The organism is Sutcliffiella tianshenii (genome assembly GCF_016908565.1).
GTDB classification, from domain to species: Bacteria; Bacillota; Bacilli; order Bacillales; family Bacillaceae_I; genus Sutcliffiella_A; species Sutcliffiella_A tianshenii.
In genome coordinates this window covers 1-115,343 of sequence record NZ_JAFBED010000008.1, presented here as the reverse complement: position 1 = coordinate 115,343, position 115,343 = coordinate 1, and the positions used below count along the sequence as shown (strand labels likewise).

General features: G+C 42.5%; 121 protein-coding genes, 2 pseudogenes, 2 riboswitches and 1 other annotated feature (1 of these 126 running past the window's edge). Of the genes and pseudogenes, 27 read left to right on the top strand and 96 right to left on the bottom strand.

Features of this window, described 5'->3' with window-relative positions; all coding sequences use genetic code 11:
* The 12 genes from JOC95_RS16840 to JOC95_RS16785 form a co-directional block, all read right to left on the bottom strand.
* Positions 1–478, bottom strand: the 5' portion of a protein-coding gene (locus JOC95_RS16840; protein WP_204418359.1) for an NAD(P)H-binding protein. 464 nt of this gene lie to the left of the window's left edge; the window shows 478 of its 942 coding nt (coding positions 1–478); its start codon is at positions 476–478; its stop codon lies beyond the left edge, outside the window.
* Positions 479–526: 48 nt separating this feature from the next.
* Entirely contained in the window at positions 527–1,096 is a 570-nt protein-coding gene (locus JOC95_RS16835; RefSeq protein WP_204418358.1) for a TetR/AcrR family transcriptional regulator, read from the bottom strand.
* Between the two features lie 132 nt (positions 1,097–1,228).
* Positions 1,229–1,606, bottom strand: coding sequence for a TraR/DksA family transcriptional regulator (locus JOC95_RS16830; protein ID WP_239582977.1), 378 nt, complete (start codon positions 1,604–1,606; stop codon positions 1,229–1,231).
* Between the two features lie 116 nt (positions 1,607–1,722).
* On the bottom strand, positions 1,723–2,613 hold the full coding sequence (locus JOC95_RS16825) for a TIGR01777 family oxidoreductase (protein ID WP_204418357.1): 891 nt from the start codon (positions 2,611–2,613) through the stop codon (positions 1,723–1,725).
* A 409-nt stretch (positions 2,614–3,022) separates the two neighbouring features.
* Entirely contained in the window at positions 3,023–4,645 is a 1,623-nt protein-coding gene (locus JOC95_RS16820) for a long-chain fatty acid--CoA ligase (protein ID WP_204418356.1), read from the bottom strand.
* A gap of 59 nt (positions 4,646–4,704) precedes the next feature.
* Complete coding sequence (locus tag JOC95_RS16815; protein WP_239582976.1) at positions 4,705–5,808, bottom strand: CaiB/BaiF CoA transferase family protein; 1,104 nt, start codon at positions 5,806–5,808, stop codon at positions 4,705–4,707.
* Positions 5,805–7,379, bottom strand: a complete 1,575-nt coding sequence (locus JOC95_RS16810) for a fatty acid--CoA ligase (RefSeq protein WP_204418355.1) — start codon at positions 7,377–7,379, stop codon at positions 5,805–5,807. Before JOC95_RS16810 ends, JOC95_RS16815 begins: the two co-directional genes overlap by 4 nt.
* A gap of 24 nt (positions 7,380–7,403) precedes the next feature.
* Positions 7,404–8,555 (bottom strand): thiolase family protein, encoded by a 1,152-nt coding sequence (locus tag JOC95_RS16805; RefSeq protein WP_204418354.1) that lies wholly within the window; start codon positions 8,553–8,555, stop codon positions 7,404–7,406.
* A gap of 19 nt (positions 8,556–8,574) precedes the next feature.
* Positions 8,575–9,750, bottom strand: coding sequence for an acyl-CoA dehydrogenase family protein (locus JOC95_RS16800; RefSeq protein ID WP_419096262.1), 1,176 nt, complete (start codon positions 9,748–9,750; stop codon positions 8,575–8,577).
* 10 nt (positions 9,751–9,760) lie between these two features.
* Positions 9,761–11,284 (bottom strand): class I adenylate-forming enzyme family protein, encoded by a 1,524-nt coding sequence (locus JOC95_RS16795; protein WP_204418353.1) that lies wholly within the window; start codon positions 11,282–11,284, stop codon positions 9,761–9,763.
* A 164-nt stretch (positions 11,285–11,448) separates the two neighbouring features.
* Positions 11,449–13,521, bottom strand: coding sequence for a sigma-54-dependent Fis family transcriptional regulator (locus tag JOC95_RS16790; protein WP_204418352.1), 2,073 nt, complete (start codon positions 13,519–13,521; stop codon positions 11,449–11,451).
* Between the two features lie 122 nt (positions 13,522–13,643).
* Positions 13,644–14,411, bottom strand: a complete 768-nt coding sequence (locus tag JOC95_RS16785; protein ID WP_204418351.1) for a 3-hydroxyacyl-CoA dehydrogenase — start codon at positions 14,409–14,411, stop codon at positions 13,644–13,646.
* A 258-nt stretch (positions 14,412–14,669) separates the two neighbouring features.
* Here JOC95_RS16785 and JOC95_RS16780 point away from each other — a divergent pair, with 258 nt between their 5' ends.
* The 4 genes from JOC95_RS16780 (at position 14,670) to JOC95_RS16765 (ending at position 17,360) form a co-directional block, all read left to right on the top strand.
* Positions 14,670–15,632 carry a D-2-hydroxyacid dehydrogenase gene (locus JOC95_RS16780; protein WP_204418350.1) on the top strand — a complete coding sequence of 321 codons (963 nt, stop codon included), beginning with the start codon at positions 14,670–14,672 and terminating at the stop codon, positions 15,630–15,632.
* A gap of 14 nt (positions 15,633–15,646) precedes the next feature.
* Entirely contained in the window at positions 15,647–16,474 is an 828-nt protein-coding gene (locus JOC95_RS16775) for an STAS domain-containing protein (RefSeq protein WP_204418349.1), read from the top strand.
* 24 nt (positions 16,475–16,498) lie between these two features.
* A complete protein-coding gene (locus JOC95_RS16770; protein WP_204418348.1) occupies positions 16,499–16,921 on the top strand; it encodes a DUF1801 domain-containing protein in 423 nt (140 codons plus the stop codon).
* 178 nt (positions 16,922–17,099) lie between these two features.
* A complete protein-coding gene (locus tag JOC95_RS16765) occupies positions 17,100–17,360 on the top strand; it encodes a hypothetical protein (protein WP_204418347.1) in 261 nt (86 codons plus the stop codon).
* A 93-nt stretch (positions 17,361–17,453) separates the two neighbouring features.
* Here the strand turns inward: JOC95_RS16765 and JOC95_RS16760 are convergent, their stop codons facing one another.
* Genes JOC95_RS16760 through uxaC form a run of 5 tightly spaced genes read right to left on the bottom strand, consistent with a single transcriptional unit; the run spans position 17,454 to position 22,451 of the window.
* Positions 17,454–18,464 carry a sugar kinase gene (locus tag JOC95_RS16760; RefSeq protein ID WP_204418346.1) on the bottom strand — a complete coding sequence of 337 codons (1,011 nt, stop codon included), beginning with the start codon at positions 18,462–18,464 and terminating at the stop codon, positions 17,454–17,456.
* Positions 18,461–19,108: a bifunctional 4-hydroxy-2-oxoglutarate aldolase/2-dehydro-3-deoxy-phosphogluconate aldolase gene (locus tag JOC95_RS16755; RefSeq protein WP_204418345.1), complete on the bottom strand. Its 648-nt coding sequence runs from the start codon at positions 19,106–19,108 to the stop codon at positions 18,461–18,463. Before JOC95_RS16755 ends, JOC95_RS16760 begins: the two co-directional genes overlap by 4 nt.
* 21 nt (positions 19,109–19,129) lie before the next feature.
* Positions 19,130–19,978, bottom strand: a complete 849-nt coding sequence (locus JOC95_RS16750; RefSeq protein WP_204418344.1) for an SDR family oxidoreductase — start codon at positions 19,976–19,978, stop codon at positions 19,130–19,132.
* Entirely contained in the window at positions 19,975–21,030 is a 1,056-nt protein-coding gene (gene uxuA / locus JOC95_RS16745; protein WP_204418343.1) for a mannonate dehydratase, read from the bottom strand. Before uxuA ends, JOC95_RS16750 begins: the two co-directional genes overlap by 4 nt.
* Entirely contained in the window at positions 21,027–22,451 is a 1,425-nt protein-coding gene (gene uxaC, locus JOC95_RS16740) for a glucuronate isomerase (RefSeq protein ID WP_204418342.1), read from the bottom strand. Before uxaC ends, uxuA begins: the two co-directional genes overlap by 4 nt.
* A 127-nt stretch (positions 22,452–22,578) precedes the next feature.
* Here uxaC and JOC95_RS16735 point away from each other — a divergent pair, with 127 nt between their 5' ends.
* Complete coding sequence (locus JOC95_RS16735; RefSeq protein ID WP_204418341.1) at positions 22,579–23,736, top strand: ROK family transcriptional regulator; 1,158 nt, start codon at positions 22,579–22,581, stop codon at positions 23,734–23,736.
* Positions 23,737–23,826: 90 nt separating this feature from the next.
* On the opposite strand, the gene JOC95_RS16730 is transcribed toward JOC95_RS16735, so the two are convergent.
* The 5 genes from JOC95_RS16730 to JOC95_RS16710 form a co-directional block, all read right to left on the bottom strand.
* Positions 23,827–24,330 carry a uracil-DNA glycosylase family protein gene (locus tag JOC95_RS16730; RefSeq protein WP_204418340.1) on the bottom strand — a complete coding sequence of 168 codons (504 nt, stop codon included), beginning with the start codon at positions 24,328–24,330 and terminating at the stop codon, positions 23,827–23,829.
* 107 nt (positions 24,331–24,437) lie between these two features.
* A complete protein-coding gene (locus JOC95_RS16725) occupies positions 24,438–24,764 on the bottom strand; it encodes a cyclic-phosphate processing receiver domain-containing protein (RefSeq protein WP_204418339.1) in 327 nt (108 codons plus the stop codon).
* Between the two features lie 156 nt (positions 24,765–24,920).
* Positions 24,921–25,199, bottom strand: coding sequence for a hypothetical protein (locus JOC95_RS16720; RefSeq protein WP_204418338.1), 279 nt, complete (start codon positions 25,197–25,199; stop codon positions 24,921–24,923).
* A 298-nt stretch (positions 25,200–25,497) separates the two neighbouring features.
* Entirely contained in the window at positions 25,498–26,235 is a 738-nt protein-coding gene (locus JOC95_RS16715; protein WP_338083111.1) for a YwaF family protein, read from the bottom strand.
* A gap of 66 nt (positions 26,236–26,301) precedes the next feature.
* A complete protein-coding gene (locus JOC95_RS16710; RefSeq protein ID WP_204418337.1) occupies positions 26,302–26,772 on the bottom strand; it encodes an acyl-CoA thioesterase in 471 nt (156 codons plus the stop codon).
* Between the two features lie 305 nt (positions 26,773–27,077).
* Positions 27,078–27,255: riboswitch (cobalamin riboswitch) on the bottom strand.
* 251 nt (positions 27,256–27,506) lie between these two features.
* Between JOC95_RS16710 and JOC95_RS16705 the strand changes: the two genes are divergently transcribed.
* A complete protein-coding gene (locus JOC95_RS16705) occupies positions 27,507–28,295 on the top strand; it encodes an alpha/beta fold hydrolase (protein ID WP_204418336.1) in 789 nt (262 codons plus the stop codon).
* A gap of 102 nt (positions 28,296–28,397) precedes the next feature.
* On the opposite strand, the gene rsgA is transcribed toward JOC95_RS16705, so the two are convergent.
* From rsgA to abc-f, 10 genes and pseudogenes are all read right to left on the bottom strand, one after another.
* Complete coding sequence (rsgA, locus tag JOC95_RS16700) at positions 28,398–29,459, bottom strand: ribosome small subunit-dependent GTPase A (RefSeq protein ID WP_204418335.1); 1,062 nt, start codon at positions 29,457–29,459, stop codon at positions 28,398–28,400.
* Positions 29,460–29,776: 317 nt separating this feature from the next.
* A complete protein-coding gene (locus tag JOC95_RS16695) occupies positions 29,777–30,973 on the bottom strand; it encodes an MFS transporter (RefSeq protein WP_204418334.1) in 1,197 nt (398 codons plus the stop codon).
* A 366-nt stretch (positions 30,974–31,339) separates the two neighbouring features.
* The gene (locus tag JOC95_RS16690; protein ID WP_204418333.1) at positions 31,340–32,017 is read right to left on the bottom strand and encodes a LysM peptidoglycan-binding domain-containing protein; all 678 of its coding nucleotides are present in this window, start codon (positions 32,015–32,017) and stop codon (positions 31,340–31,342) included.
* A 148-nt stretch (positions 32,018–32,165) separates the two neighbouring features.
* Positions 32,166–32,933 (bottom strand): aminoglycoside adenylyltransferase domain-containing protein, encoded by a 768-nt coding sequence (locus JOC95_RS16685; RefSeq protein ID WP_204418332.1) that lies wholly within the window; start codon positions 32,931–32,933, stop codon positions 32,166–32,168.
* Between the two features lie 65 nt (positions 32,934–32,998).
* Positions 32,999–34,036: a Rossmann-fold NAD(P)-binding domain-containing protein gene (locus JOC95_RS16680; RefSeq protein WP_204418331.1), complete on the bottom strand. Its 1,038-nt coding sequence runs from the start codon at positions 34,034–34,036 to the stop codon at positions 32,999–33,001.
* Positions 34,037–34,150: 114 nt separating this feature from the next.
* Entirely contained in the window at positions 34,151–35,215 is a 1,065-nt protein-coding gene (locus JOC95_RS16675; RefSeq protein ID WP_204418330.1) for an AbrB family transcriptional regulator, read from the bottom strand.
* Positions 35,216–35,338: 123 nt separating this feature from the next.
* Positions 35,339–36,142, bottom strand: a complete 804-nt coding sequence (locus tag JOC95_RS16670) for an ABC transporter permease (protein WP_204418329.1) — start codon at positions 36,140–36,142, stop codon at positions 35,339–35,341.
* A gap of 6 nt (positions 36,143–36,148) precedes the next feature.
* Positions 36,149–36,940, bottom strand: a complete 792-nt coding sequence (locus JOC95_RS16665) for an ABC transporter permease (protein WP_204418328.1) — start codon at positions 36,938–36,940, stop codon at positions 36,149–36,151.
* The gene (locus JOC95_RS16660; protein ID WP_204418327.1) at positions 36,903–37,928 is read right to left on the bottom strand and encodes an ABC transporter ATP-binding protein; all 1,026 of its coding nucleotides are present in this window, start codon (positions 37,926–37,928) and stop codon (positions 36,903–36,905) included. Before JOC95_RS16660 ends, JOC95_RS16665 begins: the two co-directional genes overlap by 38 nt.
* A gap of 303 nt (positions 37,929–38,231) precedes the next feature.
* A pseudogene (abc-f, locus tag JOC95_RS16655) lies at positions 38,232–39,705 on the bottom strand (ribosomal protection-like ABC-F family protein); the annotation flags it as partial.
* A 495-nt stretch (positions 39,706–40,200) separates the two neighbouring features.
* Here abc-f and JOC95_RS16650 point away from each other — a divergent pair.
* Complete coding sequence (locus JOC95_RS16650; RefSeq protein ID WP_204418325.1) at positions 40,201–40,464, top strand: hypothetical protein; 264 nt, start codon at positions 40,201–40,203, stop codon at positions 40,462–40,464.
* 143 nt (positions 40,465–40,607) lie between these two features.
* Complete coding sequence (locus tag JOC95_RS16645; RefSeq protein ID WP_204418324.1) at positions 40,608–41,057, top strand: VOC family protein; 450 nt, start codon at positions 40,608–40,610, stop codon at positions 41,055–41,057.
* A gap of 34 nt (positions 41,058–41,091) precedes the next feature.
* On the opposite strand, the gene JOC95_RS16640 is transcribed toward JOC95_RS16645, so the two are convergent.
* Positions 41,092–42,081: an acyltransferase family protein gene (locus JOC95_RS16640; protein ID WP_204418323.1), complete on the bottom strand. Its 990-nt coding sequence runs from the start codon at positions 42,079–42,081 to the stop codon at positions 41,092–41,094.
* A 166-nt stretch (positions 42,082–42,247) separates the two neighbouring features.
* Complete coding sequence (locus JOC95_RS16635) at positions 42,248–42,517, bottom strand: HPr family phosphocarrier protein (protein WP_239582974.1); 270 nt, start codon at positions 42,515–42,517, stop codon at positions 42,248–42,250.
* Positions 42,518–42,696: 179 nt separating this feature from the next.
* Here JOC95_RS16635 and JOC95_RS16630 point away from each other — a divergent pair, with 179 nt between their 5' ends.
* Both JOC95_RS16630 and JOC95_RS16625 read left to right on the top strand, forming a co-directional pair.
* Positions 42,697–42,942, top strand: a complete 246-nt coding sequence (locus tag JOC95_RS16630) for a hypothetical protein (protein WP_204418322.1) — start codon at positions 42,697–42,699, stop codon at positions 42,940–42,942.
* Positions 42,943–42,957: 15 nt separating this feature from the next.
* The gene (locus JOC95_RS16625; RefSeq protein WP_204418321.1) at positions 42,958–43,206 is read left to right on the top strand and encodes a hypothetical protein; all 249 of its coding nucleotides are present in this window, start codon (positions 42,958–42,960) and stop codon (positions 43,204–43,206) included.
* On the opposite strand, the gene JOC95_RS16620 is transcribed toward JOC95_RS16625, so the two are convergent.
* The 6 genes from JOC95_RS16620 to JOC95_RS16595 form a co-directional block, all read right to left on the bottom strand.
* Positions 43,203–43,511: a hypothetical protein gene (locus tag JOC95_RS16620; RefSeq protein ID WP_204418320.1), complete on the bottom strand. Its 309-nt coding sequence runs from the start codon at positions 43,509–43,511 to the stop codon at positions 43,203–43,205. The two genes, JOC95_RS16625 and JOC95_RS16620, sit on opposite strands and share 4 nt — an antisense overlap.
* Positions 43,508–43,957 (bottom strand): hypothetical protein, encoded by a 450-nt coding sequence (locus JOC95_RS16615; protein WP_204418319.1) that lies wholly within the window; start codon positions 43,955–43,957, stop codon positions 43,508–43,510. The genes JOC95_RS16620 and JOC95_RS16615 overlap by 4 nt, the downstream gene beginning before the upstream one ends.
* Positions 43,958–43,972: 15 nt before the next feature.
* On the bottom strand, positions 43,973–44,185 hold the full coding sequence (locus JOC95_RS16610) for a hypothetical protein (protein ID WP_204418318.1): 213 nt from the start codon (positions 44,183–44,185) through the stop codon (positions 43,973–43,975).
* Between the two features lie 17 nt (positions 44,186–44,202).
* Positions 44,203–44,637, bottom strand: coding sequence for an Hsp20/alpha crystallin family protein (locus JOC95_RS16605; RefSeq protein ID WP_204418317.1), 435 nt, complete (start codon positions 44,635–44,637; stop codon positions 44,203–44,205).
* A 175-nt stretch (positions 44,638–44,812) separates the two neighbouring features.
* Complete coding sequence (locus JOC95_RS16600) at positions 44,813–45,259, bottom strand: redoxin domain-containing protein (RefSeq protein ID WP_204418316.1); 447 nt, start codon at positions 45,257–45,259, stop codon at positions 44,813–44,815.
* Between the two features lie 172 nt (positions 45,260–45,431).
* Positions 45,432–46,682, bottom strand: coding sequence for an MFS transporter (locus JOC95_RS16595; RefSeq protein ID WP_204418368.1), 1,251 nt, complete (start codon positions 46,680–46,682; stop codon positions 45,432–45,434).
* A gap of 304 nt (positions 46,683–46,986) precedes the next feature.
* On the opposite strand from JOC95_RS16595, the gene JOC95_RS16590 reads away from it, so the two are divergent.
* The gene (locus tag JOC95_RS16590) at positions 46,987–47,409 is read left to right on the top strand and encodes a hypothetical protein (protein ID WP_204418315.1); all 423 of its coding nucleotides are present in this window, start codon (positions 46,987–46,989) and stop codon (positions 47,407–47,409) included.
* Between the two features lie 45 nt (positions 47,410–47,454).
* Here the strand turns inward: JOC95_RS16590 and JOC95_RS16585 are convergent, their stop codons facing one another.
* A complete protein-coding gene (locus tag JOC95_RS16585) occupies positions 47,455–48,720 on the bottom strand; it encodes an ATP-binding protein (RefSeq protein WP_204418314.1) in 1,266 nt (421 codons plus the stop codon).
* Positions 48,721–49,015: 295 nt separating this feature from the next.
* Between JOC95_RS16585 and JOC95_RS16580 the strand changes: the two genes are divergently transcribed.
* Complete coding sequence (locus JOC95_RS16580; protein ID WP_419096261.1) at positions 49,016–49,585, top strand: PadR family transcriptional regulator; 570 nt, start codon at positions 49,016–49,018, stop codon at positions 49,583–49,585.
* A gap of 35 nt (positions 49,586–49,620) precedes the next feature.
* On the opposite strand, the gene JOC95_RS16575 is transcribed toward JOC95_RS16580, so the two are convergent.
* Positions 49,621–50,919: an NCS2 family permease gene (locus JOC95_RS16575; RefSeq protein ID WP_419096260.1), complete on the bottom strand. Its 1,299-nt coding sequence runs from the start codon at positions 50,917–50,919 to the stop codon at positions 49,621–49,623.
* 413 nt (positions 50,920–51,332) lie between these two features.
* Between JOC95_RS16575 and JOC95_RS16570 the strand changes: the two genes are divergently transcribed.
* The gene (locus JOC95_RS16570; protein ID WP_204418313.1) at positions 51,333–51,572 is read left to right on the top strand and encodes an IDEAL domain-containing protein; all 240 of its coding nucleotides are present in this window, start codon (positions 51,333–51,335) and stop codon (positions 51,570–51,572) included.
* Positions 51,573–51,608: 36 nt separating this feature from the next.
* Here JOC95_RS16570 and JOC95_RS16565 read toward each other — a convergent pair whose 3' ends face one another.
* Both JOC95_RS16565 and JOC95_RS16560 read right to left on the bottom strand, forming a co-directional pair.
* Complete coding sequence (locus JOC95_RS16565; RefSeq protein ID WP_204418312.1) at positions 51,609–51,827, bottom strand: hypothetical protein; 219 nt, start codon at positions 51,825–51,827, stop codon at positions 51,609–51,611.
* 288 nt (positions 51,828–52,115) lie between these two features.
* A complete protein-coding gene (locus JOC95_RS16560; protein ID WP_204418311.1) occupies positions 52,116–52,568 on the bottom strand; it encodes a DMT family transporter in 453 nt (150 codons plus the stop codon).
* Positions 52,569–52,715: 147 nt separating this feature from the next.
* On the opposite strand from JOC95_RS16560, the gene JOC95_RS16555 reads away from it, so the two are divergent.
* The gene (locus tag JOC95_RS16555) at positions 52,716–53,873 is read left to right on the top strand and encodes an aminotransferase A (RefSeq protein WP_204418365.1); all 1,158 of its coding nucleotides are present in this window, start codon (positions 52,716–52,718) and stop codon (positions 53,871–53,873) included.
* 97 nt (positions 53,874–53,970) lie between these two features.
* Here JOC95_RS16555 and JOC95_RS16550 read toward each other — a convergent pair whose 3' ends face one another.
* The 8 genes from JOC95_RS16550 to JOC95_RS16515 form a co-directional block, all read right to left on the bottom strand.
* Complete coding sequence (locus JOC95_RS16550) at positions 53,971–55,095, bottom strand: S8 family peptidase (RefSeq protein WP_204418310.1); 1,125 nt, start codon at positions 55,093–55,095, stop codon at positions 53,971–53,973.
* A gap of 268 nt (positions 55,096–55,363) precedes the next feature.
* Positions 55,364–56,503, bottom strand: a complete 1,140-nt coding sequence (locus JOC95_RS16545; RefSeq protein WP_204418309.1) for a S8 family peptidase — start codon at positions 56,501–56,503, stop codon at positions 55,364–55,366.
* Positions 56,504–56,866: 363 nt separating this feature from the next.
* Positions 56,867–59,320, bottom strand: a complete 2,454-nt coding sequence (locus JOC95_RS16540) for a S8 family peptidase (RefSeq protein ID WP_239582973.1) — start codon at positions 59,318–59,320, stop codon at positions 56,867–56,869.
* A gap of 42 nt (positions 59,321–59,362) precedes the next feature.
* Positions 59,363–60,790, bottom strand: a complete 1,428-nt coding sequence (locus JOC95_RS16535; protein ID WP_204418308.1) for a S8 family serine peptidase — start codon at positions 60,788–60,790, stop codon at positions 59,363–59,365.
* 183 nt (positions 60,791–60,973) lie between these two features.
* Positions 60,974–62,317 (bottom strand): sodium-dependent transporter, encoded by a 1,344-nt coding sequence (locus JOC95_RS16530; protein WP_204418307.1) that lies wholly within the window; start codon positions 62,315–62,317, stop codon positions 60,974–60,976.
* Positions 62,318–62,411: 94 nt separating this feature from the next.
* A complete protein-coding gene (locus tag JOC95_RS16525) occupies positions 62,412–63,050 on the bottom strand; it encodes a response regulator (protein WP_204418306.1) in 639 nt (212 codons plus the stop codon).
* Positions 63,043–64,881, bottom strand: a complete 1,839-nt coding sequence (locus tag JOC95_RS16520; RefSeq protein WP_239582972.1) for a GAF domain-containing sensor histidine kinase — start codon at positions 64,879–64,881, stop codon at positions 63,043–63,045. Before JOC95_RS16520 ends, JOC95_RS16525 begins: the two co-directional genes overlap by 8 nt.
* A 188-nt stretch (positions 64,882–65,069) precedes the next feature.
* On the bottom strand, positions 65,070–66,926 hold the full coding sequence (locus tag JOC95_RS16515; protein WP_275580578.1) for a PAS domain S-box protein: 1,857 nt from the start codon (positions 66,924–66,926) through the stop codon (positions 65,070–65,072).
* 336 nt (positions 66,927–67,262) lie between these two features.
* Here JOC95_RS16515 and JOC95_RS16510 point away from each other — a divergent pair, with 336 nt between their 5' ends.
* Positions 67,263–68,141 carry an NAD(P)-binding domain-containing protein gene (locus JOC95_RS16510; RefSeq protein WP_204418304.1) on the top strand — a complete coding sequence of 293 codons (879 nt, stop codon included), beginning with the start codon at positions 67,263–67,265 and terminating at the stop codon, positions 68,139–68,141.
* Positions 68,142–68,620: 479 nt separating this feature from the next.
* On the opposite strand, the gene hutG is transcribed toward JOC95_RS16510, so the two are convergent.
* The 15 genes and pseudogenes from hutG to JOC95_RS16440 form a co-directional block, all read right to left on the bottom strand.
* The gene (gene hutG, locus JOC95_RS16505) at positions 68,621–69,562 is read right to left on the bottom strand and encodes a formimidoylglutamase (protein ID WP_204418362.1); all 942 of its coding nucleotides are present in this window, start codon (positions 69,560–69,562) and stop codon (positions 68,621–68,623) included.
* Positions 69,563–69,572: 10 nt separating this feature from the next.
* Positions 69,573–70,832: an imidazolonepropionase gene (gene hutI / locus JOC95_RS16500; protein ID WP_204418303.1), complete on the bottom strand. Its 1,260-nt coding sequence runs from the start codon at positions 70,830–70,832 to the stop codon at positions 69,573–69,575.
* Positions 70,833–70,835: 3 nt separating this feature from the next.
* The gene (hutU, locus tag JOC95_RS16495; RefSeq protein WP_204418302.1) at positions 70,836–72,500 is read right to left on the bottom strand and encodes a urocanate hydratase; all 1,665 of its coding nucleotides are present in this window, start codon (positions 72,498–72,500) and stop codon (positions 70,836–70,838) included.
* A 110-nt stretch (positions 72,501–72,610) separates the two neighbouring features.
* Positions 72,611–74,110: pseudogene (gene hutH / locus JOC95_RS16490) on the bottom strand (histidine ammonia-lyase).
* A gap of 112 nt (positions 74,111–74,222) precedes the next feature.
* Positions 74,223–74,663, bottom strand: a complete 441-nt coding sequence (hutP, locus tag JOC95_RS16485) for a hut operon transcriptional regulator HutP (RefSeq protein WP_204418301.1) — start codon at positions 74,661–74,663, stop codon at positions 74,223–74,225.
* Positions 74,664–74,744: 81 nt separating this feature from the next.
* On the bottom strand, positions 74,745–75,359 hold the full coding sequence (locus JOC95_RS16480) for a hypothetical protein (RefSeq protein ID WP_204418300.1): 615 nt from the start codon (positions 75,357–75,359) through the stop codon (positions 74,745–74,747).
* A 28-nt stretch (positions 75,360–75,387) separates the two neighbouring features.
* Positions 75,388–76,173: an SDR family oxidoreductase gene (locus JOC95_RS16475; RefSeq protein ID WP_204418299.1), complete on the bottom strand. Its 786-nt coding sequence runs from the start codon at positions 76,171–76,173 to the stop codon at positions 75,388–75,390.
* A 709-nt stretch (positions 76,174–76,882) separates the two neighbouring features.
* Positions 76,883–77,185, bottom strand: coding sequence for an ArsR/SmtB family transcription factor (locus tag JOC95_RS16470; protein WP_204418298.1), 303 nt, complete (start codon positions 77,183–77,185; stop codon positions 76,883–76,885).
* 70 nt (positions 77,186–77,255) lie between these two features.
* Positions 77,256–78,035, bottom strand: a complete 780-nt coding sequence (locus JOC95_RS16465) for an SDR family NAD(P)-dependent oxidoreductase (RefSeq protein ID WP_204418297.1) — start codon at positions 78,033–78,035, stop codon at positions 77,256–77,258.
* A 181-nt stretch (positions 78,036–78,216) separates the two neighbouring features.
* Positions 78,217–80,319: a hypothetical protein gene (locus JOC95_RS16460; protein WP_204418296.1), complete on the bottom strand. Its 2,103-nt coding sequence runs from the start codon at positions 80,317–80,319 to the stop codon at positions 78,217–78,219.
* A 153-nt stretch (positions 80,320–80,472) separates the two neighbouring features.
* A complete protein-coding gene (locus JOC95_RS16455) occupies positions 80,473–81,987 on the bottom strand; it encodes a zf-HC2 domain-containing protein (protein ID WP_204418295.1) in 1,515 nt (504 codons plus the stop codon).
* Entirely contained in the window at positions 81,974–82,534 is a 561-nt protein-coding gene (locus tag JOC95_RS16450) for an RNA polymerase sigma factor (protein WP_204418294.1), read from the bottom strand. Before JOC95_RS16450 ends, JOC95_RS16455 begins: the two co-directional genes overlap by 14 nt.
* A 138-nt stretch (positions 82,535–82,672) precedes the next feature.
* Positions 82,673–82,798, bottom strand: a complete 126-nt coding sequence (locus JOC95_RS21580) for a hypothetical protein (RefSeq protein WP_275580576.1) — start codon at positions 82,796–82,798, stop codon at positions 82,673–82,675.
* Positions 82,799–83,199: 401 nt separating this feature from the next.
* Positions 83,200–84,015, bottom strand: a complete 816-nt coding sequence (locus JOC95_RS16445) for a C40 family peptidase (RefSeq protein ID WP_204418293.1) — start codon at positions 84,013–84,015, stop codon at positions 83,200–83,202.
* A 152-nt stretch (positions 84,016–84,167) separates the two neighbouring features.
* On the bottom strand, positions 84,168–85,064 hold the full coding sequence (locus tag JOC95_RS16440) for a manganese catalase family protein (RefSeq protein WP_204418292.1): 897 nt from the start codon (positions 85,062–85,064) through the stop codon (positions 84,168–84,170).
* Positions 85,065–85,237: 173 nt separating this feature from the next.
* Here JOC95_RS16440 and JOC95_RS16435 point away from each other — a divergent pair, with 173 nt between their 5' ends.
* The 3 genes from JOC95_RS16435 to JOC95_RS16425 all read left to right on the top strand — a co-directional run bounded on the left by JOC95_RS16435 (position 85,238) and on the right by JOC95_RS16425 (position 86,842).
* Positions 85,238–85,345, top strand: a complete 108-nt coding sequence (locus JOC95_RS16435) for a YjcZ family sporulation protein (protein WP_204418291.1) — start codon at positions 85,238–85,240, stop codon at positions 85,343–85,345.
* Positions 85,346–85,579: 234 nt separating this feature from the next.
* The gene (locus JOC95_RS16430) at positions 85,580–86,038 is read left to right on the top strand and encodes a hypothetical protein (RefSeq protein ID WP_204418290.1); all 459 of its coding nucleotides are present in this window, start codon (positions 85,580–85,582) and stop codon (positions 86,036–86,038) included.
* Positions 86,039–86,059: 21 nt separating this feature from the next.
* Positions 86,060–86,842 (top strand): alpha/beta fold hydrolase, encoded by a 783-nt coding sequence (locus JOC95_RS16425; RefSeq protein ID WP_204418289.1) that lies wholly within the window; start codon positions 86,060–86,062, stop codon positions 86,840–86,842.
* A gap of 39 nt (positions 86,843–86,881) precedes the next feature.
* On the opposite strand, the gene JOC95_RS16420 is transcribed toward JOC95_RS16425, so the two are convergent.
* Positions 86,882–87,199 carry a hypothetical protein gene (locus tag JOC95_RS16420; protein WP_204418288.1) on the bottom strand — a complete coding sequence of 106 codons (318 nt, stop codon included), beginning with the start codon at positions 87,197–87,199 and terminating at the stop codon, positions 86,882–86,884.
* A gap of 296 nt (positions 87,200–87,495) precedes the next feature.
* Here JOC95_RS16420 and JOC95_RS16415 point away from each other — a divergent pair, with 296 nt between their 5' ends.
* From JOC95_RS16415 to JOC95_RS16405, 3 genes are all read left to right on the top strand, one after another.
* A complete protein-coding gene (locus tag JOC95_RS16415; protein WP_204418287.1) occupies positions 87,496–87,687 on the top strand; it encodes an aspartyl-phosphate phosphatase Spo0E family protein in 192 nt (63 codons plus the stop codon).
* A 52-nt stretch (positions 87,688–87,739) separates the two neighbouring features.
* Positions 87,740–87,936, top strand: a binding site (T-box leader).
* A 52-nt stretch (positions 87,937–87,988) separates the two neighbouring features.
* Complete coding sequence (gene argS, locus JOC95_RS16410) at positions 87,989–89,683, top strand: arginine--tRNA ligase (protein ID WP_204418286.1); 1,695 nt, start codon at positions 87,989–87,991, stop codon at positions 89,681–89,683.
* A gap of 87 nt (positions 89,684–89,770) precedes the next feature.
* Complete coding sequence (locus JOC95_RS16405; protein ID WP_204418285.1) at positions 89,771–90,226, top strand: DUF2269 family protein; 456 nt, start codon at positions 89,771–89,773, stop codon at positions 90,224–90,226.
* Between the two features lie 67 nt (positions 90,227–90,293).
* Here JOC95_RS16405 and JOC95_RS16400 read toward each other — a convergent pair whose 3' ends face one another.
* From JOC95_RS16400 to JOC95_RS16360, 9 genes are all read right to left on the bottom strand, one after another.
* Positions 90,294–90,533: a hypothetical protein gene (locus tag JOC95_RS16400; RefSeq protein ID WP_204418284.1), complete on the bottom strand. Its 240-nt coding sequence runs from the start codon at positions 90,531–90,533 to the stop codon at positions 90,294–90,296.
* A gap of 99 nt (positions 90,534–90,632) precedes the next feature.
* Positions 90,633–91,961 (bottom strand): ABC transporter permease, encoded by a 1,329-nt coding sequence (locus JOC95_RS16395; protein ID WP_204418283.1) that lies wholly within the window; start codon positions 91,959–91,961, stop codon positions 90,633–90,635.
* Complete coding sequence (locus tag JOC95_RS16390; RefSeq protein ID WP_204418282.1) at positions 91,945–92,649, bottom strand: ABC transporter ATP-binding protein; 705 nt, start codon at positions 92,647–92,649, stop codon at positions 91,945–91,947. The genes JOC95_RS16395 and JOC95_RS16390 overlap by 17 nt, the downstream gene beginning before the upstream one ends.
* A 186-nt stretch (positions 92,650–92,835) precedes the next feature.
* The gene (locus tag JOC95_RS16385) at positions 92,836–93,792 is read right to left on the bottom strand and encodes an ABC transporter permease (RefSeq protein ID WP_204418281.1); all 957 of its coding nucleotides are present in this window, start codon (positions 93,790–93,792) and stop codon (positions 92,836–92,838) included.
* A 1-nt stretch (position 93,793) separates the two neighbouring features.
* Complete coding sequence (locus JOC95_RS16380; RefSeq protein WP_204418280.1) at positions 93,794–94,708, bottom strand: ABC transporter ATP-binding protein; 915 nt, start codon at positions 94,706–94,708, stop codon at positions 93,794–93,796.
* Between the two features lie 20 nt (positions 94,709–94,728).
* Entirely contained in the window at positions 94,729–95,496 is a 768-nt protein-coding gene (locus JOC95_RS16375; protein ID WP_204418279.1) for a hypothetical protein, read from the bottom strand.
* Positions 95,493–96,194 carry an ABC transporter ATP-binding protein gene (locus JOC95_RS16370; protein ID WP_204418278.1) on the bottom strand — a complete coding sequence of 234 codons (702 nt, stop codon included), beginning with the start codon at positions 96,192–96,194 and terminating at the stop codon, positions 95,493–95,495. The genes JOC95_RS16375 and JOC95_RS16370 overlap by 4 nt, the downstream gene beginning before the upstream one ends.
* Complete coding sequence (locus JOC95_RS16365) at positions 96,187–96,567, bottom strand: GntR family transcriptional regulator (protein ID WP_204418277.1); 381 nt, start codon at positions 96,565–96,567, stop codon at positions 96,187–96,189. The genes JOC95_RS16370 and JOC95_RS16365 overlap by 8 nt, the downstream gene beginning before the upstream one ends.
* The gene (locus JOC95_RS16360; RefSeq protein WP_204418276.1) at positions 96,564–97,343 is read right to left on the bottom strand and encodes a hypothetical protein; all 780 of its coding nucleotides are present in this window, start codon (positions 97,341–97,343) and stop codon (positions 96,564–96,566) included. Before JOC95_RS16360 ends, JOC95_RS16365 begins: the two co-directional genes overlap by 4 nt.
* A gap of 297 nt (positions 97,344–97,640) precedes the next feature.
* Between JOC95_RS16360 and JOC95_RS16355 the strand changes: the two genes are divergently transcribed.
* Positions 97,641–97,796 (top strand): hypothetical protein, encoded by a 156-nt coding sequence (locus JOC95_RS16355; protein ID WP_204418275.1) that lies wholly within the window; start codon positions 97,641–97,643, stop codon positions 97,794–97,796.
* A 57-nt stretch (positions 97,797–97,853) separates the two neighbouring features.
* On the opposite strand, the gene JOC95_RS16350 is transcribed toward JOC95_RS16355, so the two are convergent.
* From JOC95_RS16350 to JOC95_RS16315, 8 genes are all read right to left on the bottom strand, one after another.
* A complete protein-coding gene (locus JOC95_RS16350; protein ID WP_204418274.1) occupies positions 97,854–98,012 on the bottom strand; it encodes a hypothetical protein in 159 nt (52 codons plus the stop codon).
* A 14-nt stretch (positions 98,013–98,026) separates the two neighbouring features.
* Complete coding sequence (locus JOC95_RS16345) at positions 98,027–98,362, bottom strand: TIGR04104 family putative zinc finger protein (RefSeq protein ID WP_204418273.1); 336 nt, start codon at positions 98,360–98,362, stop codon at positions 98,027–98,029.
* A 145-nt stretch (positions 98,363–98,507) separates the two neighbouring features.
* Positions 98,508–98,888 carry a heme-copper oxidase family protein gene (locus tag JOC95_RS16340; protein ID WP_204418272.1) on the bottom strand — a complete coding sequence of 127 codons (381 nt, stop codon included), beginning with the start codon at positions 98,886–98,888 and terminating at the stop codon, positions 98,508–98,510.
* Positions 98,889–99,010: 122 nt separating this feature from the next.
* Complete coding sequence (locus JOC95_RS16335; RefSeq protein ID WP_204418271.1) at positions 99,011–99,973, bottom strand: nucleoside hydrolase; 963 nt, start codon at positions 99,971–99,973, stop codon at positions 99,011–99,013.
* 63 nt (positions 99,974–100,036) lie between these two features.
* The gene (locus JOC95_RS16330; RefSeq protein WP_204418270.1) at positions 100,037–101,110 is read right to left on the bottom strand and encodes a Ger(x)C family spore germination protein; all 1,074 of its coding nucleotides are present in this window, start codon (positions 101,108–101,110) and stop codon (positions 100,037–100,039) included.
* On the bottom strand, positions 101,097–102,191 hold the full coding sequence (locus JOC95_RS16325; protein WP_338083112.1) for a GerAB/ArcD/ProY family transporter: 1,095 nt from the start codon (positions 102,189–102,191) through the stop codon (positions 101,097–101,099). The genes JOC95_RS16330 and JOC95_RS16325 overlap by 14 nt, the downstream gene beginning before the upstream one ends.
* Before the next feature lie 30 nt (positions 102,192–102,221).
* Complete coding sequence (locus JOC95_RS16320) at positions 102,222–103,652, bottom strand: spore germination protein (protein ID WP_204418361.1); 1,431 nt, start codon at positions 103,650–103,652, stop codon at positions 102,222–102,224.
* A 245-nt stretch (positions 103,653–103,897) separates the two neighbouring features.
* Positions 103,898–104,230, bottom strand: coding sequence for a hypothetical protein (locus tag JOC95_RS16315; protein WP_204418268.1), 333 nt, complete (start codon positions 104,228–104,230; stop codon positions 103,898–103,900).
* A 206-nt stretch (positions 104,231–104,436) separates the two neighbouring features.
* Here JOC95_RS16315 and JOC95_RS16310 point away from each other — a divergent pair, with 206 nt between their 5' ends.
* Positions 104,437–104,910: a sigma-70 family RNA polymerase sigma factor gene (locus JOC95_RS16310; protein WP_204418267.1), complete on the top strand. Its 474-nt coding sequence runs from the start codon at positions 104,437–104,439 to the stop codon at positions 104,908–104,910.
* A gap of 54 nt (positions 104,911–104,964) precedes the next feature.
* Here JOC95_RS16310 and JOC95_RS16305 read toward each other — a convergent pair whose 3' ends face one another.
* A complete protein-coding gene (locus tag JOC95_RS16305; protein WP_204418266.1) occupies positions 104,965–105,159 on the bottom strand; it encodes a hypothetical protein in 195 nt (64 codons plus the stop codon).
* 347 nt (positions 105,160–105,506) lie between these two features.
* Here JOC95_RS16305 and JOC95_RS16300 point away from each other — a divergent pair, with 347 nt between their 5' ends.
* On the top strand, positions 105,507–105,689 hold the full coding sequence (locus JOC95_RS16300) for a YkvS family protein (protein ID WP_204418265.1): 183 nt from the start codon (positions 105,507–105,509) through the stop codon (positions 105,687–105,689).
* 87 nt (positions 105,690–105,776) lie between these two features.
* Here JOC95_RS16300 and JOC95_RS16295 read toward each other — a convergent pair whose 3' ends face one another.
* From JOC95_RS16295 to queC, 7 genes are all read right to left on the bottom strand, one after another.
* Complete coding sequence (locus JOC95_RS16295; RefSeq protein WP_204418264.1) at positions 105,777–106,091, bottom strand: AbrB/MazE/SpoVT family DNA-binding domain-containing protein; 315 nt, start codon at positions 106,089–106,091, stop codon at positions 105,777–105,779.
* A gap of 90 nt (positions 106,092–106,181) precedes the next feature.
* A complete protein-coding gene (locus JOC95_RS16290) occupies positions 106,182–106,850 on the bottom strand; it encodes an oxidoreductase (RefSeq protein WP_204418263.1) in 669 nt (222 codons plus the stop codon).
* Positions 106,851–106,904: 54 nt separating this feature from the next.
* Entirely contained in the window at positions 106,905–107,924 is a 1,020-nt protein-coding gene (locus tag JOC95_RS16285) for a DUF3231 family protein (protein ID WP_204418262.1), read from the bottom strand.
* Between the two features lie 94 nt (positions 107,925–108,018).
* Complete coding sequence (queF, locus tag JOC95_RS16280; RefSeq protein ID WP_204418261.1) at positions 108,019–108,516, bottom strand: preQ(1) synthase; 498 nt, start codon at positions 108,514–108,516, stop codon at positions 108,019–108,021.
* 19 nt (positions 108,517–108,535) lie between these two features.
* Positions 108,536–109,255, bottom strand: coding sequence for a 7-carboxy-7-deazaguanine synthase QueE (gene queE / locus JOC95_RS16275; protein WP_204418260.1), 720 nt, complete (start codon positions 109,253–109,255; stop codon positions 108,536–108,538).
* Positions 109,252–109,698 (bottom strand): 6-carboxytetrahydropterin synthase QueD, encoded by a 447-nt coding sequence (gene queD, locus JOC95_RS16270; protein ID WP_204418259.1) that lies wholly within the window; start codon positions 109,696–109,698, stop codon positions 109,252–109,254. Before queD ends, queE begins: the two co-directional genes overlap by 4 nt.
* Complete coding sequence (gene queC, locus JOC95_RS16265) at positions 109,695–110,366, bottom strand: 7-cyano-7-deazaguanine synthase QueC (RefSeq protein WP_204418258.1); 672 nt, start codon at positions 110,364–110,366, stop codon at positions 109,695–109,697. Before queC ends, queD begins: the two co-directional genes overlap by 4 nt.
* Positions 110,367–110,496: 130 nt before the next feature.
* A riboswitch (PreQ1 riboswitch) is annotated at positions 110,497–110,542 on the bottom strand.
* Between the two features lie 111 nt (positions 110,543–110,653).
* Between queC and JOC95_RS16260 the strand changes: the two genes are divergently transcribed.
* Positions 110,654–111,988: a DUF2254 domain-containing protein gene (locus tag JOC95_RS16260; protein WP_204418257.1), complete on the top strand. Its 1,335-nt coding sequence runs from the start codon at positions 110,654–110,656 to the stop codon at positions 111,986–111,988.
* A gap of 106 nt (positions 111,989–112,094) precedes the next feature.
* On the opposite strand, the gene JOC95_RS16255 is transcribed toward JOC95_RS16260, so the two are convergent.
* The 3 genes from JOC95_RS16255 to JOC95_RS21415 all read right to left on the bottom strand — a co-directional run bounded on the left by JOC95_RS16255 (position 112,095) and on the right by JOC95_RS21415 (position 113,629).
* Positions 112,095–112,553, bottom strand: a complete 459-nt coding sequence (locus tag JOC95_RS16255) for a hypothetical protein (RefSeq protein ID WP_204418256.1) — start codon at positions 112,551–112,553, stop codon at positions 112,095–112,097.
* A gap of 17 nt (positions 112,554–112,570) precedes the next feature.
* On the bottom strand, positions 112,571–113,335 hold the full coding sequence (locus JOC95_RS16250; protein WP_204418255.1) for a hypothetical protein: 765 nt from the start codon (positions 113,333–113,335) through the stop codon (positions 112,571–112,573).
* Between the two features lie 168 nt (positions 113,336–113,503).
* Positions 113,504–113,629 carry a DUF6254 family protein gene (locus tag JOC95_RS21415; protein WP_224838732.1) on the bottom strand — a complete coding sequence of 42 codons (126 nt, stop codon included), beginning with the start codon at positions 113,627–113,629 and terminating at the stop codon, positions 113,504–113,506.
* A gap of 117 nt (positions 113,630–113,746) precedes the next feature.
* Here JOC95_RS21415 and JOC95_RS16245 point away from each other — a divergent pair, with 117 nt between their 5' ends.
* The gene (locus tag JOC95_RS16245) at positions 113,747–114,358 is read left to right on the top strand and encodes a CPBP family intramembrane glutamic endopeptidase (RefSeq protein WP_204418254.1); all 612 of its coding nucleotides are present in this window, start codon (positions 113,747–113,749) and stop codon (positions 114,356–114,358) included.
* A 74-nt stretch (positions 114,359–114,432) separates the two neighbouring features.
* The gene (locus tag JOC95_RS16240; RefSeq protein WP_204418253.1) at positions 114,433–114,834 is read left to right on the top strand and encodes a hypothetical protein; all 402 of its coding nucleotides are present in this window, start codon (positions 114,433–114,435) and stop codon (positions 114,832–114,834) included.
* Positions 114,835–115,343: the final 509 nt, after the last annotated feature.

The following is a 115,343-nucleotide window of genomic DNA, read 5'->3' as shown; positions in this document are numbered from 1 at the left end:
AAAAATCCGGAAAGTGCGCAATGAAAGCAGGTACGTCTGAATTGAAAATAAGTTGTTCCATTTCCAATCGGATTTTCCCTTTTTTCGTGTGCGGCCTTTTCTCTGTGTCCTCTGATAATAATTTTGCACTGCTTTTTCCATAAGCATAGATGTTATCGACAACCGCAAGCTTTGCTCCAGTCATTTCTGCAGCTTTTATAATGTTCTTTACGATAGGAAGTAACTTTTCTTTCCATTGTGAGTAAGGGATATTCAGGGCATGAAAAATTACATCACATCCTTCGGCTGCTTCTATTAGCTGTTGCGCATTCTCTGCATCTCCAGGCTGTATCGCCACTAATTCTTCTTTTCCAAATAGTCCTTCCAGTTTCGCCCCATCTCTTGCGAAAGCTACAGTCTCTATTCCTCGACAGACTAATTCCTTAACGATGGCATAGCCCATTCCACCTGATGCACCGATTACTAATGCTTTTCTCATCTAAAATCCCCCTTTAATTAACCATTGGTCAAATACTGATAAAAAATTTTACCCCAAAGATTTCAGGATAAAATCTACATGTCCTTTCGCTAACGGCTCCACTTCCTCGAAGCTTTCCTCACATCTGCAATAATGACTCACAAAACCATGCAGGGACAGAAATACGGACCAGGTTTTTTGAATGGATATCCTATGATTACTCAATGTGACGAGCGAGTATGCAAATTTCTCATAGGATTTATTAGGCCCTGTATTGATATAGTTACGTACATCTTCGTCACTCACCATAAACATCATTTCGTAATGGCTTTTGTTCTCAAGTCCGAATTGAATGAACTTCAAAAGCACTTCACGAATTTTCTCATCGTTTGTCAGATTAGATGCTAAAACCTCGTCCAGCCACTGATCCAACCACTTAAAATCGTTTTCGATCATTGCATAAAAAAGTTCCGCTTTATTTTTGAAATGATAGTATAGGGATCCATGGCTATAACCGAGTGATGAAGCTATCTGCCTCATCGAGACGTGCTGGTAGCCTTTGTTTGTAAACAGTTCCCGAGCTGCATCCATTATTTTATCTTGTGTAAGTTCTTCTGCGACAGATTTTCTTGGTGACATAAGGACTCCTCTAAATTAATTGACCACTGTTTAATTAAACTATATTGCGAATAGAAAATAATGTCAAGTGATTTTTAAACTTTTTCCAAAATTAAAAACCACCTTTTTAGTAAAAGGTGGCTCCTTGAAAAATCAATAACCTTGATCATATTTTTCCTGTGCTTGTGCAGTCCTTTTTGCATACGGCAATGCTTCCAAACGTTCATAGGGAATCTCTTCACCTGTATCAACGCACACACCATAAGAACCTTCTTCAATTCTGTGCAATGCTTCGTCAATTTCTCCAAGAACCTTATCATCGATCTGTTCAAAGGTTTGCTCTTGTTCCCGCTCGACACGCTCGGCATTTCCTTCTGCAAGGTGATTGCCGATTCCGGTTGTGATATCACCTGTCGATTCCCTCATGGACTCGTCAAGCAGGCTGTTTTCCTGTTTTTCCTCTATGCTCTTTTTCATTGCGGTCAGCTTCTGTTTCAACACACTAATTTCATTGTTTGATAATGTCATCATAATCTGCTCCCTTCTGTCTATAAGGAACATTCCCCTTAATCCGGAAATTGAAACGGATCGGGGTTCGTGATGAAAGTTGAAACTGCTTACTAATCGGTCAATGCTTCCAGTCTTTATTAACCTTCGATAATCTCATCCAATGCTTCATTTATTTTTTCATACTTGAAGGTATAGCCCTCCTGCTCCAGCCTTTCAGGTATCACCCATCTGCTTTTTAATATCAATTCGGTTTCCGTCCTTATGACGACTGCACCTATTTCAAGCAGCCATTCCGGGGATGGGAGACCGATTCTTCGATTCATTTTTTGCCTTAGGGAAGCCATGAACTCACGGTTTGAAATGGGATTTGGAGCAGCGACGTTAAATACTCCTGAAAGATTTTTCCGCTTTTGCAAGAAAAGGATGATTTGATGGACGTCTTCAATATGTATCCAGCTGAACATCTGATTCCCTGGACCTTGCACACCGCCAAACCCGAATTTCACCAGGTTCTTGAATGGAATCATCACGCCGCCATCTTTCCCAAGCACGATGGCAATCCTTAGCGCTATTTGCCTTGTGTGTGGAAGCTGAAATTGGAATAGGCTTTCTTCCCATGCCTTCGCGACATCCACTGAGAATCCTGTACCGATATCCCCATCCTTCTCCGTCATCGGCCTGTCCTCTGCATGGCGATAAATGGTTGCGGTACTGGAGTTGAGCCAAAGTTCAGGTGGCTGCCTAGTTTCCAGAATGGCTTTACCAAGTATTTCTGTCGTTTCCGTCCTTGATTTCATGATCATTTCTTTATTCTTTTCATTGTAGCGGCAATCGACAGACTTTCCGGCAAGATTGATCAGCATTTCCGACCCCTCTAGGGCAGCAATAATTCCTTTTTTATCATCCCAAGAGATATGTTGCGGCTGTCTGGAGATAATTTTCACTTCATAGCCTTTTTCCAGGAACTCATTTTCGAGATACTTCCCGATAAAGCCTGTTCCGCCGGCTAAAATAACCTTTTTATTCATATCGGCCCTGTCCTTTCTAAGATTTTTTGTCTTCCATATGTAATTTGATAAGCCATCGTACTAAATTATGGTATTCTACTTCCATCTTAACATTTAACATGGTACTAATGCTGTGATTTTCGGTATTTATATGGCTTCACTCTTTGAACTGATGTTGAAGAACCTTGATGAATTCCGGATATCAATGAAAATTTCGATATATCAATGATTTTGAACACGATATCAACGAAAATTTTAATATATCAATAAAAAATTCTATATATCAACGAAAATGAATCACATATCGATAAAACGCACAAAACGACAATTTTCGCACAACCTCCGTCCACATAACATCACAACTTCCCGCCCCCCTCCACAAAAAAAACGAGCCTCCCAAAACCGGAAGCCCGCCATCCAAGTCAATCCCCTATTCCACTGCGCCGCTCATTTCCTTTGTCACCATATCGCGAAGTGCCCGCTTGAGGAATTTACCTACAGAGGTTTTTGGGATTTCCTCCATAAAGATCACTTCATCCGGAAGCCACCATTTGGCGAACTGCGGAGAGATGAAGTCCAATATCTCCTGTTTCTCCACCTTCCCTTTATATGCTTCCTTCAGGACCACACACGCCACTGGCCTTTCCTGCCATTCATCATGGGGAACAGCCACCACGCTTGCTTCAAAGACTGCTTCGTGTGCCATGATGGCATTCTCCAGATCAACGGATGAAATCCATTCGCCACCGCTTTTTATCAGGTCTTTTGTTCGGTCGACTATTTTCACGACGCCTTCTGGATCGATGGTGACGACATCCCCGGTATGAAGCCAACCATCCTTGAAAGCATCACGAGATCGTTCATCCTTGTAATATTCGTCCGCGATCCATGGTCCCCGGAGACATAGCTCACCCATTTCCTGGCCATCCCATTTCACTTCCCCGTCAGGTCCAATTACCTTCATATCCAGTCCCGGGACAAGGAGCCCCTGCATGGATCGGATATCGAGCATCTTTTCTTCATCAAGACCAGTCTGATGGCTCTTCAGGCGGGAGACCGTCGCCAGAGGGGTCGTCTCGGTCATTCCATATGCATGTAGGAACGGGATGCCATATTTTGTCTCAAAGGCCTTGATCATCCCTCTCGGGGCTGCCGATCCTCCACAAAGGATGGCTCGCAGGCTGGATGTATCGTAATCCCCTTTTTCCAGTTCATTTAATAGCCCAAGCCAGATGGTCGGCACCCCTGCCGTGAGCGTGATATTTTCCTGCTCGATAAGCTCTGCAAGCAGCTGAGGCGTAAACTGCGGGCCAGGCAGTACCTGTGTCGTACCGAACCAGGTTGCTGCAAAAGGAAGCCCCCATGCATTCGCGTGGAACATCGGCACCACCGGCATACATATATCATATTCGGACAGCCCGGCAGTATCAGCCAGTCCAAGTGCAAAGCTATGGAGTACAAGGGATCGATGGGAATAGACGACCCCTTTTGGATTTCCGGTCGTTGCCGAAGTATAGCACATCCCGGCAGGGTCATTTTCATCGATGTCTTTTACAAAGGAATAGTTCGGGTCTCCTTCTTCCAATAAATCCTCATAGGAAAACACAGGGTGAAGCCTTGTCTCCGGCAGCTCTTTTTTATCCGTCATGATGATGAACGCTTTTACCGTGTCGAGCTGATCCTTGACCCGTTCCACGAGAGGCAGGAGATCTTCATCCACAAGGAGCACAACATCCTCGGCATGATTCACGATATAGGAGACATGCTCAGGGGCCAAACGGATATTGATCGTATGCAGCACTGCCCCCATACCAGGGATCCCAAAATAGGTTTCAAGGTGACGATGATGGTTCCATGCAAACGTCCCCACTCTATCCCCTCTTTGTACACCTAATTTCTCGAGTGCACTTGAGAGCCTTCTTGTCCGCTCCCCTATCTTCCTGTAGGAAAAGCGCTCGACACCTGAGAGTGTGCGGGAAACAACCTCTTTATTCGGGAAGAACTTTTCTGCTCTTTCTAGTAGCGAACTGACAGTCATAGGTATATTCATCATCTTGGATTACCCCTTCCTCATTCACTTTTTAATAGATTGCAGTTTTTCTGAACCGGTTTTCATTGCCGTACCTGTGAATCAAGCAGACTATTATGCTCACCTAGGCTTGGCGACTTGCCTGTACCCTTTACGGAACCATCATGCATACTCACTTCAAGATGACCTTCTTCTGTCCTATGCACCATTCCTTTATCCCGAAAATAAGGGAAGTTTTCCAATTCCCCCACTTCCAAAACTGGTGACAGACAGCAATCAACCTGTCTCCCAAATTCTATCCACTCCTGAAATGATTTACTTAGGAAAAGCTCATTCAGATCGCGATAAACAGGGTTGCTCTCTTTTTGACAGGAGAATTGGGCGTTTTTCCAATCGGGTCTGTCTATTGCTTTACAAAAGTTAATCCAGAACTTCTCCTCCAAAGCCGCAAGGGTGATAAATCTTCCATCCATTGTTTCATAGATTCCATAGCAGAGGATCTGCCCGTTAAGTTGTGAAATTCCATAGGGCTCCCCTGTCTCCTCATAGATTGCCAAATGATTTCCCATCATGGTGGCCATGACATCTGTGATGGAAATGCAATGATAGCTTCCTTTGCCGGTCCTTATCTTTGATAGAAGCGCTGCCAGTATGCGTTCGCATGCAGCAAAACTTCCAAAATAGTCGGCTATGGTGATGGAGGGATGAATGGGTCTGCCTGTTTTATCTTTCAACTGTGCTAATACACCGCTCAACGCCATATAGTTTAAATCATGGCTGCCAAGACTGCTCCATTCGCCCTTGTCTCCGTATCCAGTTATGGAACAATAAACGACTCTTTCGTTTCTCTTTTTGACAGATTCATAGTCAAGCCCCAATTTTTCCATCACACCTGGCCGATAGCTTTCCATTACAACATCTGCACTATCAATGAGGCCCAAAATCACATCAAGGGAGCCTTCCTTTTTCAGATCTACCGAAATGCTCTTTTTCCCCCGGTTGTTTGCAAGATAGACAATGCCTGTCCCATCCCTTTTCAAACCGGTATGACGGGCCGGATCACCCTGCACGGACTCGATCTTGATGATTTCCGCTCCGAGCTCCGCCAATCGTTGCGAGGCAAAAGGCCCCGGGAGGTAGTTGGTAAAATCAATCACTCTGATTCCTTCGAGCATCCCCTCTATCATGTGGAAGCTTTCTCTCCCGTGTAGATTTCCTCCATCTGTTTTCTCAGAACAAACTTCTGAATTTTCCCGCTCGCATTTCGGGGAAGCGCATCGACAAACATATATTTTCTTGGGCGCTTATATCGGGCGAGCCTTGCGCTGCTCTGACACCATTGATCCAACTCCTCTTCAGTCAGGGAAGGATCTTTTTTCACGACAAACGCAGTGACGGTTTCGCCCCAACTGTCATCAGGCAGACCGACTACAGCGATATCGAGTATTCCCTTATGTTCATAAAGGACATCCTCTACCTCACGGGGATAGATATTCTCCCCTCCGCTGATGATCATGTCATCCACTCTGTCTTTTACCCATAGAAAACCTTCCTCATCGAGATAACCGATATCCCCTGAGTGATACCAGCCTTTATGCATGGAGTGTTGTGATGCTTCCTCCCTGTTGAAGTATCCTTTCATCATGCAAGGTCCTTTTACGATGATTTCCCCAGCTTCCCCTGCCGGCATCATGTCATCGGGATCTGATGGGCCATTTTCATTCGGCCTTACAATACGGATTTCATGGTTCAAGCACGCCTGACCGGCAGAGCCTGCCTTTGTCAGCTGATCCTTTTCCGATAAAAAGGTGATGGCAGGGCCCATTTCAGTCATTCCATAAGCTTGTACAAGTGAAATGCCCAACTGCTCGTGACAGGCGCGTACAAGAGCAGGCGCCATTGGTGCTGCCCCGTATAACCCAAGCTTCAGGCTCTCCAAATTATAGGCGTTCAGGTTTTCCTGAAGGAGCATATTCCACATTGTCGGTGCTGCAAAGAACTTCGTTACCTTTTCCTCCTGAATCAGCTGCAGCACTTTTTTCGGCTCAAAATGATGTAGGATGACATTGCTTGCCCCCACATGAATTCTTGGAATCACCGCACAATGCAGCTCGGCACAATGAAACATCGGTGCTGTCACCAGACCAACATCATAAGCTTCCAGTCTGGTTGCCGCTATCACAATCAGGCTTTGCTCCGCCATTTCACGATGAAGGTGGACGACACCCTTTGGTCTTCCTGTCGTACCGCTTGTGTACATGATGGCATAGATATCACTTTCCAGGACATCCGAATCCACTACTCGATCTGAAGCTGAAGCTACCTTATCCTGAAAGCTTGCTGCATAGCTTGACGGTTCCCCGTTAATTTTCCAGAAGCTGATCTCCCCAAAGCGATTGGCGATCTGGGAAATTACATGATCAAGCGCCTGCTCCATCACTACGATCTTCGGTTGTGCATCCTCCAGAATATAAGCTACCTCTTCTGTTCCCAGCCGAAAATTGATTGGATTGAAGATAGCGCCGATTTTTGCACAAGCGAGCATGGTTGAAGCCAGTTCTTCCGTGTTAAAAAGGAAAGTGGATACCCTGTCCCCTTTTTTCACACCCGCCTGAACAAACGCATTGGCTAGTTTGTTCACTTCATGATCCCATTCTTTATAGGTTAGGCGGACATTCTTCCTTACATCAAATATCGCTTCTTTATCAGGAAACTTCTGTACGGCAAGATCAAAGATTTTTCCTATGGTAATAGACATCTTTCTCCTCCTGAACCTCGTAGTTTAGGTTAACCGTTCAATAATTGTCGCGTTCGCCATCCCGTGACCTTCACACATCGTCTGCAGCCCATACCTTCCTCCAGTCCGCTCGAGTTCATGCATCATGCTCACCATGATCCTTGCCCCGCTAGCCCCAAGCGGATGACCAAGTGCTATCGCCCCTCCATTCGGGTTCAGCTTAGAGGGATCTGCCCCTGTCTCCTTCAGCCATGCCAACGGAACAGGCGCAAATGCCTCATTCACTTCGAAAATGTCGATATCTTCTAGCGATAGACCGGACTTCTCCAGAACTTTTTTCGTGGCAGGGATTGGGCCTGTCAGCATCAAGGTCGGGTCCGAACCGACCACTACCCTTGTATGGACTTTGAAACGGGGCTTCAATCCAAGCTCTAAAGCCTTTTCTTTTGTCATGAGAAGAAGTGCCGCAGCACCGTCACTGATCTGACTTGCATTGCCTGCATGGATCACTCCATCCTCTTTGAATACAGTCCTCAATGCTCCAAGAGCTTCGACAGAAGTCTCTGCCCTCGGACCGGAATCCTCTCTTATGACAGTGGTCGACCCATCAGGCTGTTTGACTTCGAGTGGCATGATTTCCTTTTCAAAATAGCCCTCTGCCTGTGCTTTCAATGCCTTCTGATGACTCTCATAGGAAAAGCGGTCCAAATCCTCCCTTGTGAAACCATATTTTTCGGCAATCCTTTCTGCCGACAATCCCTGGTTTATTATTTCGTAGCGTTCCGTCAGCTTGTCACTGAATGGTGCCTTCTGATAGTTGGATCCCATCGGCACACGCGACATATTCTCCACACCGCCTGCAATCACGATATCCATGTCCCCAGCCAAAATCGCCTGGGAGGCAAAATGAACAGCCTGCTGACTGGACCCGCATTGGCGGTCAAGGGTGGTGCCAGGCACTTCGATCGGAAAACCGGCAATCAAGGCAGCTACCCTGGCAATATCACCTGCCTGTTCCCCGGATTGTGTGACGCAGCCCAGAATAACATCCTCTACCATACCTGCATCTATGCCTGCCCTGTTAACCAGTTCCTTCAAAACTTCGCCGGCCAGATCATCCGGTCTCATATCTTTTAAAAGTCCGTTTCTTCTTCCTACAGGGGAGCGTACCCCTTCGACAATGACGACTTCTCTCATGTTGCATAACTTCCTTTCTTTATAGTCCCAGATTTTTTGCTATGATGGTCTTCATGATGTCATTTGTCCCAGCATAGATGCTCGCGACCGGAATATCACGGTATCTTCTTGCAATTTTGTATTCTTCCATATAGCCATATCCACCATGCAGCTGCATGCATTGGGTTGCGATATTGCGGGCGATCTCCGTCAGCTTCCACTTTGCCATGGAAACTTTCGTGACTACATTTTCACCTTGCATATGCTCCCCGATCAATTTATCGAGAAACGCCCTGCCCATTTCGACGTCCGTCGCCATTTCCGCTATCTTGAATTGAGTGTTCTGGAATTGGCTGATCTGCTTCCCGAATGCCTCCCTGCTTTTGACATAGTCAATCGTGTCCTGCAGCATCTCCTCAGACGCAACCTGGGCACCGATTGCAACAAGCAGGCGCTCCTGCTGCAGCTTATCCATCAAGTACAAAAAGCCTTTTCCTTCTTCACCCAAGAGATTCTCTTTTGGCACTTTGCAATCTTCAAAGTATAACTCTGCAGTGTCCTGACAATGCAGTCCCACCTTATCCAGCTTCCTTCCCCTGCTGAAGCCCGGGTGCCCCCTCTCGATGACAAGAAGACTCACACCTTTATGCTTTGGCTGGATCTCCGTATCCGTCTTACATGCCACGATTACCAGGTCGGCATGGATGCCGTTTGTGATAAAGGTCTTTGCACCATTTACAATGTAGTGGTCACCGTCAAGCCTTGCTGTTGTCTTGATATTCGCAAGATCCGATCCCGTTCCAGGTTCTGTCATCGCGATTGCAGTAATGGTTTTTCCAGTAACGCAATGGGGCAGCCAGCGGTCCTTCTGCTCATCGGTCCCAAATGAGGTTAGATATGGTACAACAATGTCATTATGAAGCGCAATCCCGATCAAGCCCGTACCTACCCGTTCCAGCTCTTCGTTGATAACAACCGAATAGCCCCAGTCAGTTTCACTTCCTCCATACTTTTCATCGATATCGGGGCATAGATAGCCCTGTTCCCCCATCTTCTCCCAAAAAGACCTGGGAATGATTCTGTTTTCTTCCCAATCCTCATAAAAGGGATACGCTTCCTTCTCCAAAAACTTCCTTAATGACTTTCGGAATTGATGATGCTCTTCCGTCAAGTATGGATGCTCCAAAACTCCTTTTTTCATTGAAAGCGATTTCATTTTACCACCTCTAAGCCTTCACTTTATTTAGTTGCTGACGCAGCTGATATTTCAGTATTTTCCCGGATGCATTTCGGGGAAGTGCCTCTTCGATAAAAATCCTTCTTGGTACCTTGTAGCCAGCGAGCTTCTGGCGGCAGAACTGCTTCAGTTCCTCTTCGTTCACCACCTGGTCCTGATGTGGGACAACAACGGCACAAACCGCTTCACCCCATACCTCGTCAGGGAGTCCGATGATTGCCGCCTCCAAAACCTGAGGGTGTTCATAGAGAACTTCTTCGACTTCAATGGAATAGACATTTTCACCGCCTGAGATGATCATATCTTTTTTGCGGTCCACCAAGGTGATATTACCTTCTTCGTCAACTGTGGCCAAATCTCCTGTATAAAGCCAGCCATCTTTTAGCGTCGCTTTCGTTTCTTCTGGCTTTCGATAATATTCTTTCATGATCGACTCGCCACGAAGGATAAATTCACCGACAGCACCAGGTTCTATCTCCCGGCCCGCTTCATCGACCACCTTGGCTTCCGTCAGGAATGAAGGCTTGCCGTTTTTCCCCAGATGGTTCTTATGGCCATTTGGATCCAGCAGTATCCCATTTGGTCCTGCTTCTGTCAGTCCGCAAAGATTGTAGAATTGATCATTTTTAAAAAGGTTCATGCTCTTCTTTACAAGTTCCGGTGCCATCGGTGCAGCTCCATATCCGCATCGTCTGATGGATGATAGATCATATCGGTCAGCATCAGGGACCTGCAGCAGGAAGTTGAACATGGCCGGGACGCCAAAGAAGTGGGTGATCCGATGCTCCTGTATCGCCTGAAGGGTATGCACAGGATGGAAGTCCCTGTGAATATAATGGGTTGCGCCAAGTACAACTCCCGATACAAGAAAAAGATTCAACTGAGCTGAATGGAACAGCGGGGCGATATGTAGGAAACGCTCTTGTTGATTGATCCCCATACTGATCATCATCGATAAGCCAACATTGAATATTCGGCGATGATCGAATAATGCGCCTTTAGGGCGGCCTGTCGTTCCTGATGTATAGAGGATTTCCAGATCATCGGTTTCTGTGACCGCAACATCGGGATCCGATTCGTTTTCAGAAAGGATTTCATGGTAGGATCGATGTTCAGCGATTTTTGGTGTTCCCACGACCACCACCTTCATAACAGAAGTACCTTCCATCGCCTTCTGGACTACCCCTTCAAATTCGCTGTCGCATATTACAGCTTTCGCCTCCGACTGTCCGAGGATATAGCTTATTTCCGATGAAGTTAATCGAAAATTCATCGGTACGATGACAGCACCTATTTTTGCTCCCGCAAAATAAGAGAACACAAAATGGTCGGAATTCTTCATCATGAAAGCGATTTTGTCCCCGTGGGCAAGGCCCATATCCAGTAATCCATTTGCCAGCCTGTTTACCTCGCGATTAAAATGGTCGTAAGTGTAGGACCTGTCCTCACAGCTTATCGCCAGTTTATCAGGCACCTTTCTTGCATTTTGCGATAGATACATTCCAATGTTCATCTTTCATCCTCCTTTTATGGGTGTTAAAAGTTTAGATGCAATAATTGTGCCAATATAGTAAACGTTGTTAAATCTACCTTTTAAAACAATAATTTAAAAAAGTGTCCGTTAAATGGACACTTCTGACATGACACTGTAAATGGATTGGACTGCTCGTTTTTTCACTATATCAGCTGATACTTTTTAATTTTTTCATAGAGTCCAGATCTGCTTATCCCCAAAATCCTTGCAGCCTTGGCTTTATTTCCTTTTGTCTTTTCCAACGCATTTTCGATTGCGTTCCTTTCTGCGCTTTCAGCCATTTTCTCTTCCGGCAAATAGGTAGGTATGTATTTTTCACGCCGCACTCCCACCATATATTCAGGCAGATCTTCAAGCTGGACTCTTCCATGCTCCGCAAATGTCATCGCCCTTTCCAGGACATTGCGAAGTTCTCTTACATTACCAGGCCATTGATAGGTTTCAAGGATAGCACTTGCTTGAGGTTCCATGCCTGTGATTGAGGTATTTAATGCGGCATTCAATTCTGTCAGCATTTTACCGATCAACAGATGAATATCGCCCACTCTATCCCGGAGAGGTGGGATATGAAATGAAATCACATTCAAGCGATAATATAGATCCTCACGGAATGTCCCCTCTTTTACCATCTCTTCCAGGTTACGATTGGTAGCGGCTATAATCCTGACGTCCACTTGAATCCTCTTGGTCCCTCCAACCCGGTAGAATTCCCTTTCCTGTAGTACACGCAGAAGTTTTGCCTGGAGATTCAAAGACATATCACCTATTTCATCCAGAAACAGTGTCCCTCCATTGGCAAGATCAAACTTCCCTACCTTCCCTTTATTCCTGGCACCCGTAAAAGCTCCATCTTCATAGCCAAAAAACTCTGATTCCAAAAGGTCTTCAGGGATTGCTGCGCAGTTGACTACGACAAACTTTCCTTCTTTTCGTGCTGAACTGTTGTGGACAGCATGAGCGAACAATTCTTTCCCCGTACCACTTTCCCCGCGGATCAGAATGGTTGACCGGCCCTTTGCAGCCTTCACGGCACTTTTCTTCAGCTTTTCCATATAGGGGTCTTTGCTTATGATATGGTCCCAAGTGAATTTGGCAGACTCGGCCTTCTGATATTGGGAATGGTAATAGTTCGCTTTGTTTTCGGCTTTCTGAAGTTTTTTGAATAGCTCACTGACTTCATTCAGCTGCCGGTACATGATTTTCCCGATCGCACCCACCACCTTGCCATCCTGCAATATCGGGATGCGATGAACGATATATTTTATCCCATTGATCTCTTTGAAATCACTGACTTCTGCCGTTTCGCTCTCATAAACTTTCGACAATTGAAACTGTGGAAAAACGTTATCCGCCTTTTTAAAAAGAATGTTTTTCTGTTCCATTTGGAAAAGTTCCAACAAAGAAGGACTTACCATCTGTATGCACTGTTTTTCATCTGTCATCATTATCCCATCGTATGCATGATCGATGGCAGTCTGAAGGGACAGCTTCAAGCTTTTTACTGATTCAAGCTCCTGTGCAATGCTTTCTACCTCCGACAAATCCTGAAACAGGAAAATATGTCCCACCCTATTTCGTTCATTCTGATAACTTATCATCGTGAGCACCGCTTTCAACCGATCGAGCTTTATTGGTTGTATAGTGTCAGTATGTTTTATTGCTTGTCCGATTTCGGGTAAAACCGTCAATAATTCAGCCGAATGAAGCTCTGAAGTTGATATTCCCAACATTTTGCATACCCGCTCATTGGAATAGATGACCCGCTCGAACTCATCTGTCATCATTACCCCGATGGTCGAATGTGTCAAGACAGTTTCAAGCTGTTCCTTTAATGTATTGGTCGCTTTCAAGAGGCTTAATACCATATCGGTTTTTGTGAAAAGCCCCATTACCCGCTCCCCGTGATCCACCACAACGCCTGTACCGACCCTGCTTGTCCGGACAATCCCCTCTACTTCTTCATAGGTGGCCGTGATCGGAAGCGTCGATACCTTTTTCTTTATGTATTCTTCGATCGATGTCTCCAGGTCCCTTTTATCCATTATCATTCGATAAAGGCTCGACCTTGTAAAAACACCTACCAATTTATCCCCTTCATCCGTTACGGGCAATAAGTTCCACCCATTTTGTTTCATGATTTCCAAAGCTTCTTTCAAGCTAGTATGTATCGTTGTGCTATCCTGTACAGGTGTTATCATATCTTTTAATGGAATCATCCTTAATCCCCTTTTCCATCAGATACTACCATTGTAAAGGATTTTCTTTTTAATTGTTAGAAAATTGAAACAAAAAGAGTGGGAATCCCATAAAAAAGATTCGCACTCTTTTATTCTGCAAATTATTTCGGCTGCATCCTGATTGCCCCGTCCAGGCGGATTGTGTCACCATTCAGCATTGGATTTTCCATGATGCTTTGAACAAGCTGGGCATACTCATGAGGATAGCCAAGCCGAGGCGGGAACGGGACCATCTTTCCTAAAGAGTCCCGCGCTTCTTGTGGCAGTGAATCAAACATCGGTGTATGGAACAATCCAGGAGCTATCGTCATCACCCTTACACCGAATGAAGCAAGCTCTCTTGCAATCGGAAGAGTCATACCCACAATGCCACCTTTGGAAGCGGAATAGGCAGCCTGTCCGATCTGTCCATCAAATGCGGCAACAGAAGCCGTGTTGATGATTACTCCACGTTCTCCTTCCTCATTTGGTTCATTCAACACCATTCTTTCAGCAGCCAAGCGGATGACATTGAATGAACCTATCAAGTTGATGTTGATCACTTTTGAAAAATGATCGAGTGGATGCGTCCCCTTCCTGCCGAGGATTTTCTGAGCGACGCCAATGCCCGCACAATTGACTACAGCATTAATGAAACCAAGCCTTTCTATACCTTTGTTCAATGCTTCTCTGACTTCCTGTTCATTGGTCACATCCGTCTTGATGAAGAGGACCGAGTCTCCTAACTCCTCCACAAGCATCGTGCCACGTTCTTCTGAAAGATCCAATATAAGTGCTTTTCCACCTTGTCTGACAATATTCCTTACCGTCGCTTCCCCAAGACCTGATGCCCCACCTGTTACCAATGCACATATATCCTTGATTTTCATTCTTTACCCTCCAATGTTCTTACTTATTATATTCAATGCAAAAAGTGTGCCAATGCATTATGGCTTCTGATTGAACGTTATTGTCCAAAAAATGGACAGTTCAATCCTAAACTGCATTTATTGACTACACTTTATTGTTGATTGTTGCCTATGAATCTACTGGTTGAAAAATATCTCTGCCATATGTTCTTATTATTATCTACTTTCCAACTATTTTGGTAAGATATAGTTAATCACAACTATTGGAGGACACACACCTTGAATAAAAGGATATTGATTGTTACACAGGATATTGGCGATGAATATACACAAAAGATAAAAAACCTTGTTCCCGATTGGGAGTTGATTGTCGGTAAAGAGAAGGATATTTGGGCACCATATGCAAATAAGGCAGAAATCATTGCAGGATGGAAGAAGGAGCTGGAAGAGTTGTCCCTACATGGTAGATCGGAACTCCGTTGGGTGCAGGCGTGGAGTGCCGGAGTAAACACGATGCCACTTGATAAGCTCAACTCACAGGGTATAACACTGACAAGCGCAAATGGGGTGCATGCATATCCCATCTCTGAAACCATCATCGGCCTGATGTTGGCACTTACAAGGAAGATACATACATATGTGAAAAATCAACAAGAAAGAAAATGGCATCATGCACATATGAATCTTGAAATGCACGGCAAGACAATCGGAATCATAGGCGTTGGGGAAATTGGTAGCGAAACTGCAAAACTTGCTAAAGCTTTTGGAATGAGAGTACTCGGAGTCAGGCATTCTGGAAAAGCGGAAGAAAATGTTGACCGCATGTATACCCCAGACGAACTTCATCAAGTTCTCCCCGAATGCGATTATGTAGTGATCACCCTTCCCCTTACCCCGCAAACCTTCCAGATGTTTGGAGAAAAAGAATTTAAGCTGATGAAGAAATCCTCCTTCCTCATCAATATCGGCAGAGGTGAGATCATAAAGGAAGAAGAGCTTGTCGTCGCATTGCAATCAGGGGAAATTGCAGGTGCAGGCCTTGATGTTTTTTCAAAAGAGCCTCTTGAAGTAGAAAGTCCTCTATGGGACATGGACAATGTCATCATCACCCCCCATACTTCAGGCTCAACGGAATACTATACTAAACGGGTAATAGAAAATATCTTCCTCCCTAATCTTGTTCACTATCTGGATGGGAAGCAGCTGCCTACTAATTTGGTTGATTATACTAAAGGTTACTAAGAGGAGATGCAAGTATGCACAGAAATGAAGAATTGCATTCATTTTTATTGAATAAAGCGAAGGTGCTTACAGAGGAATGGTACGAAAGTCTGGATAAGGATAATTCAACAGGTGTTTATGCGTCCACAAATCCTGAGGTCATTCAAACCTTAAAAAAGCAGAACTATGATTTCCACTTGCAACTTTGTAAAGTTTTCATAGAAGAGGAAACAAAGTTCTTCCATGATTTTCAGCATTGGATTTTATCCATTGCTCAGGACGAGCAGCACCTGAGAACCCCCATCCACTTCACTTTAAGAGAGTTTTTCAGAGTAAGGGAACAATATTTGCAATTCATCAGCGAATTCGTCTCCACACATGAAGAGGAACAAAAGAATGAAGTCATTTGGATGAAAATGATTATGAAAGCTTTTGATAAAGTCGTATTGAAGTTTGTGGAAGAACATCAGAAAGTATCTGAACAAACGCTTAAGGCCCAGCAGGAAATGATCCAGGAACTGAGCTCCCCTGTCATTGCCTTGGATAATAATAGGGCGCTGCTCCCATTAGTGGGGGATATCGATACAGGCAGAGCAAAATTTGTCCTCGAGCATACCCTGGAGCAATGCTCGAAGCTGGGAGTCAATCATCTTTACATTGATCTATCAGGCGTAGTCATCATAGACACTATGGTAGCAGGCCAGATTTTCCAACTGATCAGAGCATTGAATCTCATAGGTGTAAAGACTTCACTATCCGGGATTCGCCCTGAAATCGCACAGACGACAGTCAATCTTGGCCTATCCTTTGATAAGGTTTCCATTAAGCCTACCCTCGCAGGGGCACTGGCCAGCGACCGATAGGAACGAAAGGAGCTTAGCTTGTCTATGTACGAATTAAAGACGAAAGAAACAGATAATAGTGTTGTTGAATTCATCGAAGCTGTCGATAACCCCAAAAAGCGGGAGGATGCTTATAAACTGTTGGATATCTTTACGGAAACAACGGGTCATCAAGCAAAAATGTGGGGACCGAGCATCATCGGATTTGGATCGTATCATTATAAATATCCAACCGGACATGAGGGGGATGCACCCCTGGTAGGCTTCTCCCCCCGCAAAGCGAAAATCAGCCTCTATTTTGCCACAGGTGACTCTAAACGCGAAGAGCTTCTGGCGGGTTTCGGTAAACATACCACCGGCAAAGCTTGTGTGTACATCAACAAACTGGCTGACATTGATGTGGATGTATTAAAAAAACTGATCGAACAATCTGTTCGTTTTCTACAGGAAACCTATCCAAATCAATAAGAAAAGCAAATGCCTGGGGAACATATTCCAGGCATTTGCTTTTTATTTTCTTTCATTTCTGGAGTTTAAAGAGTGGCAAAAGAGTGAATTTATACTATATGCATTTGTTTTCAAGATTTTTCCGGTGATTCAGCCAATAGAAAAGGTTGCAATATGACAACAAAAGGGAGCGAAAAAAATGGATAAAGTATTAAACGAGATACTTTCAGAACTAAAAGAAATAAAAGCGATCCAGCTGCAAATACAGAAAGATCAAGTTTCCATGAAAAATGACACCCAGGTACTAAAAAGTGATATCACCCATCTAAAGGATGGACAACAGGATAGAAATTCTTTGATAAAGCATACACTTACCCTTCAAATTGAAAATATGCTTGAAATCAAACAGTCTTTGAGAAGCTTGCAGGAAAGCAATGATGTCAAGCATCATTCAAGGTGAAATCAATGCCCCTTTCCTTCATGAAGAGAGGGGTTTGATTTTTTCTTAAATGAATGAACATAGCCATTGTGAGGGAAGGCTTTAAACAGAAGACTACCTCACAATCCCGCCTACACCTTCATCTGCCACAAATGCTTGTATTTCTTTTTCTGTTGCAAGGTTCGCATCTCCTGAAATGGTGTGCTTCAATACGGAAGCGCCAAGTGCAAAGTTCAAACCGTCCTCATCGCCCCATCCTGAAAGATGCGCATGCAGAAAGCCTGCAGCAAACGCATCCCCTCCTCCGACCCGGTCAAGTATGTCAAAGGTCTGTGACTCGGTGGCAAGTATGCTTTCTCCTCTAGAATAGAGATAGCCAGTAAGAGAGTGCCTTGTTACGGAAAGGGTCTCCCGAAACGTGCAAATCACCTTCCTCACTCCATATGTGGCACACAACTGCTGAAATAGATCTTGATATAGTCCGGCTTTATCCTTGCCTGAAACCGGGCTGTTTATTTCGAGGATCTTAACTGCATCCAAGTAGCCGCCAAAGCATATATCCACATATGGAAGTATGCTTTTTATAGCCGGACGAGCTTCTTCCAACCCCCAGAGTTTACTTCGATAATTAATATCAAAGCTTGTCGTGATGCCCCGCTCTTTAGCCTCTTTAATGGCTGTCAATGCAATTTCCCTTGCTTTGTCACTGATTCCAAGAGTAATTCCTGATGTATGGAAAAGGTCGGCACCTACAAAAATCTCTTCCCAATCAAAGTCACCCTGGCACGCCTTGGCAAAGGAAGAATGTTTGCGATCATAGATGACCTGCGATGGTCGGACCGATATCCCCTGTTCCAAAAAATAAAGGCCGATTCTTTCACCTCCCCTGGCAATGAATTCAGTTTGGACTCCTTGTTGCTCCAAATGCCTGATGGCACATGTCCCAAGCTCATTTTCTGGCAGCTTCGTCACAAACTGTACCTTATGTCCGAACAATGCAAGGGAAGCCGCTACATTTGCCTCTCCTCCCCCGAAGACCGCCTGGAACTCAGTTGCCTGCACTAAACGACTGTAATTCGGAGGAGTAAGCCTCATCATCAGTTCACCCAAAGTCACCACTTTCATGGCCTTACTCCGATTGTTCTGCTCTCATGGACTTTTTCAACAAATTGCCTTGCCAATTCAGTCACTCCATGGTAGTTTCCTTCTTTAGCAGGAGCGGTAAGTTCCCCACCCACTCCGACTGCAATGGCTCCGGCTTTAAACCAGTCTCCGATATTGTCTAGGGTAACTCCCCCGGTAGGCATAAAGGAAGCGTGAGGGAGCGGTCCTTTAAAGGCTTTTATTGCGTCCGGTGATAACAGGTTACCCGGGAATAGTTTGATGATGTCCACTCCATATTCGAGTGCCTCCACTACTTCCCTTACTGTCAAACACCCTGGGAGGTAGGGAACCTGGTATCTGTTGCATAGTTTCGCAGTTTCTATGTTGAAGCAGGGGCTGACTATATAATCAGATCCTGCCAGGATGGCTACCCGGGCTGTTTCAGCATCAAGGACAGTACCCGCCCCAACAAGCAGTCCCATATTTTCCTTTAGTGCAGCTATTACTTTATCGGCACCCGGGACTGTAAAAGTCACTTCAATCGCAGTTACCCCTCCATTTGCACATGCTTCTGCCAGCTTTTGACCACCTTCTGGACTTTCCGAGCGAATGATTGCCACGATTCCTTGGTCAATGAGTTGTTTTAACACCCTGTACCGCTTCATTTCTTTCATCCCCCTTTTCATTTACACTCCTGAGTATGCGGAAAATCCGCCATCAACCGGCACAACCACACCATTCACAAAACCGGAAGCACAATCATCCACCAGCCAGAGCAGCGTCCCGATGAGTTCTTCACTTTTTCCAAAACGGGCCATTGGAGTTTGTGATATTATTTTTTCTGCCCGTTCGGTGAGTACACCATCATTATCCAATAAAAGTGACCTGTTTTGGTCTGTCAGGAAAAATCCCGGTGCAATGGCATTCACCCTCACTCCTGCTTTTGACATATGTACTGCAAGCCATTGAGTGAAATTGCTGACCGCCGCCTTCGCGCCACTATATGCAGGAATTTTGGTCAGTGGAGAAAATGCATTCATCGAAGAAATATTGATAATCGTCCCACTTTTCTTTTCTACCATGTCTTTCCCGAATACCTGTGACGGAAGCAGGGTCCCAAGGAAATTCAACTGGAAAACATAATTGATCCCTTCTTCATCCAAATCAAAGAATGTCCTGACATCTTTTTGCAGATCTCCCTGATTGTAATATTCAAGGTCTGTCGTACCATTGGGATGATTGCCCCCTGCACCGTTGATCAATATATCGCAAGATCCAAATTCCAGTTGGATTTTCTCCCTTGCAGCCTCAAGTTCCGCTTTATCCAATACATCAGCAGCCAACCCGATCGCTGTACCACCCTTTTCGTTGATATCGGCTGCGAGCTTGTGCACTTTATGTTCTGTTCTCCCGATGATCGCTATTTTGGCACCGCATTGAGCAAGAGCTTTACAAAACGCCGAGCCGAGCACCCCGCTTCCCCCGGTCACCACAACCACTTTTCCTTCTAGATTCACCTGGAATGGAATATTCATAAGGTTTGCCCATCTCCTTTGACTTTACTGAGCGCTTCCCAGATCCCGTTTAGATAGACTGCGCCAAGTGCCCTGTCATAAAGACCGTAACCCGGACGTCCGCTTTCTCCCCATATCATCCTGCCATGATCCGGACGCAGGGGACCTGTGTAACCGATATCCTGATAAGCCTTTAATACTTCCACCATATCCACAGATCCGTCTGATGATAGATGGGAGGTTTCTTCAAAGGTCTTAACTCCGGTCCTTTTTACATTTCTGCAGTGGGCAAAATGGATCCTCGAGCCGAATGCACGGATCATCGCTGGAAGATCATTATCGGACTTTGCTCCAAATGATCCTGTACAAAAGGTAATGCCATTGGACGGACTTTGCTCGATTTCTATCAATCTCTGTAGACTTGCCCCATCCGTTATGATTCTCGGCAAACCGAATATCGACCATGGGGGATCATCTGGATGTATCGCCATTTTAATCGCGACTTCTTGTGCAACGGGTATGACTTTCTTTAAAAAATAGGAGAGGTTTTCCCATAGCTTCTCCTCGGTGATATCCTGATAGGACGCAAGGAGGTTCTTCAGGTCATCCTCTTTATAGGAAGCGTCCCATCCCGGCAATGAAAGGCCGCCGGATGCAGGGTTCATTTTTTCTATTGTTTCTTCCTCGTAAATCAGTGTAGTGGAACCATCCTCCAACCTGTGCCATAGATCCGAACGAGTCCAATCAAAGACGGGCATGAAATTATAACAGACCACTTCCACCCCTGCAGACGCAAGATTCCGCAAGGTGGATATATAGTTTGAAATATACATATCCCTTGAAGGGAGTCCCAATTTTATATCCTCATGAACCGGAACGCTTTCAATAACTGCCAGAGACAGTCCGTTTTTTTCTATCACATTCTTCAAATGATCGATTTTTTCCTGCGGCCATACTTCCCCGACAGGAATATCATAGATTGCCGAGACGATTCCTTTCATCCCGGGGATTTGGCGAATATACTCAAGTGAGACACTATCTTCCACCCCATACCAACGAAAAGCCAGCTTCATTTCTTCACCTCCGCAATGTTTGAACGTTCAAAATAATTCATTGCATTTTCAAATGATATATTTTTCACCAATGAACCAAGCAATCTCTCATCATGAGGCGCCTCACCCTTTTCGACCCATCCCCCAATCATGTTGCAAAGGATACGCCTGAAATATTCATGTCTTGTATAGGATAAAAAACTGCGCGAATCTGTCAGCATCCCTATGAATCTGCTTAGCAATCCGATATTGGCCAAATCAGTCATCTGCCGCTCCATTCCATCCTTCTGATCGTTGTACCACCATCCGGAACCAAACTGCACCTTCCCTGGTACCCCTTCTTCATGGTAGCTGCCTGCCAAGGAAGCAAAAATAAAATTGTCTTTTGGATTAAGATTATAAAGAATGGTCCTTGGCAATTGATCGGTGTAATCGAGGGCATCCAGATACTTGGCCAGAGGCTTGGCCACAGGATGATCTTCTATCGTATCGAACCCGGCATCCGCTCCTACCTTCTCGAACATCCTTTTATTGTTGTTTCTCATCGCTCCGATATGCAGCTGCATCGTCCACCCTTTTTCAGCATAAGCTTGCCCCAAAAATATAAGGATGAAAGTCTTGTATTTCCTCTCCTCATCCATGGACAATCTTTTATTGTTCAATGCCTTTTGGAATATAGCATCCACTTCACTCTTTGTGGCAGTTTCAAAAACCATTTCGCCCATTCCATGATCGGAGAGTCGTGCCCCTTTCTCATGGAAATAGTCCATTCTCTCCTTTAAGGCATCAAGCAGATCATCCAATCTTGCAATCTCTTTATCTGTTACTCTAGATAGCTTTTCCATCCAAGGTAGAAAGGTATCCTTCGTTATTTCTATTCCCCTATCAGGCCTGAATGTCGGTAGAACTTCCGGTTGCCAAGTTTTATCCTCCGCCAGATACTCATGATATTCGAGTGAATCTGTAGGATCATCCGTCGTACCGATCATACGCACATTCGATCGGCTGATAATCTCCCTCGTCCTGAATGTATCCGCTGCCAATTTTTCATTTGCATTATCCCACACAGTCTGTGCCGTGCCTTCGTTCAATAAGTCATAGAAGTCAAAATACCTCGCCAGTTCCAGATGGGTCCAATGATACAGAGGGTTCCCCAAGGTATGCGGGACAGTCTTCGCCCATTGGAAAAATTTCTCCACATCAGGTGCAGCGCCTGTGATATACCGCTCTGGTACACCGTTTATTCGCATCGCTCGCCATTTATAATGATCACCGGCTAACCAGATCTCCCCGATGGAAGCGAAACGCTTATTCTCCCAAATTTCCTTTGGATCCAAATGGCAGTGATAATCATATATTGGCTGATCCTTTGCATAATCATGGTAAAGTATTTGTGACATTTTATTGGGCAACAAAAAGTCATCATGGATAAAAGGCTTCAATTTCCTCATCCCCCACTTAGTTTATTTACTAAACAAACTATATTTTATATAATCATACACATCCCCTATTTTCTTATCAAGGGGAAATTTACACACAATTCAATTATTTAAATCTGGGGGAATTCTATTGCATACTGGTGATGCTTCATATATCCGTCAATTAAATAGAAAAATCATTTTACAACAAATAATGCAGCATAAAAGCATTTCACGTGCAGAGATTGCCAAATCTACCGGCCTGAACAAAGCTACCGTTTCTTCGCAGATTGCAGATATGCTCGGTGAAGGACTACTATTGGAACAACATGCGGAGGTTTCATCCGGTGGCAGAAAACCGATATATTTATCTTTCAACGGTTCATGTGGATATGCCATTGGAGTTGACATTGATGTAAACAGCATAAGCATCGCTGCCACAGATATAAAGGGGAAGATTGTCGCTAAGGAGATTCATTCCATTGAAGATTCTGGCTTTCTTGCCGTGGAAGAAAAACTGAAAACGATCATAAATAAAATGAGGGGGACACTGCCTGAATCTAAGTATGGAATGATCGGCATCGGCATCGGAGTCCACGGCATTGTGGATAATGATCAAACTATCATTTTTACGCCACAGCATCAATGGAGGAATATTGACCTAAAACGGTCCATGGAATCTTTCTTTCAAGTTCCAGTTATCATTGCAAACAATTCCAATCTTTGTGCAGTGGCAGAACAAGTATTTTCCTCTGAAAGCACCAATCTTGCATGTATTACAACGTATTCCGGAATCGGGATGGGCATTATCATCCAAGGGATGCTGTTTCAGGGTTTTGAAGGATTTTCTGGGGAAGTCGGGCATATGATCATCGAACCTGAAGGACGTACCTGCACATGTGGCAATAAGGGATGCTTTGAGCAATATGCTTCAGAGAAAGTGCTCTTGCAGGAAATAAGGGAAAGAATCGGCAGGTTGGATTTACCTTTAGAGGAACTGCATCAAATAATTGAAAAAGGAGGAGCTGAAGTGGAGGAAGTCATCAAAAACTATACCACCCACTTAGCTATTGGAGTGAACAACATTATTAATATCCTCAATCCCGAGAAAGTCATCATCAACTGTGAAATATTCTCGTATCACCCGGCAATCTTGGAAAAAGTCGAAAAGAATTTGACTTCCATCATGAACCACCGCAAGGAGTTGAAAATTTCGACGCTTGGAAAAAATGCCTGCATGCTTGGTGCTAGTGCCTCAGTAATCAAAGATTTTTTGAAAACAGATCATATCGTTTTTTCACAAGTTTAGAGGGAATTTAGAGGTATGATGGGCTTTTTCCTTTCTCTAACCTTTCAAAAAGCCCGTCAAGAACTCTTTGATGGTTGATTCTTTTAACTTTCATTTTCTTAATGAATCGAGTTCACTGTAAATTGCCACAATCTCCTCCAGCTTCATCCTTACAAGCCCGCTTGAAGATGGAGCCACAAAGTCAATGGTACCTGGGACAACCGGATTATCCTGTATCCCCCAAGCAATCTTTCTTTGTCCACTATATTCCTGATATACACCCTTCCCGACAAAGCAGACAATTTTAGGTTTGTTGAGTTCAATCTTCCTTTTCAATTCTTCCCGTCCAGTCCGGTATTCTTCCCTAGTTATATCCGCTGCACCGACTGTCGGTCTGGACACTATATTGGTGAGGCCAAAATTCAAGTCGAGGAGTTTAAAATCTTCTGTTGGGGCATATTTTCTCGGGGTGATCCCCGCTTGATGAAGGATTGTCCAAAAGCGGTTATTCGGGTTGGCATAGTGATGGCCCGTTTCCCCTGAACGAATGCTTGGATTGAATCCAACAAATAAAATTTCCAGATCCTTTTTAATATGATCGTAGATGAAATCCACTCAGCATCCTCCCTTTCTCTGCTCTTTTGACCCATTTTATCAAAAATAAAAAAACCAAACGAAGTAGGAACGGTTACTTTCGTCTGATTTTTTCACATAGTTATCTATTAAAATAAAGGTAATGGCCTTAAAATCACTTTAATCGTCTGTGGCATTTTCAGTTCTTTCTGCGCCTGTTTCAAGTATGTGTACATTGCTTTACTGCCAACTGAGTTTGCAGAATGAATCGTAATTCTTTCCGCATATAGCTCATTCTCCACCATAATTTGAACGAGCAAAAGACCATTCCGATGTCTGTTCAATAAGTCATGGTCCAACGATAAATGCTCAATCGCATTATTTTCTAACAAGGTGAGGCATTCGTCAATGTCTTCAGCAAGGATGTACCCTTCTGGACATGTGCGACTATCATCTAGAAAGACATTTATTTTCAAGATGATCCCTCCAACTATTTCGACTTACATATAGTGTAACATACTTTGATTACTATTTTTTTCCTAAAACAGTTGATGGTGATATGAAAAGCCTTTATCAGCTAGGGGTGGACGCTTTTTCATAGGGATAATGTACCAATTTTTTTTGATATTAAACTACGGGGTCTTATATTCCGGAAAATCGAATATCCACTTCATCCAAAATGATTGTAGACGGGTCTGCAAATGCATATACGTATCATATTCCTTTTTATAGTTTTGCTTGAAAGAATATGAAACTTCACCTTGTTTTTCTTTTTCCATCAATTCCTGCTCCAGTACATCGAGCTTCTCGATTTTTATTTGGATGGTATTATACGTCAATGCAGCCAAGGCTCCATAAAGAATGGAAGCCAGCAATAATAAGGAAAGAATGTATTTTAGCGGGGTTCGCATACATGTCCCCCCCTTCCGTCTTTTCTACATACTATGACGGAATGCGGGAATGTGACAGGACTGTTACAAAATGTTTGTTGGTTCTAACCCGTACTATGCACAATGCATTGAAAAATGGGGGGAATAAAGATATATTAAATGTAAAATGTACCGGAGGATAAGGGAATGGCTGTCTTTATAGATGTTCTTGTTGTAATCGTATTTGCCGTAATCTTTTTCGGCGTATATAAATATGTAAAAAACACGTTGAAGAAATATTAACAGGAGGGCCCTTTCAAGCATGTTGAAAGGGCCCTTATCACGTTTTTCCCAAGTCGATGTTCTGTGAAGCTTTCTTTTTGAGGATCTGTAATGGTACGTACAGAATAAAAAACATGATGATAACAACAAATTCCAGCGAAAGAATATACCACGGGTATGGCCCCAATAAATCAATGATGCTTGCATTGGAAGGCTTTCTGGCCAGGAACATATAGTTTCCTCCAGTCAGCGCATTAATAAAGAAAACTAGACCAGCAATGAACTGCAGTGCCACAAATGCCTTCACCATGGATTTAAAAGTAATGGCCTTCTTCTCTACCCAAAGCATATAAAAAACTGACAGGATGATGGCAGTATGTGCCATAAAGAAATGAATAAACCGGAAATGCGGAAAATCATAGAAAAGCTCCGGTGTAAGCAAAGCCTGGAGCGCTCCACCAAGTCCCAGGAAATAAACGACTTCAAATGTCCAGCTTTGCTTGGTTATCAGCATCCACATGCATAAATACAAACTGATCGAGCATAGCTGAAACGGAAGCGTATAGGCAATATCCCACATATCGGTCGAAAGGTACCAATAGTTCAGCCATGCCTCTGACATCAGTAAGGCCCCAAATATGCCCCACCTTCCATACACTTTGGCCTTTTCCCTGTTTCGCAGAAAATACAACAGTAGGATGAGTGACAGACCGATAAGCAGTGCAATGATATGGGACGAGGACAAGAGTAATGTACCTTCCATTAGAGCATCCGGATCTGTATAAGAATCCAACACTTCTCACCACCGCCTTTCAAGTTCTCTTCTTTCCCCATACTTCTACTAAACCATGGTAAATTCCTCCTATCTTTTTTCCAGACGTTTCTTTTTGCGTTCCGAAGCACTTTCGAAAAGTATTTTTTCTGCATCCGTCTCAGGAATCACCCCAGGAACCGGAGTCGGCTTTCCATCCTTACCTTTTGCAACCATTGTCAAAAAGGATGTAGTGGTTGTCGTTTTTTCCCCGGTTTCATAATTTTCGTTCTCCACTTTCACAAAAATCTCCATGGAGGTCCTACCTGTCGATGCTACTATCGCCTCAAGCGTCAGGATATCCCCGACTTTTGCAGGGGAAAGAAAAGTCACCTGGTCGATGCTGGCAGTCACAACTACGTTCCTGGAATGCTTCATTGCAGTGATGGCGGCAATTTCATCTATGTAAGAAAGAATCACTCCTCCAAAAATGGTACCCATATGATTCGTATCAGGCGGCAAAACCAGCCGTGTCTGTATTGTCCTTGATACATTGGAAGAAACGGAATTGTTTGTATCCATAAGTAATTTACCCTCCTTATTAGTAAGAAACAAGAGATGTTTAGATAATCTAGCTATTGATTGGAGCAATAGGCGAAGACTCCTGCGGGAGGCAGCGGGAGGCTGGAGACCCCACAGGGCGAAGCCCGAGGAGGCTCCAGCACCGCCCCGCGGAAAGCGCAGCCTATTGCGGAGATCAATAGCGGTGTTAGTGCAAATAAAAAAACTCACCCTTAAAAGGATGAGTGAAAGACGGATGAAATAGAAGCCTCGAGTAAAAGCCTTCCTTACAATCCCCCGTTCTATCTCTCACCTCCCGAAGTAGATAGTACTAGATCAATCAGACAGGTCTCCTGACTTAGCTTCTCCCTACTTTAGCCCTTCCCATACTTATAAAAGTACAGTGGATAGTCTATTTCGTCAGCTTTACAGTTGCGGGTACAGTACTGGATTTACACCAGATTCCCTATTAAGTGCATGCACATCTAAATGATTGGATGTTAAGTTGTTGTTGCCATTATATTTTACCATTATTCTCATGCAAACATGAGAACAAATGAAAGCAATTTCCCTCCTATCACTTCGCATGGATAGCGATACATCATACAAATATTCCCAATGTCACAAAATAGTAAGAAAAAGAAGGTTGAGAAATGGCTCCATTAGTGTGTATACTTAAACTTGCAAGTTTTTTCTACCCCATTGACCGGGTATGGATTTATGAATCTAAATATGCAACATAAGTGAGGAAACCTATGTTCTATAAAACTCTCATTCACCCATCTTCAAAAGAATGGATTGTGCTCTTTCATGGCTTTGGAGGGAACTCTTCCATATTCTACAAGCAATTGAAACCCTTCCGTTCAGAATATAATGTACTTTTGCTAGATTTACCTGGACATGGAAAAACTCCATATCCAAAAGGTGTGGATCTATTTGAGTACTCTTGTGATAAAACCCTTGAAATCTTGAAAGACCTAAAAATAAAATCCGCCCATTTTGTCGGCATTTCCCTTGGCACCATCATCATGCAGGAAATTGCCCTGCGTTCCCCCTCTTCAATCAAGTCGATGATTCTAGGAGGCGCCACGCCGAAGTTGAAAAAATGGGGCGAGTTTCTTTGCCGACTTTCCGTTTTCTATCCCTTGAGAAAAATGCTTCCACACATGGTCCCTTATAGAATATTTGCGAGAGTTCTATTACCGAAGCGCAATCACTCCGATTCCCGTAAAGCTTTCATCAAGGAAGCTTATAAACTATCTAAAGAAGCTTATCTTGGATGGGTTTTATACGGACTAGACGGTTACACCACCTACGATAAATTGGCAGAAACGGAAAATAAAATCCCCAAGCTTTATATATCGGGTTCCGAAGACCATATGTTCCTCGAAAGCACAAAGAAATATGCTGCCAACGAAGAAAACGCAACTATGGAAATCATCGAAAACTGCGGACATGTTTGCAATATCGAAGAAAGTGAAAGATTCAATGACCTTGCTGTTTCTTTTATGAAGAGTGCTAGCAAAGTCCAGATCACTGCGTAAAAAGCTGAACGTAGCTGAACTTTATGTTCAGCTTCTTTTTTGTGTTGAAATGTCCGAAAAGTGTAAATGAAAAAACACAAGGAGCCCTTGTGTTTTTGCGTGCTATTTTTTCCTGCTTTTTGCACTTGTCGAGATTTTCTTCCATTTATCCTTCTCTGCCAATTGTGCCCGTTTACTCGATTTACGTTCCAGATAGGCAAGCTCCCTTTGCAGCTTTACATAGCTTTGATACCTTGCTTCCTCCAATGTTCCTTCACGGATTGCCTCCCTTACCGCGCAGCTGGGCTCATTTTCATGTTTGCAATCCCTGAAATAGCACTGTTCAGCCAGTTCTTCCACATCCTGAAAGCTCTGGCCGACCGTAGCCCCGTCTGCCTCCCAGAGCTGGAGTTCCCTCATTCCTGGCGTATCAAGCACTAGCCCGCCAGTCGGCAAAAGATAAAGTTCTCGGTAGGTAGTTGTGTGCCTTCCTTTGTCATCGTCACCCCTCACCTCTTGAATGACCTGTTTTTCTTCTCCTAACAGGTAGTTCGTCAAGGTCGATTTTCCTGCACCTGATGATCCCAGAAGTGCAACAGTTCTTCCTGTAGTAAAATATGGGGCTAACTCTTCCAATCCCGTTTCATCTTTTACACTGACAGCTAAAACCGGAACACCCAACGCAACAGCTTCCACATCTTTTATTTTTGCGGGCACATCCTCACACAAATCTGCTTTGGTCAGGACGATAACAGGGGTGGCACCGCTCTCCCATGCCATGATCAAGTATCGTTCCAACCTTCTTTCATTAAAGTCATAGTTGAGTGATTGCACCAAAAAGACCGTATCCACGTTTGCAGCCACAATCTGCTCCTCCGTCGTAAGTCCTGCAGCTTTTCTGGAAAACTTGCTGAAGCGGGGAAGCAGTGCCTGAATGGTTGCTTTTCTTTCAGATGCCCTTTCACTAAGGACAACCCAATCGCCAACGGCCGGATAGTCTTCGCGGCTTTCTGCCTCAAAGCGATATTTTCCTGACACCTCTGCCAAATATTCACCGTTCTCTGTTTCAACTCTGTATATTCTTTTATGTTCAAGCATCACTCTTCCAACCGTGAAGCCTTGTTCTTCGTATGCTGCAAATCTGTTATTCAAATAGTCGTTCCAACCTAGTTCATTAAGTTTCAATGTTATTCCTCCAATGGAAAGTAGATTAATTTTGGGTAAAACAAAAAGACCGCTCTCACGGTCTTTTCATAAAAAATTATAAAACCATGGCGCTGATTTCACAGCCCATGGGAATCTACAGTCTTATCCATCTGGGAATAAAATTTTATCGATTTCCTTGCAAGGGCTGTGCAGTTTTATTTAGTTGGTTAACGTTCATATCATTTAATCGTTCCATAAAACATCCCTCGCTTTCAGAAAATTGTCATTACAAAAATTATTGTAGACCATCTGCATCAAAAAGTAAATAGGCTAAAGTGGAGAATTTTTCCGTAAGTTTACTTTGCTTCTATACTCACTAGCTTTTTTCGCTCCCGGTTCTGCCAGGACATGGATAATGTGATGGTAAAGCTTAAGATCACTAGTCCAAGAATGAACGGATATGAAATGTTCACATCATACAGGATCCCGGCCAATGTCGGCCCAAGAACATTGCCGATGCTCATATAGGCATTGTTCATCCCCATTGCAAATCCTTGTTCATTTCCTGCAAGCTTGGAGATCAACGTATTGATGACAGGTCTCAGGATCGAAGTAGCCAAAAAGATGATTAAAGTGATGATGAAGAAAAATGTATAGCTCGAAGCAAATAACGAGAATAAAAATCCTGCAGCTGCCACAGTGATGAAAATATTCAATACTTTCCCTTCACCAAGGACCCGTACAATTCGATCGACGATGAACAACTGTACAATTACACTGACAATTCCAGTTGCAGTGATCATAAGTGCAATTTCCTGCGGAGTTGCCCCATACTGGTTGTCTATGAATAATCCAAGGACAGATTCATAAGCCATTAATCCAAAGCTCATCACAAGTGTGATGACCAGCGGGATAAAATATGGTTTTTTGACTGATTGAGCCAGTTTTTTCACCATTGGGTCTGTAACTGTTTCCATCAATTGATTCAATTCTTTCTCTCTACTTTCTTTTAATACCAAAACTGAAAAGACTGTCGCAAGGAGAGAAATCAATGCCGATACCAATAGAGGCATTTTCAGGCCATAATCCGCCAGAAATCCACCTATCCCCGGCCCAATGACTATCCCCAGGGACATTGCGGCCGAAATATAACTGTTCCCTTTCGCGCGCTGCTCCATTGTGGTAATATCCGCGACATATGCAAATAGTGCCGGAATCAGCAGTGCTGCACCGACTCCACCTATCACACGGGATAGATACAGCATCCAGACAGAATCAAAACCATAAAACACAAACATCGATAGGGTCAGTCCCGCAAGCCCAAGAATGATCATGATCCTTCGGCCATACTGATCGGCCCACTTGCCTGCAACAGGAGACATCACAAGCTGAGCACCAGCAAATATTGCGATCATCAATCCTGCCGCCATTCCACCTTCACCGATCGATTCCAGATAAGCTGGAAGGATCGGGATGATGATACCGAAGCTACCGACGGCGATAAACATATTGACCATTAAAACTAACATTTTTTTTCGTTGCTCAGGTGCCAAAGTAACTCCCACTTTCTATATATTATTCCCTTTATTTCGTAAGTCGTAGCAATAATCACCTTAAGTATCTTATGACTTTTCTTATCGGGTGTCAATGAAAAGAACTGCTGGTATTTGTAGGGAAAGGAATTCTTTGGCTGAAGCAACTGGTTATAGGAAGAGTTGTGAAGTTTTTTGTCGAAATATGCGTTTTATCGATATCTGTCTCGTTTTCGTGGATAAATGAAATTTTTCGTTGATATATCATTTTTTTCGTTGATATCAGGATCCAATCCATCGATATATCAAAATATTCGTGGATATATGAATTCATTATTATAAACAATCCGCATACGAGCAGGGACAAACTCCACTTTACCCCATTATTTAATTCAACTTAAGCTTTTCACCGGCAATGATGGTATTGGAAGTCAGTTCGTTTAGATCTTTCAATTCTTTTACTGTCATCCCGTATTTTTTGGCAATTGAATATAAAGTGTCACCTTTCTTAATCGTTATGGTATAGCTTTCCGGTGCTGGTGTCACAAATAATTTTTCGCCGATTTTGATCGTAGTTGATGTTAATCCATTCCATCTCTTAAGGTCAGAAACGGATGCATCGTATTTTTTTGCCAGGGAATATAGTGTATCGCCTTGTGCCACTTTGACGATAACAGGTGCCTTTACTAACAATTTCTGACCAGTGAAGATCCTGTTGGAAGAGAGATTATTCCATTCTTTCAACTTGGTTACAGTGGTGTCATGCCCATTTGACAGAGAATATAGCGTATCGCCTTTTTTGACTGTCACTACAGAAGCCTCCTGAATGACAAGTTTTTTCCCTGTGATGATTTTTGAAGAAGTAAGATCATTCATTTCTTTCAGTTCTTCGATGGTAACACCGTGTTTTTTCGACAGGCTGTATAGGGTATCCCCTTTTTTAATTACAATCACTTCCTTGGAATAAGAGGCTGCTGCTGCCTTCTCATGTGAGGAGAATCCCGCTGCACCGGATAAACCTAGTGATAATGCTAACGCCAAGGCTATTTTTTGATGTTTTTTCATGTTGTAACACTCCAGTTTGTCAATTATTTTTGCTTCACACTTACTTTGACGCATCTGAAGGATTTTTGTCGCTTGTTTCTTGAAACCGGATGAGCCCGTTTTTAATCGATGAAATGAATTTCCCAATTTCCATAAAAAAGCACAGCCATCAGTTATCGTGGCTGTGCTGCATTGATTTTAAACTATTAATTTCTTCAAGCATCAGATCGGCAAATTTAAAGAGTTCATTATTGATAAAGAAAGGTTCGTCCGTTTTTCCTTCATAACTTGCAAGGCACTCAGAAATAAGTTTACTGTATGATGATGATTCCACTCCCCATTCACCAGCTTCTTTTTTTGAAGAGACGACACCTTCCTTAAGGAAGTAAAGCACCCTGCATAAGTTTAATACGTAATAGACCGGGTTTTCTACAATCCCTGTTTTGGCATCCCCTACATCCTGTACGATTGATTCAATATAGTAGCTGGTATCAATCGGATGAAAGGTCTTTTTTACATCTTTCCCATAGAAAGTAGCACCCCTATTATAGGTAACAACTATATGTGCTGCGAGGTCCGGGTCACGGAACCCTTCACCACCACAAATAAATTGATCATCAATCAAATAGCGTGGATGGAAGAAATGCAGTTCAAATGGCGTCGGATAGATGAAGTCCTTTAGGTATTGTTCCTGGATAATGCTCATTTCCAATGGATTTTTATGTCCCTGGGTAATGGAGAGTAGACGGTAGATCATTCTTCTTTTCACATCATCCCCTATGTCCTCATTGACCACCACCAAAAGATCGACATCGCTTCTATTAGGATTGAAGCATCCCATTGCAATGGAGCCGTGAATATAAATTCCAATTAAGTTGTCTTCCAATTCATCAATAAAAACTTGTCCGATTTCTTGTAAATATTTTTTAAATTCCACGTTTGAACCTCCATGAGCTAAAATGCGAAAAGAAGCCAGACTATGACTTCTTTTCACAGGAGTGATTATGATAGCTGGCTGCTTTTCCAAGCCTCCAGCACTTCTTTTTCCTTGTCCCGATGAATACCGGCTTTTCGTTCCTCTTCACTTCTAGTCTCTTCCCATTCAAGGATATCCTTGATTGTTTCTTCAACCGGGCGGACAGTAAGACGATGCTGAATGGCTTTTTCAATACTAATGGTACTGGCACCGCGCCATGGCTGGCCACCTTCTGTCAAAGGATGCTCTTCTGGAATCCATAATGGCATTTCTGTCCAAGGTGCGACCTTATTTTCAAGTAGAAAGCTTTCATCTGCCCAAACGAGCTCGGCATCTGAGTTTGCTACCTTTTTGCAGGTTAGAAGGAATTCCTCCATGGTCATCGGACTGGTTGGCCCTGTGACGTTAAACACTCCGGAAACCCGCTCGTCTGCCATTTTCAGTATCCAAAGTGCCATATCCCTGGCATCGATCATTTGAACATTGCGTCTTTTTCTTCCTGGTGCCAGGACTTCTCCGCCCTCGGCAATCCTTTTTACCCAATATGAGAATCTATCTGAATAATCAAGGGGCCCTACAAGCAGGCCGGACCGTACATGGAGCACACTACCAGGCATATTCTTCTCTGCAGCGGCTTCGCTCATTGCTTTCAAGGCTCCGTAATGCCTATTGATATCCTCGGTTGTCCCAAATCCAATTTTATCTGCTTCCGCATCTGACAATGACAGAGTAGGATAGTCTTCATCCAAGCCATGTGGGATCCAGTCCTTGTATACGGAAATACTGGAAATGAAGGTGTAATGGTCCACCTTGTCCGCCAAAGCTTTAGTGGCTTCCGATAACTGCAGGGGAGTGAAGCCGCACGTATCAATCGCAACATCCCATTTACCAGCTTCAAGGAGTGCCAAATCCTTATTGCGGTCTCCAATGATCGTTTCTACCTGAGGGAATAGACCTTGATGATTGCCGCGATTGAATAGAGTTATTTCATGACCTTGCTTTAACGCTTCTTCGACTATGAATCTACCTAAAAATCGAGTGCCGCCAATCACTAAAATTTTCATATGTATGCCTCCAGGAATATTTTGATAGTAACTAATTCTATGTATATTGGAATTTCTCCTTTAAATGACCTGTAAATTAAATAGCCCACACTATAGTATGGGCCATGTCAGTATCTATACTGCCCTATCGGCTTCTAGTTTTCTGCCAAAATACCATTTCAACACAGGTGGCACCACGATGATGATGAACAAGAGACGGACCAGTTGAAGAGAGCTGACGACTGCAGGGTCTCCTCCGACAGTGGATGCCGTCAATACCATTTCAATCAGCCCACCAGGTGCAACACTTAAAATGGCAGTCGGCAGGTTCAAAGAAGTGAAAGCTGCCAGCCCAACACCTAAGCCGAATGACACCAGAATGAGGGTTACCGTCAGGCCAAAATAAACCAAACAATATTTTCCCCCAAGCTTCAGATCGGCAAAAGCAGTTCCTTTCCCCATCCCGATGCCTACAGTGATTTGTGCAAATACGAGAAGCAGCGGCGGAAGGGAAGCCATGTCAATAAAAAGTATATTCATCATTGCTGTCAGGGTCATCGGGGCGATGACGATGCCAGCAGGGATCCTTTTCCGAAACAGGATTCCACCTATTACAGGCAGGACAAACCATAGATATTCCCAACCTCCGAAAGCATAGGTTGCACCTGGGAGGGCCGCATCCAAACCAGACCCTGTATTGGTAAAAGTATGTACCACCACAAATGGCACAAGAAAGAGGACGGTAAGCAAACGTACAGTTTGAAAAATCACGACCAATGAAGAACGTGCATTCAATGATTCACTTGCTATGACCATTTCAGAAAGTCCGCCGGGGATGGAACCGAAAACACTGGTTATCCTATCAACCGGTATCCAGCGTGTTACAACGACGCTATTCAGGATGCTGATCCCCACTAGAATTATAGTGGAAACAATATAAGGCACCACGTATGGGCCGACAGTACTCAACGTCTCTGCAGTAAAAAAGAGGCCAAAGAACATCCCCAATATCAGAAATCCGCTTTGCTTGAGCTGATCAGGACAATACATCTTCCGCTTGCTGATTCCTTGATACATCATGACGAAGGTTAATGCCCCCAGCACCCAGGGTAAGGGGAGACCGCCTAAGAAAAATAAATATCCACCGATAGTACCAATAATATATGTTTCAACTAAATAGAAATAAGGAATATTTCGCACATCTAAACACTCCTTTAACTCAATAAAGTAATTGTAACATAATCGGAAAGTGATGAGAGGAGTTTTTTCGGTATACGAAGAAAAACCGGACGATGCCAAAGCATCGTCCGGTTTGACTTCTCTTTAACTCCCTGTACTCGTAAATGCTCGAATACCCCTGTTCCAAAACCAATATGCGATCATAAAAGAAGCCACAGCGATAATCGGAGTCAAGACACCAAACCACATATGTGCGCTTCCTTCGAAAAAATAAGTGGCAGGATAATATGCTGTAAATCCGTAAGGTACCACCCATGTGATAATCAGCGTAATGGCACGCGGATAGATCGTTAAAGGATATCTGGCAAATTCACTTAATTGGAATACCGAGACGACAATAGGAAGACTGTCGACCATCCAAAAAGAGAAAGTGATGAAAAACAGGTTGATTGCGACAAAAATGATTCCGCTCGAAAGGATAAAAACGATCAGCATAAGAATCGTGCCAATCGACCACTGGATATCAAGCTGTGCACTTGCAATGGAGAGTACAATCCCCCCGATGATCAGCTGACCAAAGCCATCCTGCTGTACACGCTCCGCTACCACTTGAAACAATGGATTCACAGGGCGCAGAAGAATTCGGTCGAAATTCCCTGTTTGCACATATTGCCATCCAAGGGTCCAAAGATTGTCAAAGAATATATGATGAATCGAACGCCCCAGGAAAGCGATGGCGTAAATGAAAAGAATTTCATAAAAGGTCCAGCCTTTAAGCACATCGATATGGTCGAAAACGATCTTAAGAAAAAATAAAGCAGTGAACTGCTGCACCATCACCGAAAATAGTCCGATGAAAAAATCTGTTTTATACTCCATCATCACTTTCAGATGGTTGGCAAAATATCTACTATATAAAAAGCTGTATCTTTTAGTTTTTTTCCACATGTCCCTTTACCCCCCAAACACCGTTACTTTTTTCACAGCCTGTGACCACACGATCCGTACAAGGAAAAATAGGACAACCAGCCAGAATAATTGGGCGGCAAAGGCCATCAATGCCTCGGATCCAAAGGGTATCTGACCGGTATAGATGGCGACGGGCACGAAAATCATGGACTCAAAAGGCAGGAAGCTTGATACCTGCTGAAACCAATCTGGAAAAAGCGTCAAAGGGATCAGCGCGCCTGAAAAGAACTTGATGACTGCCTCCCTTAATACCCGTAACCCCCAAACATTTACCGTCCAGAATGCAAGTACCCCGATGATCAAATCAAGCTGAGTACCAATCAGGACCCCGATCATCATACTTGGGATGAATAACAGGAAGCTTTGCCAGGATAAAGGCGTTTGGATCCCGATGAACACCATAGCCACGATGAACATAGGGATCGTTGTACGGACAAAACTATTTGCTTTGGAACCGAAATCCATATAAATCAATTTTGTCAAATAGTCATACGGCTTCAGTAATTCCAGTGCAATATCCCCATTCTTAATATTGCGTGTTAGCTGGTCCCCAGCCCCGGAAACATAACTTTCAAGCATCATGGCTATGACCACATAGGTGATCATGCTATCAAATGTAATGGAGGAAATTTCTGTTCGGTTTTGATAAACAGCTAGCCAGAAGAAATACATGATGGCCAATCGCAGCAATGTAGAGACGACATCTGCCCAGTACCAGGCTATATAAGCGGTTTCAATTTTAATTTGAGACTTTAACAGTTCCCAATACTTGCGCATGATCCAACCCCCGCTCATATATTTCTTGGACAATCTTGTCGATTCCTGGTTCAGTCACAGTGAAGTCATTGATGACATGATGCTTCATCACCTCGGCAATGATCTGGCTCCCGTTGATATCCTGATTATTGAAGTGCAGCAAAAGCTGGGTGTCCGCCAATTCTTTGAGCACATAATCCTGCAGGGCTATTGGAATGACAAAGTCATCCGCAGATCCTTCGAGCTCCAATTTTACTGTACGGTTATATTTCGTCGTCTGCTTCAACTCTATCAAACTGCCATCATAGATGATGGTACCCTTATCAATGATGATGATGCGATTGCAGAGCTCTTCAATATCCTGCATATCATGAGTGGTCAGGATGATGGTCGTTTCATGTTCCCGGTTCATCTGTTTGATGAACTCACGGATTTTTATTTTTACGGATGCATCCAATCCGATAGTCGGTTCATCCAGATAAACAACTGATGGATTGTGCAGGAAAGCTGCTGCAAGCTCACATCTCATCTTCTGGCCCAGGGACAATTGGCGGACCGGAATTGAAAGCAGCGGCTCGAGATCCAGGACATCCTTGAATTTTTCAATATTTTTTTGATACGCCTCTTCAGGTATCTCGTAGATGTGCTTTAACAGCTGTAATGATTCCTGTACAGGGATATCCCAGAACAATTGGGTTCTTTGACCGAAAACTGCACCGATACTTTTCGCGTTTTTAGTCCTGTTTTTATATGGAATGATACCTCCAACGACCACTTCCCCGGCATCTGGGGTCAGTATTCCACTGATCATCTTGATGGTGGTGGATTTTCCTGCCCCATTTGAGCCGATATAGCCGACAATTTCACCTTTCGGGATATGGAAGCTGATATTATCGACTGCCGTCTTTTTGATATATTTCCTTTTGAATAATGCGCGGATTGCACCTCTGAGTCCAGGCTCCCGTTCAAACAATCTGTAGTATTTGCTTATGTTTTTTACTTCTATCATTCTTGTATTTCCCCCTAGATTAATGCTGAACTTAAGACTTTTTCAATTAACCGATTTCTTTTTTTCTCTTCATCAGTTCCAAAAGCTTTTCATCCATCTCTGCATACGCCTCAGTTCCTGGGACAAGCATACTTATTTTCCCTAAAAGTTCGGTTATCTTCGTATCCAGGATGGCCTTCATTTCCTGTTTTTCCTTTTTATCAGGCTCCATCTTTTCTTTTTGTTTTTCATCATAATCCTTTAGGCCCATTTCAATCCTTTTTATTTGATGATCTTCAATCAGGAGCAGCTTATCGCATAGCTTTTCTATAAAATACCTGTCATGCGAAACAACAATCAAAGTCCCCTGATAACTCTCCAGGGTTTCTTCTAGCCTTTCCCTGCTTGGAAGGTCCAGGTGGTTGGTCGGTTCGTCTAAAATCAGTACATCATATTCCTGCATGATCATTTTTACCAGCTTGACACGGGTTCTCTCCCCCAGGCTCAGCGTGGAGATCGGCTTCAAAAGCTTCTCCTCTTTCATCCCCATATTGGCAAAAATGGTTCTTGCCTTTGAAATCCTTTCCCAGCCGCTAAAGTCAAGGTATTCCATCGCTGTTTTCTCAGAAGGCATATCACTGACATCCTGACTCAAATACGCTATTTTCAATGTATCGCTTTTCCATAGAGATCCCTTTGAAATGGATTCACTTCCCATCATCATGTTGATGAAAGTCGTCTTTCCTGAACCATTTGATCCAAGAAGCCCCACCTTCTCTCCGTGCTTTACATAAAAATGACTCTGCTTGAACAGCACCCGATCACCAAACTCTTTTGTTAAATCTTCGGCCTCTAGGATCCTTTTGCCACGCTTTCCCCATGCTTCAAAGTCAAACAGTACCTGGGTTTCCTCTTTTGGCTTTTCCACTTTATTTTTGGAAAGCTCAAGCTCAAGCCTCTTTGTTTTTGATTTTATCTGATTGTCCTTCTTCTTGGCCTTGACTCTTTCGAATTCTTTTAACCCCATCTGCCTATTTTCAGAATCACCCCTGTTTTTCCCCGCATCCCGATGGGCTTTTTCAGACCATTGCTTTAGCGTTGAAATCTGCTCTTCCACCATTCGGATTTTACGTTGCTGTTTATCGTAATCTCTCACCTGCTGTTCATAAAGTCGCTGCTTTTCGTTCCGGTATTCCGTATAGTTCCCTTCATACTCCTTCAACTGACCATCCTCTATCTCGTACACTTTCGTGACGCTTCTATCCAAGAAAAATCTGTCATGGGAAATGATTACTGCAGCACCATGGAAATTGTTCAGCTCATCAACAAGCCAGTTCACTCCCTTCAGATCCAGATGGTTGGTAGGTTCATCGAGGAAGATAAGAGAAGGGTTCTTTGCCCAGATTGCTGCAAGTGCAAGTTTAAGCTTTTCTCCTCCGCTCAAATTGCGATAACGCTCCGTCTCCCAATTCTGTAGCTTTTCCAGCCCTAACCGGCTTGTTGCCCTTAAAAGAAGTTCTTCTTTTCCTTCTGGCATATGTTCATCAAGTAAACCTTCATAATCTGTGGATTGCGGAAGATAACCTATACTCAAGTCCTTTGGATACCTAGTGACACTTCCTTCATCCGGCATGATCAGTCCCATCAGAATTCCCATCAGTGTCGTTTTCCCTGTTCCATTCCAGCCGACCAGCCCTATTCTTTCTCCATTTCTTATGTCCAACGTAATTTCCTTCAGAATATTTCTTTCTCCATAGTTTTTGTTGATACTCTTAGCTTGTAAAATAATGTTTCTCATACACAGCACCTCATTTTGTTTTAGCATTATTTACGTAAGGTTATAAAATGAGCAGCTTTATCCTTCATCACAAAAAACCTCCCTAGGAATCCTAGAGAGGTTTTTGATAAGTCCTGTGCATGAAAACATGACATGCCTTAAAAAGCCTTTTACATAATCAAGCATCGGAAAATGACACTATGCTGAACAGCTAGCGGTTTTCAAACGATTCTTATGGAAGGCAAAAATGGGCAGACTAATCCAATTCTCTAGGTTCCTCATTCTATTCATCATCATGAGTTCTCTCCTAAAAATCAGATTAATTCCACATCGCACCTTGTACCTTCCTTTTCTCGTATTGTTATCCTTATTAGTATATTTTTCCTTTGGCAGACTGTCAATACATTTTGGGAATTTCCACTTTGTTTTTTCTGAATATTCATCCATCCTCATGGTATAATAATGGAATAGACAGTGTATCATTAACCACTAATCTTAACGGAGGTCATGCCGTAAATGGATAGTTTGTTCACACTTTTGTCCATCACGCTGCTCGGTGGAATTGTGTATATCTGCAGCAGTTTAATGACCAGAGTGAATAGAAAGATACAGTTCCTCGCCGTCATCATACCTATGGTTTCCATCAGCATCCTTTACAGTGTGATGGCTCAGTTAACCAACCTTTTGCCCATTGTCATTACTATGACCACCCTGCTCTCCTTGCTCGGCATCTGGACGGTCAATAGAAAGATATCAACGGGGAAAGTAACAGATATATGACCACCAGACTGTGAATCTAATTCTTGATTCGCAGTTTTTTTCTCCTGCTAAAGATGTAGGAGAAGATACTACTATACTTGGATTTCCTTCATCCTTATCTGGAATAGACTTAAAGTATCAAGATGACAAAGGGGAATCCGTAAATGAAGAACTCAAAACTTTTTGAAACGCATATCAAAACAATAAACTTGGAGGAAGCCATCAGTTTTTACAAGAAGCTAGGATTGAAGCTGGCGACTTTTATTCAAGAAAGAAGGGTAGCATTCTTCTGGCTTGGCGACCCCGGAATGAAGGAACAGATGCTTGGAATATGGGAGGTAGAAAAAGAAGAATTCATCCCGGCACATTTCGCTTTTTACGTGGAATATGACCAGTTATTTGAAATCCCTGCATTTCTACATGAAAAGAACATACCTTTAACAAAAAGCTTCGGACTTGATACCAGTGATGCAGTAGTCCATGCCTGGATGCCATCTGCGAGCTATTATTTCTCCGATCCAGATGGAAATTCCCTGGAGTATATTACAAATCTTGAAGGAGAACCAGATGCTAGAATGGGAACACTTCATTTAAAGGATTGGCTAGACCGATAAAAAAGAACCTCCATCACAATGGAGGTTCTTCTTTCTATCCGTTCTTCAAGGACAATCCTTCCTTCATATAACCAAATGGCGTCTGAATTGCTTTGACCACATACTTATTACCTGTTGCAAAGGTTACCAGGATACTAAGAAGGATCAGCAGTACATAGCCAGGTCCCGAATTTATGGCATCACTGAAACTTGTTTCAAAAAACCACTTGATGATAAATCCGTGAAGGATATATACATAAAATGATCTTCTGCCGATTCCTGTGAAGAAATACTTCTCCTTGGGAACAAGGGCAAAAAATGCGAGTGTAACCAGGAAGCTTCCTGCATAGATGCCAATACGCCCGAGCATATCCATGACAGATGAGAAAGTATATGTCCCATAAAGGATACTTGCGCCATCGATCCCACCTAAAACGATGTAGATCGCAACGAATAGAATGACCAGGAAACCAGCGGCATAAGGGCGATAAGCCCCATTTTTCACTCGTTCAAAAAGATCGGTTCGCGTCAAATAATACCCGATCAGGAAGAAAGGAAAGAAGTAAAATGTCCGGTCCAAGCTCAGGAAACGCTCGGAAATTTCAAAAAATCCTATCCCGACTCCCAAGGCCAGTGCCAAGGGAACACTGTATCTAGCTTTCAGCTTGGCAAATAGCGGCAGCATAAGCTTCCATGCAATCATACTCAACAGGAACCACATAGCCCATCTTGGAGTGAAATATTGCAGGGAATATTCAGTTGATGCATAAAGCTGGCTATAGAACAGTGTATAGATGGTTTGCAGAATAAGGTATGGGACCAATAATCTTGTCACTATTTTAGTATAGTAGCCTTTTTTATGAAAGTTAGTGCTAAAGTGTCCGGCCAATAGAATGAATGCCGGCATATGAAAGATGAATATAAAGTGATAGATGGACACCAACCACTCATCATTGGTTCGATAAGGGGAAATGATATGTCCGAATACAACTAAAAAGATTAGGATAAACTTCGCATTGTCAAAGAAGGAATCGCGAGTTTTCATGATGTTCTCCTCCGTTTCTATTCTATACGAAGATATTTACCCAGATTTATAGAAATAATAAACCTGGCAACATATATATTCGGAAAGTATAAAGGAAACCTGTCCGTCTTTTCAATGTTATATTCTGTAAAAATAAAACACGCAGATGCTATATCTGCGTGTACGTTCATTCGAATTCAATTTCACTTTTCAGGAAGGATGTCAAAATGGCTACCGCTTCTTTTTCATCGGAACCTTCCGCTTTCACCGTCACGACATTGCCATTGGCAATCCCCAATGACAAAAGGCCAAGCAGGCTTTTTCCATCCACTATCCTGCTATGTCGGACAACTTTGATTTCTGATTGGAACGCAAGTGCTCTTTGTACAAATGACTGGGCATTTATTGAGTGGAGGCCATTTGTAAGTGTAACGACAATCTGCTTGGTTACCATCATGATTTCCCCTAACTTTGGCGTAAATTTATATATGGTATGCCTCGTTAAATAGAATCATGAATAATTTTATTAAAATAGTACTATAGCCTAACTGAATATATGTCATCTTAATTACTGATAACCTTCTCTTCATTATTTCATACACTAAAATACAATGAAGTATGGAGGAGCGAATATTAATGCCGGTATCCATTATCTTTAACCAAATTAATGTAAATTCCATCAGTCAGAGTTCGGCCGTTTCCACTGGTCAAAATAACCAACCCGACTGGTCGACACAGGGTAAAATCAATATGGGGAATGGAATTGAAATTGGAGTGGTAGGCATCAATGGAATTTTCAATGTTATCATAGATACTGATGGTGTCGATACGACCATCTCAAATCCAGAGTTGAATAACCCACAACCAACAGCCCAATTTTAGGAGGTGGAGGATACGATGCGACATACAGATGCTAAGCCAAAACATGTCCATTTTCTTCTCGACCGGATTGAAATAACCTCTATCATGAATAGTTCAGGAGTTTTTACCGGGCATAATGTTCAGTCCAATTGGAGTACGAGCCAAAAGGTCAATATGGGGTTTGGGATGGTAGTGGGCGTTGACAATCATTCTTCTTCCAACATGAACATTGTATATGACCCGGATTTGGTTGATATGCCCATACAGATAAAACAAGGAAGCTAGTCATCTTCATTTTCGTTTTTGGAATCCGCGTCCTGCTTCTCCTTTATCACATCCTGGAGCCATTGAGGGAGCTCCTGGTTTTCCAGTTGGTGCAACATAACGATAAAAGAGGAATCGCTCACCATACTTTTGTTTTCATGGATATCAAGTTCATCTCCACTGATATTCCCTATTCCCTGATTATGCTTTTTATTGCTTTGGAACTGTGCAGGGTAATTGTTCCCCATGTTTATACAGGATGCACTCTCCACCACTCCTATCCGGATACTTCCTATAAAAAAATTGGGAGAATATGAAGAACTCATTTCTTTTCCTCCTTTTTTGTGAAGGCGACAGAGTATCCTTTTGTTTTCGGGGTAACAATCAGGTCCATTTTGGGACGTTCTTTTTGATGTGAGTGGGATTTTACTTTCCCGTTCTTTCCATTTGAATTGCTTTCATCCTTTCCCTTTACCTTTTCCGGAAAAGAAGTAGGCTTTTGTTTCTGATTATCAGGTAGGGTCGGTTGCAGTTTTCCTGGTGATCCTCCATCAAAATTATTGACTATATTCAATGTCCCGCTTAAGCTTTCAATACTGATTGAATCCAGGTGATAATGGAGCTGATCGAATGTGGCCTCTCTAATATCCAGATGCTGAATGTGATAATGGATGGCCCTCTCCTTTGTCAGTGCTGCAATCCGATCTTCAAGGATAGCCAGCTTCTGCTCAAGTTCTTTTATTTTCTGCTCAACAGATTTATCTTCATTCATCTAGATCACAACCAACTAAGTTTGATTTTGTTGATCCGGCTCAGTTCCAGTTCGTCGATTTACCATGCCCGTATTATGATTCATCCGGTTCTTCTCCCCGGCTATGGTCCCCACCCCTTCATTTTCCTGCTTCTCGACTTTTATATTGAAAATTGTATTATCGCCTTTGTTAAGTGACGAGGAATTCATGAGGATGTCTACTTTGAAGGAATGAATTTCAAATTTCATCTTTTCTGCCCCCTCTATCAATCTTGAAAAACAATTTCAACATCAATGTCATGATCTGCTTTTTGAAAAGCAAGCAAAAGGATTCCTTGCTTATATTGGGACGTCATTTTCTGTGGAACAAAAGAAAAGGGGATTGATATTGCACGCTTGAATGTGCCGAAGAATCTCTCACTTTGAAGGAGGTTCTCTTTTGGTAGCTGATAAGGATAGGGGATGGTCCCTTTTATAAAGAGCTGATTGTTCTGAACGGTTATCTGAACATCTTTTGTTGAATGAAGTCCCGGCAGCTCCAGTATCATATACCCATATGAAGGTGTTTCATATATATCAACCAACGGGACCCTTTTAGGTATGACAGGCAATACATCCTTCCAAAATTTCTCCCCTAAGACATCATCTATTTTCTCGTTCATATTTTCCCATGGATTTCCCTGCTTGCTATTCTTTTTCATTTCCCGCCTCCCCTACACTCTCAAAGAATACGTAAACTTGATTCATTATATTTATTTCTATATGTATATGAGTCCAGGAGTAAAAAATATTACGGGCATGGTTGACACAAGCACTAAATAGCTACTATTCCTTCATAATTGATTGCAAACAAAAAAAAGGGGCCTGGCCCCTTTTTTACTTCTCTTCTACACCAAGAACCCTGTTGATACGTTTCTTCAGCATATTCATTCCGCTTCCTCCTGCCTGGAAGTGACGCAGGTTCCCTTCTGCATCAAATACGTAGTACGCGGGTACATATTTATTTTCAAAGGCATCTGTCAATTTGTGTTCACTGTCAACGAAAATCGGCTGGGTAATGTCATGTCCCATTGCCATGGAGCGGATGACACCAAGATCAAGATCATCTTCGGAACGTGGCATGTGGACAGCCACTACGTTCAGCTCGTCGTCATATTCATCACGAAGATCATTGATTTCAGGCATCGCTTCCTTACATAAATAGCAGCTTACTGACCAGAAGTGAATCAGTGTAGGCTTACCGATCAGATCCTCCTTTGTCACTTCCTCATTGATCCATTCCGTTGCACCTGACAGTTCAGGCATTTGTTCTCTGAGTTTCATGCTGACTCTCCCTTTCCTTTATAAAAATTACTATTTTATAATGATTATTATATAAAACATTATATTAATAAACTGTTTTTCTGTCAACATAGATTGTACTGATTATAAAAAGATAATTAAAATAGTATGCTCCAAAATTAAAAAAGGAAGCTGATTTCAGCTTCCTCCTGTTCTATGCTTCTTTTTTGTATGGCACTTTCAAAGTCACTATAAGCCCTATGAATGCAAGTATTATCAATGAACCAAGCGCCGTCCTGCTGGCTAAATTCCCATGGCTCGCCAATAGAAGCGTGATCGTTCCATAGATCAAAGGACCAACAATGGAGGATACTTTTCCTGAAAATGCAAATAGCCCGAAGAACTGTCCCCTCTTCCCTTCCGGGGTCAATTCAATAATGAACGTTCTCGATGTGACCCAGGTAGCTCCCAATGCAACTCCAAATAGACTTCCAGCTGTCCAGAGCATCCATGGGGCAATCGAGAATACGGCGAACAGTAACGCAACGATCAACAGCCCGGCAACAGAAACAACCGCATATTTCGAACCGATCCTCTTTGCAATATACCCGTAAATGAATGACCCGATAATACTCGAAACGGTCGAAACCAGATACAGCAGAATGAATTCAGATGCAGTAAACCCTCCGATGGACCTTGCATAGATCGCCATCATGGCAATTGCTGTCGCAATGGCATCGTTGATAAAGAAATAGGCGATCATAAACAGGAAAACCGGTCGGTATATGCGCATTTCCTTGAATGTCTGAAGAATTTCCTTATAACCGCTGATAAAAGATTTTTTTTCCGTAACTTGTATGGGTTTATCTTTGTAAACGAAAAATAGAGGCAGGGAAAATAGTAAAAATAATATGCCTGTCGGGATGAATGCCCGGTGGAACCCACTGTCTCCAACATAAAGGTATACGGTTAAACCTAACAATGTCCCCAAGTATCCCACTGCTATACCGAAGCCAGAAATGAGTGGCATCTCTTTTTTCGAACCAAGATCAGGCATCATGGTGTCGTAGAAAATGAGAGATGAATGGAAAAAGAATTTGGCGACCACAAACAGGAGCAACACTCCAATAAAGGAGATCGGCAATCCGAAGAGTAGTCGGCTGCTCTCCAAAGAAGCAAAAACCCCCATGAAAATGGTGCATAATACTACCATCAATGTAAATGGGATGATGTAGGATTTTCTTTTTCCAGTACGATCAATCAGCACACCAAACAATGGAGAAAAAAGAACCAGAAAGAAACTGGCAGTTGCATTTGCATAGGATAAAAATGTGCTGGCAATCTGGTCCATCTGTTCATTCGTCCCAATTACCTCCTGCAGATAAAAAGGAAAGAATATTGTAATGATGTTTGATGAAAAGATGGTGTTTGCAAAATCATATAATGCCCAAGATAATATAGGCAATGAAAAATAGAGCTGCCAGGGAGATCTTGGTTTTTGTTCATGGTAAAGGTGACTTTCGACTTTATTCTCTAAGTTTGCCACATTCTTTCCCCCAATAAATATTGATAAATGAAGTATTCTCTAATGAATCCTCCCACTCCTTCTTCTTTACTTAGATTTAACATGATTAATATTGCACTCAGTAGTTCTTATAATAATGATATGAACATACATGACCGTTCAATACACAGTTAAAAGATGAATAGTAGACACTCCCCATAATCATACTAATAGCAAATAAATTTGAATGGAGCAGAATGAAAAAATGAGAATGCCATTGTTCCTATTGACTGTAGTCGTATTGGCTGGTGGGTGTGGGATGCAGGAAGATAACAATCGAGCAGGGGAAAACGACTCTACTCTGACAGACACTGAACATCCGGGTGAAATGCCATCTAATGAAGAAATGCTGATTGGGGCAAGAAACCAGGTGCCGCAGGCGGTTGAGAAAATCAATTCAGAAAAGCACTTTTATTCTAAGGAAGATGCTAAGCAGCTTGTGAGAAAACACCTGAAATTACAAGATAATGAAGGTGTATCGGTCACTTTCGAAGGATTCAAGGAAGATTTTTATCTATTTCATGTTTCCGAACTGGTTCATTTCAATAATCAGCCAGAAAAAATGTCCCGTGGATGGTATATGGTAGATCCAACAACTGGTGAGGTTACGTTGGAGAAAAATAATTAATTTAAAAAGGCAGAAAGGGACAATGTCCATGTCTGCCTTTTTAAATTAGTTTCGATACTGGCTCGCTGTCGGCAAAATAATCGTCACTCTTGTACCGTGCTCCACTTTACTATCATAGATTATTTTACCCTTCATTTCATGTACAAGCCTGTTTGTAATCATGCTGCCTAATCCAGTTCCTTTTGATTTTGTCGTATAGTAAGGCAGACCTATTTTTTCGAGTTGTTCTTCTGACATCCCGATCCCGTTATCTGTGAACGTGATAACGGCAGAACCTTTTGTATCACCATTCTTTTTCTCTATTTTGACATATCCCCCCTTTTCCTCATCGATGGATTCTATGCCATTCTTTATAATATTCATGATCACCTGTTTTAAATGTTGTTCATCCGAATAGATGAAATGATTCCCTTCCAAATCGAGTTCCAAAGATACATTACGGTAAGAACCAAAAGGTCTTAGCAATTCCACAGAATCGGTAAGGACCATATTTAGGTCGACGAATTTCAAGGAAAAAGAAGTGGGCTTCGCAACTGTCAGGTAATTCGTAATAATTTTGTTAGTACGATCCAACTCGTCCAGGATCAAGGGGGCGAACTGTTGCAGCCTATCATCCTTTGTGTCTGTATTCAAATACTGGATAAATCCACGAACAGTCGTGATGGGGTTACGAATTTCATGGGCAAATGCAGCCGCCATTTGCCCAATGGTGGATAATTTCTCGAGATACAATGTTTCATCAAATTGCTGGTTCGCCAAGATCAAATGCTCCACAACATAAATCAATGAAAGGAACGTTGCAGAAAAAGCCAAAAAGTATACGAGATAAAAACTGATATCCAAAAAAGAAACAGTATTATAGAGGATAAAGATATATCCAGAATAATAAAAGACTAGAATGATCAGCCCGTACAATCCTTTATTGGCGCTTTTTAAGAACACCGGCCGAAAAGTGATTGCTATGATAAAAGCCAATATGGAGACTGCAATTCCCACATAGAGGAATTCACCTCCAATAAGGAATCGAACTACCGAAACGATGGCTGCACTTAAAAGTCCGGGGTACACACCACAATATAATGTCACTAGGAGAATAGGGATCATCCTGAGGTCAAAATGGGTTTCTTTCAAGGTTTCTATCGGATAAAGCATGCATAAAAGAGCAGCAAAAGCACTGAAAAGCGCAAAGATCGTTTGTTGCTTGAAGTTCAACGGCTTACGTTTACTAAAAGGGAAAAACATGTTCGAATTGAATAATAGCGAAAAAATGATGGTTATATTGACGATTAATGGTTTAATCAGAAAGATCATTAAACGGGGTTCCTCCAATTACATACATCGATTTACCGAAAGTGGAAAATCAATGATTGTCATCCTATTACTTACTATATTGTACCCTTCTCAAGAAAGCATACCTTACCTATTATAGGTTTTAGATTCAAAGACTGTCTAGTCGAAATGAAGACAAAATACGAAAGTGCTCTATACATTTGCACATCCTGAATGAAGGTAAGTGATATTTTTAGGAACTAAAGGTCTCTTTCCTTTATAATAGAAGAATATAATTCTTTATGAGAAAGAAGTTCCTATAAGAAGGTGCATGAAATTGGCAATGAATCTTGTGATACTCGGGTTATTAATGGAAGGGGATAAACATCCCTATGAAATGCAGCAGGTGATGCAGGAAAGACATATGGAGCATTATATAAAACTTGCAAAAGGCTCTTTATACTATGCAGTGGAAAAACTGCTTAAACAAGAGCAAATCGCTGTCCGGGAAGTTGTAAAGGATCAGTCAAGGCCAGATAAAACCATTTATTATATAACTGAAAAAGGAAAAGGCACTTTTCAGGAACTGTTAAAGAAACAATTCAAAGCAGAAACGAATTACTATCATCCAATGTATACCGCGCTTGCATTTATCCACCTTGGGGATTCCAAGATGATTAGCAGGATACTGAAAGATCGGATCGAGCACACAAAATTCCAATTGGAAATGCTTGAAAGGGTTTATCAATTTTACGGGGATGGTGCACCCCATGGATCTGTTTCCATCATGAAGAATGCACATGAATTATGTAAGGTGGAGCTGGCATGGCTGGAAAAGTTGCACAGTGATGCACTGGACGGGTTATTTGAAAATAACAGAAAAATCAAAAACGAGCAAAGGCCTTAAAGCCTTTGCTCGTATTACTTTTCCATCCTAACCTGTCAATGCATAGGGAAGTAAATCATCTGAACAAGGAAAATCACTGCAAAAATATAAATGAGTGGGTGTACTTCCTTCCACTTACCTGTGACAGCCTTCAAGATCGGATACAAAATGAAACCGACTGCAATACCTGTAGCGATGCTAGAAGTAAGTGGCATGATAAGAATGATTGCAAACGCAGGAAATGCTTCATCAAATCTGTTCCACATAATCTTCGCAAGGCCTTCCATCATGAAACATCCCACAATGATCAAAATTGGTGCAGTAATGGCAGGCAACATGGAAATTGCCGATATAAATGGAGAAAAAATCATCGACACTAGGAATAACACCGCGACAACCACTGCAGTCAACCCGGTTCTCCCGCCTGCAGCAACACCTGAAGAAGATTCAATGTACGCACAAGATGGACTTGTACCAAACGCTGCCCCTATTGTAGTCGCAAATGAATCTGATAACGTAGCCTGCTTGGTACGTGGCAGCTTTCCATTTTTCATAAAGCCACCTTGTTCGGATACACCAACAAGTGTACCGGTCGAGTCAAAGATTGTCACCAGAACAAATGCAAAAACAACTGTATATAAGCTGTTTGAAAATACCCCGCTTACCGCTTCCCCTAAATTAATGAAAGTCGGCAAGGGCGGAACAGAAAAATAACCATCGAATTTCAGTAGGTCCAAGAAATATCCCCCAACCGCAGTGGCAATCATCCCGAAGAACAAGGCACCTGTCACTCTTTTAGCCATCAGAATCAAGGTTAAGATCAATCCCCCTATGGCTAATGCTGTTGCAGGCTCAGTAAAATCCCCAAGTGTAATCAGCGTTGCCTCACTCGGCTGCACTATACCAGCCATTTTCAGGCCCAGAAAAGCAATGAACAATCCAATACCTGCCGTGATGCCATACTTCAGTGGCGCCGGGATAGCTTCAATCAACGCTTTCCTTAGATTCGTTAAACTTAGGATGATAATGATCAGTCCTGCAAGGAATACGGTCCCGAGCACAGCTTGATAGGTCAGTCCTTGGCTGGCAACAACCGTTGTGAAATATGCATTCAGCCCCATACCGGGTGCTACAGCTACTGGATATTTCGCTAAAAGGCCCATTGTAAGCGTGCCAACCACTGCTGCAATGATAGTAGCCATGAAAACTTGTTCAAATGGAATTCCTGCAGCTGATAGAATCGCAGGATTCACGATTACGATATATACCATTGTAAGGAAGGTGGTAATACCCGCCAACACTTCCGTCTTTATATTTGTTCCAGAACTCTTAAGTCCAAATAATTTCTCAATCACAGTTTTGCCCTCCAAAAAACGAATGTAATAATGAAACCTTAATAATAATATTCGTTTATACAACAAAAAACAAGTGAAAATTAAAAAACGGTTCACTTCTTTCTCTCTTTTTAACGAATTTAAAAGGCTAAACTATTTATGGAAAGGCGTAATTTGATCAACTTTGTTTTCATTCATTTAATTATGGGTATATAAAAATTAATCAAATAAACGAATATTCGTCTTTGTCAACTGCCACTGATTAACAAAGTTACCACTATTTTTTCTGATATATCTAAATTTTCTAAAAATACTTCTTCACAAATCCAGGAAAATATCAGATAATAGGACAAAGGAGCAGGGTTCTTTCTAACCTTTCCTTTCATGATTAACCCGATACACTAAACCAAAATTGCGCACAGGGGGTAAAAATTATGAATAAACATTTTGCTTTTCAACCAGAACAATTTGTATCGAATATCCAAAACTTAGATATGACGAAAGAGGAGAAAATGGCACAACTCATTGTCGACTCCTCTGTATTTCAATATCATCAAAAACGGCTTATGCACGAAATAGATCAAGCGCTGAGCAATAGGAACCAAGAGAAATTCAATCGTTTATCCACTCAATATAATGAACTGCTTGATCAATTTTCACACATTAAAGAATAAAGAAGCGGATAGAATCCGCTTCTTTACTCATGCATTCTATTGGGACGACTCATCTGTTTGCTTCTTTTCTCTCTCTTTTCTGCAACAGGTACAGCCATTCCCACTCTGGCTCTGCCCTGTTTTCTCTTGCTTGAACAGATATGCCAATACACCAATAAGCAAGAATGAAAAGACCCCTGATGATTCACCTTGGAAAAACAAATCTTCCGCATACACCTCAAACAACCTTAACCAAATCTCGAACAAAATGTCCATTACTCTTTCCCCTTTCAGACGGAATCCAACAGACACCAATTCCCAGTAATACTAAGATGAAAGGAGTAACATTACGTAAGGCAATGGAGAAGAGAAATATTTTGATTTATGTGAATATTCTGTGTTTAATTATATCATACAGCACATGTATTTTTTTTCCTATCCTACTTGTTTCATATTTTTCTAGGACTTCCCTCGTAAACATGTATACACTTTAGGTTGTTTTTATCCATTCTGGGCACCTTGATTCCCCACTTCATACCTATTTACCTACATTTGGATTATCCCTTACTTCACTACGACAGTGCCGCGATAAATAAAAACCAGGGCAACCAGCATCATTACAACACCCAAAAGCCTTTGGTAATTTAGCGCTATTTTTGCAGAACCGAATAATCCAAAATGATCGATCACCATGCTTACGATCATCTGGCCGATAATTAAAGAAATAATTGTTAATGCCACACCTATTTTCGGGACGGCCATGATGACAAATGTGACAAAGCACGCTCCAAGGAAGCCACCCACCAGCTGCCATTTTGGAACATGTGGCAGTTGCATCAGATTTCCCTTTCCAAAGAAGGTTGTCAATAATAGTAGAAATAGAGTCCCGATGAAAAACGATACAAATGATGCTTCAAGACTTCCGATCTTTTTCCCGAGCTGACTGTTTACCGGAGCCTGGATCCCTCCAAGTATCCCTCCCAAAAACGCAATGAGGACAAACCATATTTTAACCATGTCAATTACTCCTTCCGTTTCAGATGGCTGTCAGTACTAATACTACATTTATCTGAATATTCCTTTGGACAGGAGAAAAAAACTGGCTTATACTATGTAGAAAGTGAAATCAGTCCTATTTGTAATAGAAAAAGGAGTTTAATGATGATGGAGCATCTAATCAATGAGAACGTTCGAAATATAGAGATATCGGGAATCCGCAAATTTTTCAATCTGGTTGCAAAGTACGATGATGTGCTTTCCCTTACCATCGGGCAGCCTGACTTCCCCACACCCATGCATGTAAAAAATGCTGCTATTCATGCTATAGAATCAAATTATACAAGTTATACCCACAATGCAGGAATCCTTGAATTAAGAAAAGCTGCCTGTTCATTTGTATCTGAAAAGTATGGACAAACGTATAACCCTGAAGCTGAGGTGATTGTCACTGTCGGTGCTAGCCAAGGTATTGACATTGCGCTTCGCACCATCCTTGAGCCAGGGACTGAAGTCATCTTGCCGGGACCGGTATACCCCGGTTACGAGCCGATCATCAAGCTATGCGGGGCAACGCCTGTCCATGTCGACACTACCATTACCGAATTCAAATTGACTGCAGATCTGCTCACGGAGCATATTACTGAAAAGACTAGGTGCATCATCCTGCCATACCCATCAAACCCTACAGGTGTTACACTCCCAAAGGACGAACTGGTAAGTATCGCCAAGCTGTTGAAGGATAAGGATATCTTTGTCCTTTCCGATGAAATATACAGTGAGTTGGTCTTTGATCATGAGCATTTTTCCATCTCTACTATTGAAGGGATGCGAGATAAGACCATCGTAATCAACGGTATTTCGAAGTCCCATTCCATGACTGGCTGGCGGATAGGATTGGTCTTCGGTCCGGAATACTTAATGAAACAGATGCTGAAGGTGCATCAGTATAATGTATCCTGTACCTCCTCCATTTCTCAATATGCAGCCCTCGAAGCATTGACAAACGGAAAAGATGATGCGTTGGAAATGAAAGTGCAATATCAGGATAGAATGGAATATGTGTATCAAAGATTGCTTAGGATGGGGCTGGATGTAGTAAAACCATCAGGTGCCTTTTATTTATTTCCTTCCATAGAAAAATACAATATGCCCTCTTTTGATTTCGCATTGAAGATGGTGGAAGAAGCCGGGGTTGCAGTAGTACCCGGAAGTGCCTTTTCCCCACTTGGAGAAGGATATGTCCGCCTCTCCTATGCATATACAATGGAATCACTGGAAAAAGCAATGGATCGGATGGAGAAGTTTTTAAAGGAGTTGACATAACAACAGGGGTCTGGCACCCCTTGTTATGTCAACAAAAAAAGAACAGGAGGCTTTTCCCTGTTCTTTTTTTTATGCATTATATGCTAATATCAGTTTCTTATTTCAATGCTTCTTCCACATTGATGACACCATGTCCGTAATTGAATGCTGATCCAAGATATGTTGCTGTGTCACGGAGTTTTTGCCTGACTTGGACATTTGTCATATTAGGATATTTCGCTAAGATGAGAGCAGCTGCCCCGGCTACATGAGGGCTCGCCATCGAGGTGCCATTCAGTGCTCCATACTGGTTGCCAGGCAATGTGCTGTTAATGTCAACACCCGGTGCCATCACTTCAAGCTGACTGCCGACACTTGAGAAAGATGCACGGTTATTATTTGCATCAACCGCTCCCACTGCAATGACGGAATCGTATCTTGCCGGATATCCGATGGTATTGATCAATCCGAAGAATGAACCACTATTTCCTGCAGCAGCTACCACGACAATGCCGCTATTATAAGCATTATCACTTGCCTGCTTCAAGGTGGATGATCCTGTACTGCCACCTAAACTCATGTTAATGACATCCATATCATTGTCGATTGCCCATTCGATTCCCTGGGCAATGCCGCTTAAAGTCCCGCTTCCCGATCCGTTCAGTACTTTAACTGCGTATAAATCCACATCATATGATACACCGATTACCCCAGCACTATTGTTTAATGCCGCAATGGTCCCTGCCACATGCGTTCCATGCCCATTTCCATCTGTTAATGCATCAGGTTCATCCGCTACAAAGCTCGCTCCGCCTGCAACGTTAAGATCCTCATGACTTGCATCGATCCCAGTGTCAAGCACTGCAACCTTTACACCTGATCCTGTCACCGATTGGGAATGCGCAACATCCGCCTTGATATGAGGTATTCCATAAGGGACAGATTGAGCATCGATTTTATACTCGATATCCTCTTCCACATATTCTACTAATGGATTTTTCTCCAATGCCGCGACTGCCGCTTCAGGCAACGTGACCTGAAGGACATTCATATGTTTGAATTGATGGTTGACCGTTCCACCCAAAGTGGAAACTATTTTGTTTGTCTGATTGGAGACAGGGTTCTTCAATCCAATCAGATAATCTTTGAATAGCGGCTTTCCTTTTGCACTTGCCTCCCCTGGAGAAAATGAGAACGAGAGGACCAAAGCTATTGCCAATAATACGGATAAAAACTTTTTCATATGTAGATCATCCCCTTAGAAAGAATCTAAATAATCAAATTATTTAGTCACTTATGATGTTAGCACAGCATTTCACGGAATGTTATTGGGAAAGTAAATACCGATTGCGGGCTTTTAGAGGGAGATTTCCTTTTCGTTTTCCCAATGGTGTATCATGGTATTTTCCTGAGACTTTATGATCAGATCCTGATCAATACCATCAATATAATCAAAAAACACCCGACAATTGTCAGGTGTTCCATTAATAAAAGGGGGAACTTTTATCAAATTATTGTAAAGCTTTCTCCACGTTGATGACTCCCTTTCCATAATAGAAGGCATCACCTAGAGGAGTTGTAGTATTTTTTAAGCGATCCCGGATCTGTGAAGCTGATAGACTAGGATACTTGGCTTTGATCAGCGCTGCCGCCCCTGCAACATGAGGAGAAGCCATTGAAGTTCCGTTGAAGGAAGAATAGCTGTTTCCTGGAGTTGTGCTAAGAATGCTCACGCCGGGAGCCATCACTTCAAGTTCTGCACCGACACTGGAGAATGATGCTCTATTATTGTTTGAGTCCACTGCACCAACAGCAATAACGGAACTGTACCGAGCCGGATAGCCGATTGTATTCTGTTTGCCTCTTGTTCCTGAATTTCCTGCTGCAGCTACAACAACAATGCCGCTAGCATATGCATTGTCACAAGCCTGTTTTAATGCGGTTGAACCTGTACTTCCACCAAGACTCATATTGATTACATCCATATCATTTGCAATTGCCCACTCTATTCCCTGAGCAATACCACTTAAAGACCCGCTTCCTGAAGCACTCAGTACTTTTACTGCGTAAAGATCTGCATTATATGCAACACCTAATACTCCAGCTGTATTATTTAATGCCGCTACCGTTCCGGCAACATGTGTGCCGTGACCATTTCCATCCGTCAATCCACTTGGCTCACCGGATACGAAGCTTACTCCGCCTTTAACATTCAGGTCAGGATGGCTAGCGTCAATTCCAGTATCCAATACTGCCACTTTCACACCAGATCCTGTCACATTTGCAGCATGAGCCTTATGTGCATTAATATGCGTTACGCCCCATGGAGTGGATTGTGCAGTAGCATATACTGCTGCATCCTCCTCCACGAATGAGATGTTTGGATTATTTTTCAACGCAAGCGCCGCTTTTTCAGGAAGAGTGACTAGCTGTACATCCATGTAATTATATACATGTTCCACTTCCCCGCCTGCAGCGGTAATCATATTTTTAGCTGAGAATGCTTTTGCATTTGTCTTAAAACCTACAAGATATTGCTTCTTTTCATTCACACCAGGACCTGTAGCATTTGCTTGTGCAGATCCGAACGATAATGAGAATGCCAATAACGCTACAATGAATACTGAAAATCCTTTAATCCAATTTTTCAATCATTCCACTCCCTTAGTTGTGTTTTGATAATTCTTAATATTAAGAACTATTATAGCTAGTCTACCACCTGTCATCTTAATTTCATATTGGGAAAGTCAGACTTTCAATATAGGTATTAATGGTGTTTTTTTGCCTTTGTTGCCCAATGAGAAATTATGTAAATAATGGCATCGTTCCCCTCTCCTCCTTCCTCTCTTTTTCTTTGCACAACCTATCTTATTTTCTGATGAAGAATTTTTTGTTTGGGAAAACAGGAAATTTAAAGACATTTTATATAACAAAATGTTTCGGCACTTTCCCAACCCAAAATAAAAAGAAGAAGGAATGTTTCCGTTCCTTCTTCCATAATCACTATCTACTTTTTAGTTAAAGTACACCTGATAATATCTCGTGAATGCCACCGCGAAATCTCCTCTTGTCACCACTTCATCAGGAGCGAAGGTTGCTTCCACTTTCGGCTTGAGGTCATATTTGCCTTGTGTCACTGAAAAGTTTGCATTCAGTATGTTCAGGTCTAATGCCACTTGCACATACCCTTTTAAGGCGTCGGGGATATTTACTTGATCTTTCAGCACGATGCGCTCATCTTTATAGGTAACTTTAACGTCTCCTTCATGCGCCATCGCCTCTTTTTCAAGGCCCAACCCCTGCACGAGGGTATAGGCAAGCTCCGTTTTTGTCACGGTAGCTTTCGGAGAGAATTTTCCTGAAGCTGTCGGCTGCATTACCCCTTTTAACTCGTGAGATTGATCTCGAAACGCAGCACCCTTTGCCACCACCGCCTCTGCAAAAGGAAGGTCAGCTTTTGATACATCACCAAATGATGCTTGGGAAGGCAGACTTTGGCGTATTTCCGCTCCCATTAATAGAGACTTCGCCATGTCCATTCTTGTTAGTTGGGAGTCGGGTTTAAATGTTCCATCCCTGTATCCATCAAATAGACGTTCCTTCACACCTTGTTGGATCGCCGCTTCTGCGGGATGGCCAGCAATATCATTCAAACCGGTAAATCCATTGATCTTCGTAAAAGCCAGGGTGCCTTTTACGTTTTCAGGGAGGGAAATTCCAATCGGGTTCAGCTCATTCCCCCTTAACCCGCGTATCTCCGCTTTCCACGTACCTTGCAGGGGATTATCCACAAGTACTACCCGATCTGTATATAGAGGGAAAAGCAGACTTACCCCAGAGCTGTATTCCGTTCCATCCGGTGCAATAAGTACGAGATTGATAGGGTTACCCGTTTCTTCCATAAGACCCTTTCCATCCACTCTCGCCAGTAGGCTGGTCAAACCTTCCTCTACAGCAAATTCATATCCGCCATCTGTCAATAATGAACTCTCCATCTCAAATTCTTCCCTGGAAGTTGATGTCTCCACATCCGAATGATAAGTTTGATTCATTGTTAGAGTAGAACCATAATTTTTGTCATTAAATGATGCATCCACTGCTGCATATGCATTCACATATCCTGCTCCTACTTCCCATGTCTCATAGCCTGGCATATTCGTCGCTGTCGCCTGCAAAAGATTTTTTACCTCATCAGGTGATAAGGAATGATTTGCTTCAAGCATCAATGCAACAATTCCCGCTACATGAGGTGTTGCCATGGAAGTTCCACTCATCGTGGTGTAATATGGCAGATGAGCCGGCTCGATTAACGCTGCATCCTTTTCAGCTGCCAGTGCCGTAAGGGGGGATACAACTTTCGTGGATATGATATCCACACCAGGCGCAGTCACCGTCGGCCGATCTTCCCACGTCCATTCTTTTCCATCCATTGTAAAACTCCCTCCTTCTCCTTTTGTACCACGTGAGGAGAAGTCAGCCAAAGTCCCATCCTTCACACCTGCTGCAACAGAAATTACCCATGGGGCTTTTGCGTAAGGATTGTGTGTGTTTTCGGAAGGACCTTCGTTGCCAGCTGCAAAAAGAACGACTATGCCCCGATCATACGCTTTTTTACTTGCGATATTGATTGGATGGTTCGGATCGAAATCACCACTGGATCCCCAGGAATTTGTAATGACTCGAATGTCATATTCCTGTTGATGTGTAATGGCGTAATCAAATCCTCCGATTCCATCCAGCACAAACAACGCCCCACCTGACCCATATCCGATAAGACTGGCACCTGGTGCTGCCCCTTCATACTTTCCGCCTGACATCGCACCTGTCCCCCCAACTGTTCCTGCCACGTGTGTCCCGTGTCCGGAGTTGGTGTCGGTGTTCGGGACATTTTCCGTATAGGAGATTGGCAGAATTCCTGTAATACTTTGAAGGTTGGTAGAACCTAATACGTTCTGCACCAGGTTGCGTCCTAATTCATGGTCTTTGTGGGTTCCATCTACTCCACTGTCATTTACCACTACCCCAACACCATTACCTGAGACAGGCATGCCGCCATTCTTTTCGAGGAAGGAATTGTCCGTCCTAACCTTATCTACACCTGTCACGTCTGTGGACTCTGCATTGTAAAAAGACAATTCTTCATTCAGGTAGATGGAAAGGACTTCTGGAGAAGCACCTAATTCCTCTATTTGCTGTTTGGTAGCAACAACCCCCACTATCGGCAAGGAATTCATTACAACCGCTGAAGTGATCCCGATTTCCTCAAGAAACCTTAGCTGTTCAGAGTTTGCCCTTTCTTCTTCTTTGAAAGTGACAATCACCTGTGCTGTACTTGTAGCATCACTTAAAACCGACCATACCTTTTCATTCACTACAGATCCCGTTGCGGACGTGGACTGGGCACCAACATTGGAAAACAAGGAAAGAATCAGAATCAGGGCACATGCAGCAGCGAACATTTTTTTCATAAAGTAACCTCTTTTCATTTATATTTTTATTTTCCTGTAGAATTAATGGGTTCGTGCTAGCATAACTGCATCATAAGCATTGACATACCCAGACCCTACTTCCCATTTTTCGTAGCCGGGCATACTAGTAGCACTATTTTGTAAGATTTCTTTTATTTCGAAGCTATCAAAGTTTGGATTTACCTCCAATAACAGCGCGATGATCCCTGCAACATGCGGGGCAGCCATGGAGGTTCCACTGAAGGTGGTATAATACGGCAGGTGAGCCGGGTCAATGTACTCCACATCCTTTTGGGCGCTTAACGCCGATAGCGGAGAAAGCACTTTTGTCGAGATGATGTCCACTCCCGGAGCCGTGATGGTTGGACTATCCTCCCACATATAAGTGACGCCATCTACATCAACGATCCCACCGTTTTCTTTCACGCCTCTCGAAGAAAAGTCTGCAAGCTCCCCATCCTTGGTACCCGCAGCTACAGTTATGACCCATGGTGCCTTTTTATAATTACCGGATATTGTCGCCTCTCCGGGACCAGAATTACCTGCTGAGAATACCGTAATAATCCCGCGGTCAAATAGCTTTTTTGTTGCAATATTTATTGGATGGTATGGATCAAAATCTGTTCCTGCATCACTTGTATCTCCCCAGGAATTGGTGATGAGTCGGATATTGTATTCCTGCTGATGTGTCAAGGCATAATCAAAGCCCCCGATTGTATCAAGCATGGCTACCACAGCGCCTGAACCGTATCCAATCAACTTCGCGCCAGGTGCAACACCTTCATACTTTCCACCAGACATTGCTCCTGTTCCCCCTACAGTTCCTGCCACATGTGTTCCGTGCCCAGAGTCGGAATCTGTATTTGGTACATTTTCCACATATGTGATAGGAAGAACACCCGTCAATGCATTCAGGTTGGAGCTTGCAAACACGTTCTGTACGAGGTTACGACCAAGCTTGATATCATTGTGTGTACCATCCACACCACTGTCGTTCACAACCACACCGACGCCTTTTCCACTTATCGGCATACCTCCATTCTGGGTGCGGAGGTCTTCATCGGTTCTGACCTTATCTACTCCCGTATAGGAGGTTGAGCCTTCATTTTCATATTCTAGCTTTTTGTTAAGATAGACGGAAACGACACTTTCCTCTGTCATCAGCATTTCCACTTGCTGTTTCGTAGCAAGGGCACCTGCAATCGGCAAGCTTTGAAATGTCATCCCCTTTTTTATTCCAAGTCCTTTTAAAAAATCTATCTGGTCTTGCCCAATGCCACCATCATGCTCAAATGTAATGATAATCTCAACAGGTCCTGTTGCAGTTTGCAGAACCTTTGCCAAGTTTTCATCCAGCCTTGGTGTATCTGCATTTGAAGTTGCCTTTGTAACATTTTGTGGCCAGAAACCCGTAAAAATCAATGCCAATAATAGAGCCCCCACCGATAGATAAGCCATACTTTTTTTCATCCCTTTTCCCCTTCCGCAACTTTTTGAATAGTAAGATAATTATTTGTATTTTCTCATACCCACAAATGCATAACTATTAGTCATCGGTGGTAAAAGACAGAGTATCCGTACTATCTTCATTAGTACCTTGGTAGTAGGAGAACATAAAAAAAACACCGAAGCATGCGCTTTGGTGTTCGCTTTTTATATAAGTCCGAGTGATTGAATAAAAACGAGAAGAATTCCTACTGGGATTATATATCGAATGAGATAGTACCAGATGGAAAATACCGATTTTCTTACAGTTGAACCCTGGAAGAATTCATCCTTTAGGATATCCTTGGGAATTCGATGTCCCACAAATATTGAGATCAGCAATGCCCCTACAGGCAATGCAATGTTTGTGACAAGATAATCGGCTGCATCAAAGAAAATCAAGCCATTAATCGTAAGATCCGATAGGACCCCAAATGATAAGGCAGATGGTATACCCATTATGAAAATGATGATACCAGTAACCCAGGCTACCTTTTTCCTTTTCTCCTGGTTGTCCTTCACAATAACTGCAACAATGATTTCCAAGATGGAAAAAGCTGATGTCAGTGTTGCGAACAGCAAAAGAATCATAAACATCGCAAGGAAGATCACGCCGAATGGAAGCTGATCAAACACCGCAGGAAGGATAACAAAGACTAATCCCGGCCCCTCATCAGGCTGCAATCCAAGTGCGAATACTGCCGGGAAAATGACGAGACCGGATAATAGGGAGATAATGATATTTAATCCGACCACAGAACCTGCCGATTTGACAAGGTTTTCGCCTTTTGTCAGGTAGGAGCTGTATGTAACCATGATGGAAATACCGACACTTAAGGAAAACAGTGCTTGTCCCAATGCCATCAGGAATGTATTTGGTGTGATGAGGGACAGGTCCGGCTGAAGGAAGAATCGTACTCCCTCCCATGCTCCTTCCAATGTCAAAGAGCGGATAAGAAGAACGAGAAAGATGATAAATAATAAAGGCATTAATATTTTGCTTGCTTTCTCTATCCCGCTTTGTACACCAGCCTGTACCACATAGATGGTAATGAGAATAAAGATGAACTGTGCAATAAGCACGAGAAGAGGGCTGGCGATGGTCTGTTCAAAAAGCCCACTGTATTCATCCAATGTGAAATTGGATAACCCCCCGATAAAGCTTTTTCCAAGGTATGTGACAATCCATCCGCCTACCACACTGTAGAAGGACAGGAGAATAAAGGAGGCAATCACTCCCAATATCCCGATATAATGCCACTTCGACCCTTTGGCAAGCACCTTATAAGAGGTAATGGCATCTTTTTGCGTGGACCTTCCGATAATAAATTCCGCCAGTAGCATCGGGGCTCCAATAAGGAGAGTAAATAGAATAAAGATTAAAAAGAATATTCCGCCACCATTCGTTCCTGCCATATATGGGAATTTCCAGATTGCGCCGAGGCCTATGGCAGAACCTGCTGCTGCTAAAATAAAGCCGATTTTTGATGTCCATTGCTCATGCTGTTTCATGACGAAAAACTCCTATTTCAAAGATTAGTCTAATATGATACTACCGATTCTTGTATTTGTATAGGGAATATTCTGTCAAAATCCACTAAAAGTTTTAAGGAAGCTGTACCAATTTATGTTGCACCGCATAGATGACTACTTGGGATCTGCTTTTCACATCAAGCTTTTTGAATATTTTACTTACATGGATTTTCACTGTTTTATCACTGATGAAAAGACGGCCGGCGATTTCTTTATTGGAAAGCCCCTGTACAAGGCAAACAAGAACTTCCTTCTCCCTTTCTGTTAAAACTGTCTCCTCTTTTGCCTGTGCCTCCTGCTGATGATAGCTGATGAGCTTTTTGGTCATGGCAGGATGGATGATTGATTCCCCACGATGAACCGTGCGGATGGCATCTACAACCTGTTCCGAAGGAGAGTCCTTCAATAAGTAACCGTCTGCCCCCTCTTTTAATGCAGACATGAAATATTCCTCATGTTTATACATTGTAAGGATTAGCACTTTTATGTCAGGATATTCTTTTTTCACAATTTTAGTAAGTTCTATCCCATTTTTCTCTGGCATGTTTATATCCATCACGATGACATCCGGGCTTATAGTTTTCAATAATGCAACCATTTCAGAACCGCCGGTGGCCTCCCCCACCACATCCATGTCGTTTTCCAAAGATATGATTGTTTTTAATCCATCCCTCAATATTGCATGATCATCCACAAGCATAACATTAATCATTATCAATCTCCCCTTCTAATCCCAACTTGGGAACTGTCAGTGTAATTTCCGTTCCCTCATTCGGCTTGCTGTCGATTTGAAGGGCAGAGCCAATTTTCTCTGCCGCTTCATTCATTTGAAGTATTCCGTAGTGAGGTTGATTCATCGCTTTTATCATTGCATGATACAAAGAGAACCCCTGGCCATTATCCTTCATTTTCAAGACAATATGATCTGACTGGTAGCTGATCAGGATATGCAGATGTGTGGCATTCGCATGCTTCAGGCAGTTTTGGATGCTTTCCTGGAACACGCTGAACATGACCTTCTCTGTCATCGGACTGATGGATCCCCGATTTCCACGTACCTGAAGCTGAACATCCAATGTAAAGGTTGGATCTTTTTTCAGCTCGGTCAGCTTTTTTTCCACTGCCAAATGAAATCCCAGCTCCTCTGTTGGATATGGACGGAGCGCATAAATCGAATCCCTGACATCCTTAAGGCTTTCCCTCAGCTTCTTGATGCTGTCCGCAATGAGGAGCTTGGCATCAGAAGGATGTGTCTCCAATTTTTTGTAGGAAGTATCCAGCTTCATGACAGCACCTGCCAGGGTTTGGGCTATTCCATCGTGGATGTCATGTGCAATCCTGTTCCGCTCTTCGAGAATGATTCTACGCTCCTGTTCACTTACAAGCTGCCTTGTTTTCAAAAATACAGCCAGTTGGTTGGCGATGGTCGCAATGGAGCGGGTATCCTCGATAGTAAAACTTTTGGTGCGGCCTTTTGACACGACAAAACAGCCAATTGATTGACCTTCAAAAAGTAACGGTGAATAAACAACAGATCGTGAGGAAGCCCTCAGAAAGGGCGCTAAAGGTCCTTTCCCTGATTTTTTATGATCATAACCCTGTAAGTGTGAAATTTTCTCCAATTCCAGGAGAGCATCAAGAGACGGACTGGAGAGGATTTCGCCTTTGATGATTGTTTGTTCCCAGATACCTTTTTCATTTTTCACAAAAAGGATGCAATCTTCATAAGGCATCAATTCTTGCAGCAAATTTTTTATTAAATTTTCCCAACCCCTTGAAGGTATGGACTTGTTCAGTTCCGTGGAGAATTGGAATAATGCCCTGATTCGGTTTTTCTCCGTTTTCAGGCGGGCAATGATGGAACTGAGCAAGGAAAGTCCAACGAGCGGAGAGAAGAAGAAAAAGAATGAGAAGATATCCACTTCCCCACGATTTTGACTGCCCAGTATATGAATGAGACAGCCATAGATATAGGAGATGACAAAACTGATGAGCTCCCCCTGTGTTTTGCCCCACCAAATCTTTAATGTATAGGGTTCAGGTCTCAGCCAGAGAACGATATCCACAATCACGTTATTCAATATATAAAAAAGAATGATCATTAAAGAAAAGCCAATCAATCCATTCAATAGTGGTGAAATGGTGACTGTCAGAAAAGTTCCCATCATAATTTGATGGAGAACATGTGCAAGATAAAAGCTGATAGCAAGCTGGGAAGGATTGAACAGCATAATTCGCAGAGGCCTGCGATGACTTAGATTGATTGCCAGAACTATGAAAGCATAGATGATGATGACTGTTTCCAAACCGAACACAACATAAATCATATAGATGATAGGAAATGTAAGTGTAGTGTGCCCTTTTGGTACAGGCATTGGATAATACTCACAAATCCCTAGAAAAACAATCAATAAAAGCAGGGTGAATGAAACTTCAACCGGTGATAAGGCTAGTACTTGAAGAAGCACAAGAACCCACCCGATTACAGTTACAAACCCCATATAAAGTTCTGAGATGTGTATTCCCTTCCATTTCCCGTTCATATCTTTCCCTGCCGTTTCTTAAATTGTTTATATATTTTGTATCAATAGAAAGAGGAACTACAGCTGGCACAATGAATTCTCACTTCCCAACTGTAGTTCCTCGTACCGGATCGGCACATTTCCATCGTAATGAAAATAGAGTCCTAAAACCATTAGTAAAAAGGAATATTTTAATTAGTACAAAAGTATTATCTTCCGACCTTTTGAAAACGAACTTCAAAGGTGGAACCTTGACCCACTTCGCTTTTGACACTGACAGTTCCATGATGGTTCTTGATGATGTTGAAGGTGATCATGAGACCGAGTCCCGTACCGGTGGTTTTGGTCGTAAAGAACGGTTCCCCAAGACGGGCTATTATCTCTTCCGCTATGCCTGGGCCTTCGTCTCTGATCCGGATGATCACTTCTGCCCCTTCATCCTCCGTTTCAATGAAAATGTTCCCTCCCCCTGACATGGCTTCTATTCCATTTTTAATGAGATTGATGAACACCTGCTTCACTTGATTGTCGTCACATTGGATATACGGGTCCTTTGCATCAAGCTTCATTTCAAACCAGACATTATTCATGATTGCCTGTGTTTCAAGTAGTGTGGTGACATCTTTGAGCAATGTATCAAGGGAAACTTTTTGAATACGGACCTTATGAGGCTTAGCCAGCAGGAGAAGCTCGCTAAGTATCAATTCGATTCTGCTCAATTCAGACTCAATGATATGGAAATACTCTTTCTTTTGATCCATTTCCCGCTCAAGGAGTTTAAAGAATCCCTTTATTGCGGTCAGTGGATTTCGTATTTCATGGGCGATTCCAGCAGCAAGCTGGCCGGCAACAGAAAGTTTTTCAGATTGAAGCATCACTGCCTCTGCCTGCTTTCTCTCGGTTATATCGCGGATGATCACCTGCATCGCATTTTTTCCAAGATAGGTGGTCGGGATCCCGATCACTTCGGTGTAGAGTTTATGACCTTTCATTGTAGTCCATTCCTGTTCAAAGGTTGGCAGCTTTTCCCCCTTGGATTGTGCATGTATCGTCTTCCATATATATTGAAAATCCTGTTTTCCAATATTTTGATAAACACTTTTCCCGATCAATTCCCCATAGTTATCCACTTCGAGCATCTTCACTCCGGACTCGTTGATGAATGTCCACTTCTCCTCACAAATGACGCCTATAGTATCAATCGAGTTTTGCACAAGCATCCGAAAACGTTCCCTACTATTCTGCAATATCTTGTGAAAGTTTTTCCGATGGGAAATATCCATCAGCATCACAAATGAAGCCGGCTGGCCCTTGTACATCGTCTGATTCGAAATGATTTCCACTTCTATCATTCTTCCATCTAATCGATACCATCTCTGTTCCATGAGCCCCACCCGAAATCCTTGTTGAACCGATCTGATTCGCTGCTTCACAATATCATGGAAGGTCTCTTCGATGTAGTCATAGACTGAAGTATCGAGCAACTGGCTTTTCTGACAGGCACCAAGCATCCTTGTGCCCGTTTCGTTGACATATTTGATGACTCCATCCACCGTTAAAAAAAGGCCATTTGGCAGATGCTCAATCAAGTCGAATGCGGAGTAGCCTTCTTCTTTATCTGTTAACTCTTTGATTTCATTTATTTTATTGACTTGACCATTCTCCTCTGTCTCAGTCTTCAAAATAAAGTTAGACTGTTGGGGGGATTTATTACCTATATCCATTGTCTGAGACAGTTTCAGTACAATTTCTTTTTCAAATTGCTGTGCGGGATCCTGTATTTCTGAAAGTATGGCTTCCATCCAAACAAATCCTTGATGTTTCCTTTTCATCCTAAAAAAACATTGTGCTTGGTGTGAGGGTTGGTATATCAAGCTCTCAATTAAATAAAGGTCCTCTGTATGTATCCAGTCTTCCAGCTTTGTGTCAATGAGTTCATGCTTGTGAAAACCGAGTATTGAGACACATGAGGAAGAGGCATATTGTATGTTGCCAGTCGGAGATATGATTATGATGAGATGAATTTTTGAAATGGATTCTACATGTTGGTCTTTTCCTTTATTCAATAAATAGTTAGGCTTTTCCAACGTTCTTCCTCCCTTCTAATTCTATCAATCTATCTGTCATTTTTTAAATGATGTGTATTATTTCCAACATTCCCTATTATACTACAAATTTCTTTATTTTTCTAAATATTATAACAAATTAAATATAAACTCACATTATAACTCTCTCATCGACTCCAAAAGCGTATTTTTAACTATTACAGTGCTGATTTTCAAATAATTTTGAAATGATTTAAACTACAGAAATATAACCCCAAACCACACATTTGGTATAATGATAAATACATTGACTACAAAAATTTAAATATGGGGCCAGACCCCGGGAGGATTTTGAACATGAATGTAGAAGCAAAAAAAATCGCGTTTATAGGTACTGGTGTGATGGGGCGCAGCATGGCTGGGCATTTGATGAGTGGTGGTTATGATGTGGTTGTGTTTACGCGTTCCAAGGAGAAGGCGGAGGCTCTTTTGGCACAGGGGGCAAGTTGGGCCGGCAGTCCCGGGGAGGCTGTGAGGGATGCGGATTATATCATTACGATGGTCGGTTATCCAAAGGATGTGGAGGAAGTGTATTTTGGGCAGGAGGGAATTCTTGAGAATGCCAAAACAGGGGCATTTGTGATAGACATGACCACCTCCACGCCAACACTTGCAAAGCAGATTTTCATCGAGGCGAAGGAGCGTCAGATCCATAGCTTGGACGCCCCGGTATCGGGTGGGGATATTGGCGCGAAGGAAGCAAGATTGACAATCATGGTTGGTGGGGACGAATCTGCCTTTGAAGCATGCCTTCCCGTTTTTAAGCTAATGGGATCAAACATCATCCATCAGGGTGGAGCCGGAGCCGGGCAGCATACCAAAATGTGCAATCAGATTGCCATCGCTACAAACATGATAGGGGTCTGTGAGGCACTTGCTTACGCAGATGCTGCTGGTTTGAATCCGGAGGATGTGTTGAAGAGCATCTCAAGCGGAGCCGCAGGAAGCTGGTCACTAAGTAATTTGGCCCCTAGGATCATTGCCGATAACTTTGAACCTGGATTCTTCGTCAAGCACTTCATCAAAGATATGGAGATCGCCCTTGATGAAGCAGAACGAATGGGACTGGATGTACCCGGATTGGCACTGGCAAAGGAAATGTATGTGAAACTATCGCAAAAGGGCGAAGAAAACAGCGGCACTCAGGCTCTGTATAAATTGTGGAAGAAGCAGTAACAGGAAAAGCTTTGGCCGACAACGTAAAGGGTTCCGTTTACAGGTGCATTCTAATTAAATGACACAAGAATTGACGTATGGATATGCATACGTCTTTCTCCTTATCTGTCTACGTTTCTACGAAATTTTAATAACTTTGATTCCTTGATTTAGAATCAAGAAGGCTCGCTCTTATCGGTTGGGAGACCAGGTTAAGCACTAGAGCTGATAAATAGACAGAAAAATTCCCCTTAATTCGTAATTACTATTAAAAAAGGCTGAAATAGACGGAGAGATTCCGCCTATTCGCTCGTAAAATTCAAAAATGGATGATTTTGCTGTGCATAAGCGGAAAAACTACTGAAACTCGCCAATCACTACGGCGAGTTTCACTTTTTTATATACCAATAAAGATGCCCATACGACTGTCATTTCGGCACATATTTTTAAAGTAGCACCTTAAAATGGAACGGTTAACCAACGACGGCCAAAGCTTTTTTTCATTTGGATTCACGCCCGCGCATAAACTCCAGCAGACAAAACACCGCCACCCGGGTTGTCATATCCCTGAAATCAATGGTAGGATCGATTTCCACTATATCAAGGGCACACACCTTCTTATGCTTCCCTAAAAGATGAATGGCCTCGAGAAGCTGATCACTTGTCATCCCACCCGGTCCTATCGCCGGGCATCCCGGTGCAAATGCCTGATCGAGCACATCAATGTCGACGGATATATAAATATGCTCCACCTTGGACTCCAAGTATTGAATGGCAGACGCAATAACCTGGGCGATCCCCTGTTTTTTCACGTCAGCCATCGAAAAGATCGTCACGCCCTGCTCACGTGCATACTGATGGTAAAAGGCTGAGTTGGAATAATTTCTGATCCCTATCTGTACAAGGTTCTCCCCTTTTAACAAGTCCGCTTCAAGCAGCCTCCGGAAAGGGGTGCCATTTGTCGGCCCACCGTCCTCTGTATTGCGGAGGTCATGATGGGCATCAAATTGGATGACTCCCACATTTCCTTTTATACCCGTTAGCCCTTTAATCGTTGAATAGGTGATGGAGTGATCCCCCCCAATAAATACCGGAAGGCAGGATGGATGCTCTTCAACAAAGGCTGATACCGCTTCTTCTATTCTGCGGTAGGATTCCTCCACATTGGTAGCATGCATGACAATATCCCCCATATCCACCACCTTAGACGATGAGAGGAGTTCAGTCTGATCTTCTACGGCATAAGTGGAGTACGACTGCAGCAGTCTTCGAAACACGCCCGGTGTGAAACTGGCACCTGAATGACTGATGGAAGGCTTGGAAAGGGGCACTCCGATCACGGCTAGCCCCTCCACTTGCTCCTTCCCGTCCCACGGCAGCAGTAGCTCCGCCGCCTTCGGATAATGCCGATCCACAAATGGTGGTCCGCCTGCTTTTTGCATGTATGGAAGTCTATTCAAGATAGGCACCTCCCTTTGCAGCTTCCACTCCTTTTTGGAAAACGGTATGCACATGATTCACTCCATAATGATAAGGAACGTATTGATAGTTCGGGGCGTTCCATACCACGACATCGGCATTACGACCAATTTTCAGCCTTCCTGACACATCGTCCTTATGGACGGCTTTGGCTGCATTTACCGTTACTGCGTTCCATATCTCCTCGCATGTCATTTTCAACTTGAGCATGGCCAGATTCATGATGAATTGGATGTTTTCGGTTGGGGAACTCCCAGGATTAAAGTCTGTTGCAAGCGCGACCGCTCCCCCTCCATTGATGATTTCACGCGCTTTGGCATAGGAATCTTTATTCAGATAAAAGGTAGTTCCAGGTAAGAGGACCGCTACCGTATCCGATCTCCCGAACATTCCCACTGCCCCGTCTGATGCAGCAATCAGATGATCTGCAGATGCCGCTCCCAGTTCGATCGCAAGTTCCGTGCCACCAAGGGAGACAATTTCATCCGCATGGATTTTCACAGAAAAGCCCGCCTCTTTTGCCAGTTGGAGGAATCTTTTTGACTGTTCGATTGTAAAGACGCCCTCCTCGCAGAATATATCCACAAACTCTGCCAGTTCTTTTTCTTTTATCTCCTCAAAAAGCCCAGCCATTTCGCTCAGGAATGAATCCGGGTTTTCCTTGTACTCCTTTGGGATGGCATGGGCGCCTAAAAACGTGGACGCAATTTCCATACCAGTGTCTTCTTTCAGCTTTTTTACGACCTCCAGCTGTTTCAGCTCCGCATGCTTCTCCAATCCATAGCCGCTTTTAGCTTCGACTGTGGTGATTCCGTAACTGACTAGCCTTTTAAGATGGAAGGCCGCTTTTTCATACAAATCTTCAAAGCTCGCATTTCTTGTAGCTTCCACAGTCGAGTGGATGCCACCTCCCTGCCGTAGGATCTCCAGGTATGGCACTCCTTGCTGTTTCAAGGCGATTTCATGTTCCCTCGATCCTCCAAAAACGAGATGGGTGTGTGGATCGACAAGCCCTGGTGTAACAAGCTTGCCCTGGCAATCTATCACGTTAGGACATTCCAGGCTCTTTGCCTCTTCTGAAGTGCCGATAAAGGTGATGATGCCGTCCTTCCACCCGATTGCCCCATCCTGGATGTGCGGGAGAAATCCCATCTGTTCCCCTTTGGCATGTGCGGTTTCATGATCCATGGTCAAAAGTTGGCCACAGTTTACTAGGAGAGTGTCAAGTTGCATCCTTTATTCACTCTCCTTCAATAGTGGGATGTGGACACCTTTTTCTTTCGCCACTTTTTTAGCAAGCTCATATCCTGCATCTGCATGCCTTACTACACCCATCCCAGGATCTGAGGTCAGTACGCGTTCCAGCCTTCTTGCAGCCGCTTCCGTACCATCAGCAACTATCACCATTCCAGCGTGGAGGGAGTATCCCATTCCGACTCCCCCGCCATGATGGACGGAGACCCAGCTCGCCCCATTTACCCCATTGATCAGGGCGTTCAAAATCGGCCAGTCCGCCACTGCATCACTGCCATCGAGCATCGCTTCGGTTTCCCTGTTTGGCGAAGCTACAGAGCCACAGTCAAGATGATCACGGCCAATGACAATCGGTGCAGAAAGTTCACCTTTTGCTACCATTTCGTTGATGATTTTTCCGAAACGGGCACGTTCACCATATCCTAGCCAGCAGATGCGTGAAGGCAGCCCTTGGAATGCCACCTTTTCACGGGCCATTTTAATCCAGTTGCAAAGATGCTCATTATCTGCAAACTCCCTTAAAATCACTTCATCCGTCTTATAGATGTCCTGTGGATCTCCGGAAAGCGCCACCCAGCGGAACGGCCCTTTACCTTCACAGAATTGAGGACGGATAAAGGCAGGCACAAACCCAGGGAAGTCAAAGGCATCCTTCACTCCCTCGTCAAAAGCGACCTGGCGGATGTTATTTCCATAATCAAAGGTGATGGCCCCTTTTTTCTGTAACTCGAGCATCGCCTCCACATGAATGGCCATGCTTTCCTTCGCCAGCTTCACCAGCTTCTCAGATTGAGTGGTTCTGAGAGAGGATGCTTCTGCCAACGTCAAACCAACAGGGATATATCCGTTGAGTGGATCATGTGCAGACGTCTGGTCTGTCAGCAGATCAGGAGTGAATCCCTTGGAGACAAGCTGTGGCAGTATTTCAGCCGCATTCCCTAAAAGCCCGATGGATAAAGGTTTTCCTGCAGCCTTATATTCTTCCGCTTTTCTGATTGCCTCATCAAGGTTTGTCATTTTTATATCGCAATATCTCGTTTCAATTCTTCTGTCGATGCGGTGCTCATCCACCTCGATCGCTAAACATACACCTCCATTCATGGTTACTGCCAGCGGCTGGGCCCCACCCATGCCACCAAGTCCGGCAGTGACGGTGATGGTGCCTTTAAGCGTATTGTTGAAATGCTGCTTTGCCGCTTCCGCAAAGGTTTCATACGTCCCTTGGAGAATTCCTTGTGTCCCGATATAGATCCAGCTCCCCGCTGTCATTTGGCCATACATCATAAGGCCCTTCTTATCCAGCTCATGGAAATGCTCCCAATTGGCCCATTTTGGAACCAGGTTCGAATTGGCCAAAAGTACGCGCGGCGCATCCTCATGACTCCGGAATACTGCAACAGGCTTCCCTGATTGGATAAGCAGCGTTTCATCATTCTTCAATTCCTTCAAGGAAGCCACTATCGCATCAAAGCTTTCCCAATTTCGTGCAGCCTTCCCTATACCTCCGTAAACCACGAGCTCACCCGGGATCTCCGCAACCTCGGGATCCAGATTATTCATCAGCATCCGCAGCGCCGCCTCCTGCACCCAGCCCTTCGTATTCAACTCACTGCCTCGAGGCGCTCTGATCACATTTACTTTTTCCATCCTTCTTCATCCTCCCATTTATGAATCGTTTAATTGTTTACGATATAAGGTGTTGCGCTTTAAAGTATCAAAAATATTTTAGTGATGGGGGCCAGACCCCGGCAGGAATTTCAAGCTCCGCACAGTATGCTCCCCCGATATTGCATCCATTCGGTTAGGGCTTCAATGTCCTTGGAGAAGATGCGGTCCTCTGTGATGCTTGGGACGATGCCTCTTCCTTCCTGGTGCCATTTTTGCATGAGTGGGGCAGCGAGGTGAACGCCCCTGTATTCCACGGCTTGCATGGCGCACATCCATTCGATGGCCAGGACTCTCCTGACATTGGCTATGATCTGATGGGCGTGCCTTGCCCCGATGGTACCCATGCTAACGTGGTCCTCCTGATTTGCCGAAGACGGAATGGAGTCCACACTTGCCGGATGAGCCAAAGTTTTGTTCTCCGACACCAGGGATGCTGCACAATACTGCATGATCATGGCGCCTGATTGAAGTCCCGGCTTGGCACTAAGAAATGGCGGCAGATCATTCAATTGGGGATTCACCAGCCGCTCAATTCGCCGTTCTGATATATTGGCTAGCTCCGCCATACCTAATTTTAGGAAGTCCATCGCAAAAGCAATCGGTTGTCCGTGGAAGTTTCCACCCGAGATTACTTTTTCACCTTCACCGAAGATCAGCGGATTATCTGTCGCTGCATTCATTTCGATCTCAAGCTTTTCCCTCACATAGCCGAGGACCTGCCATGAAGCGCCATGAACCTGAGGAATGCACCTTAGTGAATAGGCATCCTGCACACGTTTCTCTCCTTGCCTTGTGACAAGCTTGCTCCCATGTAAAAGGGTTCTGATCCTTGCAGCCACTTCCACCTGTTCCGGATATCCCCTTACAAGATGCACATCTTCATCCAATGCATCCACGATCCCTTCCAGCCCCTCGAATGTCAGTGCAGCGATCGATTCCGCCTGGTATGCAAGCTTCTCAGCCTCCAAATAGGCCACCACTCCTACAGCCGTCATTGCCTGGGTACCATTGATGAGTGCGAGCCCCTCCTTTGCCTTCAGTTCAAGAGGTACGATCCCTTTTTTAGCCAACACAACACTCGTATGAACCTTCTCTCCTTGATAAAATACTTCTCCTTCACCGAGCAGTGTCAGTGCAAGATGGGAAAGGGGAGCCAAGTCTCCGCTAGCTCCAAGTGAGCCCTGCTGAGGGACCACCGGATGGATGCCTTCATTTACGTACTCCAGCAGCCTTTCAATGATCACTGGCCTTACACCGGAAAACCCCTTCAATAATGCATTTGCCCGCAGGACAAGCATCGCCCTTCCAATCACTTCAGAAAAAGCTTCCCCAACCCCGCAAGCATGGGAATGGATAAGATGCTTCTGCAATATTTCTGTTTCTTCAACCGGGATCAGCACATCACTGAATTTCCCAAATCCAGTCGTAATTCCGTACACCACTTCACCTTCGAGCACTATATTTTCCACAGCCGCCCGGCTTCCGACTACCCGCTGCATCGCGTCCTTACAAGGTGCCACCTTCTCCTAATCAAACAAAATCGCCTTCATTTTCTCCAAGGTCAAAGATTGCCCATTCAATATAATCACAAAAATCATCCCTCTCCTAATCAATAAAAAACACAAAAGAGGGCCGCACTTTAATAAACGTTCATTAAAGTACAGCCCCCTATAAATCAGCAACTATGGGCATAGTCAATATTTAAATGTGATTGATGCCAAGTCCAATTGTCTCATGCTCCGATCCTCGTACTGGAGCACCAATTGTCCCATATAGCGCAACTGCAATCCAGTCGCCCTCTTCCACCTCTTCATACGGGTTTCCCCTTACCACTGCAAACCTGAGGCCGACCGTGCGCATCACAGATCCAAGCTGAACCTGGCCACGTGTCACGCCACTCAAGGCATCCATGATAGCATGATAGAGTGCATGTGTTTCCCTATAGCCATCCGATTTGATGATTCCTTCCCTTTTGGCTGCCGTTTCTATTGCAGCAACCACCTTTTGGGAATCCATCGATCCGACTTTTCCTACACAAGTACCCCAATGCTCTGGAAGAGTAAAAATAAATTCATCCTTTTCCGTACTCATCGAGAGCAGCACGGCATATTTTCCAATTCTGCGTTCTAGAGCTAAGACCATCTGCATTTTCCTCAATACTGAAAATTTTCTAATAACTATCAACTATTTTAAGTGTAAAGTCGAATAACCTTCCCTGTCAAGTTATAGATTTTCATATTCTTTAAAGATCATAAAATACTGCAGTCCTTTTGTAGATGCTAATGCCTTTTCTTTTTTTTCTTTTGCCACGGAGAGGTTTTTCTTATTTATGGCTCTCTCTGTTTCAATGACATGCCTCATCCATTCCTTTTTAAGTGCAGGCTTCAGGGCTTCCACCTTTGCATCATCTTTTTCCATTGCAGCAATGGCGGCAAGCACATAGTTCTTCATATCAGGCTGCTCGATTAATTCCGCTTCCTCTTTCGCCCTTACTATATTTCCGACACGGAGATAATACTGAGCCCGGAATATGGCAGTCTTTTTGCCCTTCCACTTCTTTTCAAGGTCTTCCAACTGCTTCTTCGCCTCAGGCAGATTTCCGTTAGCCAGCTCCAAAATGAAGCCATAATAAGGCTCATGCTTTTTCTTGATTAAATACTTTTCCATCTTTTTCACATCTTTCGATAGAAACATGAAGCGGATATCCTGCAAGGATAAAACAAAAAATGCCACAACGAGCAAGCCAACAAAAATCCAGAAATTAAAGGAAATATTCATGAAGCCAAGAACAATCCCGATTGCAAAACCTATGACAACGAGCAGTAATAAATGTTTCATCTACTTCTATTTTCCCTTCTCTTCATCGTTAGATCGATTTGACCATGCCGCCATCCACAAGGAAGGAGCTACCGGTCATATAGCTGTTCGCGTCAGATACAAGGAAAGTAACGACTTTAGCGAACTCTTCCGGCTCCCCGTATCGACCAAGGGGAATTGTATTTTTCATTTTCTCTTCCATTTCACTCTTTGTGATCCCTTGCTTTTCTGCGTTGACTTCATCCAAGAACGCAACTCTGTCCGTAGCTATCCTGCCTGGAGCCACCGTGTTGATGAGGATACGGTCCTTCGCAAGCTCACTAGCCAACGTTTTCGTCATTCCGACAATCCCTGTCCGGAACGTATTGGATAAAAGCAGACCTGGAATCGGCTCTTTAATGGACGATGACGCTATATTGATAATCTTCCCACCATTTTTCTTTAAATGCGGCAATGCCTCACGAATCATTCTCACATAGCTTAATAGGTTCAATTCAAAAGATTGCTGCCACTGCTCATCCGTTATCTGCTCAAACGTACCTGCAGGTGGGCCGCCAGCGTTATTTATCAGGATGTCCAATTGTCCAAAAGAATCTATCGTATGCTCCACAGCTTGTTTAATTTGATCAGGTTGTGTAATATCTGTCTGGATATACCTCACCTGACCACCCTGCAGGTTTTCGAGTTCAGCTTGGACTTCATTCAGTTTTTCCGCATTCCGGCTGGCAAGAACCACATTTACCCCTTCATTCACAAAAGATGCCGCAATCGCCTTGCCCAATCCTTGGCTTGATGCAAGCACCAGCGCCCTTTTCCCTTTTAGATTCAATTCCATATGTACACGTCCTTTCAAAAGTATGTATCTACTTTTATTATAGCGCTTACTTTTAACCGTGTAACGAATTTGATTCCCATGTGGCAGTAAGATAACCAATCAGTCATGCCAAATGACGCCTTCTCTCCTCGGAAACCAGTGAATGAGGTCATCGTTCATGCCTTTTTATTCCCTCACTACAATCAAAAACCGCGAGTGAGGTCATCATTCATGCCGTTTGATTCCTTCACTATGATCAAAAACAGGGGGTGAGGCAATCATTCATGCCTTTTGATTCCCTCACTACGAGTAAAAACAGGGAGAGAGGCAATCATTCATGCCTTTTGATTCCCTCACTACGAGTAAAAACAGGGAGTGAGGCAATCATTCATGCCTTTTGATTCCCCCACTACGATTAAAAACAGGGGGTGAGGGAATCATTCATGCCTTTTGATTCCCTCACTACGATTAAAAACAGGGGGTGAGGCAATCATTCATGCCTTTTGATTCCCCCACTACGATTCAAAACAGGGGGTGAGGGAATCAATCATGCACATTGATTCCCCCACTACGTTCAAAAACCGCGAGTGAGGTCATCATTCATGTCTTTTGATTCCTTCATTAAACTTATAACCAGGGTGTGAAAATACACCGACGTGAGAATGGACACGCGTTATTTAAGTGTCCACAAAAACAAAATAAAAAACCGCAATAAAAATTGCGGCTCTAACTATAAACATTCCTCTTCCACAAGCTCGATCAAGTTTTTCAGCATAAGGACCGAGGTATCCAGGGTCAGGGAATAGATCCGCTGAGTCCCCTTCTGTTCGATGGAAACCAGCTTATTGTCTCTTAATATTTTCAAATGATGGGAGATTGCCGGCCTTGATAACCGGGAACTCTCCGCTATCTCATTTACGGTAAGTGATTCCTGTTCAGCAAGCAGAAGGATGATATCCTGTCTCGCTTCATCGGCAAGCACCTGAAATAAAGGGATACAATCCCGGAAAGTTTGAATAGCACGTTGATTCATATTCCAACACCCTCATCCTGCATCTTTGCCAATAGTATACCAAGAAATTGGCAGCTTCGGACATTATCTTCTACTTTTTTGCCTGCACGCTCCGGACAATATCGGTTACTGCTTTTCTTGGAAGGAACCGGATCAGTTTAGTAAGGAATTTGTTTTGCATTCCTGGCACCACAATCACTTTTCCCTTTTTGAACTCCTGATATGCCACTTGTGCAACACTAGCCGCAGATGACAAGGAACCATCGAACAGCTTGGATTTACCTATATCTGCCCTGTCACCAAAGCCTGTTTCAGTAGGACCAGGACATAGGGCAGACACTGTAACATTTGTTCCTTTCACTTCATTTGCCAATGCTTCTGAAAAGGAAAGGACATATGCTTTCGTCGCATAATATACGGCCATGAATGGTCCGGGCATGAAAGCCGCTACAGATGCCACATTCAGAATGCCACCACGGTCCCTCTCTAGCATCCCAGGTAAAAACAGTTTTGACAGAAGTGTAAGGCTCCGGACATTCAAGTCGATCATGCCAAGTTCGTCGTTTATATCCGTCTCAACGAAATCACCATATAACCCGTATCCTGCATTGTTTACCAGTACATCCACCTTTACATCATCGTCCTTCAGCTCTTGTGCCAACTGGTGGATGGCAGCCTCCTGGGAAATGTCTTTAGCTTTCACTATTACTTCGACCGCGTATTTCTCCCTTAGCTCTGCTGCGAGCATTTCCAGTTTATCTTCACTTCTTGCTACTAAAATCAAGGAGTACTTATCCTTGGCAAAATGGTAAGCAAGCTCTTTTCCGATCCCATTAGAAGCACCGGTTATTAATACCGTTTGATTATTCATCTATTTTTCAACCTTTCTGTTTATAAATTTAAATGTTTAAACACTTAAACATAATATACATAATTTTATCCAACCTGTAAACTGTGAAGTGTTTCCTTATTTTCATCAACCACGTTGTATCCCTAAAAAAATGGAAAAACCGGTTAAAAAGATAACCGGTTTTTTCAGCTTCAGCCTTATTCTACTCCTCTTCAAACAACGGAATTCTTAATTCACCTTCATCAAACATGTAAAAATTATAGGCACCTTCTGCCTGAAGAGTGACTTTATCCATCTCTTTCTGGATGTCTCTGGGGAAGATTTCCGCATTGAACAACTCAAATTCCCCTTGTATGTCTGGAGGTATATGATTACCCATATAATGCAACTCCAGATACTCCCCGTTTTCTCCCACTACATTCCAATGATACTGCTTTTCGCTTTCGCCCTTATTCCTAACTGCATTTATGAGAATCTGATAGCTTCTGTCATCTTCCCCATTTTCTTTTGGCCTTACAGTCAGATCCTTCAGTGTCAAACCTTCCAGTTCGATATTGAGCGGTTTGTTTTCAGCTTCCTCCAAAGGCAGGGATAGTGAGACAAATGAAGGCTCGTTGTAATGAATATTTCTGACATCGGCGAAGTAGGGGCCATTACTCTCTGTTTTGCCGAGATTCTGATAATTTTCATAGTCAAAATGATAAAGCGAGTAGTCCTGGGTGATCCTTTCACCAGGTGTCCATTCCATCAACTGGGAGTGATAGTAGAGCGGAACCATATATTGTCCTTCCTGATTCATCAATTGAATATCCGCGTAGGCGTATTGATAGCGCTCAAGAACAGGATCTCCTTCTCTTGTTTCCTTCAAGAGATTTTCCAGTCGTTTTTTTTCTCCCTCTTTCAATCTGACGTTGTATGTCAACCTGCTTCCATGCTTTCCATAGATCATCGTGAGGAACTCGATCTCTATCTTTCCATCGATCTCCTTCACCTCATTCAATTCCACAACCTTAAGGTTATTCTCCACTTTGTCATACCTGATCGGCACTTCCACTTCCCAGTTTCCTGTAATGCCTTGCATTCTTCGGAGTTTGAACTTGAGCTTAAACTTATCCGGCAGTTTTTCCTCCTCTATAGCCCTTATAACAAAGGATTGGTGATTGTCTGCTTCATTACCCTGAGGTGGTGTATAGAACATGCTGCCCATCGGCTGTGTCACTTCAATCGGATATTTCTTACCGTTTTCATCGACAAGCTGCACGGCATTAGGCTCGAAAATATCAAAATCCACAAAATTTCGGATTAACTTGTCCTTCCTTCTTGCCTCATAATAGACCACCATATGTAATGGATCGATATCCACACTCTTAACTTCAAACGACAAATCTTCATCCGTTGCCTTATACGTGCCTTCCGTCCAGACGTTGTAGATGGTGCCATACTCTATGTAAGCAGCCACTTTATTCGCCAAAGGCTTCAGGTTAGGCACCACAACGGCACCGATCATGAAAACTGCAGCCATGATCCCTATCACACCAAGCTGGTATTTCCAGGTGCGATGCTTTGGCACCTTTTTCACATAAGGGGTAAGTTTATTCAAAACTCTCCTATTGAAAGCATCATCCAGTTTCGGTGTATGGATGACATCCTCCAAGCCCTTTTTCTCCGCCTTCAAGCTTGTCAGGATTTCCCTGCAGGAAGGACAGAATTCCAGATGATCCTCGACTTTTTCTTTTCCCCCTTCCATAAGAACTTCATCAAAATATTGAATAAGCTCATCGAAAGAAAAGCATTCTTCACTGCTCGTCTCAGGATCAAACTCTAACAGTCTTTCCCTTATTGCCTTTAGGGATTGCTGGTATCTCCACTTGATGTCCTCTACCTGTTCATCCAGGAACACTGCAAGCTTTTCAGGTGTTTCTGCAAGCGCATGGTGAAGCAGGAATTCAAAGCGGTTTTTACTTTCAAGATTTGCAATCGCTTCTTCTATCTCAAGAAAACGAGGATTGTAGAATTGTATATAATGCTCTGGGTTGGTTTTTCCATAAGAGGCCACTTCCGCTTTTATGAGTGTTAGGGTCTGGCGATAAAGCCAGTCGGAAAAGAAATCCTTCTCTTCATACAGAGCAAGCTTTTCATAGGCTGTGATGAAACTTTTTTCCACCAATCTCTCCGCTTTATCCTCGGAACCAGCCATCCGGAGAGTTACGGCATACAGTCTGTTTTTATATCGTTCAATGATAGAATCATAGGCATCCTTGTTGCCGTCTAAAATACTTTTAACCTTCACTGTCTCCTCGATCATTCCATTTTCCACCCTTTTAAATAGTTCTCGGTGACTTTTTATTTCTCTCTGTCCATTATACCATTCCCTTCCTTTTTTTCACTGAATTATGCGAACATTTACAAAAAGGCAGAAGCAAACCTGAAATTCAGGAGTTCACTTCTGCCTTTTTCATTAATCTAAAGGAACTTTAATCGGTTCAGGAAGTAACACGGTTTTGTCGGTGGAAAGAAAATCTATGGTCACTGTTTGGACACCGTCCTCAGCGCTTGGCATTTCAAATTCCAGTTCGAATCCTCCCTCATCGTTTATCGGGGCATAAATTGTCTCAGCATCCTGGCCTGTTCGCTTCCATCCGAGCGTTGTTGCTTGTTCGATTCCTCTTTTGCCAGTCACCTTCACTTTCAGGTTACCGTCCACCAATTTTGCAGTATAACCGGTAAGAATCCATTCATCTGTCGACTTATCGTCCAAGATGTATGTTCCTTGTTGAATATCCAGTGTAAATTGTGCATTCACTGGTTCCTTCACTGAAAATCCGCTCAACTCAAAAATATGTTTTTCTCTTTCTTTATAATTTTCGGATGGCCTTTCCCCTCTTTCAGTTAATCTGAATTCCGTTTCCATCAGATAGTGATTGCCGTTGGTGGAGGATACGCTAGCACCACTGTACGGCAGTTTCTTCCCTGCTTCTGTTTTCACGCTATAAATAGGCTCAAGCCAAAGGTGGACACCTGAAGAGGTAAGAAATTCATCACGATCCTTCATGGAATTCTGAATCCTAGACAGTTCTGCATCCGAGAATGTTGACTCGAACTTCAGCATTTTAGCATTCGGTGCATCTATCCATTCCAGTAATTGCAGTTGATATAAACCTTCTATTCCAAGCGTATCGTCTAACTTCAGCATTGTGGTTTCTTTTTTGGATTCAGTCAAATCGATAGGTATCGAAAAAGACCAATCACCCTTTTCATCCAGTATTTCATTGATTGCAATGTCAACTGCTAAATAATCTGGAGTTTGAGCTTGCGGATACATAATGATTGAACCATTCCAACTTTCCGGGCTCGTAAAATCCAGGTTTTCAAAAGGAACTTCGTCACCATTCTCTGTTTTAAGGAGAATGGAAGGAAACTCATAATCTTTGGACATCAGAACATTATTCACTCCATTATCCAGCAGATTGCCTCTGAATCTTTCCCGCATTTCATCTGTAGGCTCTATTTCATAAAAGATCTCAATTTTAACCGGGCTTGAACTGACTTCAGTGATGTTAACTTTCACCCCATTGTCTTCTACACTATATAAGGCTTTTTCTTCATTTTGTTGCCCTAAATTACTGACTGTCGTATCTTCCCCAAATAAAGTGTTAAGCTGAGGATACATGGAAGCTCCCAACCCAAACGCCAAAACAATGCTGCAGGCTGTCAAGAACTGATATTTCCATGACTGCTTTTTCTTCTTGTTCTCATAAGGACTCAGATCTTTCAATACGTGCTGATCAAAATCGTGAGGGAGTTTCGGTGCCTGAACTGCCTCTTCCAGAAATGCTTCTTCCTTTTTCAAGGCCTCCATCACTTCCCGGCACATCGGGCAAAACTCCAGATGTTTTTCGACCATTTTGGATTCTGCATCTTCCAGGACGCCATCAAAGTATGCTGCAAGTGTATCAAAATCAAAGCATTTCATGGAAATATCCTCCTTTCTCCTCCATAATTTGTTTTCTCATTTTTTTCTTTGCCCTGTGAATTTTGTTCCTTACAGTACTGATGGGCTGCCCCACTAGTTCACTTATTTCCTCGTAGCTCAAATCTCTTGTATATTTCAGGAGGAGTATCATTCTGTCTTCTTGTGGTAACAACTCCAACAGCTTCTCCAAGTGTTCGTACTTCTCTTTTTGCAAATATTTGCTTTCAGGTGTAGATGCCGAATTTATTTGATTACTTTCCTCCTGCAGCTCCACTAGCTGAAACCTCTTCTTCCTGAACTGGTCCATGCAATGATTGATGGATAAACGGTATAGCCAGCTTGCAAAGCTCCCTGTGCTTTCATATTTCTCAAGCTGTGAATAGGCCTTGATCAAACATTCCTGGACCAGGTCTTTTGCATCCTCATGATTTTTGACCATCCTTAAAATGACTGCGTAAAGCTTATTGCTGTAGCGGTTGATAAGAAAAGTATAGGCCTGCTTATCACCTCGGAGCACTTCTTTTATATAATAGGAATCGTCCTTCATCCTCTAACCTCGCTTTGATATCGACTTTCATTATGTATAACGGGTGTAGTCAAAAGAAAATCTCAATAAATTAAAAAATTTCTACTTCCATTATACAAAAAGAAGCCGCATGGCCTGCGGCTTCTTCATTTTTTCTAATCAAAACTTGTTCAGGTAAAAAAATTTGGCGAAAATTTCTCTTCTTTTCTCATCTATTGAAGCATGCTTGCTTGGATAGTCCTGGTTCTTTTTACTACCGAAAATGAGTGACAGCATTGTTTTCATCCTCCATCATCCCTTTGATTTGTTATAACCAAATTATAGAATGATCAGGATTTTATAAATACGTACTGCAGGATGGTTTACACTCCTTCTTTCAACCATTAATTCCTCCCACTATATAAGGATGGAATCTACGACTTGTGGCGGAGGGAAAATACCCATGCAAAAGGAGATGTGTTCAAACACACATCTCCTCATTTTTGAAGGCTGCTTTTGGGTAAGGTTGCCTTCATGTTTTATTGGTTGTGGCTGCTTAGTTTCTATTATGAAAAGGGGAGTATTTCACGACATGGAAAAGGTGCAGCCTATCCTTGTTGCAGCAAGGGATTAAAGAACAACCTTATAACCATACTATACTTCCTTTTTATTAACCCAAAATAAACAAACCTTAAATCTTTTGTAAATTAGAATACTCTTACTGCCTTCACCGCTCTCGGCTTCCAATAGGTATTCATGGTAGCATAGGCAACCCCGGTTGATGTGGCAGAATGCAGAATGGTGGTTGGGTCCACAACGATGGAAACGTGATTGATTGTTCCATTTCCATCTGTGTCAAAGAAAACAAGATCCCCTTTTCGCACTTGTGATAGCGGAATTTCCTTCCCTACATTCGCTTGCTGGGATGAAGTTCTTGGAAGGTTGATCCCATTTTCCTGGAATACCCTTAAAGTGAAGGAGGAACAGTCAAATGCATCCGTTCTTGTTGTGGATGCACCGTAAAGATAGCCGGCACCTAAATATTTCTTGCCACTTTCAATGATGGCGCTTGCTTTCGTCTGCCAAGCCGTGTCGCCGTTAACCGGGGCCGCTTGCCCTGTTCCCGGTATAGTGATGACCTGTCCTACATATATGCGGTTGGCATCCTTGATGGATGGATTGGCATTCAATAGTGCTTGCAGTGTTAAATTATGACGTTGTGCCACTATGGATAATGAATCTCCACTTTTGATTGTGTATGTAGTCGTCGTAACCGGTGCCGGCTGGCTCGGGGTGCTTGCCGGCGGAGAGCCGTCTGGCACAGTGATTTTTTGACCAACATAAATACGGTTTGGATCTTTTATCGTTGGATTTAAATTGAGTAATCCGTTCAAGCTAGTCTCGTGTCTTTTTGCTATCACAGATAATGAATCTCCTGATTTGACAGTATATTCAGCAGCAAAGGCTTGTCCGGAAAACAGGAATGTGGTTACAAGGGCGCCTGCCATGATTTTCTTTTTCATGATGTACAATTCTCCTCTATTCTCACAATTTGTTAATCAATACAAAATTATCTTAGCACGAATTTTCCAACAAATAACGCTAATTTATTTTCCTCTGATTCCATTATTTGTATATAAAAAAACTCCCAGGATTTCACCTAGGAGTTACAAACTTATATTCCAGCAGAACGCTGCAGCCTTTTAGCAATTTCCATAAAATCATCCGGTGATATACCAGGCGCAAACTCCTCCGGAAGATCTTCCAAATCGGGGATTGGGCCTCCTTCCGGGGTGCCTTGTATTACTTCAAGCTTTCCACCGTCCTCCGGATGGCTTCCTTTCCATATGAGAGCGACATCCTTGTAGTCATTCTCGCTAAAGGTGTACAACTTTCGATGTACTCCTTCTGCCTCAAATTTCCTTGTCGTTTCGAATGCCCTGTTTTCCAAAGATGGAACGGGAACCATTTTCGTAATGTCCACACCTGTGGCGATTTCCAATGCTTTTGCATAGGCAACGACATGAACGCCCCCTCTTACAAGTAGATACCCGATCATCTCTCGTGCAACCGGGTTATCTGTCATCTCATACACCCGCATCTTATGGGTTCTCGCCCCACACTCCAGAAAGAAATTATGCAGCAAGTCTAGAACGAGATTACCGCTGTTAAAAACATTATCCCCTGTCCACGCCCGCCCCATGGAATCAGCCGGCATTCCTGTTTGTGCATTGACGATATAGTGGTGGGTGTTACGAAGGTCTTTCGTATTACGCAAAGGTGCTGCATTTGGATTCGCTGGATACGTTACACCCTTCAACATTAAGTTTATTGTATTTGTCACAAGTTCTACATGTCCAAATTCCTCGGCTGTAATGCTTGCAACCAGATCATAAAAGGGTTTCAGCTTTTTCTTGTTACGAAAATTGAAAGATTGAAACATGTAGTTATTCAAGGTGGACATCTCGCCAAATTTTCCGCCAAGCAATTCCTGTACCGCTGCCGCTCCATTCGGATCCGGGCTTTTGGGCATCGGCAATTCGATCTGCAATTTGTTTATTCTTTTTATCAATGCATTCCCTCCCTTGCACTGGCAATAAAATATCGCTATTTACTTTTATGTTTTATGGGTTATGTCCTATTACAAACTCAGAAAAGAGTTCCTAACAATAGGGCAAACGCCCATACATCATGGGTGTTTGTAACATAAAGTATCGTATCTTAGCTTGAAAGGAGATACGTTTAATGAGTAAAGCAGATGGCGGAAGATGCGATAATCATGGCACTGGTTTCACCCTTTTCATCATTTTGTTCATTCTTCTTGTGATAATAGGTGCAGCCTACCTTTGTTAATAATGGATGAAGAAGTAAAACGTAGAGATCCTCTCTGCGTTTTTTATTTTGTATGGATAAATGAACATAATTTGCACTACTATAGGCTAGCCTAAGAGTAGATTATGTGTGTTGGAGGAGTAATGGCAATGAAGTTATCCTTGGCTTTTTCCCAAAACCGAATAGCTTTACATCATCGGACACCTGAGTGTGCCATGGCTTTGTTCGGGAACAACAATAGAATGAGTTTTTCCGATGAATAAGTCTTTGGAAAGGCTGCTTTGGAGCATTGCGTTACCGGGATTTGGCCAATTATTGAACAAGCGTTATATCAAAGGTATTACCTTCATAATTTTGGAGGTCCTCATTAATGTACAAGCCAATTTCAACTCCATTATCATGTATAGCTTCAATGGGGAAATCAATCGAGCGTTCGAGGATGCAAATTATCTCTGGTTGATGTTCTATCCATGCTTGTACTTTTTTGCAATGTGGGATGCGTATAAGGATGCAGGGGGAGGCAGCGCACCTTTTTCTTATCTGCCGTTTGTAAGCTGTGCCTACTTCGTCACTGTAGGGCTTATGCTATCAGCTAAAGTAAAAGTCTATGGAACAATTCTTGGACCAGTTTGGCTCCCGATGATATTTGTCATACCCGGGATTGCATTCGGCTTGATCGTACGCGAAGTCCTTTTGCATTACTATTCCGAATAAAAAGGAAGGGAGCGAGTATTCTTGCCATATGCTACAACTAGGGATAATGTCGATATCTACTACAGGCTTATTGGAAGTGGGCCCGTCACACTGATCTTTATTCACCCTCCTGGAATGGGGCACATCACATTCATGCGGCAACTTCCATTGGCCAAGCATTATCGATTACTACTCCTTGACTTGAGGGGAAATGGTAAAAGCGGCAGTAACCAAAAGAAAATACAATTCCCGGTACTAGCTCAAGATATATATGATATTTGCAAACAATTGGGCTTGAATAAATTGGTATTGATCGGTTATTCAAATGGGGGATCCATTGCCATGGAATTCGCCGTCACCTACCCCCGCCTTGTTCAGGGCCTCATTCTTGTCGGGGCTTTTTCAAAAGTAAACTCATACCTTTTATTCGGGGAGTTCCTCCTTGGCATCCTGGCAGCAAAGTTTAATGCCATTCCCATCCTAGCAAAGGTCATCGGACATGCACACGCCTATTCAAGGGAATATGGAAAACAACTCGAAGCTTATATCAATAAAACGGATGCACATATTCTTCAACAAATGTATCTCGAGGGAGTGAGATACGACTGTACAGAAAGACTTGCACAGATTAAAGTACCGATACTGCTTGTGTATGGGCAAAGAGATTATTATGTACACCACTATCAAAATGAATTCAAAGCCCTCCATCCCGATACACAAGTCACCTATATCGGAAAAGCCAAACACCAGGTACCTACCAAATTCCCAGACGAGTTCAATGCTGTTATACATTCTTTCATAAAAGTCAATATCATTCCCAAATAAAGAGAAGACCACATGCATTAAGCATATGGTCCAAGATACTTATTTGGTTGGAGTACTGATTTCTTTTTCTTCTAATGGTTTTGATAGTTGCATATTTCTTTGTAATCGGCTGCTTGCATACGGGTATAAGCAATTATGCGCAATTCTCATCCTCGTTAAAGTAGTCTGAAGCGTAGCTTGGGAATCCTTCTCTCGTCCCGATTGAATATTGGTCATGTCCACCATCGCACGAAGGACATTTTCGAGCGCTTTCTTGAGCTGCTCCTGTTGCGGTTGTGCCTCGTTTTTCACCAATTGCCTGACCATTTCATTGGCGTACATATTCATTTTTTCCAAACTATCACTTACCGTTTTCATCGCTCAATCCCCCTTAGCCTCAATATATTTGCAACAAAAACTCACTATTCCATTATTCTTTTCATAGCTTTTTAAATCATTTTCTCCTTTTCATTCCCCAAACCCTGCCTCTCGACAAAAGCAGTGATAAATATACCTTTTTCGAGCAAAATCCACTCTTTAAAAAGATTGATGATGAATACTTCTTTTCGTTATACGAAGTTTTTTACGATAATACCTCCTTTTTACACAAAACCTATTTTCTTACAGTTTAAATTGTTTTATAATGGGATATATCGTTAGAGGGAGTGAACAAAATGAAGCTTATACAACTTGCAGTAGAAAAGAAGCGTAACCAGATGATGCAAACTGCTAAAAAAACAGGTTTAACCTCTAATGAAACCATAAAACTTAGCCAAGAGCTGGATGAAATGATGAACATCTTTGTTCCTCCAACGATTGATCTATCAACTGGTCAACTTTCAAGTAAAACCAATCTTAAACGATAATACATATTGTAACTTTTAAAAAAAGCTCTATAATAAATGTAATATTCATAATAAGCCATTGATGAAAAAGAGAGTAGCTTATTTGCGGGCCTGTAGCGAGTTAGGGATGGTGGAAGCCTAATGCGATGTGATAAGGGAAGCGCACTTTGGAAATGGAGCAGATTTATCCCCTTTAGAGGATTAAAGCGGCTTTTTTCGTATGAAAAAGCAATTAGAGTGGTACCGCGGGATTACAAGCCCGTCTCTTCATTAAATTGGAGAGACGGGCTTTTTTTATTTCTCAATAAAGGAGTGTTTAAACATGAATATCATTCACATCATCGCCTCATCCATCCAGCAAGCCGTTCCGGAACTGAACATTGAGCAGATAAGCATTAGAATCGAGAAACCGAAGTACGCTAATCACGGGGATTTCGCCTTTCCGGTATTCGATCTTGCAAAAATCAGAAAGCAGGCTCCTCAAGCAATAGCATCCTCTCTTGCCGGGAAGATCCAAGATCCTTGGGTCATGAAAACGGAAGCCGTTGGGCCGTATGTCAATTTCTTTTTACAAAAAGAAAAAGTGCAGAAGGAAATTATATCCAATATATTAGCAATGGGGAAGGACTATGGAAACCTTAACATCGGCAAGGGTGAAAACGTGGTGCTTGATCTTTCCTCCCCTAATATCGCAAAACCCTTTTCCATGGGTCATCTTCGCTCCACCGTCATAGGTACATCCATAGCAAACATCCTGGAAAAGTGCGGCTATCAAACAGTCCGCATCAATTACCTTGGTGACTGGGGCACACAGTTCGGAAAATTGATTGTTGCCTATTTGAAATGGGGGTCGGCAGAATCAGTCCGGGAAAATCCGATACCTGAATTACTGAAGTTATATGTGAAGTTCCATCAAGAGGCTGCAGACAATCCAGCACTCGATGACGAAGGACGTCTATGGTTTAAAAGATTGGAGGACGGGAACGAGGATGCACGATCCTTGTGGAAATGGTTTCGAGAGGAATCCCTCCATGAATTTCAGCGAATCTATGACCTTCTAGGGATTAGATTTGATTCCTATAACGGGGAAGCCTTCTACAATGATAAGATGGATGCAATCATTGAACGCCTGAAAGAGCTGGAGCTATTAACCCATTCGGACGGAGCTGAAGTGGTGGTGCTTGATGAAAGCCTGTCCCTTCCTCCCTGCCTGATTAAAAAGTCGGATGGTGCGACCCTATATGCCACACGGGATCTTGCAGCCGCTTTTTATCGAAAGGCCGAGTATAAGTTTGCTAAAGCACTATATGTCGTCGGACAGGAGCAGACAATCCATTTTCAACAGGTAAAAGCCGTTGTAGCAAAAATGGGAGAGAGTTGGGCCAAGGATATGCATCATATACCATTTGGCCTCTTATTGAAGGATGGCAAAAAAATGTCCACCAGAAAAGGTAAAGTGATTCTCCTTGAAAAAGTGATCCAGGAGGCCATCGAACTTGCTGAGAGAAATATTGCAGCCAAAAATCCACAGCTACCGAATAAGCAGGAAGTTGCCAAACAAGTCGGAGTCGGTGCCATCATTTTTCACGATCTAAAAAACTACCGTTTGAACTCCATTGAATTTTCTTTGGGAGATATGCTCAAATTTGAAGGTGAAACCGGCCCCTATGTCCAATACACCCATGCCCGGGCTAGCTCTATTTTAAGAAAAGCATCCTGGGTAAATGATGGGGATATAACCTATTCGGGACTTAAAGATGACTATTCCTGGAATCTTTCGAAACTGCTATATGCATTCCCTGAAACCATTGAGAAGGCTTGCGCCGGATTCGATCCATCCATCGTCGCCAAGTACATTGTTGATGTGTGTCAAAGCTTCAATAGTTGGTACGGGCATGAAAAGTTCCTCACAGAAGATGAGGAAAAAGTGGCCCGACTTTCGTTAGTATATGCTACAACACTCGTCATCCAGGAGAGTTTATCTTTATTGGGAATGAGTGCACCAGACGAAATGTAAAGGCATTATCTGTTAATATTGCTTCCCGGTACATGAAACCTTCCTTCCCCTCATATATTGTAGTAATAATCTTATGGGGGGATGCCTATGAAATGGCTGGTATGGTTTCATGTCTTGGTTGCAATTATCGGAATTGGCCCCACATTTTTCGGAAATATTCTATTGCGAAAACATCAAACAATCACAGACCTGCGCCATAATATACTTTTGCAGCATAAACTGGATTATTTCCCAAAAATCGGTGGGACGATCGCAGTCATCACCGGTATTCTGCTCGTCATATTCGGGGATTATGGTTCCATTCTCCAACTCTGGCTTTTTGCACCCCTTCTCCTTTATCTTGCCATCCAAGTCCTTGTTATAGGTTTTATCTCACCTAGACTGTATGAACTGCAGCACTGGCTCCTTCATCCGGATAATCGCGCTTCCACCCAATTGCCCCTTAAACACGTATTGATTTTGAATGCCCTCAGTAATCTGTATATGTTCGTTTCATTCCTGGGCTTTTTGATTTTCCTGCTTATGGTCATCAAACCTTCATAAAAAATAGGTCAGTTCCTTAATTCCTCCTTCATCAAAGGGTCTAAGGCATTGACCTATTTTTTGTCCATCAGTCGGACATTGCTTTGCGGTTTTTATAGTAGGCTTCCGTGCCAAAATAGTTGTTTAAGAGCAGTTCCATCTTTTCAAGGTCTGCACGGGTTACGACCTGATCCCTTTCGTCCCAATATACTGTGGAGACAAAATAGTATTTCTTCACTCTCGAGAAAAGTACCTTGGAATGAGGAAATTTATCGAAAAAGCCGATCATCCTGCCTTTTTTCATATAGGATACATTCAAAAGCTTCATCACGATCACCTACTTATTTTAAGCGATTACTCCATTATTTCTATACCACATTATGAACATAAGAAAACTGCCTATCCATCAGGAGGCAGCATCTAAGTTTTATATGTCCCTTCTTAATGCCTTCAGTACATCGATCCTCGTTGCCTTCGCAGCCGGCTTCAACCCCGAAAGGATAGCTACCACAAGACTGATCCCTACGCAAATTGCAGTCAAGGACCAAGGTATGTACGAGAGCATGACCTTTGTACCCATTTCTTCGTTGAACATCATCTTGATGACAAGTGGCAAAGCCAGATTGACACCATAGCTGATCAGATAGGAAGCAACTGTCCCGATTAGTGCCCCGATGACGCCAATATAGGCGCTTTCCATAAGAAACAGGCTTTTGATCATTTTCGGGCTGCCGCCAATCGCCTTCATGATTCCAATATCCTGGGTCCGTTCGGTGACTGCCATGCTCATCGTATTGAATATCCCAATCGATGCGATGATGACAGCAATTGTTCCAACAAATAAGAGACCCACTTTCAAAACTGCAAACAATAGATTGATTTCCTTCAGCTGTTCAAGTGGCGAATATGCATAATAACCATCCTCTCTCGCCTTATCCAATATCGCTTGGACATGTTCCATATCTGTTGCATATACCCCTAGATAGGAATAAGTGGATTCCTGGTTTTTCAATTCCTCTTTCGCCTCCTCCGGCATGGAAGGGTCGATCAATGTCCCATACGCAGTCCCGGTAAAATCCTCAATCTCCTGCATTTTTTCTTCTTGGATATTGACGAAATTCTGGTAGTTGTTTTTATTGGCAGGCTCATCTGCAATCCCGACAATCGTAAGCGTGAATTCCTTCGTCTCTTTTTTCTCATCAAAAAACTGCGGGATCGATAAGGTAATTTCTTTTCCGATCAGTTCATCCTGATATTCCTGATATTGGCCGTCCACTTCCTTGCCGAACGTTTCCTTTAAATGATAGCCTACCACCACTTCATCAGGTGACTCTGGCATACGCCCTTCAGACAAGGAAAATCCCGCTTTTTTCTCAGACGGATAGTCGACGACCCTTGTTTCGGCATGGCTTGAGTAGTCCCCCAATGTATAGAAGGATTCCCAGTTGTTCAGCTGCTTGCGGCGAACAACCGTATTAACATTTTCCATTCCTTCGAAGTATTCAACGTCAGTTTGGGTCATCCCTGCGCTTGTTTCAGGATTTTCCCCATTACTTTTCCCGCTGACCTCGACCTCTGTTACCACACCGTTCTGCGTGACATCCTTTATGATTGTTTCCTGCAATCCAAAACCTACGGAAGCCAAAACCATCAAGAAGGCACATCCCATTGCGGTTGCGAGTATAGTCATGAAAACACGGCTTCGGTTCTTTTTCATATTTTCACGTACAAATTGATGCTTATCTTTGAACTTCATACAATTCTCCTCTTTCCATGACAGAGCCCTCTGCCAGTTCAATGGTGCGATGCGCTATACGTGCGACATCTTTGTCATGTGTGATGATGATAAAGGTGATACCTTCCTTTTTGTTCAACTCCTGAATGAATTGCAGGAATTCCTGCTCCGTCTCACTGTCAAGGCTCCCCGTCGGCTCATCTGCAAAAATGATGCCTGGATTCGTAATAAGCGCCCTGGCAATACCAACCCTCTGCTGCTGTCCTCCTGAAAGTTCACTTGGATAATATTCCTCGTATCCCTTTAAGCCAACCCGGGCCAATACTTCAAGCACACGTGCTTTTCTATCTTTTTTTGGTACTCCTTTTATCTTCAGGGGCAATTCCACATTGCTAAACGCGCTCATACTTGGAATCAGCTGAAAGCTTTGAAAAATGAAGCCGATATTCTCCAGGCGGAAATCAGACCATTCCGATTCATTGAACTTCGTCACATCCGTGCCTGCAATTTCAACCGTACCGGACGATGGCTTCATAAATCCGCTCATCAGGTTCAACAATGTCGACTTGCCCGATCCGCTCTTTCCTATGATGGATACAATCTCCCCTTCATATATGGACAAATCGATATTTTTCAGGACCGACACCCGCGTCTCTTTATTTTTCTTCCCCACAATAAAATCATGGGAAAGACCGCTCACTTTAATCATAGCTACCAATCACCTATTCTTTTGTATTTTGTATCGATACATAGGTTTAAACGAAATAGGTGGTGGAAAGGTTTTGGGTTGGAGGGATTTTAATTGGAGAATGGAAGATTACTTAATTTGAAAATACAGTCGCACACAAAAAAACCACCTCTTTCATAATAGAAAAAGGTGGCTTATGATTAGTTCCTATGCCGCAATATCCCTCTTCACAAAAGTAAAGAAGCTTATCACATGCAGCAGTACAAAGTAAATTAGATACATCACTATCGAAAACCAGAATGTGGTCCCGGACACGATTGGCATGCCGTCGATGATGGCGTTGAAGTTGGTGTTTGCAAATGGGGAATATTTCGCCCATTCGAATTTCATTCCGACCAATTGGGTGATCTGTGCCCCTGTGAAAAGGAGGAACAGTGAAATCCCAATTGCCAGGGAATTGTTGCGGAAAACACTTGAAATCATGAAGGCAATGGTAGCGAACATAATGACACCAAGTGAACTCAAAAGCAGTTTAATCATGATATAGAAAAACGGATGCAGTTCGAACACTTCCCCGTTCATATATAATAGCTCAGGTGCACTTTCCATGCCGAATGCGATGGCTCCTGCGATAAATGATGTTACGAAGAAAATAGAGAAAAAGATCACCATGAACACCAGAACCGACAGGTATTTCGCTATTAGGATCCTGCTTCTTTTTATTGGGCGGATCATGAGTAGCTTGATGGTGCCCCATGTGAATTCACTTGCAATTGTGCCACCAGCGATGATCACAACGAAAAGTGTGATGATGCTCGTTAACCCGAGATTGTCGCTGACGTATGTCCAAACGGAATTTTCAGTGGTAGGCTCCAGATCATTCTGGATGCGGTACTCATTGATAGCATATCGGCGCTCCAAGTAACCGTAATCACCTTCGGGTTCGCTTTCCATCGTCATTTTATAGTTTTCGTTATCCTGTTGAAGCTGCTCTTTCCAGCCAAGCTGTTGTCCCCCGCCTTGATTCGGGTCATCCATCATGGAACCCATCATGATTGTAAATACCACTCCGATAACGGATAGTCCGATCAGAATGATGCTCATTACATAAAAACTTGGACGGCGGAACCATTTGATTAATTCGTTTTGTACAAGCTTTATCATCCTATGCACCCCGCTTCTGTGACGTTTTTTCCAGGAATTTATCTTCGAGGGTTTTTGTCACTTCTTTCACTTCAAAAATGGCAATCTTGTTAGCTACCATACTTGCAACTATTTCCGGTACTCTTTCTTTTTCAAGGACCACCTGCAGGGTGCCTTCCACCTCTGTTACTGTCAAACCGGCTGAATCGAGGATCTCCCTTGCCGCATCCATCTGTGCAACTTTAAATTGATAGGAGGAAACCCCATCCTGGATAAAGTCACGGACGCTTTGGATATCAAGGAGTTCCCCTTGCTGTATGATGCCGATCCTGTCACACATCAATTCCATTTCCGATAAAAGATGGCTTGAGACAACAATGGCCATCTGTTCAACGCGAGCAAGTTTTCTCAGATAATCACGGATTTCCCTGATGCCTGCAGGGTCCAGCCCGTTGGTCGGTTCATCCAGAATCAGTACCTTAGGCTTATGCAGCAATGCCTGGGCTATTCCTAAGCGCTGTCTCATTCCCAGGGAATAGGTTTTCACCTTTTCCTTGATGCGGTCTGTCAACCCCACCAATTCAATCACTTCCGCTAAGCGGTCTTCGGTTACCCCGGGCACCATGCGCGCATACTGCATCAGGTTCTGGTATCCTGTCAGGAATTTGTACATTTCAGGATTTTCGACGATGGCTCCAACTTGACTGACCGCCTTTTCATAGTCGGTCTTTATGCTTGCCCCTTCTATGAAAATATCACCTGATGTAATACCCATCAATCCCACCATCATCCGGATGGTCGTGGTTTTACCAGCTCCATTCGGTCCAAGGAATCCGAACACTTCCCCTTTGTACACCTCAAAGGAAACTCCTTTGATGATTTGTTTCCCTTTGATTTCCTTGCTTACATTCGTTAGCTTAACTGCTACTTCGTTCATCACTTTTCCCCCTCCTTACATTACATTTCCATTTTCTTTTCCATCCAGAGTGCAGAAATGACAAATAATACTGCACAAATCGTGGCATAAAAGCCTAAATAACCGATTGACAGCTCTCCCATCGTCATCCCAAAAGTAAAATTATCATTTTCAAATTGAGATTCAAAAGTTGGCATCGGTAATTTCCCTATCTCCGAAATGTGTGTAATCAGCCTCGTTTCTGCTGACCACTGATGTATATGGAAAATCGGAAATATGGATAAACCAATAATAACTTGGATTATTTTACCAATGATACTTTTTGCCCGGACACTGACGTTTAGCACCCAGATGAACAACCCCCAAAAACCAAGGTAGACGCTCACAAGTGTAATTCCGGCAAATAAAAAGGCCAACTCCCACCACTTTTCACCATCCATCCATACAGGCGTCTCCAATAAAGCATTCGATAAAGAGACCAGGATAAATATAAAGGATAGGGATAATAATAAGGTCAAAAAAGATACAAGAAATTTACTGGATAATAAAGCAAAGGCTGAACAAGGACTGTGTAGCCAGAGCATGGTTTTCGTTTCTTGATGGATCAGGATCGGTAACCCTACACCCATATATAATAAATGAGTGATTAGAAGGAACATACCTATCCCCGTTGCTACCATGGGTTCTTCATAGTAGAGTGCTAAACCGATGCCTAAACTCCATGCCACACATATCACCGCAATATTCTGCAAGAAGGTTTTCTTTGCCAGCTTCCAGTCCTTCCATAACAACCCTTTCATCCGCATCATGCCAGCTTCTCCTCAAATGAACGGATCATCCATTCCTTGACGGACAGCCCTTCCACTTCCCTGATATGTTCTACGTTTTCCTTGGCTAAAAAGTTTCCATTTTTTATTAAAATTACTTCATCCAATAAAGGTTCGATTTCATCAATCTCATGTGTGGCAATCACGATTGTCTGTTTTCCGAAGTCCACAAAGGTGAGAAGCCCTTTCACGATCGAGTCCCTTACCATCACATCGAGGCCTGAAAAAGGCTCATCCAGTAAAATATATTCCGCTTCCCGTGCAAGTGCCAGGACAAGCTTCAGCCTTCCCCTATTACCTTTGGAGAGTTGTTTGATTTTCTTACCCGGTTCGAGTTTCATGAATTGCAGCAGCTCTTTTGCTTTATCCATCCGGAAGTCTTCAAACTGTGAGGCATAATATTTGATCATGTCCTCTACAGTAAACGGTTCATAATAGAAATCCAGTTCTGTCAGGTATGCAACTGTTTTTGCGACTCTGCGTGTGGCAACTTCACCGTTCACCGTGACCTCCCCAACATTCGGTTTCGCAAGTCCTGCCATCAACTTGAGGCTAGTAGATTTCCCGCTGCCATTTGGGCCGAGAAGACCGATTATTTTCCCCTGTTCCAAAACAAGGTTTGCTTCCTTTACCGCATAATCTTTACCGAACTTTTTTGTGACATTATCAAATCTAATCATTCTTCCCTTCCCCCTTGGACAAGAATTCTTCCACACTATTGATGATTTCCTTTTCCACTACACCAATTTCCCTCATACTTTTGACAAAGTTCTCCACAACACTTGCCTGCATCGATTTCTTCAATTGCACCACCATCCCCAGATTCTCTGTCACAAACGTTCCCTGTCCCCTTTTGGTTTCCACGACTTCCATCCTCTCCAATTCACTATAGGTTCGTTGAATCGTATTTGGATTGACCCCGGATTGAATCGCCATTTCCCTGACAGATGGCAGTTTATCTCCAGGCTTAATGTCCCCGCGGACGATTTCCCTGCTTATCCTGTCGATGATTTGAAGATAAATCGGTTTATCCGCATCATATTTATTACTCATTTCACTTCCACCACCTTCTCCAAGAGCCAAACAGAAATTAAAAACCATATTGAAATTCTGAACAAATAAAGAAGTAAATAGCCGATGGTCAATGGAATGCTGTCAGGATTGATGGTTCCTCCCCCATTAGCGATTTCAAAATAAAGACCGACGATATTTTCAAATGGCAAAGGCCATAAACCTGAAATGAAATTCACGACAGAAGTGTCTCCAAGATAAGCGAGAAGGGAATGCAAGAGAAACGCGAATGATAGAGTAATGAGCGCTTTATATTTGCCTAGTACCGGATGGGTGCCTGTTGCATGGTAGAAAGCCCAATAAAATAGCAGATAGAGGCCCAATTCGATCCCGATTGCTGTTATCCCAAACCCTCCAGAGACAAACAAAGAGAGGTAGTTGAAATCTTCGAGAGTCGGAAAAGCTTCGAATAGTACGATAGTTGCCAGTATAAAGATACTGAAGCTCGCAAGATGCATATACACCCCTGTCACTATTTTGCCTAACAGGATTTTATAAGCTGATTGAGGAGAATGCAGCCACAGCTGTGTCTTCCCTTCCATGATCAACCCGCTTAACAGAAAGATGGCGATATAAAAAATATGCCCGCCAAGTATCATTGTCGTCACCACAAGCCCGATTCCAGGTTGCCCATGGTAGATGGTAAAACCAAGTGATATCAACCACACACTTAGCAGCCCAAGGGTAATAAGCATAAAACTCAGCCTGGAAATCAACCATTCCTTCCTTATCAATCCCATGAATGCAGCATTCATCATAACCCCTCCCAAAATACTAGTGTACTAATGAATTCATACACCGTGTTCTAGTTAGATAGTACACTAAGTCAATTCTCAACGTCAATAGGCTTCTGCAAATATATTTTCTGGTTTTTTATCTAAACATAGAAAATATTATGCCGATAAAATAATTACGTCAGAAATTCAAAATAAATACTGACAAGGATGTACATAAATTTAGTTTTTTTTACAAATTTCTCTATAATAGCTTAAAATTTATTAGAATATTTTGTATAATAAAATTACTAATTTCTTCATGTGTTTGGGAGTGAAGTGATGGATACAAGAGGAAGAAGAATTGTCCGCAACAAATCTAGAAGCCAATTTCATTATTTAGTACTCGCAAAAGAATTTATCAGTTCATTCGTTCTTCATGCACTTTCACTGGCTATTGTTGCAACCTTTTTAATCTGGGTACTGAATCAGGTTTGAAAACAAAAAAACGAGAGGATCTCCATTTGGAGCGCCTCTCGTTTTCTTATGAAAAAATCACTTCTTTTTCTGAAGTGGAACAACGTTTCTGGTTTCCCATTTTGTTTCCAGATCGACTATTCTGTCTTCGAGCTTTCTGAGGGTGCGGTTTAGCCGATAGAACATCGGGATGTAGATGACAATGACAGTAATCACAGCATAAAAGACATATTCCATTCTTTTCCCCCTAATTATCGCTTACTGATTCTCTTTTTTATAGGTTCTACCTTGCTTTTATGATAGTTTATTCGTTTCCCCGCATAAAAAACACTGATGCTTGCAAAAAGCAATACCATTGATACCTGAGCCAGCCTTGACCCGATTCCGAAGATCGCTGTAAGCAGATAAACCAGTATTACCGGTATCATGACTGTATATAAAGAAAATAAAAAACGGTATCGCTCATCCACTTCATGGACCGTCCCGCACGCTTTGCAGGTTATTGGACGATATCCGAAGAAAATTGAAGCCAGTTTTTCCGAATAGGATATTTTTTCTTTGCAGCTTATACATCGTTGAAATGGCATTTTTACTACTCCTTAAAAAAATCATATGTAATATTCTAACTACTTTCATCATAACAAATCTATGAAAAAAGTAATATATAATTATCTGAAAATAGGAATAAAAAGAGGGATTACCAGCTGTGGCTGCTGTCAATCCCTCTTGTCATCATTCTGCCTCTACAGGCTGTTTCAAGTTTTTTAGTATGTTTATCACAAACAAAAGGACACCTAAGACAGTTACATTTGCCCCGATGATCGTTGCAATCAGGTAGGAATCATTCCCATGGACTGCGAATGCCAAACCGATCATCATCAATGGCAAGCCTATGTTATGCAACCAGAAGTGGCCCAGGGCAAGCTTGGTTTTTCCGACTGAAGGGAATAAATGATAAATGATGCCTGCAAGCGTCAAGGTGCCCCAGCCCAGGAGATTGATGTGAGCATGAACAGGCGTAAGGCTATAATCGTGCACCGTGGACATATAGTAACCAATACCAACGCCGATCAAAAAATATACCGCTGAAATCTTGATTAACCTGATTCCCATTCCTTGTCCCCCATTCCTATTAAAGGTAATTACCTACACCTAATATTACGCAGAATTCAATACTTTAGAACCAATCATTTACCATTTGTTGTATATTTTAGGTATATATATCTGATAAACTATCATTCTCCGGTTGGAATTTTATTGGTCATCACCCTGATAAAATCTTCAATAAATGCCTGGACATCAACCTCCATGGCGATTGCTACCTTATTTTCCCCGGGTTTAATGTCTGGCTTTGGCCTGAAGTCGGCTATGGTCACCCCCCGCAGATCATTTTCTTCTGTACCGATGTAAATCTTTCGTTCAACATATTTAAAAGCTTCTGGAGTTGAGATGGCAAATAAGGTAAGGACATCATGGAGGGGACTGCCCTTAATGCCTGGGACAAGCTTCTGGTATGCCTCGAAATAATAATCGAAAATGGATTTAATCAGGGGCTGATATGGATTATTTTCAGTTGCCACAATAAGGTTGATGATCTCCGGTGTAATGATTGCATCATTGGTCACATTCAGTGGATAAACAACCCCGTTCTTCACTTTACCCGTCACAATGGCAGCAGCAAGCTGATCCCCATAGAAGTTTGCCTCTGCGCCTGGCGTTACATTGCCGGGAACTAAAAAAGCCCCACCCATCAGATAATAGCCTTTGACAGAATTCATGATCTCCTCCCCGGCCAGATTAAATGCCAAGGCAAGGGAGGTACTTCTCCCCACATCGACAATGAGCAGTTCCTTCCCATACTTTTCAATTATTTTAAAAACCGTATCGAAGTTAAGCAATTCCCCTTTAATGGTTGCTGGCGGTCGTATCGGGCCAAGTCCTTCCTCCCCGTGTATCTCGGGATAGAATGGTGTAAACTCCCCAGATAACGGTCCTTTTGCGCCACCGATCAGAACGACATCTTTCCTGTTGGCCAATTCCAATAAATATGCGACGTTCTGTGAGGCCTGTTCTTGATTGACATTTCCATAGCTGGTCACGATGCCGACCAATTCAATCTTCTTACTTAAGATCCCGTAGATGATGGCCAAGGAATCATCTATGCCCGGATCACAGAATAACAATACTTTTTGCGGCATTATCTTCTCTCCCTTGATTGATTGGGTTTTCTCTAGTATATTCTGCCGATCCTGGATATTGCATTACTCTGTAATACCGGTTCCGATTATTCTCACCTTAGAAGTCACTTTGATTTTCACATTCGGGTATTGCTCTTCCCATTTTTTCATATCAAACCCACGCTTGCGGGATTTGGCTTCATAACCGAAGCCTATCGGATCAACTTTTTCTTTTTGAAAGGTAGCTATCAATTCGGTTGATTGCCGTATTAGATCTTCTTCGAACACTTTTTGGAACTCTTTTAGTTTCTTAGGGTCGACTTTGCCTCCGGAATATTCCCTTATTAGTCCATCCATTTTAAGATGAACATGGAATTCCGGTTCTCCGTTTTTCCACTTCACCTTGATATCCCTTTTCGTCTTGATGCTCCTCAAGGAAACATATTCTTCTTTATCAGGCAATTTAATTGCTGTTGCCCCATCGGTATGCTCATCGACCAGGAATTTAAAATAAAAAAGCTGTTTATTTGGAACGATAACTGACAGCTTCCCCTTTTTCATCACTACGACTCCAGTGATCATCACCTTATCATCGACTAGTTTTAGTAAGGGAAGATTCGGGTCCACTCCTTCTTGATAAAAGTCTGACAGAAAGATATGCAAATTGGTTGTCGGCACATCTCGCCGTTCTATATTATGTTTGATGAGGCCGGATAAATATCTTCCAGTTCCTTCTGTTCCAAAATTCCCTTCCAGGATTTTCTTTACCTCTCCATCCACAATCGACAGATATAGACCAGTCCCGATACTTGAATCCCTTTGCAGGGCATCTATCAATTTTATGATTCCTTTTTCAGCTAGTTCCTTGTTAAATAACACAAGCTCCAAGCTACCGTTCACAATTGGAGCAGAGGATTTCTTCTGCAGTTCTCTTAACAGATCCTTATTCATATTGGCTACGGCAGAAAATGTTTCATTTGAGATGGATTTGTCAGCCTGATAGATGGGGATCACGAAAGTCCCCATGACATCATCCCCTTCCAATAGATCGAATCCTTCCACACTCTCAATATTGATATCATCGACTATCTCTTTTTCAAGGCAGCCTGTCAGGAGAAACAGAAGGAAAATAATATAACAACATTTACGCAGAAGCATTTGTTTTCCTCTCCTTTCTCCATCTTGCAAAAGAAACGAAGGCAAACAGCACAGGAATATAAACATATCCCATGTAAAATCCAATCTCACCCAAGTAACTGTTCAAATCGTTTATGAGTTTTCTGTCTTCAAACAACTGCATGATGCAAAAAACGAATATGGTTATGATGATGAGTGTGGTTCTGTGTTTCGTATGGAAGATCCTTTTAGCCAAGCGGCTCGAACACCAAAGAAATATACATACGTTGGGAAGGATGATCAAGCACCAATTTGCTATCCCTATATACTCCATCCGCTCAACGAAAGGCAGTTCAATGATTTTCCAGATTGAAAGTGTTGCCCAGATGTTTTTCGCAAGCTTTCCTTCACTGAAATAGGCAAAAGTCACAATGGTAAGGAACAGATAAAGCAGCGAAGTGGCAAAAACCCCCAGGTGTGCCCATTTTTTTGATTTCTCAGGAGTGCTGATAAATGGGTAGAAAATAAGCAGGGTTTCGAACCCCAGCATGCTCAAGGTCATATCCTTACCCGAAATCAGGATATCTTTGATTGGGTGATCAAAGATAGGCAGCAAATTCCTGAAATTGGCATATTCCAAAGGGAGTATCAGTGTCAATACGAGATAGGAAGGAAGAACGACTCCAAGGAAGGCAATTCCGGTAATCACCCTGAAACCTCCTGTAATGATGTAATAGACGAGAAGCAGGAAAAACAAGGAAAACAACCAAGTCTTAAAATCGGGGAACAGCCAAACCTGGATCACTTCAATATAGGTTCTAAGTACGGTCACGGTCGTAAAGATAAAATAAACGACAAAAAACAGATTAAAAAGGTTCCCAATCCATTTTCCGAATGCCAATTTGTGTGCGCTGGCCAAATCCCCGTTACTTTTTTCACAAATTTTATAGATGAAATAGATGATGGAGTTTGTGTATAGCCCAAATATAATAATCCCTATCCAGGCATCATAACCGGCAGCCATTGCAATGATTCGCTGGAAGCCTAGTGCCCCCACCCCAAACTGTGTGCTATGAATCAGAAAAAACACTAAAAAAGGTGAAACCTGGAACTTTTTTGGCACCTGTTGCAATGTACTGCCTCCCTTCATTGGCTATTCGCCATCTATATCCTTTGTTTTCCGCTTCTTCTTCATTGTCATCCGCTCTGCTTTCTGGGTCCTTAATTGTTCAGGACGTTTGGTTTGAAAAGAAAAAGGAAAGCGCAATAAAGCATCTTTCATATCTTGGACTCTCGGAGGATAGATCGGCTCCAAGTATGGCTTGTTCAGAGAGGTTAATCTTAAAAGATGGGTAGCCAGGATGGAAAAGCAAAAAACTATACCAAGCAATCCCCATAGCTCCGCAAACAATAAAAACGGGAATCTTAATAGACGGATGGTATTACCCATCTTGTAGACCGGCGTGGTAAAGGAAGCAAGTGCTGCCAAGGCTACGATGATGAGTAGCACATTACTCGTAAGACCTGCTTCAACCGACGCGGTCCCGATTACGATCCCGCCTACGATACCGATTGTCTGACCGACCTTTGTCGGTAGTCGGGCTCCGGCTTCCCTTAGTAATTCGATGGTCAATTCCAAAAAGATCGCCTCGAGTATTGGCGGCAATGGTACCTCTCTTCTTGAAGAAATCAACGTGCTAAGCAGATCTTTTGGTATAAGCTCATAATGGTAAGTCAATACGGCAACATAGACCGGGGTCACCAAGATGGAGAAGGCAACTCCGAAAAGACGGATCAACCGGAAGAAGGATGACAGCCAATAGCTTAAGTAATAATCCTCAAAAGAGGAGAAGAACTCTACTAGTGTAGTTGGGCCGATCAGTCCATGCGGGGACCCGTCCACCATGATGACGACTTTCCCTTCAACTAAAGCGGAAGTAACACGGTCAGGCCTTTCTGTATCCAAAAGCAGTGGAAATATTGTATTTGCATTGTCAGAGATTAACTGAGTAATATACGAACTATCATTAATATGGTCGTACTGCACTTCTGACAGCCGCTCTTTGACGGTGTCTACATTATCTTTGTTTGTAATGCCATCAATATACATGATGGCTATTTTTGTTCTGGAAATCGTTCCTAATTGTTTCTGTTCGACAGTTAACATAGGTGTTTTCAATCTTCTTCGGATAAGGTTCAAGTTTGAATCTATATTTTCAACAAATGACTCCTTTGGCCCGATTACACTGAACTCAACCTCCGGTAAGGAAACAGCACGGGTCTGAACAAACTCCGACCTTACCAGCAATCCAATCTGATCATGTTCATGAAGCTGCAGGTACATGAAGCCAGAAAGGAGTTTTCCCCTGATTTCATTCGCATCCTTCGAAATGGTCACTATTTCTATTGGAAGAAGATCCTTTAGATCCTCTAGACTATTCCAAGGTCTGGTTGTTATCGTATGAAGAATATCTCTGTGCAGGAAATCCGTATCAATCAAAGTGTAATAGTAATTCACCCAGATTTTTTTCCTGCCATCCTCTGTGTGGCATGTAAATCTCAGAAAGTCCACAGATTTATGCATTTGTTCTAATAATTCAATTACGGACAAATTTTCTACAAGTCCTGAATCGGATTTAGATTTAGATCTAGTTTTTGTTTTAAAGAGCTTGTTAAAAATATTCTTCAATCTAAATCCTCCTCACAGCATTTTGTATATGTTATTTTTCCTAGAAAGCGCCTTAATATACAAGAAAATCCATTACCGAGTTCTTAAATGCTTCCAACAAAAAAAAGAGCCCCAAAAGGACTCTTCATTTTTAACGCCTATTATTTTTGTGGACGCCTGATAATCTCCACAACATCAAAAATTCTGATATGGTAAATGTTTTTATCTGTATCTTTTATCGTCAGCCTGTTAGCTTTATATCGAAATGATTGGATGCGTCCTGTAATCTGTATAACATCTCCTTCAAACCAAATCGACATCTTAATCGTCTCTTTTGCCATATAAATATGACGGAGGAGCTTTTTTATGTACTGGATATCAGGAATATTTTCCGGGAACAATAAGAATCCCTGGACCGTCTTTTCCTGATTATTCTTCCATAAATACATCGCTTGGTTCGTCAGCTTATGTTCATTTTCCTTTTTATAATCCATGGCCATTACCCCTTTTTCTACTAGATTCATTGTATTTCATTGCAGGTAACCTCCATATCCCAGATAACACATTTGAAAACTTAATATACTAGCTTTTTTACTATACAATAATCATTTGTTCCGACATGTGCAGAACAAATAAAAACCTCTTACATTGTAAGTACCGCGGAATAATGAAAAGCCGGCTTTTCAAAAGGATCGCTATCATGAAGGAACCCTTTGAGGAAGTACTGGAGCAATATACTCCCATGATTCATCACATTATCCATTCGCTTCACATCTATAAAAATCAAGAATATTATCTGCAGGAAGGAATGATTGCCCTTTGGGAAGCTACCGTTACTTTTAAAGCGGAAAAAGGTGCATTTACTTCCTATGCATATTCCACCATTCGGGGGAAATTGCTTAATTACCTAAAAAAAGAAATCAGGTTTTCATCGGCAGAAGAACCTTCCGATGAAACTAGACTGGCTTCTATCCCTTACCATGAATCCACCATCAGGGAAGACCTGGAAGCCTACACTCAGAATCTTACAGAAAATCAAAGGAAATGGCTAGTAGAATATATCATAAATAATAAGAAAATAGAGGAAATTGCCAGGGAGACAGGATCGACGGCAAGCGCAGTGAAATCCTGGAGAAGGGGAGCTTTAAGAAATATTAAAAAAATGGTGTACTAGTAGGGGGGATGACAATGGTTTTTTTGATCCGCTGTCATCCCAGCAGATTAAGTATCAGCTTCTGGCTTCTTGCATGTATTGGTAGACTACTTCTCCATTATGCTTTGCAATTCCCCTGAAATGCTTAAAGTCGTTTCTTGAGACGAGCACTTTTCGGAACTCCATGAATTCTTCTTTTGTAACCAGATACTGATGAAGTTCTCCATTTTTCAATTTATCAAGAATCTCTGCTGCTAACTCTTCATTCATGACTTTTCCCCGCTTTCGTCCATAAACTGTACAAATCATTATTATAATATCGTATTATTTCAGAAAAAACTTCATTTGAAAAGAAAAAACCCCTTCTTTTTGGGAGAAGGGATTCTATGGGGGATAAGGAATAATATGATTAGAGTTAATTTGCTCTTCACAAATTATTACTCTCTACATGATATGCCCATTCAAAACAGGTGTTACTTCAAAATTAAAGAAAATTTAGAAAAAACTATCTTCAAACTATTTACGTTTTTACAAAAATAATGCAAACTGTATATAATAACTTTATTAATTTCCATTCTTTAGTTTCTAACATATAAATAAATGAAGGAGAGAGAGAGATGAAAAAGGCAGAAGTGGGGAATATTATTGAATTTAGGGAAGGACTTCAAGGCGTTGTTGAAAAAGTGAATGAAAACTCCGTCATAGTCGATCTGACTTACATGAATAACTATCGTGATCTGGAGCTTGAACAAAGGACGGTTGTGAATCACAAAAATTATAAAGTCATAGGACAATATTAAAAAGGTAAGGTACTGGATTACATTTTCCTGTAAGGAAAAAGGAAGCTGCCATATGCAGCTTCCTTTTTTGTAGCCGAGGTTTCCCTCCTATCCCAATTCTTCCTCTAAGATATCCACCACAACCGCACTTTTTTCCATATCAAGTTTAACGGTAAAATGGGTTTCTTCACTGATGTTCAGGTTCCGTCTGATTTCTATCGGAATATTCACTTTACCGTTATTGGAAACTACCGACTCGTTAAAAACATGTTGTTCTTCGATCGGCTTCATCACGAGTCCAAGGGGTTTTTCCATAATCATCAATACATCTCCGTCAGAAATTTCCAGCTGTTCTCGTATTGTTTTGGGAATGGTTAAATGGCCAGATTTCCGAATTCTGCGCAATTCTTTATAATGGCACATGGTATACACTCCTATTTTTTAAGATGTATTCCCTTATATTTCAAATCGAAAACGAAATTTGCAGATGTAGGAGGAAAAACTAACATTTAGTCATAGGCTGCCTATCTTTTGTATGAGGTCCGACTCTACAAAGTGTACTCCTTTTTTACTATTTTTCATGAATGCTACCATTGCCTTGGCCACCTTTTCACCTTCGATGGATCTGTACCTTCCAAGCTTCCCGATTAATATGGGCTGTACCACTTTGCCAAGCCATTCCCCCATTTTTTCACCTGGTCGAACTTCCTTTCTTTCACCAAGCAGTAAGGAAGGCCGGAAGAAATAGGTGGAAGGTATCCCTATACTGCTCACCGCTTCTTCCATCTGTCCTTTAATACGGCTATAGAAAAAACGGGATTGGGAATCTGCCCCGATTGCCGAAACCACGGCGATCCTTTGGACACCCTGTGCTTTTGCAAGCATGGCTGCTTCCACTACGTAATCATAATCGACCTTTTTAAAACTTCCCTTCGATCCTGCCTGTTTTCGTGTGGTGCCTAAGCAGATGAATACTTCATCAACTTGAAACTCAGAGGCATTGTCTGAAAGTCGCGAGAAGTCAATGACCACTTCCTTCAGCTTTGGATGACTAAGATTAGTTGGCCTTCTAACCATGGTACAAATACTTCTATATTCGGAATTTTCCAAAATTTCATTCGTCAAATTCCTTCCGATCAAACCTGTAGAACCAAGGATCATAGCGCTTTTTGTATTATTCATAAAAATTTCTCCTCTACCTATTTCTATTCTCTTTATAACAAATCCTTCTAAATTCTACAACTCTTGAGGTTTTTCAGCCAATCTGTTGCGGTCTGCTGTGGATGGGGGCTTCTCCATCCAGCGATGTTTCACCATAAGATCAGCTCCTTCTTTTGCGAGCAAGGCCGCTTCAGATGAGAGTTTTTCATATTTGATGACAAGGTCGCTTCTTTGGCTTGCAGCTGCGGCTGTTGCGTAATTCCCGATGCCTGCTGCTGACATGAGACCGATATGAAACATCATCAGTTTATCGGAAAATGGCGGCACAGTTGAAGCGGTAATCGAAAAATCCGAAGACATCGGCCCCTGCACATCATCCTTTGTCAGGGTTTGAATAAAGGTATGTATGTGATTTTTGGCCAAACTCTTCACTTTCACCATATATTCCCGCACTTCTTCATTCATCGCAGATTGGGAAAAGGCGGTACTTAGCATCATACCTATCTGATTCGTCTCAATATTCATACTCAGATGAGTGACTTCTATTGTATTAAGTGTCCGTTTATCAACAAAAGGATTGATTCCACTGAAATAGTTCGTAGATTCGACCATCATTGCACTTGAAGGTATAGTCGTATATGGCTTCTTTACATACAATCCTTTTTCAAGCAAAAGGTCTGTCACCTTTTGAAAAACATCGACTGTTTTTAAAAGGAAGGTTTGGTACAAGGAGCGAATATCTTTCCGTGATATAGATGCAAGACAGCCACTATATGTAACCATACCGATTTTTGCCATTTGCAGGACGTAGAACAACTTGAAGGTATCCGAAAATAGCCGTGGTGCCTTTAAGTTCAGATCATTTTCAGAAAAAGCGATAGGCAATGGATATTGCTCTTTCCAAAATACGTGTTTGATTTCCTGTTCATTATCCGAGGCTATATCATAGGCCTCAGCAATCACTTTACGTATTTCAGGATCTTCCACATATTCAAGATAATACTTTAACACATATACCGACATGGAATTATTAAGGTATAACGTCCATAGTGTACTGATCTCAGCACATGAGAGCTTTACCATTTCATGTGACATGTTTCATTCCTCCTTTTTCTATATGTATTATTTTCAGATTCCCTCCTTTTTAGCAAAAAAAATAGGCACAACAGTATGTTGTACCTTTGTAATATCAACGGTTATCTATCTTTTCCGGATAGAGGTCATGGTTCATCAGTCTGTATTGTGCCATTTCCTCATATTTTGTTCCAGGTTTCCCATAGTTTGTGTAAGGATCGATTGAGATGCCGCCACGAGGGGTGAATTTACCCCATACCTCGATATAGCGGGGATCCATCAGCTCGATCAGGTCGTTCATGATGATATTCATGCAATCCTCGTGAAAATCTCCGTGATTGCGGAAGCTGAATAGGTATAGCTTCAGTGACTTGCTTTCCACCATCAACTCTCCCGGTATATAGCTGATGTAGATGGTTGCAAAATCTGGTTGATTGGTTTTCGGACATAGGCTTGTAAACTCAGGGCAATTGAATTTGACAAAATAGTCCCGGTTCGGGTGTTTGTTTTCAAATGTCTCCAGGACATCCGGAGAGTAGTTGAATAGATAGCTTGTTCCTTGATTACCCAGTAAAGTCACACCTTCAAGTTCATGGTCTTTTCTTCCTGACATATTAAACACTCCTTATGATCTATACTCCACGCTTATTTCCCCATACAAGGGTATGCAATTGGGGCAGCACTCTTACGTTATTTAAGTCCTCATCCTGCATCACTTCTTCAATCAGCCATTCATATTGATTTAGAAGTTTTTGTATCAGTTTATCGTTATCCACAGTGGCCGTGTCTTCATTGCCTACCTGGACAAAAAAGGATAGCTCTGGATATCTGCTATGCACTTTTTTGGCATATGCCAGATCCTCTTGATTAAATACAACCACCTTTAACGATGTTTGTTCTTTTTTTATCCGTGAGATGATATCATCGAGCACGTTGAAATCAGTTTTCATCAAGGAGCTTGGCGGTTTTGGGGAAATGGTCAGGTCATCAATGTCATAGAGCCAGTCCTGCCATCTGCTGCCCTGCGTCTCAAGTGCAACTTGAATATTGTTTTGATGTAATAGCTCCACAAGCTCCCCCATGTTTTTTAAAAGAGCCGGATTTCCCCCTGAAATGGTAACAAGGTTGAATTTCCTGCCACCAATCCTCCCCAATCGTTCCCAGATTTCTTCAGGCGTCAACTGGAGGATATCAGCTTTTGCACTGCCATCCCAAGTGAAGGCGGAGTCACACCAGGAACATTGATAATCACAGCCTGCTGTCCGTACAAACATTGTTTTTCTTCCGATGACCATCCCTTCCCCTTGGACGGTTGGTCCAAAAATCTCTAAAACCGGTAGTCTGGTGCTCATTGATCTTTCTTCCTTTTCTTTTTAGGGCGATATACTACATAGCTGGTAGGCGTCTCACGAACAAAGACCTGGAGGCATGTCGGTTTATTCGGGAGTGCCGACAGGTGGTTCTCGACAGTTTCCCACATGGTTCTGGCCACTACTTCCGTGGTAGGAAAGAAATCCGGGTTGTCCGGGCGAAAAACATCTAGATGGTCATTTAAAATGGTATGGTCAAACTTATCATGTAAAAGCACCTTCAGATCTTTGAAGTTTACCAAGAAGCCCGCTTCATCAAGATCATCCCCAGCAACCGTCACATTGACAAAGTACGTATGCCCATGGACCTGCTTGCATTTTCCTGCCGCATCAGAGGGAATATAGTGTGCTGCAGCAATATGCATATCCTTATTCAATTCATATTGAAAATCATGAAAAACCTGTGGATACATCTGTTGCATCATGAGGACACAGCCCCTTTATCCTTTATTGCCAAATACTCGTCAAGTCCACGCTTTCGAAGCCTGCAGGCCGGGCATTCCCCACATCCATCTGATATGACGCCGTTATAGCATGTCAGGGTCTTGGTTCTGACGAAGTCCAGGGCACCCAGTTGATCTGCGAGTTGCCACGTTTCCGCTTTGTTCAGCCACATCAATGGCGTATCAATGACAAAAGGATAGTCCATGGACAGATTGAGTGTGACATTCAACGATTTTATGAATACATCCCTGCAGTCCGGGTAGCCGCTGAAATCAGTTTCACATACTCCTGTGACAATATGTTTTGCACCCATCTGTTTTGCAGCAACTGCTGCAAAGGATAGGAATAGCAGGTTTCTGCCATCCACAAACGTACTAGGGAGCTCCCCCTCTTTTTCCTCTATCTCTATATCCGTTCGAGTCAAGGCATTTGGCGTCAGTTGACTCAAAAGTGACATATCAAGTACACGGTGATTTACTCCAAGCTCTTTCGCAATACTTTTGGCACACTCGATCTCCAATTCATGTCGCTGACCGTAATGGAAAGTGACAGCTTCCACTTCTGCAAATTCCCGCATTGCCCACAGTAGGCATGTAGTGCTATCCTGGCCGCCGCTGAATACTACCATTGCCTTCTCTTGTCTTTTCATGATAAAAATCTCTCCTTACATAACGTGCTTGTTCTATTTAAAACAGAAAAAACGCTACCTGATGATGGAGGCTAGCGTATAACATCGGAACAAATAAAAAAAACTATATCCTAAGGAATATAGTTATGTTCAGTCCTTAGTTTTTTATAGAGGGTATTTGCTAGAACCTCTCCTACTGCATCAAGATGCGTAGACTTTATTCAATTTAACTTTTTAACTTTGTTACTATAACATATTTCACCATAACAATCTACTATCTTTTACTATCAAGGAAAGAAGGAAAAGGAATGGCTAAATCAGCTGCGCTTTTACGGATAAAAAGCAGTTTTCTGTATCTACCAGCATTCTATGGGATACTTTCTGTATTTTTGGCATTTTTATCCTTATTTATTGACCATATCTTATTAGCTCAAGGAGGAAGAGATACATGGATCCCTGTTATTCTGTTATCAGATATATCTCTTTCCCAAACTATACTCAGTTCAATCGCTTCATCATTATTGACGATGACTACCATCACTTTTTCCACAATCCTTGTCGTGCTTACCACTTATCTGTCGCAGTTTTCCCCCAGGGCTCTGCAGAATTTCATTACAGACCATGCTACTCAAAGAGTGTTAGGTATCTTTACTGGTGGTTTTATTTATTGTATTCTATTACTCCTTTTACTAAAAGAGACCGAGGAAAACCAGCTATTCCTAGTCCCTGCATTCGCCGTTGGCATTGCCATTCTCTGCTTGATTGTCTTCGTGTTCTTTATTCACCATGTGACAACCTGGATTCAAGTGAGCAATCTACTCCACAATATAACGGTGAAAACCCTCGATAGTATGGAGGACCGTTTACTCAGTAAGGAAAATCTTCACATAGATTCACCATGGGATGATTGGGAAAGCGAAGAAATTTCAACCAAGAAACCTATTATTTATATGAGCGATAAAGCTGGATACATCCAATATATAGATATTCCCTCATTGGTAGAGACTTGTAGCAAATACGAATGTATCGTAAAGGTAGAGCGTAAACAAGGAGATTATGTAAACGAAGACACCCCTTTGATAGCCATTTATAAAAATGAAAAGGATGTTTCAAAAAAGTTATTCATGGACCATATTTCTGTATCCCTTTCACGTGCGCCATTGGAGGATATTGAGTTTGGCATAAGAAAAGTTACAGAAATCGGAGTAAGGGCTCTTTCAACAAGCATAAATGATCCGATAACTGCCATACATTGTATCGAGCAACTTAGCACCATACTTTCTAGACTGAGTTCTATGCCTGAACCCGCAACATATTTTAATGATAAAAATAGAAATTTGAGGGTAATTGTTCGTAATCCGGATTTTTTTGAATACCTGAATATTTCATTTTCTCCTCTCATTCGGTACGGGAAGTCGGATTACGATGTTGTCACATCTATATTTCACGCACTTACCATCATTTCCAACCATTCCGTTGCACCAAGAAAGGAAGCAATATGGAGATTTACTCAGCACTCGCTCCAAGCGATGAATAATGAAAATTACTTGGAGATGGAGAAACTTCGACTTAATCAAATCTTGAAAGAATTATTGTTTTCAATGGGCAAGTCAAAGGAGTTTAACCATATTATATTTCAATAACCTTCTCCCCTTTCCTCTAGCATTATGACAACAGAGGGAAGGAGAGGTATTGATTAATCACAACAAAAAAAGGCACCCATGCAGGAACCTGATTTTAAAAGGACCTTCATCTTTCAAGGACACCCACACCTAAAACTAGATTATTCCAAAGGACTCTTTCTATGTTTTCCTGATTATCCTTTTCACATCGTATCATCAAAATCAAGTCCGCATCCGACCCACGCTTCCTCATATTATTTTCACTTTTCTTAGTAATATAGTAGTCGACAATAAAGCCTAATCCCACACCAAAAACCAATCCGATCAGCCCCCATAGAATCGGCCCCCAATATAAGACATATCCGTAGATGACACCTAATAACATAAAGATGATTCCAAATATTGCGGATAAATCCATCAAACTTCGCCCATCCGAACGATGCATGGAATCGATCAACTTGGACTGGTACTTGATCTTATCCAATGGAATGACCAGCAAATGTTCCTTTGAAAGGCCCAGCTCTTCCAATTCACGTAATGTAAGTTCCATTTCCATGTTGTATTTAAAGGTTGCGAAAATGTACAATTACATTCAACTCTTTTCTATAATGGCATTTTAAATTCGAGGTCCTGGTACTTTTCCTTCAGCTCTCTGCTCATATATCGGTCAATGAGTTTATTGATCTCCACTGCACTTACATAGGAATCATACGCTGCAAAACAATAGATGGATGGAATAAAGAGAAACCATTGAGGTATAAGTGATTGACTGGCATGACTGAAATCTCCCATTAATGTATAGTGGATGGCGGTATATACATTTGCCTGATATGTAATGATCAGCCACCAGGTCAAGATAAATATGACAGAAAGGATCCTTGTAACATATAAATTCCCTAGTCCCGGTGTCAAAAGCGACCAGAACAAGGCGAGTATCGGGCTTTTTTTATCAACAAGATTCATTTCAAGCGAACTTGTATTTTTGATGATAATCGGATAGTTATCCCGATAAGCCATCGTATAATGCTTATTCATCTCTATGGTCAAACGGTAGCTATCCCATATCGAGAAAACATACATGCAAATATAAAGGATGATCCAGCGCTGGTCTAAAACCTCCATTGCGTCCCCGTACCTTCCAATCATAGAAAGATAAATAGCTTCGTTCAGATGGGCAGCGTTGTTTATGATGACTTCCCAGGAAATCAATATAAATGCCGTCAGATATTTATTTAGCATAAAATGGCCAAAACCGGGGAATGAAGCAGCCCACCACGCCACAACAAAAGGTTTACGGTAATGAAGGATGCTCGTTGTAAACGGACTGATAATCGCAGCATATCTCTTTTTCTTGTAGCTTTCTGCCATTCTGCCTACCCCATTCACCTGTTATTTCTTCCCATAGTATGCGATGTACACTTCTCAACTATGCAACAGCTGTTGAAAACGGTACATAAGTATTATTTTCAATATTTCTTTAAAAATCATAAAAATTAATGACACACCCATTTGGATGCGCCATTAGACGAGGAGTGATTATTGATTGCTCTTCTTTCCTGCTTCATCAGCTAATTGATCGAAGCTTTTGACTTTTCCATGTTCATTTTGTGATTGCTTTCGTACTTTCCTTTGACGTTCCTGCTGACTTTTAGATTGTGTCATTCTAATCGGCTCCTTTTCGAAGATTGTCCTTATGATTTGTATATGGAAAAACATTTATTCTTAAAGACATGTTCTTCTGCTACAATGAATGCAATAACAGGAAAAGGGATGTTAAAAATGAGTAGTTTTAGATCTGTCCTGCAGGTATGGATATTGGCCAATATCCTATTGGGAATCAGTTTTACTTTTAACGAATTTTTCTGGCTATTATTTCCTCTTTCTTTGACGCTCCTTCTTTTAATCAGCCTGAAATTTTCTAATAGAGGTCATACAGAGCGTCTTTCACCATTAAAGTCTATTTTCCTTGGTGCGCTATCAGGCAGTTTGCTATATCTTATTTTTTTGAAGGCCTATTTGTTGATAGGACAATTTGATCTTCCATTTTTGTCACAGGTTAAAAGCTTGTATGCGATTGTGGGGCCGTCAAATCTATGGCAATACGTTCTATTGGTGATTATTATCATTCCGGGTGAGGAGTTTTTTTGGAGAGGGTATATACAACCTGCCATTTTAAAATGGAAAAGCGGCCTTGTAGGTGTTCTCATTTCAGCCTGCTTTTATGCTTTTGCACATCTATGGTCAGGAAATCTTATGCTAGTGGCTGCTGCATTCACTGCGGGAATTGCCTGGGGGGCACTTTACGAATGGAAACGTTCACTGCTTCTGGTCATCATATCCCATTTGGTGTTTGATATCCTGTTGCTTGTAGTCATGCCGTTGAACTTTTAATTATTGGATTCCCCTGCCAGTATGAATGAGGTAAAATGATTTCTTGGAGTAACATTTTAAGGAGGAAGAAAAGTATGGATGCCATTTATTTATTTGTCATTGCAGCAGTCGTTGCATGCTTTGGAATAGCTTTACTGCTCAGATCAAGTATGGAAAGTCTGGCAATGAACCCGGAGAACATCTCCAATATACAAACAAGGCTATTTATGTTTGTAGCATTTATTGAAGCCCTTCCGATTGTACTGATTGTGTTTGGATTTATGACATTGGCTGATTCTGACGCAGACCTGATCATCCCGTTAGTCATTGTCATCGTCAGTGTCGTTATCAATGCCATTTTAAATCTTCTAAAAAGAAATGAACTGGTTGCAAACTACCCGGAAGTAAAAAGCACGATAAATTCCCTATTTCTTGTAGGTAATGCTCTAATGGCAGCCATTCCAGTCGTTGCGATAGTTGCGATGTTTGTAAGGTGACAAGTGAAAATCAGGGTCTTTTCATAAAGAAAGTTGCTTTAGGCGTAGGACTGGACTAAAGAGAAGGTGTCAACATTATACACCCTGTTGGTCTCCGTTCCAGGTGTTCGCTTTCCGCGGGCGGCCTCGGGAGCCTCCTCGGTGCTTTCGCACCTGCGGGGTCTCCCTTGACACGCTGCTTCCGCAGGAGTCTCACACCTTGCACTCCAACCAACAGGGGTGACTCTCATTTAAAAGAATCCCTTACCAAAGGGTGAAAAATTGTTTTTTATCGATTTTCATTTCATTAGCAAATGAACTTTGTTTTAAAGCAATACTGATAGAAAATAATATTTATAAAACTCAGTTGATTGTAGCGGAGGTCACTTGACTCCTGCGGGAACGTAGAGGGCATGGGAGACCCCACAGGCGAAGTGTACTGGACCCTTTAAACTGGACACTTATATTCTAAGCTGCTTGCTCAAAACTAGCTCGATAAGCTATCGGACTTTTACGCTTTAATCTGGATT

Coding starts and splice junctions, on each gene's coding strand:
- JOC95_RS16835 (WP_204418358.1), bottom strand. CDS start 1,096: ATGTCACCAAGAAAATCTGTCGCAGAAGAACTTACACAAGATAAAATA.
- JOC95_RS16830 (WP_239582977.1), bottom strand. CDS start 1,606: ATGATGACATTATCAAACAATGAAATTAGTGTGTTGAAACAGAAGCTG.
- JOC95_RS16825 (WP_204418357.1), bottom strand. CDS start 2,613: ATGAATAAAAAGGTTATTTTAGCCGGCGGAACAGGCTTTATCGGGAAG.
- JOC95_RS16820 (WP_204418356.1), bottom strand. CDS start 4,645: ATGATGAATATACCTATGACTGTCAGTTCGCTACTAGAAAGAGCAGAA.
- JOC95_RS16815 (WP_239582976.1), bottom strand. CDS start 5,808: ATGATAGAGGGGATGCTCGAAGGAATCAGAGTGATTGATTTTACCAAC.
- JOC95_RS16810 (WP_204418355.1), bottom strand. CDS start 7,379: ATGTCTATTACCATAGGAAAAATCTTTGATCTTGCCGTACAGAAGTTT.
- JOC95_RS16805 (WP_204418354.1), bottom strand. CDS start 8,555: ATGAGAGAAGTCGTCATTGTCGAAGGGGTACGCTCCCCTGTAGGAAGA.
- JOC95_RS16800 (WP_419096262.1), bottom strand. CDS start 9,750: ATGAAATCGCTTTCAATGAAAAAAGGAGTTTTGGAGCATCCATACTTG.
- JOC95_RS16795 (WP_204418353.1), bottom strand. CDS start 11,284: ATGAACATTGGAATGTATCTATCGCAAAATGCAAGAAAGGTGCCTGAT.
- JOC95_RS16790 (WP_204418352.1), bottom strand. CDS start 13,521: ATGATTCCATTAAAAGATATGATAACACCTGTACAGGATAGCACAACG.
- JOC95_RS16785 (WP_204418351.1), bottom strand. CDS start 14,411: ATGAAAATCAAGGATATATGTGCATTGGTAACAGGTGGGGCATCAGGT.
- JOC95_RS16775 (WP_204418349.1), top strand. CDS start 15,647: ATGCACAGAAATGAAGAATTGCATTCATTTTTATTGAATAAAGCGAAG.
- JOC95_RS16770 (WP_204418348.1), top strand. CDS start 16,499: ATGTACGAATTAAAGACGAAAGAAACAGATAATAGTGTTGTTGAATTC.
- JOC95_RS16765 (WP_204418347.1), top strand. CDS start 17,100: ATGGATAAAGTATTAAACGAGATACTTTCAGAACTAAAAGAAATAAAA.
- JOC95_RS16760 (WP_204418346.1), bottom strand. CDS start 18,464: ATGAAAGTGGTGACTTTGGGTGAACTGATGATGAGGCTTACTCCTCCG.
- JOC95_RS16755 (WP_204418345.1), bottom strand. CDS start 19,108: ATGAAGCGGTACAGGGTGTTAAAACAACTCATTGACCAAGGAATCGTG.
- JOC95_RS16750 (WP_204418344.1), bottom strand. CDS start 19,978: ATGAATATTCCATTCCAGGTGAATCTAGAAGGAAAAGTGGTTGTGGTG.
- uxuA (WP_204418343.1), bottom strand. CDS start 21,030: ATGAAGCTGGCTTTTCGTTGGTATGGGGTGGAAGATAGTGTCTCACTT.
- JOC95_RS16720 (WP_204418338.1), bottom strand. CDS start 25,199: ATGCGAACCCCGCTAAAATACATTCTTTCCTTATTATTGCTGGCTTCC.
- JOC95_RS16710 (WP_204418337.1), bottom strand. CDS start 26,772: ATGGATACAAACAATTCCGTTTCTTCCAATGTATCAAGGACAATACAG.
- JOC95_RS16705 (WP_204418336.1), top strand. CDS start 27,507: ATGTTCTATAAAACTCTCATTCACCCATCTTCAAAAGAATGGATTGTG.
- JOC95_RS16690 (WP_204418333.1), bottom strand. CDS start 32,017: ATGAAAAAACATCAAAAAATAGCCTTGGCGTTAGCATTATCACTAGGT.
- JOC95_RS16680 (WP_204418331.1), bottom strand. CDS start 34,036: ATGAAAATTTTAGTGATTGGCGGCACTCGATTTTTAGGTAGATTCATA.
- JOC95_RS16670 (WP_204418329.1), bottom strand. CDS start 36,142: ATGTGGAAAAAAACTAAAAGATACAGCTTTTTATATAGTAGATATTTT.
- JOC95_RS16665 (WP_204418328.1), bottom strand. CDS start 36,940: ATGCGCAAGTATTGGGAACTGTTAAAGTCTCAAATTAAAATTGAAACC.
- JOC95_RS16660 (WP_204418327.1), bottom strand. CDS start 37,928: ATGATAGAAGTAAAAAACATAAGCAAATACTACAGATTGTTTGAACGG.
- JOC95_RS16650 (WP_204418325.1), top strand. CDS start 40,201: ATGGATAGTTTGTTCACACTTTTGTCCATCACGCTGCTCGGTGGAATT.
- JOC95_RS16645 (WP_204418324.1), top strand. CDS start 40,608: ATGAAGAACTCAAAACTTTTTGAAACGCATATCAAAACAATAAACTTG.
- JOC95_RS16640 (WP_204418323.1), bottom strand. CDS start 42,081: ATGAAAACTCGCGATTCCTTCTTTGACAATGCGAAGTTTATCCTAATC.
- JOC95_RS16635 (WP_239582974.1), bottom strand. CDS start 42,517: ATGATGGTAACCAAGCAGATTGTCGTTACACTTACAAATGGCCTCCAC.
- JOC95_RS16630 (WP_204418322.1), top strand. CDS start 42,697: ATGCCGGTATCCATTATCTTTAACCAAATTAATGTAAATTCCATCAGT.
- JOC95_RS16625 (WP_204418321.1), top strand. CDS start 42,958: ATGCGACATACAGATGCTAAGCCAAAACATGTCCATTTTCTTCTCGAC.
- JOC95_RS16620 (WP_204418320.1), bottom strand. CDS start 43,511: ATGAGTTCTTCATATTCTCCCAATTTTTTTATAGGAAGTATCCGGATA.
- JOC95_RS16615 (WP_204418319.1), bottom strand. CDS start 43,957: ATGAATGAAGATAAATCTGTTGAGCAGAAAATAAAAGAACTTGAGCAG.
- JOC95_RS16610 (WP_204418318.1), bottom strand. CDS start 44,185: ATGAAATTTGAAATTCATTCCTTCAAAGTAGACATCCTCATGAATTCC.
- JOC95_RS16605 (WP_204418317.1), bottom strand. CDS start 44,637: ATGAAAAAGAATAGCAAGCAGGGAAATCCATGGGAAAATATGAACGAG.
- JOC95_RS16600 (WP_204418316.1), bottom strand. CDS start 45,259: ATGAAACTCAGAGAACAAATGCCTGAACTGTCAGGTGCAACGGAATGG.
- JOC95_RS16590 (WP_204418315.1), top strand. CDS start 46,987: ATGAGAATGCCATTGTTCCTATTGACTGTAGTCGTATTGGCTGGTGGG.
- JOC95_RS16585 (WP_204418314.1), bottom strand. CDS start 48,720: ATGATCTTTCTGATTAAACCATTAATCGTCAATATAACCATCATTTTT.
- JOC95_RS16570 (WP_204418313.1), top strand. CDS start 51,333: ATGAATAAACATTTTGCTTTTCAACCAGAACAATTTGTATCGAATATC.
- JOC95_RS16565 (WP_204418312.1), bottom strand. CDS start 51,827: ATGGACATTTTGTTCGAGATTTGGTTAAGGTTGTTTGAGGTGTATGCG.
- JOC95_RS16560 (WP_204418311.1), bottom strand. CDS start 52,568: ATGGTTAAAATATGGTTTGTCCTCATTGCGTTTTTGGGAGGGATACTT.
- JOC95_RS16555 (WP_204418365.1), top strand. CDS start 52,716: ATGGAGCATCTAATCAATGAGAACGTTCGAAATATAGAGATATCGGGA.
- JOC95_RS16550 (WP_204418310.1), bottom strand. CDS start 55,095: ATGAAAAAGTTTTTATCCGTATTATTGGCAATAGCTTTGGTCCTCTCG.
- JOC95_RS16540 (WP_239582973.1), bottom strand. CDS start 59,320: ATGAAAAAAATGTTCGCTGCTGCATGTGCCCTGATTCTGATTCTTTCC.
- JOC95_RS16535 (WP_204418308.1), bottom strand. CDS start 60,790: ATGAAAAAAAGTATGGCTTATCTATCGGTGGGGGCTCTATTATTGGCA.
- JOC95_RS16530 (WP_204418307.1), bottom strand. CDS start 62,317: ATGAAACAGCATGAGCAATGGACATCAAAAATCGGCTTTATTTTAGCA.
- JOC95_RS16525 (WP_204418306.1), bottom strand. CDS start 63,050: ATGATTAATGTTATGCTTGTGGATGATCATGCAATATTGAGGGATGGA.
- JOC95_RS16520 (WP_239582972.1), bottom strand. CDS start 64,881: ATGAACGGGAAATGGAAGGGAATACACATCTCAGAACTTTATATGGGG.
- JOC95_RS16510 (WP_204418304.1), top strand. CDS start 67,263: ATGAATGTAGAAGCAAAAAAAATCGCGTTTATAGGTACTGGTGTGATG.
- hutG (WP_204418362.1), bottom strand. CDS start 69,562: ATGCAAAAAGCAGGCGGACCACCATTTGTGGATCGGCATTATCCGAAG.
- hutI (WP_204418303.1), bottom strand. CDS start 70,832: ATGCAACTTGACACTCTCCTAGTAAACTGTGGCCAACTTTTGACCATG.
- hutU (WP_204418302.1), bottom strand. CDS start 72,500: ATGGAAAAAGTAAATGTGATCAGAGCGCCTCGAGGCAGTGAGTTGAAT.
- hutP (WP_204418301.1), bottom strand. CDS start 74,663: ATGGTCTTAGCTCTAGAACGCAGAATTGGAAAATATGCCGTGCTGCTC.
- JOC95_RS16480 (WP_204418300.1), bottom strand. CDS start 75,359: ATGAAACATTTATTACTGCTCGTTGTCATAGGTTTTGCAATCGGGATT.
- JOC95_RS16475 (WP_204418299.1), bottom strand. CDS start 76,173: ATGGAATTGAATCTAAAAGGGAAAAGGGCGCTGGTGCTTGCATCAAGC.
- JOC95_RS16470 (WP_204418298.1), bottom strand. CDS start 77,185: ATGAATCAACGTGCTATTCAAACTTTCCGGGATTGTATCCCTTTATTT.
- JOC95_RS16465 (WP_204418297.1), bottom strand. CDS start 78,035: ATGAATAATCAAACGGTATTAATAACCGGTGCTTCTAATGGGATCGGA.
- JOC95_RS16460 (WP_204418296.1), bottom strand. CDS start 80,319: ATGATCGAGGAGACAGTGAAGGTTAAAAGTATTTTAGACGGCAACAAG.
- JOC95_RS16455 (WP_204418295.1), bottom strand. CDS start 81,987: ATGAAATGCTTTGATTTTGATACACTTGCAGCATACTTTGATGGCGTC.
- JOC95_RS16450 (WP_204418294.1), bottom strand. CDS start 82,534: ATGAAGGACGATTCCTATTATATAAAAGAAGTGCTCCGAGGTGATAAG.
- JOC95_RS21580 (WP_275580576.1), bottom strand. CDS start 82,798: ATGAAAACAATGCTGTCACTCATTTTCGGTAGTAAAAAGAACCAGGAC.
- JOC95_RS16445 (WP_204418293.1), bottom strand. CDS start 84,015: ATGAAAAAGAAAATCATGGCAGGCGCCCTTGTAACCACATTCCTGTTT.
- JOC95_RS16435 (WP_204418291.1), top strand. CDS start 85,238: ATGAGTAAAGCAGATGGCGGAAGATGCGATAATCATGGCACTGGTTTC.
- JOC95_RS16430 (WP_204418290.1), top strand. CDS start 85,580: ATGAATAAGTCTTTGGAAAGGCTGCTTTGGAGCATTGCGTTACCGGGA.
- JOC95_RS16420 (WP_204418288.1), bottom strand. CDS start 87,199: ATGAAAACGGTAAGTGATAGTTTGGAAAAAATGAATATGTACGCCAAT.
- JOC95_RS16415 (WP_204418287.1), top strand. CDS start 87,496: ATGAAGCTTATACAACTTGCAGTAGAAAAGAAGCGTAACCAGATGATG.
- argS (WP_204418286.1), top strand. CDS start 87,989: ATGAATATCATTCACATCATCGCCTCATCCATCCAGCAAGCCGTTCCG.
- JOC95_RS16405 (WP_204418285.1), top strand. CDS start 89,771: ATGAAATGGCTGGTATGGTTTCATGTCTTGGTTGCAATTATCGGAATT.
- JOC95_RS16400 (WP_204418284.1), bottom strand. CDS start 90,533: ATGAAGCTTTTGAATGTATCCTATATGAAAAAAGGCAGGATGATCGGC.
- JOC95_RS16395 (WP_204418283.1), bottom strand. CDS start 91,961: ATGAAGTTCAAAGATAAGCATCAATTTGTACGTGAAAATATGAAAAAG.
- JOC95_RS16390 (WP_204418282.1), bottom strand. CDS start 92,649: ATGATTAAAGTGAGCGGTCTTTCCCATGATTTTATTGTGGGGAAGAAA.
- JOC95_RS16385 (WP_204418281.1), bottom strand. CDS start 93,792: ATGATAAAGCTTGTACAAAACGAATTAATCAAATGGTTCCGCCGTCCA.
- JOC95_RS16380 (WP_204418280.1), bottom strand. CDS start 94,708: ATGAACGAAGTAGCAGTTAAGCTAACGAATGTAAGCAAGGAAATCAAA.
- JOC95_RS16375 (WP_204418279.1), bottom strand. CDS start 95,496: ATGATGCGGATGAAAGGGTTGTTATGGAAGGACTGGAAGCTGGCAAAG.
- JOC95_RS16370 (WP_204418278.1), bottom strand. CDS start 96,194: ATGATTAGATTTGATAATGTCACAAAAAAGTTCGGTAAAGATTATGCG.
- JOC95_RS16365 (WP_204418277.1), bottom strand. CDS start 96,567: ATGAGTAATAAATATGATGCGGATAAACCGATTTATCTTCAAATCATC.
- JOC95_RS16360 (WP_204418276.1), bottom strand. CDS start 97,343: ATGATGAATGCTGCATTCATGGGATTGATAAGGAAGGAATGGTTGATT.
- JOC95_RS16355 (WP_204418275.1), top strand. CDS start 97,641: ATGGATACAAGAGGAAGAAGAATTGTCCGCAACAAATCTAGAAGCCAA.
- JOC95_RS16350 (WP_204418274.1), bottom strand. CDS start 98,012: ATGGAATATGTCTTTTATGCTGTGATTACTGTCATTGTCATCTACATC.
- JOC95_RS16345 (WP_204418273.1), bottom strand. CDS start 98,362: ATGCCATTTCAACGATGTATAAGCTGCAAAGAAAAAATATCCTATTCG.
- JOC95_RS16340 (WP_204418272.1), bottom strand. CDS start 98,888: ATGGGAATCAGGTTAATCAAGATTTCAGCGGTATATTTTTTGATCGGC.
- JOC95_RS16335 (WP_204418271.1), bottom strand. CDS start 99,973: ATGCCGCAAAAAGTATTGTTATTCTGTGATCCGGGCATAGATGATTCC.
- JOC95_RS16330 (WP_204418270.1), bottom strand. CDS start 101,110: ATGCTTCTGCGTAAATGTTGTTATATTATTTTCCTTCTGTTTCTCCTG.
- JOC95_RS16320 (WP_204418361.1), bottom strand. CDS start 103,652: ATGCATAAATCTGTGGACTTTCTGAGATTTACATGCCACACAGAGGAT.
- JOC95_RS16315 (WP_204418268.1), bottom strand. CDS start 104,230: ATGGATTATAAAAAGGAAAATGAACATAAGCTGACGAACCAAGCGATG.
- JOC95_RS16310 (WP_204418267.1), top strand. CDS start 104,437: ATGAAGGAACCCTTTGAGGAAGTACTGGAGCAATATACTCCCATGATT.
- JOC95_RS16305 (WP_204418266.1), bottom strand. CDS start 105,159: ATGAATGAAGAGTTAGCAGCAGAGATTCTTGATAAATTGAAAAATGGA.
- JOC95_RS16300 (WP_204418265.1), top strand. CDS start 105,507: ATGAAAAAGGCAGAAGTGGGGAATATTATTGAATTTAGGGAAGGACTT.
- JOC95_RS16295 (WP_204418264.1), bottom strand. CDS start 106,091: ATGTGCCATTATAAAGAATTGCGCAGAATTCGGAAATCTGGCCATTTA.
- JOC95_RS16290 (WP_204418263.1), bottom strand. CDS start 106,850: ATGAATAATACAAAAAGCGCTATGATCCTTGGTTCTACAGGTTTGATC.
- JOC95_RS16285 (WP_204418262.1), bottom strand. CDS start 107,924: ATGTCACATGAAATGGTAAAGCTCTCATGTGCTGAGATCAGTACACTA.
- queF (WP_204418261.1), bottom strand. CDS start 108,516: ATGTCAGGAAGAAAAGACCATGAACTTGAAGGTGTGACTTTACTGGGT.
- queE (WP_204418260.1), bottom strand. CDS start 109,255: ATGAGCACCAGACTACCGGTTTTAGAGATTTTTGGACCAACCGTCCAA.
- queD (WP_204418259.1), bottom strand. CDS start 109,698: ATGATGCAACAGATGTATCCACAGGTTTTTCATGATTTTCAATATGAA.
- queC (WP_204418258.1), bottom strand. CDS start 110,366: ATGAAAAGACAAGAGAAGGCAATGGTAGTATTCAGCGGCGGCCAGGAT.
- JOC95_RS16260 (WP_204418257.1), top strand. CDS start 110,654: ATGGCTAAATCAGCTGCGCTTTTACGGATAAAAAGCAGTTTTCTGTAT.
- JOC95_RS16250 (WP_204418255.1), bottom strand. CDS start 113,335: ATGGCAGAAAGCTACAAGAAAAAGAGATATGCTGCGATTATCAGTCCG.
- JOC95_RS21415 (WP_224838732.1), bottom strand. CDS start 113,629: ATGACACAATCTAAAAGTCAGCAGGAACGTCAAAGGAAAGTACGAAAG.
- JOC95_RS16245 (WP_204418254.1), top strand. CDS start 113,747: ATGAGTAGTTTTAGATCTGTCCTGCAGGTATGGATATTGGCCAATATC.
- JOC95_RS16240 (WP_204418253.1), top strand. CDS start 114,433: ATGGATGCCATTTATTTATTTGTCATTGCAGCAGTCGTTGCATGCTTT.